Annotated in this window: 104 protein-coding genes and 1 pseudogene (2 of these 105 running past the window's edge); 28 read left to right on the top strand and 77 right to left on the bottom strand. The window is 61.7% G+C overall.

The window, feature by feature from the left end:
* A protein-coding gene (locus Q1A52_RS09755; RefSeq protein ID WP_300014162.1) for a zinc ABC transporter substrate-binding protein crosses the window boundary here: on the bottom strand, positions 1-670 show its 5' portion. The gene continues 392 nt to the left of window position 1, outside the view; 670 of the gene's 1,062 nt are visible here — the first part of the coding sequence; its start codon is at positions 668-670; the stop codon falls past the left edge of the window.
* A 79-nt stretch (positions 671-749) separates the two neighbouring features.
* Between Q1A52_RS09755 and Q1A52_RS09750 the strand changes: the two are divergent.
* From Q1A52_RS09750 to Q1A52_RS09740, 3 genes and pseudogenes are all read left to right on the top strand, one after another.
* Positions 750-1,227: pseudogene (locus tag Q1A52_RS09750) on the top strand (Fur family transcriptional regulator).
* The gene (locus tag Q1A52_RS09745; RefSeq protein WP_300014159.1) at positions 1,224-1,970 is read left to right on the top strand and encodes a metal ABC transporter ATP-binding protein; all 747 of its coding nucleotides are present in this window, start codon (positions 1,224-1,226) and stop codon (positions 1,968-1,970) included. Before Q1A52_RS09750 ends, Q1A52_RS09745 begins: the two are co-directional and overlap by 4 nt.
* Positions 1,970-2,758, top strand: coding sequence for a metal ABC transporter permease (locus Q1A52_RS09740; protein WP_300014156.1), 789 nt, complete (start codon positions 1,970-1,972; stop codon positions 2,756-2,758). Before Q1A52_RS09745 ends, Q1A52_RS09740 begins: the two co-directional genes overlap by 1 nt.
* Before the next feature lie 3 nt (positions 2,759-2,761).
* On the opposite strand, the gene Q1A52_RS09735 is transcribed toward Q1A52_RS09740, so the two are convergent.
* From Q1A52_RS09735 to Q1A52_RS09695, 9 genes are all read right to left on the bottom strand, one after another.
* Complete coding sequence (locus Q1A52_RS09735) at positions 2,762-3,451, bottom strand: ABC transporter ATP-binding protein (protein WP_300014153.1); 690 nt, start codon at positions 3,449-3,451, stop codon at positions 2,762-2,764.
* Complete coding sequence (locus Q1A52_RS09730; protein ID WP_300014150.1) at positions 3,448-4,203, bottom strand: ABC transporter ATP-binding protein; 756 nt, start codon at positions 4,201-4,203, stop codon at positions 3,448-3,450. The genes Q1A52_RS09735 and Q1A52_RS09730 overlap by 4 nt, the downstream gene beginning before the upstream one ends.
* Positions 4,196-5,179: a branched-chain amino acid ABC transporter permease gene (locus Q1A52_RS09725; RefSeq protein ID WP_300014147.1), complete on the bottom strand. Its 984-nt coding sequence runs from the start codon at positions 5,177-5,179 to the stop codon at positions 4,196-4,198. Before Q1A52_RS09725 ends, Q1A52_RS09730 begins: the two co-directional genes overlap by 8 nt.
* A gap of 1 nt (position 5,180) precedes the next feature.
* The gene (locus Q1A52_RS09720; protein ID WP_300014144.1) at positions 5,181-6,098 is read right to left on the bottom strand and encodes a branched-chain amino acid ABC transporter permease; all 918 of its coding nucleotides are present in this window, start codon (positions 6,096-6,098) and stop codon (positions 5,181-5,183) included.
* Positions 6,095-6,811, bottom strand: coding sequence for a 3-keto-5-aminohexanoate cleavage protein (locus Q1A52_RS09715; protein ID WP_300014141.1), 717 nt, complete (start codon positions 6,809-6,811; stop codon positions 6,095-6,097). Before Q1A52_RS09715 ends, Q1A52_RS09720 begins: the two co-directional genes overlap by 4 nt.
* 3 nt (positions 6,812-6,814) lie before the next feature.
* Positions 6,815-7,963, bottom strand: coding sequence for an ABC transporter substrate-binding protein (locus Q1A52_RS09710; protein WP_300014138.1), 1,149 nt, complete (start codon positions 7,961-7,963; stop codon positions 6,815-6,817).
* Positions 7,964-8,314: 351 nt separating this feature from the next.
* Positions 8,315-9,160 (bottom strand): delta-class carbonic anhydrase, encoded by an 846-nt coding sequence (locus Q1A52_RS09705; protein ID WP_300014135.1) that lies wholly within the window; start codon positions 9,158-9,160, stop codon positions 8,315-8,317.
* 131 nt (positions 9,161-9,291) lie between these two features.
* Positions 9,292-10,350: an ABC transporter ATP-binding protein gene (locus Q1A52_RS09700; protein ID WP_299777177.1), complete on the bottom strand. Its 1,059-nt coding sequence runs from the start codon at positions 10,348-10,350 to the stop codon at positions 9,292-9,294.
* A gap of 4 nt (positions 10,351-10,354) precedes the next feature.
* Positions 10,355-11,146, bottom strand: coding sequence for an IclR family transcriptional regulator (locus Q1A52_RS09695; protein WP_300014132.1), 792 nt, complete (start codon positions 11,144-11,146; stop codon positions 10,355-10,357).
* 266 nt (positions 11,147-11,412) lie between these two features.
* Between Q1A52_RS09695 and Q1A52_RS09690 the strand changes: the two genes are divergently transcribed.
* The 10 genes from Q1A52_RS09690 (at position 11,413) to Q1A52_RS09645 (ending at position 22,036) form a co-directional block, all read left to right on the top strand.
* On the top strand, positions 11,413-12,648 hold the full coding sequence (locus Q1A52_RS09690; RefSeq protein WP_300014959.1) for an ABC transporter substrate-binding protein: 1,236 nt from the start codon (positions 11,413-11,415) through the stop codon (positions 12,646-12,648).
* A 120-nt stretch (positions 12,649-12,768) separates the two neighbouring features.
* Positions 12,769-13,695, top strand: coding sequence for a carbohydrate ABC transporter permease (locus tag Q1A52_RS09685; protein ID WP_300014129.1), 927 nt, complete (start codon positions 12,769-12,771; stop codon positions 13,693-13,695).
* Positions 13,692-14,039 carry an MmcQ/YjbR family DNA-binding protein gene (locus tag Q1A52_RS09680; protein WP_300014126.1) on the top strand — a complete coding sequence of 116 codons (348 nt, stop codon included), beginning with the start codon at positions 13,692-13,694 and terminating at the stop codon, positions 14,037-14,039. The genes Q1A52_RS09685 and Q1A52_RS09680 overlap by 4 nt, the downstream gene beginning before the upstream one ends.
* A 1-nt stretch (position 14,040) precedes the next feature.
* Positions 14,041-14,889, top strand: coding sequence for a carbohydrate ABC transporter permease (locus Q1A52_RS09675; protein WP_300014123.1), 849 nt, complete (start codon positions 14,041-14,043; stop codon positions 14,887-14,889).
* The gene (locus Q1A52_RS09670; RefSeq protein ID WP_300014120.1) at positions 14,886-16,970 is read left to right on the top strand and encodes an alpha-galactosidase; all 2,085 of its coding nucleotides are present in this window, start codon (positions 14,886-14,888) and stop codon (positions 16,968-16,970) included. The genes Q1A52_RS09675 and Q1A52_RS09670 overlap by 4 nt, the downstream gene beginning before the upstream one ends.
* A gap of 31 nt (positions 16,971-17,001) precedes the next feature.
* Positions 17,002-17,772, top strand: coding sequence for an SDR family NAD(P)-dependent oxidoreductase (locus Q1A52_RS09665; protein ID WP_300014117.1), 771 nt, complete (start codon positions 17,002-17,004; stop codon positions 17,770-17,772).
* A gap of 4 nt (positions 17,773-17,776) precedes the next feature.
* Positions 17,777-18,682 carry a 2-dehydro-3-deoxygalactonokinase gene (locus tag Q1A52_RS09660; RefSeq protein WP_300014114.1) on the top strand — a complete coding sequence of 302 codons (906 nt, stop codon included), beginning with the start codon at positions 17,777-17,779 and terminating at the stop codon, positions 18,680-18,682.
* Positions 18,679-19,284 (top strand): 2-dehydro-3-deoxy-6-phosphogalactonate aldolase, encoded by a 606-nt coding sequence (locus tag Q1A52_RS09655; protein WP_300014111.1) that lies wholly within the window; start codon positions 18,679-18,681, stop codon positions 19,282-19,284. Before Q1A52_RS09660 ends, Q1A52_RS09655 begins: the two co-directional genes overlap by 4 nt.
* Positions 19,281-20,141: an SMP-30/gluconolactonase/LRE family protein gene (locus tag Q1A52_RS09650; protein ID WP_300014108.1), complete on the top strand. Its 861-nt coding sequence runs from the start codon at positions 19,281-19,283 to the stop codon at positions 20,139-20,141. The genes Q1A52_RS09655 and Q1A52_RS09650 overlap by 4 nt, the downstream gene beginning before the upstream one ends.
* A complete protein-coding gene (locus Q1A52_RS09645; protein ID WP_300014105.1) occupies positions 20,138-22,036 on the top strand; it encodes a beta-galactosidase in 1,899 nt (632 codons plus the stop codon). Before Q1A52_RS09650 ends, Q1A52_RS09645 begins: the two co-directional genes overlap by 4 nt.
* Here the strand turns inward: Q1A52_RS09645 and Q1A52_RS09640 are convergent.
* The 6 genes from Q1A52_RS09640 to Q1A52_RS09615 form a co-directional block, all read right to left on the bottom strand.
* On the bottom strand, positions 22,033-22,968 hold the full coding sequence (locus Q1A52_RS09640) for an ROK family protein (RefSeq protein WP_300014103.1): 936 nt from the start codon (positions 22,966-22,968) through the stop codon (positions 22,033-22,035). The two genes, Q1A52_RS09645 and Q1A52_RS09640, sit on opposite strands and share 4 nt — an antisense overlap.
* A 12-nt stretch (positions 22,969-22,980) precedes the next feature.
* On the bottom strand, positions 22,981-24,285 hold the full coding sequence (gene xylA, locus Q1A52_RS09635) for a xylose isomerase (RefSeq protein ID WP_300014100.1): 1,305 nt from the start codon (positions 24,283-24,285) through the stop codon (positions 22,981-22,983).
* Positions 24,282-25,721 (bottom strand): xylulokinase, encoded by a 1,440-nt coding sequence (gene xylB, locus Q1A52_RS09630; RefSeq protein WP_300014098.1) that lies wholly within the window; start codon positions 25,719-25,721, stop codon positions 24,282-24,284. Before xylB ends, xylA begins: the two co-directional genes overlap by 4 nt.
* Before the next feature lie 3 nt (positions 25,722-25,724).
* Positions 25,725-26,486, bottom strand: a complete 762-nt coding sequence (locus Q1A52_RS09625) for an ATP-binding cassette domain-containing protein (protein WP_299777205.1) — start codon at positions 26,484-26,486, stop codon at positions 25,725-25,727.
* Between the two features lie 11 nt (positions 26,487-26,497).
* Positions 26,498-27,820 carry a sugar ABC transporter permease gene (locus Q1A52_RS09620; RefSeq protein WP_300014095.1) on the bottom strand — a complete coding sequence of 441 codons (1,323 nt, stop codon included), beginning with the start codon at positions 27,818-27,820 and terminating at the stop codon, positions 26,498-26,500.
* 131 nt (positions 27,821-27,951) lie between these two features.
* Entirely contained in the window at positions 27,952-28,974 is a 1,023-nt protein-coding gene (locus Q1A52_RS09615) for a substrate-binding domain-containing protein (RefSeq protein ID WP_299777208.1), read from the bottom strand.
* Between the two features lie 202 nt (positions 28,975-29,176).
* Here Q1A52_RS09615 and Q1A52_RS09610 point away from each other — a divergent pair, with 202 nt between their 5' ends.
* Together Q1A52_RS09610 and Q1A52_RS09605 are read left to right on the top strand one after the other, a co-directional pair.
* On the top strand, positions 29,177-30,436 hold the full coding sequence (locus Q1A52_RS09610) for an ROK family protein (protein ID WP_300014092.1): 1,260 nt from the start codon (positions 29,177-29,179) through the stop codon (positions 30,434-30,436).
* Complete coding sequence (locus Q1A52_RS09605) at positions 30,433-31,905, top strand: CRTAC1 family protein (RefSeq protein WP_300014089.1); 1,473 nt, start codon at positions 30,433-30,435, stop codon at positions 31,903-31,905. Before Q1A52_RS09610 ends, Q1A52_RS09605 begins: the two co-directional genes overlap by 4 nt.
* Here the strand turns inward: Q1A52_RS09605 and Q1A52_RS09600 are convergent.
* The 25 genes from Q1A52_RS09600 to glpD all read right to left on the bottom strand — a co-directional run bounded on the left by Q1A52_RS09600 (position 31,902) and on the right by glpD (position 65,675).
* Entirely contained in the window at positions 31,902-33,209 is a 1,308-nt protein-coding gene (locus Q1A52_RS09600) for a cytochrome c peroxidase (RefSeq protein WP_300014086.1), read from the bottom strand. The two genes, Q1A52_RS09605 and Q1A52_RS09600, sit on opposite strands and share 4 nt — an antisense overlap.
* Positions 33,209-34,654: a glutamine synthetase family protein gene (locus Q1A52_RS09595; protein WP_300014083.1), complete on the bottom strand. Its 1,446-nt coding sequence runs from the start codon at positions 34,652-34,654 to the stop codon at positions 33,209-33,211. The genes Q1A52_RS09600 and Q1A52_RS09595 overlap by 1 nt, the downstream gene beginning before the upstream one ends.
* 64 nt (positions 34,655-34,718) lie before the next feature.
* Positions 34,719-36,041 carry an aromatic ring-hydroxylating dioxygenase subunit alpha gene (locus Q1A52_RS09590; protein ID WP_300014080.1) on the bottom strand — a complete coding sequence of 441 codons (1,323 nt, stop codon included), beginning with the start codon at positions 36,039-36,041 and terminating at the stop codon, positions 34,719-34,721.
* 77 nt (positions 36,042-36,118) lie between these two features.
* Positions 36,119-37,750, bottom strand: a complete 1,632-nt coding sequence (locus Q1A52_RS09585; protein ID WP_300014074.1) for an alpha-D-glucose phosphate-specific phosphoglucomutase — start codon at positions 37,748-37,750, stop codon at positions 36,119-36,121.
* Positions 37,747-39,771, bottom strand: a complete 2,025-nt coding sequence (gene malQ / locus Q1A52_RS09580) for a 4-alpha-glucanotransferase (protein ID WP_300014071.1) — start codon at positions 39,769-39,771, stop codon at positions 37,747-37,749. Before malQ ends, Q1A52_RS09585 begins: the two co-directional genes overlap by 4 nt.
* A complete protein-coding gene (gene glgX / locus Q1A52_RS09575; protein WP_300014068.1) occupies positions 39,768-41,864 on the bottom strand; it encodes a glycogen debranching protein GlgX in 2,097 nt (698 codons plus the stop codon). The genes malQ and glgX overlap by 4 nt, the downstream gene beginning before the upstream one ends.
* 5 nt (positions 41,865-41,869) lie before the next feature.
* Positions 41,870-43,324, bottom strand: coding sequence for a glycogen synthase GlgA (gene glgA / locus Q1A52_RS09570; protein ID WP_300014063.1), 1,455 nt, complete (start codon positions 43,322-43,324; stop codon positions 41,870-41,872).
* A 1-nt stretch (position 43,325) separates the two neighbouring features.
* Entirely contained in the window at positions 43,326-44,585 is a 1,260-nt protein-coding gene (gene glgC, locus Q1A52_RS09565) for a glucose-1-phosphate adenylyltransferase (protein ID WP_299777228.1), read from the bottom strand.
* Between the two features lie 46 nt (positions 44,586-44,631).
* Positions 44,632-46,830: a 1,4-alpha-glucan branching protein GlgB gene (gene glgB, locus Q1A52_RS09560; RefSeq protein WP_300014060.1), complete on the bottom strand. Its 2,199-nt coding sequence runs from the start codon at positions 46,828-46,830 to the stop codon at positions 44,632-44,634.
* A 12-nt stretch (positions 46,831-46,842) separates the two neighbouring features.
* Positions 46,843-49,266 (bottom strand): glycogen/starch/alpha-glucan phosphorylase, encoded by a 2,424-nt coding sequence (locus Q1A52_RS09555; RefSeq protein ID WP_300014057.1) that lies wholly within the window; start codon positions 49,264-49,266, stop codon positions 46,843-46,845.
* A gap of 96 nt (positions 49,267-49,362) precedes the next feature.
* Positions 49,363-50,289 (bottom strand): carbohydrate kinase, encoded by a 927-nt coding sequence (locus Q1A52_RS09550; RefSeq protein ID WP_300014054.1) that lies wholly within the window; start codon positions 50,287-50,289, stop codon positions 49,363-49,365.
* 66 nt (positions 50,290-50,355) lie between these two features.
* Entirely contained in the window at positions 50,356-50,997 is a 642-nt protein-coding gene (gene eda, locus Q1A52_RS09545; protein ID WP_300014050.1) for a bifunctional 4-hydroxy-2-oxoglutarate aldolase/2-dehydro-3-deoxy-phosphogluconate aldolase, read from the bottom strand.
* A 14-nt stretch (positions 50,998-51,011) separates the two neighbouring features.
* Positions 51,012-52,817 carry a phosphogluconate dehydratase gene (gene edd / locus Q1A52_RS09540; protein WP_300014047.1) on the bottom strand — a complete coding sequence of 602 codons (1,806 nt, stop codon included), beginning with the start codon at positions 52,815-52,817 and terminating at the stop codon, positions 51,012-51,014.
* A gap of 39 nt (positions 52,818-52,856) precedes the next feature.
* A complete protein-coding gene (gap, locus tag Q1A52_RS09535; protein WP_300014044.1) occupies positions 52,857-53,864 on the bottom strand; it encodes a type I glyceraldehyde-3-phosphate dehydrogenase in 1,008 nt (335 codons plus the stop codon).
* Between the two features lie 206 nt (positions 53,865-54,070).
* The gene (locus Q1A52_RS09530; RefSeq protein ID WP_300014041.1) at positions 54,071-54,709 is read right to left on the bottom strand and encodes a nucleoside/nucleotide kinase family protein; all 639 of its coding nucleotides are present in this window, start codon (positions 54,707-54,709) and stop codon (positions 54,071-54,073) included.
* 215 nt (positions 54,710-54,924) lie between these two features.
* Entirely contained in the window at positions 54,925-56,076 is a 1,152-nt protein-coding gene (locus Q1A52_RS09525) for an iron-containing alcohol dehydrogenase (RefSeq protein ID WP_300014038.1), read from the bottom strand.
* Positions 56,073-57,560, bottom strand: a complete 1,488-nt coding sequence (glpK, locus tag Q1A52_RS09520; RefSeq protein WP_300014036.1) for a glycerol kinase GlpK — start codon at positions 57,558-57,560, stop codon at positions 56,073-56,075. The genes Q1A52_RS09525 and glpK overlap by 4 nt, the downstream gene beginning before the upstream one ends.
* Before the next feature lie 91 nt (positions 57,561-57,651).
* Positions 57,652-59,376, bottom strand: coding sequence for an ABC transporter substrate-binding protein (locus tag Q1A52_RS09515; RefSeq protein WP_300014033.1), 1,725 nt, complete (start codon positions 59,374-59,376; stop codon positions 57,652-57,654).
* Between the two features lie 72 nt (positions 59,377-59,448).
* Positions 59,449-59,721 (bottom strand): DUF2160 domain-containing protein, encoded by a 273-nt coding sequence (locus Q1A52_RS09510; protein WP_300014030.1) that lies wholly within the window; start codon positions 59,719-59,721, stop codon positions 59,449-59,451.
* Positions 59,721-60,098, bottom strand: a complete 378-nt coding sequence (locus Q1A52_RS09505) for a hypothetical protein (protein ID WP_300014027.1) — start codon at positions 60,096-60,098, stop codon at positions 59,721-59,723. The genes Q1A52_RS09510 and Q1A52_RS09505 overlap by 1 nt, the downstream gene beginning before the upstream one ends.
* The gene (locus tag Q1A52_RS09500; protein WP_299777252.1) at positions 60,098-60,991 is read right to left on the bottom strand and encodes a carbohydrate ABC transporter permease; all 894 of its coding nucleotides are present in this window, start codon (positions 60,989-60,991) and stop codon (positions 60,098-60,100) included. Before Q1A52_RS09500 ends, Q1A52_RS09505 begins: the two co-directional genes overlap by 1 nt.
* On the bottom strand, positions 60,991-61,863 hold the full coding sequence (locus Q1A52_RS09495; RefSeq protein WP_300014024.1) for a carbohydrate ABC transporter permease: 873 nt from the start codon (positions 61,861-61,863) through the stop codon (positions 60,991-60,993). Before Q1A52_RS09495 ends, Q1A52_RS09500 begins: the two co-directional genes overlap by 1 nt.
* Positions 61,863-62,948, bottom strand: a complete 1,086-nt coding sequence (locus Q1A52_RS09490; RefSeq protein ID WP_300014020.1) for an ABC transporter ATP-binding protein — start codon at positions 62,946-62,948, stop codon at positions 61,863-61,865. The genes Q1A52_RS09495 and Q1A52_RS09490 overlap by 1 nt, the downstream gene beginning before the upstream one ends.
* A complete protein-coding gene (locus tag Q1A52_RS09485; protein ID WP_300014017.1) occupies positions 62,948-64,036 on the bottom strand; it encodes an ABC transporter ATP-binding protein in 1,089 nt (362 codons plus the stop codon). The genes Q1A52_RS09490 and Q1A52_RS09485 overlap by 1 nt, the downstream gene beginning before the upstream one ends.
* A 16-nt stretch (positions 64,037-64,052) precedes the next feature.
* On the bottom strand, positions 64,053-65,675 hold the full coding sequence (gene glpD / locus Q1A52_RS09480) for a glycerol-3-phosphate dehydrogenase (protein WP_300014014.1): 1,623 nt from the start codon (positions 65,673-65,675) through the stop codon (positions 64,053-64,055).
* A gap of 281 nt (positions 65,676-65,956) precedes the next feature.
* Between glpD and Q1A52_RS09475 the strand changes: the two genes are divergently transcribed.
* Positions 65,957-66,718, top strand: coding sequence for a DeoR/GlpR family DNA-binding transcription regulator (locus Q1A52_RS09475; RefSeq protein ID WP_300014010.1), 762 nt, complete (start codon positions 65,957-65,959; stop codon positions 66,716-66,718).
* Here the strand turns inward: Q1A52_RS09475 and Q1A52_RS09470 are convergent.
* On the bottom strand, positions 66,715-67,218 hold the full coding sequence (locus Q1A52_RS09470; protein ID WP_300014007.1) for a MarR family transcriptional regulator: 504 nt from the start codon (positions 67,216-67,218) through the stop codon (positions 66,715-66,717). The genes Q1A52_RS09475 and Q1A52_RS09470 overlap by 4 nt on opposite strands.
* Positions 67,219-67,314: 96 nt before the next feature.
* On the opposite strand from Q1A52_RS09470, the gene Q1A52_RS09465 reads away from it, so the two are divergent.
* Positions 67,315-68,199: an EamA family transporter gene (locus Q1A52_RS09465; RefSeq protein ID WP_300014005.1), complete on the top strand. Its 885-nt coding sequence runs from the start codon at positions 67,315-67,317 to the stop codon at positions 68,197-68,199.
* Here the strand turns inward: Q1A52_RS09465 and Q1A52_RS09460 are convergent.
* The 21 genes from Q1A52_RS09460 to bhcA all read right to left on the bottom strand — a co-directional run bounded on the left by Q1A52_RS09460 (position 68,191) and on the right by bhcA (position 90,490).
* Positions 68,191-68,967 (bottom strand): creatininase family protein, encoded by a 777-nt coding sequence (locus Q1A52_RS09460; RefSeq protein WP_300014002.1) that lies wholly within the window; start codon positions 68,965-68,967, stop codon positions 68,191-68,193. The two genes, Q1A52_RS09465 and Q1A52_RS09460, sit on opposite strands and share 9 nt — an antisense overlap.
* Positions 68,964-69,884, bottom strand: coding sequence for a 2-oxoglutarate and iron-dependent oxygenase domain-containing protein (locus Q1A52_RS09455; protein WP_300013999.1), 921 nt, complete (start codon positions 69,882-69,884; stop codon positions 68,964-68,966). The genes Q1A52_RS09460 and Q1A52_RS09455 overlap by 4 nt, the downstream gene beginning before the upstream one ends.
* Positions 69,881-70,510, bottom strand: coding sequence for an NAD(P)H-dependent oxidoreductase (locus Q1A52_RS09450; RefSeq protein ID WP_300013997.1), 630 nt, complete (start codon positions 70,508-70,510; stop codon positions 69,881-69,883). The genes Q1A52_RS09455 and Q1A52_RS09450 overlap by 4 nt, the downstream gene beginning before the upstream one ends.
* Positions 70,511-71,092: an NAD(P)H-dependent oxidoreductase gene (locus Q1A52_RS09445; protein ID WP_300013995.1), complete on the bottom strand. Its 582-nt coding sequence runs from the start codon at positions 71,090-71,092 to the stop codon at positions 70,511-70,513.
* A 2-nt stretch (positions 71,093-71,094) separates the two neighbouring features.
* Positions 71,095-72,495 (bottom strand): FAD-binding oxidoreductase, encoded by a 1,401-nt coding sequence (locus Q1A52_RS09440; RefSeq protein ID WP_300013992.1) that lies wholly within the window; start codon positions 72,493-72,495, stop codon positions 71,095-71,097.
* A complete protein-coding gene (locus tag Q1A52_RS09435; RefSeq protein ID WP_300013989.1) occupies positions 72,492-73,754 on the bottom strand; it encodes a cytosine deaminase in 1,263 nt (420 codons plus the stop codon). The genes Q1A52_RS09440 and Q1A52_RS09435 overlap by 4 nt, the downstream gene beginning before the upstream one ends.
* Positions 73,754-74,611: an ABC transporter permease gene (locus Q1A52_RS09430; protein WP_300013986.1), complete on the bottom strand. Its 858-nt coding sequence runs from the start codon at positions 74,609-74,611 to the stop codon at positions 73,754-73,756. The genes Q1A52_RS09435 and Q1A52_RS09430 overlap by 1 nt, the downstream gene beginning before the upstream one ends.
* Complete coding sequence (locus Q1A52_RS09425; RefSeq protein WP_300013983.1) at positions 74,608-75,393, bottom strand: ABC transporter ATP-binding protein; 786 nt, start codon at positions 75,391-75,393, stop codon at positions 74,608-74,610. The genes Q1A52_RS09430 and Q1A52_RS09425 overlap by 4 nt, the downstream gene beginning before the upstream one ends.
* A gap of 59 nt (positions 75,394-75,452) precedes the next feature.
* Entirely contained in the window at positions 75,453-76,454 is a 1,002-nt protein-coding gene (locus Q1A52_RS09420; RefSeq protein ID WP_300013980.1) for an ABC transporter substrate-binding protein, read from the bottom strand.
* Positions 76,455-76,665: 211 nt separating this feature from the next.
* On the bottom strand, positions 76,666-77,412 hold the full coding sequence (locus Q1A52_RS09415; RefSeq protein WP_300013978.1) for a hypothetical protein: 747 nt from the start codon (positions 77,410-77,412) through the stop codon (positions 76,666-76,668).
* 3 nt (positions 77,413-77,415) lie between these two features.
* Complete coding sequence (locus Q1A52_RS09410) at positions 77,416-77,808, bottom strand: hypothetical protein (protein WP_300013976.1); 393 nt, start codon at positions 77,806-77,808, stop codon at positions 77,416-77,418.
* A gap of 93 nt (positions 77,809-77,901) precedes the next feature.
* Complete coding sequence (locus Q1A52_RS09405; protein ID WP_300013974.1) at positions 77,902-78,834, bottom strand: dynamin family protein; 933 nt, start codon at positions 78,832-78,834, stop codon at positions 77,902-77,904.
* The gene (locus Q1A52_RS09400; protein WP_300013971.1) at positions 78,831-80,909 is read right to left on the bottom strand and encodes a dynamin family protein; all 2,079 of its coding nucleotides are present in this window, start codon (positions 80,907-80,909) and stop codon (positions 78,831-78,833) included. The genes Q1A52_RS09405 and Q1A52_RS09400 overlap by 4 nt, the downstream gene beginning before the upstream one ends.
* A 178-nt stretch (positions 80,910-81,087) precedes the next feature.
* Positions 81,088-82,200, bottom strand: coding sequence for a hypothetical protein (locus Q1A52_RS09395; protein ID WP_300013968.1), 1,113 nt, complete (start codon positions 82,198-82,200; stop codon positions 81,088-81,090).
* On the bottom strand, positions 82,190-83,044 hold the full coding sequence (locus Q1A52_RS09390) for a protein phosphatase 2C domain-containing protein (RefSeq protein ID WP_300013966.1): 855 nt from the start codon (positions 83,042-83,044) through the stop codon (positions 82,190-82,192). The genes Q1A52_RS09395 and Q1A52_RS09390 overlap by 11 nt, the downstream gene beginning before the upstream one ends.
* Positions 83,019-84,116: an FHA domain-containing protein gene (locus Q1A52_RS09385; RefSeq protein WP_300013964.1), complete on the bottom strand. Its 1,098-nt coding sequence runs from the start codon at positions 84,114-84,116 to the stop codon at positions 83,019-83,021. The genes Q1A52_RS09390 and Q1A52_RS09385 overlap by 26 nt, the downstream gene beginning before the upstream one ends.
* Before the next feature lie 90 nt (positions 84,117-84,206).
* The gene (locus tag Q1A52_RS09380; RefSeq protein WP_300013961.1) at positions 84,207-85,847 is read right to left on the bottom strand and encodes a serine/threonine-protein kinase; all 1,641 of its coding nucleotides are present in this window, start codon (positions 85,845-85,847) and stop codon (positions 84,207-84,209) included.
* 233 nt (positions 85,848-86,080) lie between these two features.
* Positions 86,081-87,058 carry an iminosuccinate reductase BhcD gene (bhcD, locus tag Q1A52_RS09375; RefSeq protein WP_300013958.1) on the bottom strand — a complete coding sequence of 326 codons (978 nt, stop codon included), beginning with the start codon at positions 87,056-87,058 and terminating at the stop codon, positions 86,081-86,083.
* A gap of 84 nt (positions 87,059-87,142) precedes the next feature.
* Positions 87,143-88,306, bottom strand: coding sequence for a 3-hydroxy-D-aspartate aldolase BhcC (gene bhcC / locus Q1A52_RS09370; RefSeq protein WP_300013955.1), 1,164 nt, complete (start codon positions 88,304-88,306; stop codon positions 87,143-87,145).
* Positions 88,307-88,318: 12 nt separating this feature from the next.
* Positions 88,319-89,290, bottom strand: a complete 972-nt coding sequence (gene bhcB, locus Q1A52_RS09365; RefSeq protein ID WP_300013952.1) for a beta-hydroxyaspartate dehydratase BhcB — start codon at positions 89,288-89,290, stop codon at positions 88,319-88,321.
* A 9-nt stretch (positions 89,291-89,299) separates the two neighbouring features.
* Positions 89,300-90,490 carry an L-aspartate--glyoxylate aminotransferase BhcA gene (bhcA, locus tag Q1A52_RS09360; protein ID WP_300013949.1) on the bottom strand — a complete coding sequence of 397 codons (1,191 nt, stop codon included), beginning with the start codon at positions 90,488-90,490 and terminating at the stop codon, positions 89,300-89,302.
* A 211-nt stretch (positions 90,491-90,701) separates the two neighbouring features.
* Between bhcA and Q1A52_RS09355 the strand changes: the two genes are divergently transcribed.
* The 7 genes from Q1A52_RS09355 (at position 90,702) to Q1A52_RS09325 (ending at position 97,581) form a co-directional block, all read left to right on the top strand.
* Entirely contained in the window at positions 90,702-91,571 is an 870-nt protein-coding gene (locus Q1A52_RS09355; RefSeq protein ID WP_300013946.1) for an IclR family transcriptional regulator, read from the top strand.
* A gap of 308 nt (positions 91,572-91,879) precedes the next feature.
* Positions 91,880-92,974: a TRAP transporter substrate-binding protein gene (locus Q1A52_RS09350; protein ID WP_299777304.1), complete on the top strand. Its 1,095-nt coding sequence runs from the start codon at positions 91,880-91,882 to the stop codon at positions 92,972-92,974.
* A 107-nt stretch (positions 92,975-93,081) separates the two neighbouring features.
* Positions 93,082-93,672 carry a TRAP transporter small permease subunit gene (locus Q1A52_RS09345; protein ID WP_299777306.1) on the top strand — a complete coding sequence of 197 codons (591 nt, stop codon included), beginning with the start codon at positions 93,082-93,084 and terminating at the stop codon, positions 93,670-93,672.
* Positions 93,673-93,702: 30 nt separating this feature from the next.
* Positions 93,703-95,070 (top strand): TRAP transporter large permease subunit, encoded by a 1,368-nt coding sequence (locus Q1A52_RS09340; RefSeq protein WP_195818939.1) that lies wholly within the window; start codon positions 93,703-93,705, stop codon positions 95,068-95,070.
* Positions 95,067-96,407 (top strand): amidase, encoded by a 1,341-nt coding sequence (locus Q1A52_RS09335; RefSeq protein WP_300013943.1) that lies wholly within the window; start codon positions 95,067-95,069, stop codon positions 96,405-96,407. The genes Q1A52_RS09340 and Q1A52_RS09335 overlap by 4 nt, the downstream gene beginning before the upstream one ends.
* Before the next feature lie 16 nt (positions 96,408-96,423).
* Entirely contained in the window at positions 96,424-96,618 is a 195-nt protein-coding gene (locus Q1A52_RS09330) for a hypothetical protein (RefSeq protein ID WP_195818937.1), read from the top strand.
* Positions 96,619-96,621: 3 nt separating this feature from the next.
* Positions 96,622-97,581: a D-glycerate dehydrogenase gene (locus tag Q1A52_RS09325; protein ID WP_300013940.1), complete on the top strand. Its 960-nt coding sequence runs from the start codon at positions 96,622-96,624 to the stop codon at positions 97,579-97,581.
* Between the two features lies 1 nt (position 97,582).
* Here the strand turns inward: Q1A52_RS09325 and Q1A52_RS09320 are convergent, their stop codons facing one another.
* From Q1A52_RS09320 to dctP, 5 genes are read right to left on the bottom strand one after another with little or no spacing between them, the layout of a single operon-like run.
* Positions 97,583-99,097 (bottom strand): malonyl-CoA synthase, encoded by a 1,515-nt coding sequence (locus Q1A52_RS09320; RefSeq protein WP_300013938.1) that lies wholly within the window; start codon positions 99,095-99,097, stop codon positions 97,583-97,585.
* A 10-nt stretch (positions 99,098-99,107) separates the two neighbouring features.
* A complete protein-coding gene (locus tag Q1A52_RS09315) occupies positions 99,108-100,352 on the bottom strand; it encodes a malonyl-CoA decarboxylase (RefSeq protein WP_300013935.1) in 1,245 nt (414 codons plus the stop codon).
* Positions 100,349-101,665, bottom strand: coding sequence for a TRAP transporter large permease (locus tag Q1A52_RS09310; protein WP_300013932.1), 1,317 nt, complete (start codon positions 101,663-101,665; stop codon positions 100,349-100,351). The genes Q1A52_RS09315 and Q1A52_RS09310 overlap by 4 nt, the downstream gene beginning before the upstream one ends.
* Entirely contained in the window at positions 101,665-102,213 is a 549-nt protein-coding gene (locus tag Q1A52_RS09305; RefSeq protein ID WP_299777317.1) for a TRAP transporter small permease, read from the bottom strand. The genes Q1A52_RS09310 and Q1A52_RS09305 overlap by 1 nt, the downstream gene beginning before the upstream one ends.
* A 60-nt stretch (positions 102,214-102,273) precedes the next feature.
* Entirely contained in the window at positions 102,274-103,260 is a 987-nt protein-coding gene (gene dctP, locus Q1A52_RS09300; RefSeq protein WP_300013929.1) for a TRAP transporter substrate-binding protein DctP, read from the bottom strand.
* Positions 103,261-103,392: 132 nt separating this feature from the next.
* On the opposite strand from dctP, the gene Q1A52_RS09295 reads away from it, so the two are divergent.
* The gene (locus tag Q1A52_RS09295) at positions 103,393-104,049 is read left to right on the top strand and encodes a GntR family transcriptional regulator (protein ID WP_195818930.1); all 657 of its coding nucleotides are present in this window, start codon (positions 103,393-103,395) and stop codon (positions 104,047-104,049) included.
* A 2-nt stretch (positions 104,050-104,051) separates the two neighbouring features.
* Here the strand turns inward: Q1A52_RS09295 and Q1A52_RS09290 are convergent, their stop codons facing one another.
* The 8 genes from Q1A52_RS09290 to Q1A52_RS09255 form a co-directional block, all read right to left on the bottom strand.
* The gene (locus Q1A52_RS09290) at positions 104,052-104,180 is read right to left on the bottom strand and encodes a hypothetical protein (RefSeq protein WP_300013926.1); all 129 of its coding nucleotides are present in this window, start codon (positions 104,178-104,180) and stop codon (positions 104,052-104,054) included.
* The gene (locus Q1A52_RS09285; RefSeq protein WP_299777325.1) at positions 104,177-105,358 is read right to left on the bottom strand and encodes a formate dehydrogenase subunit gamma; all 1,182 of its coding nucleotides are present in this window, start codon (positions 105,356-105,358) and stop codon (positions 104,177-104,179) included. Before Q1A52_RS09285 ends, Q1A52_RS09290 begins: the two co-directional genes overlap by 4 nt.
* A gap of 80 nt (positions 105,359-105,438) precedes the next feature.
* The gene (fdh3B, locus tag Q1A52_RS09280) at positions 105,439-106,035 is read right to left on the bottom strand and encodes a formate dehydrogenase FDH3 subunit beta (RefSeq protein ID WP_299777327.1); all 597 of its coding nucleotides are present in this window, start codon (positions 106,033-106,035) and stop codon (positions 105,439-105,441) included.
* A 15-nt stretch (positions 106,036-106,050) separates the two neighbouring features.
* Positions 106,051-108,948, bottom strand: a complete 2,898-nt coding sequence (locus Q1A52_RS09275; protein WP_300013923.1) for a formate dehydrogenase subunit alpha — start codon at positions 108,946-108,948, stop codon at positions 106,051-106,053.
* Between the two features lie 93 nt (positions 108,949-109,041).
* Positions 109,042-109,233 carry a twin-arginine translocation signal domain-containing protein gene (locus Q1A52_RS09270; protein ID WP_299777330.1) on the bottom strand — a complete coding sequence of 64 codons (192 nt, stop codon included), beginning with the start codon at positions 109,231-109,233 and terminating at the stop codon, positions 109,042-109,044.
* 53 nt (positions 109,234-109,286) lie between these two features.
* The gene (locus Q1A52_RS09265; RefSeq protein ID WP_300013920.1) at positions 109,287-109,895 is read right to left on the bottom strand and encodes a molecular chaperone; all 609 of its coding nucleotides are present in this window, start codon (positions 109,893-109,895) and stop codon (positions 109,287-109,289) included.
* Complete coding sequence (locus Q1A52_RS09260) at positions 109,892-110,497, bottom strand: DUF3306 domain-containing protein (RefSeq protein ID WP_300013917.1); 606 nt, start codon at positions 110,495-110,497, stop codon at positions 109,892-109,894. Before Q1A52_RS09260 ends, Q1A52_RS09265 begins: the two co-directional genes overlap by 4 nt.
* Complete coding sequence (locus tag Q1A52_RS09255) at positions 110,494-111,060, bottom strand: DUF3305 domain-containing protein (protein ID WP_300013914.1); 567 nt, start codon at positions 111,058-111,060, stop codon at positions 110,494-110,496. The genes Q1A52_RS09260 and Q1A52_RS09255 overlap by 4 nt, the downstream gene beginning before the upstream one ends.
* A gap of 333 nt (positions 111,061-111,393) precedes the next feature.
* Between Q1A52_RS09255 and Q1A52_RS09250 the strand changes: the two genes are divergently transcribed.
* A complete protein-coding gene (locus tag Q1A52_RS09250; protein WP_300013911.1) occupies positions 111,394-113,349 on the top strand; it encodes a 4Fe-4S binding protein in 1,956 nt (651 codons plus the stop codon).
* Here the strand turns inward: Q1A52_RS09250 and Q1A52_RS09245 are convergent.
* The gene (locus tag Q1A52_RS09245) at positions 113,343-114,074 is read right to left on the bottom strand and encodes a hypothetical protein (protein ID WP_300013908.1); all 732 of its coding nucleotides are present in this window, start codon (positions 114,072-114,074) and stop codon (positions 113,343-113,345) included. The genes Q1A52_RS09250 and Q1A52_RS09245 overlap by 7 nt on opposite strands.
* A 97-nt stretch (positions 114,075-114,171) precedes the next feature.
* Here Q1A52_RS09245 and Q1A52_RS09240 point away from each other — a divergent pair, with 97 nt between their 5' ends.
* Both Q1A52_RS09240 and Q1A52_RS09235 read left to right on the top strand, forming a co-directional pair.
* Entirely contained in the window at positions 114,172-114,369 is a 198-nt protein-coding gene (locus Q1A52_RS09240) for a DUF6494 family protein (protein ID WP_299829659.1), read from the top strand.
* On the top strand, positions 114,370-114,407 hold the start of the coding sequence (locus Q1A52_RS09235) for an Mrp/NBP35 family ATP-binding protein (RefSeq protein WP_300013905.1). Its footprint extends 1,030 nt past the window's final position; the window shows 38 of its 1,068 coding nt (coding positions 1-38); it begins with the start codon at positions 114,370-114,372; its stop codon lies beyond the right edge, outside the window.

The raw sequence follows: 114,407 nt of genomic DNA, 5'->3' as shown, positions 1-114,407 counted from the left end.
CCGCCGCCGCGTTGTCGCGGTAAAGGTCGGCGTTTTGTGGGTCGGCGTCCGCCAGACTGTTCGAAATCGCCGTCAGGATCGCCTGGCCATTGTGCGGATCAAGCCAGATGTGCGGATCTTCGGCACCATGTGCGTGATCATGATCATCATGGGCATCCTGCGCTTCATGGGCCTCGTGCGTGTCGTGACCGTCATGTTTGTCATGATCATCATGCCCGTTGTGGTCGTCATGGTCATCATGCGCGTTGTGATCGTTATGGTCATCGTGGTTCGCCTCTTCGGCGTGGCCGTCATGATCGTGATCATCATGCGCGTCGAACATCGCACCGATTCTGAACGGCAGGTGCGTGACGCCTGCGGCTTCCATCAATTCAAGCTGCTGCGCATCAGGGGCCAGCGTGTCCAGCGTGTCCGCCAGCCAAGGTGTCAGTGCGGGCCCGACCCAGACAATGACATCAGCAGAGGAGATCGCACGCACTTCGGAGGGGCGCATGGCATATCCATGGGGTGATGCGCCGGGAGGCAGGATCAGGTCAGGCGTGCCGACCCCCTCCATCACGCGGGCCACGAGGCTGTGAATTGGGGCGATGTCCGTCACGACTCGGGGCGTGTCGGCGACGGCTGGCTGAGACAGGGGAAAAACGGTAAGAATGGAGAAAACGGCGCGCATGGGAAAACCTTGTATGAATTCGCCGGTTCTGTTAACAGGCATGTTATAACATATCAATTCTTTTCTGAGGGAGAGGCCCATGGCCGCGATTGGCTTTTGCGCACATGATCATACCGCCTGTGTCGCAGACTTGATGGCGCATGCGCGCGCATTGCGAAAAGGAAGGACTCAAGTTCACACCTGTACGGCAACGTACGCTGGAAATACTGCTGCGCGAGCATCGGGCTCTTGGCGCTTATGATCTGCTGGCGCAGCTGGCGGATGAAGGTCTGGGGTCGCAGCCGCCAGTTGCCTACCGGGCGCTCGATTTTCTGGTCAAGACCGGGCTGGCGCATAAGATCGAAGCGCTGAACGCCTATATCGCCTGCGCCCATTCCGGCACCGACCACTCCCCTGCCTTCCTGATCTGTCGGGGCTGCAAGGCAGTGGCCGAAGCGGACACCGCGATGACCTCCGGCCGCCTCGGCGATGCCGCCCGTGCCGCAGGCTTTCAGATCGAACACACGGTGGTCGAAGCCCGGGGCCTCTGCCCTTCCTGTCAGGAGCCCGCGCGGTGAGCGCGCTGCTGCGCACCAGCGACCTGTCGCTGGCCTATCAGGGACGCACCGTGTTGCGCGGTGTGAATTTCACCCTGAACCCCGGCGAGATCGTCACCATTGTCGGACCGAATGGATCCGGCAAGTCCAGCCTGCTGCGCGCATTGATCGGCGCCCTGACCCCTGTCCGCGGCAAGATCACCCGCAAACGCGGTCTGAAAATCGGATATGTGCCGCAAAGCCTTGTGATCGACCCCACCCTGCCGCTGACGGTGGGCCGGTTCCTGAACCTGCCGCGGCGGATCGGTGCGGCACAGGTGGCCGAGGCCCTGCAAGAAGCCGGTGTGCCCGATCTGGCGGACCACCAGATGACGGCGCTGTCCGGTGGCCAGTTTCAGCGGGTGCTGCTGGCCCGCGCCCTGCTGAGCGCACCGGAGTTGCTAATCCTGGATGAGGCAACGCAGGGGCTCGACCAACCGGGTGCTGCGGGCTTTTATCGCCAGATCGAAGCTGTGCGGCGGCAAAAGGGATGTGCGGTGCTGATGGTCAGCCATGATCTGCACGTGGTGATGGCCGCCTCTGACCGGGTGCTCTGCCTCAACGGTCACATCTGCTGCGAGGGCACGCCGGAAATCGTAGCCAGCGCGCCGGAATACCGCGCGCTCTTCGGCACCGGCACGCAGGGCGCGTTGGCGCTCTACCGTCACGAACACAGCCACAGCCACGGGCCGGACTGCGACCACAGCCACGAGGCAGCAGAATAATGCTTGGTGATTTTCTGGTGCGTGCCGCCCTTGCCGGCTTGGGTGTGGCCATTGCCGCTGCGCCCTTGGGCTGTTTCGTGGTGTGGCGACGGATGGCCTATTTCGGTGACGCCACCTCTCATGCGGCGATCCTCGGGGTGGCGCTGGCGTTGGCCATCGATCTGCCGATCTTTGGCGGCGTGCTGGTGATCGCACTCCTCATGGCGCTGCTGCTGAGCCTGCTGACCGGGCGCGGTGTCGGCAGTGACGCGCTGCTGGGTGTGCTGGCGCATGCGGCGCTGGCTTTCGGGCTGGTGGCGGTATCCTTTCTGCCGAACGTACGCGTCGATCTGCTCAGCTATCTGGTGGGCGATATTCTGGCCGTCTCCAAGGGCGATCTGCTGATCATCTGGGGCGGCGCGCTGGCTGTGCTCGGCCTCGTGGCGTGGCGGTGGTCTGCCCTGCTCTCCTCCACCCTGAGCCCGGACATGGCCCGCGCCAGCGACGTGGACCCGAAAAGGGAGCAACTGGTGCTGACCCTCGCGCTGGCGATCACGGTGGCCGTGGCGATCAAGGTGGTCGGCGCGCTGTTGATTGCGGCGCTGCTGATCATCCCTGCCGCCGCTGCCCGGCCCCTTGCCCGGGCACCTGAAACCATGGCCGTTATCGCTGCGCTGATCGGTGCCGCCTCCGCCCTCGGCGGGTTGCTGGTGTCCTTCGCGCTCGATACGCCAACCGGCCCAACCATCGTCAGCCTTGCCGCCGTGATCTTTGCAAGCACGCAAACAATGCGCGCGCTGCAGAGATGATGCTCAGACCCCGAGGAACTGATCGGCAACCGCAGGTGTGACCTGCGCCATGGCCCCGGACCAGACCGTGGCGCCACGTTCGAGGATCACCGCGCTGTCGGCGACCTGACGCAGTTCAGCCAGCGATTTGTCGACCACAAGGATCGTCATGCCGGTGCTCGATTTCAACTGTCGCACAGCCGCCCAGATTTCCTGCCGCACGACGGGCGCGAGCCCTTCCGTCGCCTCATCCAGCAACAAAAGCCGCGGGTTCGTCATCAGCGCGCGACCAATCGACAGCATCTGCTGCTCCCCGCCCGAGAGCGAAGCGGCGGATTGGTCCTGCCGCTCCGCCAGACGCGGGAACAGGCGGGCGACCTGATCAAAATCCCAATGCCCGGGACGTGCCGCCGCAATCAGGTTTTCGCGCACGGTGAGGTTGGGAAAGCAGCGCCGTCCCTCCGGCACCAACCCCAGACCTGCGCGCGCCGCCTTATGCGGTGGCACCGCCGCCATGTCCTGCCCGTCAAAGGCCAGATGCCCGGCGCTGTGTTTCAACAGGCGGCAGATCACCTTGATGGTCGAGGATTTGCCCATGCCGTTGCGGCCCATAAGTGCACACACCTCGCCTTCGGCCAGCGACAGGTTGACGCCAAACAGCGCCTGAGACGGGCCGTAGAATGCTTCGATCCCATCCAGCGTGAGGAAACTCATGCAGCGTCCTCCTCGCCGAGGTAGGCCTCGCGCACGGCGGGGTTAGACCTGATTTCCTCCGCTGTGCCTGTGGCGATGATCTTGCCGTAAACCAGCACGGAGATGCGATCCGCGAGGGCAAAGACCGCATCCATGTCGTGTTCGACCAGGAGGATCGGTGCCTCGCTGCGCAAACCGTCGAGAAATCCGGTCAGCCGCTTTGACCCGCTGGCCCCCAGCCCGGCCATCGGTTCATCCATCAGGAAAACGCGTGGTTGCAGGGTCAGCGCAACGGCCACTTCCAGCAGGCGGCGCTGCCCGTGGCTGAGGTCAGCGGTGCGTTTGGCGGCATGCTCGACCAGCCCGACACGCTCAAGGGCTGCTATCGCTGCGTTGCGCAGGGGCGCGTTACCCATGACCGGATTGAAAAAGCGCCAGACCGCGCCACTGTGCCCGAGGGCACCCAGAACCGCGTTTTGAAGGACGGTATACTCCATCGCCAGCGAAGAGATCTGGAAGGTTCGACCCAATCCCGCCCGCGCGCGGGCCACGGTGCTCAGGCCGGTGACATCGCGCCCGTCAAACCAGATCTCACCCGAGTTTGGCTGCAACCCACCCGCCACCTGCTTGATCAGGGTCGATTTTCCTGCGCCATTGGGCCCAATCAGCGCGTGGATTTCGCGCGGGTAGAGGGTCAGGGATACGTCATCCGTAGCCTTGAGCGCGCCAAAGGATTTGTTCAGCGATTTGATCTGTAAGAGCGGCTCAGTCATGGGCCACCTCACGTCCAGCGGCCAGACCAATCATGCCGCCCCGCGCAAACAATACGACCAGCAGCAGCAGGAGACCGAGATAGACGTGCCAGAAATCGCTCAACCCGCCCAGCACGTGCTCCAGCAGAATAAAAAGGGCGGCTCCCGCGACAGGACCAAAGAGCCGCCCCACCCCGCCGAGAATGACGAAAATCATGATTTCGCCCGACATATGCCAGCTCAGCATGGTCGGGCTGACAAAGCGGTTGAGATCGGCAAAGAGAGCGCCGGCAAGGGCGGTGACCGCGCCGGAGATCACAAAGGCGAGCAGGCGCAGCCGGTAGGGTGAAAGACCCACGGTCTCCACCCGCTCGGCGTTCTGGCGCGCAGCGGAAAGCGCCAGGCCAAAGGGCGCGGCGGCAAGCCTGCCCGTGCAGAAAAGCACAAGGGCCAGGATCACAAAACAAAGGACAAAGAACTGGATCGGATCGAGCGTGTTCAGCCCCGGGAAGCCGTTGCGGACATAGATCGACAGCCCGTCTTCGCCCCCGTATGCGGGCCAGCTGATCGCGAAGTAATAGAGCATCTGACCAAAAGCGAGCGTGATCATGATGAAATAGACACCGGAGGTGCGCAGGCTGAGCGCCCCGATTGCGAGTGCGGCCAGCGCCCCCGCGATCACCGCAACCACCCAGATCACCGGCATGAACTTGGTGCCTTCGAGCAGGAAGGGCGCCTCCATCAACGGGGTGAAGGTCTGGGCGTGATGGGCGAGGATGCCCATCGCATAGCCACCGATACCGAAAAACGCCGCGTGTCCGAGGCTGACCAGACCGCCGAGGCCCAGCGCGATGTTCAGCCCGACGCCTGCAAGTGCAAGGATCGCGACCTTGGTCGCCAGTGTGATGATGAAGGGTTCATCCAGTGCTAGTGCCACAAGCGCTGTGATTGGCAGCATCAGGAATAGGGCTGTGTTGATGAGGGTGGCGCGGGACATCTCAGGCGCTCCCGTACAGGCCGGTGGGTTTGAAGAGCAGTACCCCCGCCATGAGGATATAGATCGACATCGATGCCAGAGAAGAGCCGACAGCGGTGGCGGCAGAAGTCTCCATGAAGGTGCCAAAAAAGCCCGGCAGCAGCACGCCGCCCAATGTGTCGGTGAGCCCCACCAGCAAGGCCCCCACAAGCGCCCCTTTGATGGAGCCGATGCCGCCGATCACGATCACCACGAAGGCGAGGATCAGCACCGGTTCACCCATACCCACCTGCACCGACTGGATCGCACCGACCAGGGCTCCGGCCAGTCCGGCAAGGGCTGCCCCCAGGGCAAAGACCAGCGTGTAGAGTTTGGAGATATCGACGCCAAGTGCTGCGATCATCTCGCGGTCGCTCTCACCCGCCCGGATCTGGATACCGATGCGGGTGCGCGCGATGAGCTGGAACAGCCCGAACGCAACCAAAAGCCCGATGGCGATGATCAGCAACCGGTAGGCGGGATACTGGATACCGCCGGGCAGCAGCACCGGACCGGCGAGCGCGTCGGGAATGTCGAGAAAGAGCGGAAAGGACCCAAAGACCCACCGCGTGCCTTCGGAAAAGATCAGGATCAGGGCAAAGGTGGCCAGCACCTGATCCAGGTGATCGCGATCGTAAAGCCTGCGGATGACCACCAGTTCGATGATCGCCCCGGCAGCAGCGGCAGCGATCAGGCTGGCGATGAGGGCCAACACGAAGGACCCCGTGGCCCCGGCCACGGCTGCAGCGGCAAAGGCACCGACCATGTAGAGCGAGCCATGGGCGAGGTTGATCAGCCCCATGACGCCGAAAATCAGCGTCAGCCCCGCAGCCATCAGGAACAGCATCACCCCGAATTGCAGCCCGTTCAGGACCTGCTCGATCAGCAGCAGCGTGCTCATGCGAGCGGGCGCCCGGCGTCGTGGAAGATCTCCACCGCCGCCAGGATCAGGGAGGCGTTGTCAACGGCCAGTGTGCCATCGGGGAGGTGGTCGCAATCCTCAAAACCGATGCGCGATGAGAGACCCTCTTGCGCCGCACGGCGCAGGCAGGGCCAGGCCGAAACCCCCTCGCCATGCAACAAGACGGGTTCGGTCCGCCCTGCCGCAGCAAGCCGCGCGCGGATGCGGTCAATCTCCGGGTCCACGTCGTCTGCGTCGGGCATTTCAATCAGGATGCGGGTTTGCGGCGGCAGGTTCAGCGCGCAAAAGCGCGCGGCATCCGCATCGCTCCAGATCCCGGCCTCCACCCCGATCCCAAAACGGGCCATCAGCGCCATGACCTCCGGCGCATCGGGCTCATTGAGGTTGACCGAGACATAGTCTGGCGCCACACGCCATCCCGCCAGGTCGTCCATGCGCCCCTTCGGACCCGGGGCAATCCAGGCACCGGTGCCGATGCCGACAAACATCTCCGGCGCAGCCTTGCGGCAGGCGACGATGGCGGCATCGGTCGGAGCCTGCTGCAGCGTTTCCACACCCTCTGCATCGCGTGGATGCAGATGCAGGTGGCGCAGCCCCAGATCAAAGGCGACAGACGTATCCGCCGCCAGCGCGGCAGGCGTGACAGGCACGCCCGCCCCACTGGCATTTCCGTTCAGGCAGGCTTGCAGCATCGCTCAGTAGCTGCACTCGGCGGCATAGGCATCCACGTGATTGGTCAGGCTGGCGGAGATGATCTTGTTGGTGAAGACATCGCCTTCCTTGATCACTTCGCGCACATAGTAGTCCTGCACCGGGTGCTGGTTGGTACCGAACTTGAAGTCGCCGCGCACAGAGTCGAATTCCGCTGACGCCAGTGCTGCGCGGAAGGCATCGGCGTCTTTCACATCCGCCTTGTCCATGGCGCTGAGGATCAGGTTCGCCGCGTCATAGCCCTGGCTGGCATAGAGCGAGGGCAGACGGCCATATTCGGCCTGAAACGCCTCGACAAAGGCGGCATTGGCCCGGCTGTCGAGGTCCTTGTTCCACTGGCTGGTGTTCTTCACCCCAAGGGCTGCATCACCAACCGCCTGCAAAATACCCTGGTCAAAGCTGAAAGCTGGACCAACGACAGGCAGGTCCACGCCGGAGCCCGCATATTGCTTGAGGAAGGAGATGCCCATGCCACCGGGCAGGAAGAAAAACACGCTATCCGCCCCGGAGGCGCGGATTTGCGCGATCTCGGCGGCATAGTCGGTCTGGCCCAGCTTGGTGTAGATTTCGCCCGCCAGTTCGCCGCCATACATGCGCTTGTACCCGGTCAGCGCGTCCTGGCCCGCCGGATAATTCGGCGCAAGGATAAAGGTATTCTTGTAGCCCGCATCATTGGCATAGGCGCCCGCAGCCTCATGCAGGTTGTCGTTCTGCCAGGCCACGTTGAAGTAAAGCGGATGACACCCCTTGCCCGCCAGCGCCGAGGGGCCTGCGTTGGGCGAGATGTAGAACTTGCCCTGCGCCGTCGCTGCGGGCACCACGGCCATGGCGAGGTTCGACCAGATGATACCGGTCATGATGTCGACCTTCTCGGACTGGATCATTTTGTCGGCCAGTTGCACGGCGATCTCGGGCTTGCGCTGATCGTCTTCGATCACGACCTCCAGCTTGTCATTGCCCGCCATCTTGGCCGCCAGCATGAACCCGTCCCGCACGTCGATGCCGAGGCCCGCGCCCCCGCCCGACAGCGTGGTGATCATGCCGACCTTGACGGCACCGGCGTGCCCATCTGCGTGCCCGGCACTGGCAAAAGCCGCCAGACCTGCCGCGAGGATCAGTGATTTCAATTGCATGTATACACTCCCGTTTATTAAAGGGCCTCTTGGCGTGCCCTATTGCATGTCGATGTGCCGGACTGTGGAACATCACAGGCGGATTTGTCCATCGGGCAGATGCAGAAGCGGCCGTAAAACAGGCGTTTCCGCTGCCACCTTGCGAAAAGGCTAAGCGGGGTGCGCATTTATTTCAAGGGCAAATATTTCAACCTTGAAGTAGTTGCAGGGTGTCCGATCGATTTTAAGGCGGGTCGCGTGTTCCGGCCAGGAGAGGTTGGAGCACGCCGCAACGCATATCGCCCCGCGCGCGGTGCGCACAGGGCGAGGGTTGGTTTTTGGCTTAACTGTTTTGGGGAAACGCCCCGCCGGTCAGTTGATAGGGGACAGGAGCGCCGGGTTCACAACCAGGTTGCGCACACCGTGGGCGTGTTTCTCATCAAAGACGTTATCGGCAAGCCAGGTCTCCACCGAGCGGATCGACACTTTTACCACCTCGGGCCGCACGCTCCATGTCACCTGCAGCGGAGAGCCCGCCTCGTTGAAGCTGGGGCCCGTGGTCGAACCCGGATAGAGGATCGGCGTGCCTGTGTCGGTGGGGATACCCGGCGCCTGATGCAGGCCGCCCACAACCTCGACCCGCGCGGCTTCGGTGAAATCAAGGGCCGCGTCATCGTTCACCAGCACAAAGACCTGCGCCTCGACCCGTAGCTGGGGGTTGCCAATGGCCTCGCTGAGGCAGGACCCAAGGGTCGGACCCGGCGTCACCTGGGCAGTTGTGTGCACATAGTGTAGTTCGATGGTATCGCCGGGTTGCAGGTCGCCGTATTTTCCCGCACCGACGGTGCCCGCGTAGGGTGCCAGCTCCGCCTCCGTCAGGGTGCCGTCGTATTTGAACCCGGTGCCCGCGCCCTTGCCGTCGCCGTTGCCCGTGTAGGTGGTGAACTGGCCGCCCTTATGCTCGGCGTTTTCGTGAAAATGGATGTTGCAGAGGTTCATCTCCGTATGCGCCGGGGCCCTGGCGAACACGCGGGCGTTGTCGCCCGTCAGTACACTGAGGTCACGCGGCGACTGCGGGCCGAAACCCGCCCCTTCTGTGGCCTCCGCAAGCGCGGCCCGTTGTGCGGCAATATCATCGTCCGTGACCGCTTCGGCCACGGCGGTCGCGCCGGCTGTGATTGCCGACAGCGACAGGGCAAGGGTAAGCGCGGATTTCATGTAGTTCCTCCCTGGAAGTTGATGGCTCAAAGGCCCATGCAACCCCCGATATAGGAAGAGAACGCCATCCGGATAAGTGTGGCAAATTGAACATCTGCCGCCCTGCGGAAAAGCTGTGCCGGGCCGCCGCCTTAACGAATCCGTGCTTCGGTCTTGGCGTCGAAGACGTAGGCGCGCCGGTTTTCGAAGGTGATATCGACCGTATCGCCTTCGTTGGCGCGCTCGTCCCCGCGTTCTTCAACGATGATCCGCTCACCCGTAGGCGTGTCGAGGTGCAGATAACTGACACCGCCAAGCGCCTCGGAGAGCTCTGCCTTCAGCGCGCCCTGCCCCATTTGCACCTCCAGATGCTCAGGCCGGACGCCCAAAGTCACGGCAGTGCCGACGGCAGGCAGATTGGCTTCGACCGCGACGGTGCGGCCCAGCCCGGGCACCTCGACGCCACCGTCAACCACGGTGCCATTCAGGAAATTCATCGCCGGTGAGCCGATGAACCCGGCCACGAACTTGTTGTCCGGGTTCCGGTAGAGTTCCAACGGCGCGCCCACCTGTTCGATCACACCCAGGCGCAGCACCACGATCTTGTCGGCCAGTGTCATTGCCTCGACCTGATCGTGGGTCACGTAGATCATCGTGGCGCCAATTTCCTTGTGCAGCCGCGCGATTTCCACGCGCATCTCCACCCGCAGCTCGGCATCGAGGTTCGACAGCGGCTCGTCAAAGAGAAACACCTCGGGCCCGCGCACAATGGCCCGGCCAATCGCCACCCGCTGGCGCTGCCCGCCCGAGAGCGCCTTGGGCTTGCGGGCGAGGAACTGGTCGAGCTTGAGAATGTCAGAGGCCTTCTGCACCTTCTCGTCGATTTCGGCCTTCGGCACGCCGTTCATCTTGAGCCCGAAGCCCATGTTATCCTTGACCGACATGTGCGGATAAAGCGCGTAGGTCTGGAACACCATGGCCACGCCGCGCTCGGACGGGTCCATGTGGGTGACCTCCCGCGCGCCGATGTGCATGGTGCCTTCGGTGGTCTCCTCCAGCCCCGCGATCATTCGGAGCAGGGTGGATTTGCCACAGCCCGAAGGCCCCACAAAAACACAGAATTCGCCATCCTCGATCTGCAGATCGATGCCATGGATCACCTGCACGTCGCCGTAACGTTTGATGGCCTGGTTCAGCGTAACACCTGTCATAATCTTAGGTCCCTGTGTGTTGAAGATGTGTGTCCGGAAAGCGCCAGGCCTGAGCCTCTTGCGCAATGGCGTCTGCCGTGCGCGCCAGACGCGGGGCCCAGCTTTCCAGTTGTGTTAAATCGGTGGCTTGCAGCGAGCCAGTGATCGACATCGCCCCCAGCACGCGACCGGTGCCCGTCAGGATCGGATGCGCGATACAGATGATACCGGGTTCATGTTCTTCACGGTCGAAAGCGTAGCCGCGGGTGCGAATCGCCGCAAGTTCCGCGCAAAGCGCGTCGCGTGTTGTATAGGTGTGGTCGGTGAAGCGGTGAAAGCTCTGTTGGGCAATCACCCGCTCCAGATGCTCCTCCGGCAGGAAGGCCAGCATCGCCTTGCCGACGCCGGTGCAATAGGCGGGGCCGACCTTGCCCGCGTCCGAGAACATCTCGACCGGCTGGGCCGCGTTGCGCTTATCGACATATAGAACCTGCGCATTGTCGAGCTGTGCCAGATGCACCGTCTGCCCGGTCTCTGCGCTGAGTTGATCAAGGAAGGGCCGCGCAATCGGCGCCAGCGAGCTTTGCGTCCAGGCCGCATGGGCCAGCCGCACGAGCCGCACACCAAGCGCATAGGTCTGCCGGTCCGGGTCGTATTCCAGCATGCCCTGATTCGTGAGGGTCTGGAGAAAACGGTAGAGCGTCGCCTTGGGAAAATCGCTCTCGGCCAGCAGGGTCGCGAAGCGCACAGGCTGGCCGTAGGCGGCCACCTGATCCAGAACATCTAACGCTTTGCCAACCGTGCCGTCGCCGGACATGGGTCTCCTCCCGTGATGCGCGAACCCCCTGCTTTTCGGAAAATCATTTGCAAACCAGTGGCTTGCGATGCCTTCCGCCTCCTTGCAGGCTGCGCTGTGTCTTCAGTTTCCCGAAGAACACTGTTGACAGGCTAAGCAGATTGCGCTGTAGTTTTCAATATATAAAACTTGGTTCCAAATAATGAAACTTCATTCAGGCGGGATCGGGGGGACAAAAATCGCAAACGTACCTTAGGGAGGACACCATGCGTTTCACCACCAAGACAATGCTTATGGCATTGGCGGGGTCAACAATGCTTGCCGGCGCGGCTTCGGCAGAGTTGACGGGCGACCTTAAAATTTTCCTCGACACATCGAACCCGGCGCCCCGTGCGACGATGGAAGCGATGATCGCGGATTTTCAGGAGCTGCATCCCGATCTGAACATCGAGACCACGATCATTGATCGCGATGCGTATAAAACGCAGATCCGCAACTTTCTGACGGCGGATTCTCCGGACGTGGCCACATGGTACGCCGCCAACCGCATGACACCCTTCGTGGAAGCGGGCCTTTTCGAGGACGTCTCGGACCTGTGGCAGGAGCCCGAGATTGCCGAGGCGCTGGCCTCAACTAAGGGTGCGATGACCATCGACGACAAGCAGTGGGGCGTGGCCTACACCTACTACCAGTGGGGCATCTACTACCGCAAAGACATCTACGAAGAATTGGGCCTCAACGAACCTGCGAACTTCGACGAGATGAAGTCCAACTGCGCGGCGATCATCGACTCCGGTCGCAAGTGCTACACCATCGGCACCAAGTTCCTCTGGACTGCGGGCGGCTGGTTTGACTACCTGAACATGCGCACGCATGGCTTTGATTTCCATATGGATTTGGCACAAGGCAAAGTGAATTGGACCGATGACCGCGTGCGCGAGACCTTTGCCAACTGGCGCGAGCTGATCGACATGGGTGCCTTTGTCGACAACCACCAGAACTACAGCTGGCAGGAATCGCTGCCCTTTATCGTGAACGGCGAGGCCGCCGCGATCCTGAAAGGCAACTTTGCCGTGGCACCGCTGCGCGAAGCGGGTCTGGATGACAACAAGCTCGACTTCTATCAGTTCCCGGCGATCAACCCGGATGTGGAACTGGCCGAGGACGCGCCGACGGATACCTTCCACATCCCCGCCAAGGCCCAGAACAAGGACAATGCGCGTGAGTTCCTGCGCTTCGTGGTGTCTGCCAATGTTCAGACTGAAATCAACAACGGCGCGAACCTCGGGCAACTGCCAGTGAACGCGAAGTCTGCCGTGGATGATGACAAGTTCCTGAATGAAGGCTTTGCGATGCTGTCGGAGAACTCTCCGGGCGGTGTGGCGCAGTTCTTTGACCGCGACTTCCCCGCGGAAATGGCCAATGAAGCGATGCAGGGTCTGCAGGAATTCATGGTCTTCCCGGACAACCTCGACGACATCCTCAAGCGCCTCGATAAGGTGCAGGAACGCGTCTACCAATGAACTGACTAAGGCCGGGCGGCTCCCAAACGCCCGGCCCTTTCCGTCCCATTCGCCAGCACCCCATCCGGTGTTGCCGTATGCGCCGCAAGTGTCGCACCGCACGACTGAGGAGATGCGCCCATGACCGCCATAGACCCCACGATTGCCTCCGCTAAATCAGAACGCGGCTGGTACAAACGCAACGAGATTGCGGTCACGCCGTGGCTGTTCCTGGCGCCCGCGATCCTGTTCTTTGCCTTCTACGTGCTCTGGCCGATCTATCAGTCGATCGCGATCTCTTTCTACGACTGGGACGGGTTGGGCGAAGCGCGCTATGTGGGCATGGCAAACTACGTGGAGCTGATGGACGATGGCGCCTTTGAGGTATCGCTGTGGAACAACCTCAAGTGGCTGCTGCTCTATCTGCTGGCAATCCCGGGCGGGCTGTTCATTGCGCTCTTCCTGAACCAGACGGTGACCGGCATTCGCCTCTACAAGTCTCTGTTCTTCTTTCCCTTCGTGATCAGTCAGGTTGTTGTGGGGCTGGTATTTTCCTGGTTCTACCTGCCCAACGAGGGGTTGCTGAACGGGGTTCTGGGCCTTGTGGGCCTTGGGCCGATCAACGTATTGGGCGACCCGACGATGGCCACCTATGGCATCATCGCGGCAGGCCTTTGGCCGCAGACGGCCTATTGCATGATCCTCTATCTCACCGGCCTGAACGCGGTAGACCCCGAGCAGATCGAGGCTGGGCGGCTCGATGGGGCCAAGGGCTGGAAGATGCTGTGGTACATCATCATTCCGCAACTGAAGCCCGCGACCTTCATCGCCTTCGTGGTCACCATCATCGGCGCGCTGCGGTCCTTCGACCTCATCTCGATCATGACCAACGGCGGGCCGTTCGGGCAGACGCGGGTGCTGAGCTTCTACATGTTCGAGAAGGCGCTGTCAGAATACGGCTTCCGCATGGGGTACGGGGCGGCCATCGCCGTGGTGCTCTTCCTGATCATGCTGATCTTCATCGCCTACTTCCTGTGGTCCATGTGGGCCGAGGAGAAAGGCCGATGACCCGCCCGGATTTCGATACGCTCTGTGCCGGGCACCCGGGGGCAGTGCTCTCCGGGTCCGGTGAGCTCGACGCCTGGAAGGTGGGTGGCAAGATGTTCGCCTGCTTTGGCCACGAAGAGCAACGCGCCGCCAACACCGAGCATGTAGCGGTGAAATGCCCCGATGTGGACACTGCCGCGATGCTGATCGACGCAGGCGCCGCGACCAAGGCACCCTATTTCCACCGATCCTGGGTACAGCTCGATCTGCCCACGCTGGAGACCGATGAGGCCCAGCACCGCATTGCCATCAGCTACGACACGATTGTGCGTGGCCTGCCCAAATCCGTCCGGGAGGCGCTCTGACATGTTTCCGACACCGATTGAAAAAACCTCACGCTCCTGGCAGCTGACCTACCAGTCGCTCTTGCCCATCGCTCTGATCATGTGGCTGCTGCCACTGATCGCCGTGGCCGCCTTCTCAGTGAAACCAGCGGTGGACTTCACCCAAGGCAACTACTGGGGTCTGCCCTCATCTTTCGAGATGTTCAACAACTACGGACAGGTCTTCTTCAACTCCGACATGCCCCGCTACATGCTGAATTCGGTGCTGATCACGGTGCCGACGGTGATCGGCGCGGTGGCCCTCTCCTGTCTTGCTGGCTTTGCGCTGGGGATTTACCGCTTCAAATCCAATATCTGGATTTTCTTCATGTTTGTCGCGGGTAACTTCGTGCCGTTCCAGATCCTGATGGTGCCGGTGCGCGACCTGACGCTGGACATGGGGCTTTACAACACCAAGACCGGGCTGGTGCTGTTTCACATCGCCTTCCAGACCGGGTTCTGCACGCTTTTCATGCGTAACTTCATCCGCGCCCTGCCCATCGAGTTGGTCGAGGCCGCCCGCGTCGAGGGTATCGCCGAGTGGAAGATTTTCTGGTACGTGGTCATCCCGCTGATGAAGCCCGCGATTGCGGCGCTGTCCGTGCTGATCTTCACCTTCATCTGGAACGACTATTTCTGGGCGGTCGTTCTGACCCAGGGTCCCGAGAGCCAGCCAGTCACAGCGGGGATCACCAGCTTTAACGCGCAGTTCCGCGCCGCCTATCACCTGATGAGCGCGGGCTCGATTGTGGCTGCGCTGCCCCCGGTGCTGATGTTCTTCCTGATGCAGAAGCACTTCATCGCAGGTCTGACCCTGGGGGCCGTAAAGTGACAACCCACTGGCGTCTGGACGATGATCGCCAGACATTGGTTCTAGCCTCGACAGGCGGACGCTGCCCCCAGGTGATCTACTGGGGGCCGCCGCTGCCTGAGGGAGAGGATTTGGCCCAGCTGGCAGCCGCGGTGACCCTGGATGTCACCGGCGGGATGCTGGATGAAAACCCGGATCTGTCGATCTGCCCCGAGGCGTCTCACACGTTTCCCGGCCAGCCGGGTCTGATTGTGCGCGACAGCGACGGCGCGCCGCTGCTGCCTGCGTTCAAGCTGCGCGAGGTGCTGGAGGCCGAGCAGCATCTGACAGTGATCTGCGAAGACAGGCCGAACCGGCTGACCTACACGGCGGAATTCACGCTGGACCCGGACACGCATGTCATTGCGCTGTCGGCACGGCTGAATTCCGACCGGCCCTTGCATCTTCACTGGCTGGCGGCGCCGGTCTTGCCCGCGCCGCAGCAATCGGACGAGATGATCGACGTGGCGGGCCGTTGGTGTGGGGAGTTTCAACTGAACCGCACCGCCTGGTCCCCCGGCATCCGCTACCGCGAGAACCGAACGGGCCGCACGGGGCATGAGCATTTCCCGGGGCTGATCGTGCCCTGCCGGGGCGCGACAAATGCCAGCGGCGAAGCCTTTGCCTTTCATTACGGCTGGTCCGGCGGGCACCGGATGATTGCCGAAGAGCTGCCTGATGGCCGTCGCCAGATCCAGTTCGGGCACGCGGCCCGGATGGAGACGGCGCCCAGCACAGAATTTCGAACAGCCCCGCTTTATGCGGTCTATTCCTCGGATGGGTTCAATGGCTGTGCGGTGTCGTTCCAGCGGCATCTGCGCGACCGCATCGTGACCTGGACCAAGCCGGGCCGCCCGCGCCCGGTGCACTACAACTGCTGGGAAGCGGTCTACTTCGCCCATGATCTGCCGGTTCTGAAAGATATCGCAACACGGGCCGCGGGGCTTGGCGCCGAGCGCTTTGTGCTGGATGACGGCTGGTTTGGCCAACGGGACGATGACACCTCCTCGCTCTCGGATTGGGAGGTTGACCCGCGCAAGTACCCCGATGGGTTGGGGCCGCTGATTGATCACGTGCATGGCGAGGGCATGGCCTTCGGCATCTGGTTTGAGCCCGAGATGATCAACCCCGACAGCAACATCCACCGGGCGCATCCCGACTGGGCTCTGGGGGCCGAAGACCAGATCCTCGGGCGGCAGCAAAAGGCGCTGAACATGGGGTTGGCGGAAGTTCGGGAGTTCCTCTACGAGCGCATCTCGGCGCTGCTGAGCGCGCATCCCATCGACTATATCAAATGGGACCACAACCGCGTGCTGCCCGCGCCCGATGCCGCACAGACGCGCGGGTCATATGCGCTGATCGACCGGCTGCGCGCCGATTTCCCGGATGTGGAGATCGAAAGCTGTGCGAGCGGCGGCGGGCGCATCGACTTCGGCATTCTCAGCCGCACGCAACGGGTCTGGCTCAGCGACAGCAACGATGCTCTGGAGCGGTTGCACATGCAGCACAACGCCGCCCTCTTCCTGCCTGCCGCCGTCACCGGAAGCCATGTGGGGCCGCGCAAATGCCACACCTCCGGGCGCATTCTGGACATCTCCTTCCGCGCTTGGGTCGCGGCCCAGCGGCACCTCGGCTTCGAGATGGACCCGCGCGAACTGACCGATCACGAGGCCGAGGTGCTGCGCGATGTGACCGCCTGGTGGAAAGCCAACCGCGACTGGATGTACGGGGCCGATATCCTGCGGCTGGATGCGACCGACCCGTCGGTGATCGCCGAACAGCAGATGACCCGCGATGGCAGCCAGTTCGTGATCTTCGCCGGTAAATCCGGCACCTCCAGCCAGATCGCCCCACGCCCCTTGCGACTCACCCGGCTCAACCCGGAAGCGCGGTATGAGATCAGCCTGCGCAATCGCGCGGACGCCACCGAACTGTCGCGCGGAAACCCGGCGCTGAAACGGGGACCACTGACCCTGACCGGTGCGGCGCTGATGCACAATGGGATCGCCCTACCCTGGAGCTATCCCGAAACCCTATGGGTGCTGGAGGGAAAGCAGCTATGATCCCGCACATCCCACGACAAGAGGCCACGCCATGAGCAAAACAGCCACGTTCCACGACCTCGACGGCGCATCGATCTACATCACCGGTGGCGGCTCCGGCATCGGCGCGGACCTCACGGACGGGTTTCTGGCCCAGGGCGCCAAGGTCGCTTTTATCGGACGCTCGGATGCCAGCGATTTTGTCGACGCAATGGAGGCGAAACACGGCGTCCGCCCGCTGTTTTTCCAAGGGGACATCACCGATATCAACGGTCTGCAACGCAGCATCGCCGAGACAGCAGAGGCGCATGGGCCGATCAACACGCTTGTGTCCAACGCGGCCAATGACAAGCGCCACAGCTGGAAGGATGTGACCCCCGAGGAGTGGGATTTCCTGATGGCGGTGAACCTCAAGGCCTATTTCTTTGCCGCCCAGGCCGTGGCACCGGCGATGCAAGCCAAGGGCGCGGGCTCCATCATCAACTTCAGCTCGATCAGCTACATGATGGGCAACGCGGGCTACCCCGCCTATACCTCGGCCAACGGGGGCATCACCGCCATGACCCGCAGCCTCGCGCGCGAGTTGGGACCCGATGGTATCCGCGTAAATGCGCTTGCGCCCGGCTGGGTCCTGACCGAAAAGCAGCTCGATAGATGGGCCACACCCGAAGGACTGGCGGCGCATCTGGAGCGGCAGTGCCTGAAGACCCATCTTGAGCCACAGGATATCGTCGATGCCGTGCTGTTTCTGGCGTCGAACACCAGCAAGATGATGACGGGACAATGCATGGTCGTGGACGGCGGCGTGGTAACCACGGGATGAGCGTATGAGCGAGGAGATCGCACCAGACTGGATTGCCGTCGATTGGGGAACCACCAATCTGCGTGCCTTTGCCATGCAGGGATCGCGTGTTCTGGCGCGGGCACAGTCCGAGGATGGCATGGGGCGGCTGGCGGCCTCCGAGTTCGAAGCGGCCCTTATGCGACTGATTGGGAGTTGGCTGGACGCGGGCAAGGTGCCGGTCATCGCCTGCGGCATGGTCGGGTCCCGTCAAGGCTGGGTCGAAGCGCCTTATCGCAGCGTGCCCTGCACGCCGCTCTCTGAACATCTGACCGCGGCACCAACCGAAGCGGACCTGGATGTGCGGGTGGTCTCGGGTCTCTCGCAGAACAGCCCGGCAGACGTCATGCGCGGCGAAGAAACGCAAATCGCCGGTTTCCTGGCGTTAAACCCCGGTTGGGACGGGGTGCTCTGCCTGCCCGGCACCCATACCAAATGGGTGCACCTGAGCGCGGGCGAAGTTGTCAGCTTTCAGACCTTCATGACCGGCGAACTCTTTGCGCTGATCAGCGACCGTTCGGTGTTGCGCCACTCGGTGACGGGCGAGGATTGGGATGCGGATGCTTTTGATACTGCCGTTGCCGACGCCATGTCGCACCCCGAACGCCTCGCTGCCCGCCTCTTCGGGCTGCGCGCGGATCACCTGTTGCACGGGACCGCCGTCGCCGCCAGCCGGGCGACCCTCTCCGGGTTACTCATCGGGGCAGAACTTGCTGCTGCCCGCGCCTATTGGCTCGGTCAGAGCATCGCCATTCTCGGCACCGGGCATCAAGCCCGTGCCTATCAGTCCGCCCTGCGCCCGCAGGGTCTTGAAGCGATGCTTGTCGATACGGAAAAAACAACGTTGGCCGGGCTGACCGCCGCTCACAGACAGTCGAAAGTTTGTTCATGACCCTGCCCATCATCGCCATTCTGCGAGGTATCACCCCGCCCGAAGCCCCCGCCGTTGCACAAGCGCTGATCAATGCGGGCATCACCCGGATTGAAGTGCCATTGAACTCCTCCGACCCGCTGGAGAGCATCGGCGCGCTTGTCCGCCAGTTTGGCGACGATGCGCTTGTCGGTGCGGGCACGGTTCTGACCACCGATGAGGTGAATGCCGTGGCCGAGGTTGGTGGACGGCTCATCGTGTCGCCGAACTGCGATGTGGAGGTGATCAAGGCCAGCAAAGCGCTTGACCTGCATAGCTGGCCCGGGGTGTTCACCCCCACCGAGGCCTTCGCTGCCCTGCACGCAGGCGCGGATGGGCTGAAACTCTTCCCCGGCGCGATGGCGGGCACAGCCGGGCTCGCGGCCATGCGCCCGATCCTGCCCAAGGGCACACTGGTCTACGCTGTGGGCGGTGCGGGCCCTGAAAACTTCGACCAGTGGATCGCGGCCAGCGCAGACGGGTTTGGCATCGGCTCAGCGCTCTACAAACCGGGCATGAGTGCCGAGGATGTGTCGGCTCAGGCCACTCGCATCGTCGCGGCGTACAAGAAGGCGGTCGGATGAGCGCAGAGGTCTTTGATGACCGCCGCTGTTTTCTGGGTGAGGGCCCGCTCTGGCACCCAGCACGGGGGCAGCTCTTCTGGTTCGATATCATCGGACAAAAACTGCTGAGCCGGGACGACAGCGGCCCGCTGGAATGGGTGTTTGACGAACCGGTTTCAGCAGCGGGCTGGGTGGATCAGGACCATCTGCTCATCGCCTCGGCAAGCGCGCTCTGGTGGTTTGATCTGCGCGACGGTGCGCGCAAGCAGATCTGTGCACTGGAACAGGAAACCGCTGCCACGCGCTCGAACGACGGGCGAGCTGACCCCTGGGGCGGCTTCTGGATCGGCACAATGGGGCGCGCGGCAGAGCCGGGCCTTGGCGCGATCTACCGCTATTTTCAGGGCACGCTGCGCAAGCTGATCGGCGAGGTGACCATTCCCAACGCGATCTGCTTTGCGCCGGATCGCAGCTACGCCTATTTCACCGATACGGCCACGCAGCAACTGATGCGCTTGCCCCTGGACCGCGACGGCTGGCCGTCAGCCGCGCCGGAGCTGTTCATTGATCTTGGCCCCGATGATCTGAACCCCGATGGCGCGGTGGTGGACCGGAACGGGACGCTCTGGGTGGCGCAATGGGGCGCGGGCCGTGTAGCTGCCTATGCCCTCGACGGGTCGTTCCTGCGCGCCGTCACGGTGCCGGGGGTCCATAGCACCTGTCCGGCCTTTGGTGGGCCGGATTTCAGCACGCTCTACGTGACCAGCGCGCGACAAGGCTTGCCTGCCGAAGCGGCCCATGATCAAAGCCCGCATGGCCAGACCTTTGCGATCCACGGTGTCGGAGAGGGGGCGCCGGAACCAAGGGTGATCCTATGATGCGCAGCCTGGGCGTTTGTTACTATCCCGAACACTGGCCCGAAGAGATGTGGGCTGAGGACGCCGCCGAGATGGTCGCGGCAGGCATCACCTGGGTCCGCATCGGAGAGTTCGCCTGGAGCCGGATCGAGCCAGAACCCGGCGCGTTTGATTTCAACTGGCTCGACCGCGCCATCGACGTGCTGGCCAGCGCAGGCCTCAAGATCATCTTCGGCACGCCGACTTGCACCCCGCCGCGCTGGATGCTGACGCGGTTTCCCGACATGCTGGCGGTAGATGCGCAAGGGCATCCGCGCGGGTTCGGCTCACGACGACACTATTGCTTTAGCCACGACGGTTACCGGCAGGCCAGCGCTGCGATAGCGGAGCTTCTGGGGGACCGCTACGGGCGCGATCCACGCATCTACGCCTGGCAAATCGACAATGAATACGGGTGTCATGACACCATCCTGTCCTTCTCCGACGCAGCGCGGGACGCGTTCCGCACTTGGCTCGCTCAGCGGTATGACAGCATCGACGCGTTGAATATGGCCTGGGGCAATGTCTTCTGGTCGATGGAGTACCGCAGTTTCGATGAGATCGACCTGCCCAACCTGACCGTGACGCAGCCCAGCCCGAGCCATGAGCTGGCCTTTCGCCGGTTCAGCTCCGATCAGGTGGTGGCCTATCACGAGGCGCAGGTGACCGCGTTGCGCGCCCGCACCGACACGCCGCTCATCCACAACTACATGGGCCGGGTGCTGGATTTTGACCATTTCGACGTGGGCGCCTCCATCGACATCGCCAGCTGGGACAGCTATCCGATTGGGTTCCTGTCGGACCGGCTGGAAGGCAGTGCAGCGCACAAGGCCCGCTATCTGCAACAGGGCGATCCGGACATGCAGGCCTTCCACCACGATCTTTACCGCGCTGTCGGACGCGACGACCGCTGGTGGGTGATGGAGCAGCAGCCCGGCCCGGTGAACTGGGCGCCGCATAATCCCGCCCCCCTGCCCGGCATGGTGCGGCTCTGGAGCTGGGAGGCTTTTGCTCATGGCGCCGAAGTGGTGAGCTACTTCCGCTGGCGGCAAGCCCCCTTTGCGCAGGAGCAAATGCACGCCGGACTGAAACGTCCTGATAACGTGGCAGCACCAGGGCTGGCAGAGGCGGCAGAGGTGGGCCGCGAGATCGCGGAGATGCCGGATATCGCGCTGCAAAAGGCCCCGGTTGCTTTGGTCTTCGACTACCCCTCTGAATGGGCCTGGGCGACGCTGCCGCAAGGTGACGGCTTTAGCTACTTCCGGCTCATGCTGGATGCCTACCGGGCGCTGCGCCGGTGCGGTTTCTCGATTGATATCGTACCGTCAAGCACCTCTGATCTCTCAGGATATAAACTCGCCCTTGCGCCCGGACTGGCAACGATACCCGCAGCGCTCTCTGCTGCCCTCCGTCAAACGGTCGCCCTTGTCGGCCCGCGCAGCAACGCAGTGACAGAAGAGCTGGCAATCCGGGTACCGATGGGGCCGGATCTGCCGGGGCTGGACGTCACGGTCACGCGCGTCGAAAGCCTGCCCCCGCAAGGACACCGCCCCGCCGCCGGTGGCGGCACCGTGCAACATTGGGTTGAAGACCTTGAGGGGAGCGCCCGCACACTCTTTGAGACCGACGCGGGCGCGCCGATCCTAAAAGGTGACAGCACCCTGCACTACCTCGGGGCCTGGCCGGATGAGACGCTCTGGGAACGTATCATTCATGACCTGGCAAAAACCGCCGGGCTGGCGGTGCAGACCCTGCCCGAAGGCTTGCGTCTGCGTGACACGGCCACCCACCGATTTGCGTTCAACTACGGCCCTGAGTCTGTTGATTTTCAAGGAAAAACCATTGCCGCCGCTGGTGTCGCTTGGTGGCCCGTCTAGGCGCGGGCCTTGGCATAGGCGAGACACCCCAAAAGCGCTGCCTCATCCTGTGTGATCACTGAAATGGCAACCGGTGGCAATTCGGATTTCACCGTGGGCTGCTCGGTCACCGCACTGGTGAAAATGTCGTGCGCCGGGCTTTCCAGAAGCGCCCGCACCACGGACCCGGCCAGAAAAATGCCGCCCGTCGGCATGTAGAGCAGCCGCAAATCCTGTATCCACTCGCCCAGCATCCGGGCAAAGACATCACGGCTGGCCTGCGCCTGCGCGTCTCCGGCGCTTGCCCGTTCGATGACATCGCGCGCAGTGATGGCAGGCGCGCCCGTCGCCTCCGCATGCAGACAGGACAGACCGGGTCCCGAAATGACATCCTCGACACAGCGGACCCAGTCCGCAGAGCGCCCCAGATAGGCCTCCAACGGGCGGCGCAAACGCGACGGCAAACTTCCCAGCCCGGCCTCCGCCAGCAGGCAGGTTACACCGCCCTCATGGGTCAGCACCGGGCTGACGTTGAAACCCGTTCCGATCCCCACAACCAGCCTCTGCATCTGATGCGGCGCGGGCACGTCGGGCGCCAGGATCGTGCGCAGACCGTCCGCGTTCAAACTATCAAGAGCATAGCCCAAAGCACTGAGATCATTAAATAAGTCGACGCGTTTGGCGGAATGTGCGGCAGCCAGAGCAGCGGTATCGAAATGCCAGTCCCGGTTTGTCAGCCGTGCGCGCGCGCCATCGCCCGGACCGGCCACCGCAATGGTCAACGCCTCGACCGTCTTCACCTGCGCATGCGCGAGATAGGCGTCCAATACCGCGTCAAAACTGGCATAGTCGTCATTTGGGAACCGCCGCGTCAGGGTGCCGTCAATCACCCCGTCTCTGGCACAGGCAAACCGCACGTTCGTGCCCCCAACGTCTGCCAGAATCAATGCCATATCTTTTAGTCCTCAGACAAATCGGTTGACGTAGTTTTCCAGAATTTCCTGCTGGCCGGAGCGGGGCTGCGGATTGATTCCGCCCGCCGCCACGACAGCTTCAAGGTCTTCCAGCGTGGCATTTTGCAACCAACCCTGCGCGGTGTCGCCGTCCCAGCCCGCATATCGTGCGGCGCGGGCCGCTTCAAGGCCACCATCCTCCAGCATCGCAGCGGCCGCTTTCAACCCGCGCGCGCAGATGTCCATCGCGCCCACATGGGCGGCAATCAGGTCTTTCGGGTCAAGGCTCTGGCGGCGCAGCTTGGCGTCAAAATTGGTGCCGCCGGTGGTGAACCCCCCCGCTTTCAGCACCTCGTAGTAGGCCAGTGCCACCTCCGGCACGTTGTTGGGGAACTGGTCGGTGTCCCAGCCGGACTGGTAGTCGTTGCGGTTCATGTCGATGGAGCCAAAGATGCCCAGAGCAGAGGCCATCGCCAGCTCATGTTCAAAGCTGTGGCCCGCCAGGATCGCGTGGCCCTGCTCGATGTTCATCTGGACTTCCCCTTCGAGGCCGAACTCCTTGAGGAAGCCGTACACTGTTGCCACGTCATAGTCGTACTGGTGCTTGGTGGGCTCCTGCGGCTTGGGCTCGATCAGGATCGCGCCCTTGAAGCCGATCTTGTGCTTGTAATCGACGACCATCTGCAGGAAGCGGCCGGCCTGCGCGCGCTCGCGTTTCAAATCCGTGTTGAGCAGTGTCTCATAGCCCTCGCGCCCGCCCCAGAGCACGTAGTTTTCACCACCCAGCTTATGTGTGGCATCGAGGCAGTTTTTCACGGTGGCGGCGGACCAGGCAAAGACCTCAGGATCGGGGTTGGTGGCGGCCCCGGACATGAAACGCCGGTGTGAAAAGAGGTTCGCGGTGCCCCAGAGCAGCTTGGTGCCCTGCGCCTCCATTTTCTGACCGATATAGTCGATAATCTCTTCGAAATTGCGTTTGCTTTCGGCGAAACTGTCTCCTTCGGGGCGGATATCGGCATCGTGCCAGCAGTAGTAGGGCTGGCCCAGAAGGGCGAACATTTCAAAGGCCACATCCGCCTTGAGGCGCGCCAGATCCATCGTCTCGCCAAACCACGGACGTTCGAACGTCTGCCCGCCGAAGGGATCGCCGCCGGGCCAGGCAAAGCTGTGCCACCAGGCCACGGCAAAGCGCAGGTGGTCCTCCATGCGCTTGCCCGCGACCACCTCGTCAGCGTTGTAGTGGCGATAGGCGAGTTGGTCCGCCGGGGCATCGGGCGCATAGGTGACGGGCGAGATGCCAGCGAAGAAGTCGGTCATAGAGCCTCCTTGAGGGCCGCGTAGGCGGCACGGTATTGCGCGTGTTTGTCGAGGAACGCGGATGTGAGTGTGGTGTCAGGGTCGATGCTGCGGGCAGTGGCCGGGGGGGTGGCGATCTCGGCACCCGCACCGGTCGCGGCCATGAACCCCAGCCGCGCGGCCCCGAAGGCACCACCGAAGTCACCTGCTTCCGGCAGGTCGATGGGCATATCGAGGAGCGTAGCGAGCGCTTGCAGCCAATAGTCGGACTTACTGCCCCCGCCGACGGCAACCAGCGTATCTATCTGTGTGCCTGTACTGCGCAACGCCTCATAGCTGTCGCGGAACGCAAAGCTGACACCTTCGAGCACGGCGCGGGTCCCCGCGGTGTGATCGGTGGCATGGCCAAGACCGAGAAAGGCTCCACGGGCCGCGGCATCGTTGTGCGGTGTGCGCTCGCCACCGAGGTACGGCAGGAACAGCGGCTCTCCGGGCGCTTGCAGCGGGCCGAGATCGGACGTGAGGCTGCCCGCATCGGACCCAATGAGCCCTGCGTACCAATTCAGCGCATCGGTGCAGGCGAGGATCACGCCCATCTGGTGCCAGGTGTCGGGCAGCGCGTGGCAGAAGGTATGCACGGCGGAGGGCGCATCGGGCTGATAGGCAGCGCTGGCGGCAAAGAGCACGCCAGAGGTGCCGAGCGACAGGAACGCCTGCCCCGGTTTCACAACCCCCATGCCAACGGCTGAGGCAGCGTTGTCTCCGGCGCCACCGGCAACGACGGCACCTTTCGGAAAGCCCCAGCGGTCAGCCAATGTATCGCGCAACTGACCGGACGGCGCTGCTCCTTCCACGAGGCTCGGCATGTGATCACGGGTGAGGCCCGAGGCAGCAAGCAGCTTGTCGGACCAGTCGCGCGCGCCGGTATCCAGCCAGCTAGTGCCCGCAGCGTCAGACATTTCAGAGACGGTCTCACCCGTGAGCCAGAGGCGCAGATAATCCTTTGGCAGAAGGATCTTGGCGATTTTGTCCCAGATGTCGGGCTCATTCACGCGCACCCAATCGACTTTCGGCGCAGTGAACCCGGGGAACACGATATTCCCTGTGATCGCGCGCCACTGCGGATCGGAATCGAAGGCGGCAGCTTCGGCATGGCTGCGCGTGTCGTTCCAGAGCATGCAGGGCCGCAACACGTCGCCCGCTGCGTCAAGCAGCGTAGCGCCATGCATGTGCCCGCTGAGACCGATCCCGCGCACAGCGGTCAGCTCATGTTGCGCAGCGAGCGCTGTCATCACCGTCTCGGTCGCGGCCAGCCAATCCGCCGGGTTCTGCTCAGACCAGCCACTCTGTGGGCGTTGTACAGTCAGCGGCGCCGTGGCTTCCGCCACCAACCGCTGATCCCCGTCGATCAGCACAGCCTTCAGGCCGGATGTCCCGAGATCGAGGCCCAGATACATTGGTTACGCCGCCTGGTCAGGTTTTTTGCCCATGATGATCATGCTGAGGATATCGTCCTCGGTCACATCCTCGACACGCTCGGTGCCGATCATCTTGCCGTTCTTCATGACGGACACCCGGTCGCAAAGCTCCAGCATTTCGCGGGTGTCATGACTGATCAGGAAGATGCCGAGACCCTGTTTCTTCAGCTCTTGAATGAGGTCCGCCACCATCTGCGTTTCATGCACCCCCAAGGCGGCGGTGGGTTCATCCATGATCAGGATCTTCGCCTTGAAATAGACTGCCTTGGCGATTGCCACCGATTGCCGCTGGCCACCTGAGAGTGCGCTGACCGGCTCCTTGAGCTTGCGGAAGTTGGGGTTGAGCCGGGCCATGATCTTGGCGGTCTCGCTCTCCATCTTAGCGTCATCGACGAAGCCAGCCGCCGTGGTCAACTCGCGCCCCAGAAAAAGGTTGGAGGCGGCATCCAGATTGTCGGCCAGCGCCAGCGTCTGGTAGATCGTCTCGATGTTGTAGTCGCGTGCGTCGCGGGGGCTGTTGATCTCGGCGGGTTGGCCCTCGATCCAGATCTCGCCACCATCCTTCTGGTAAGCGCCCGAGAGGATTTTAATCAGCGTCGACTTGCCCGCCCCGTTGTGACCCAGAAGGCCAACAACTTCACCGGGGTAGAGATCGAGGCTCACGTGATCCACGGCGCGAATGCCGCCGAATGAGATCGAAATATCCTTGAGCTGGACGAGCGGGGTTTGAGATGTGTCTGTCATGATCTGGCCCCTCACTTGGATTTGCGGCGATAGAGGATGTCGAGGTAGACGGCGAGCACGAGCACCGAGCCCACAACAACCTGTTGGATGGCGGCGTCGAAGCCGATGAGCACCATGCCGGTTTGCAGCGACTGCATAACCAGCGCGCCGAGGATGGCGCCGTAGATGGTGCCGACCCCGCCCGCAAGCGAGGTGCCCCCGATCACGGCGGCGGCAATGACATAGAGCTCGTCCAATGTGCCAAGCGCGTTGGTGGCCGAGCCGAGACGGGCGGAGGCAACCACAGCCGAAAGGCCGGTGAGCGCACCCATCAGCGCGAAGATCTTCACGGTCATCCAGCGGGTGTTGATGCCTGCAAGCTCTGCCGCTTCGGGGTTGCCGCCGATGGCATAGACGTAGCGACCAAAGCGGGTGCGCGACATCAGGATGGTCATGAAGATGGCAACGGCCACGAGGATCAGAACCGGGATCGCGAAGCCATGTGATATGAAGAGCCCGCCTTCGGGAATGGTGATGCCCTCGGCTTCGGCGTAGCGGCGCACGATGCCGCGGGGCCATGGATAAGCGTTGACCAGCAGCACCGCCCCGATCACAGCGCCACAGCCAACGATGGCAAGGAAGGTTTCCGCCCAGACCGGGCGCTGCGCGATGTGAAACGTGGTGCGTTTGCGCCGGCCCATCAGGATCAGCCCCAGCACGGCGACACACCCGAGGATACCAACAATCCAGCTGCCGGTGGCACCGATGGCGCCGTAGGGCCCGCCGCCCATGAGCCGGAAGGTTGGATCAACGGGTGAGATCGTCTCGCCGCGGGCGACGAGGAAGGCAGCACCGCGCCAGACCAGCAGACCGCCCAGGGTCACGATGAAGGCGGGGATCTTGCCGTAGGCGATCAGCGCGCCATGAAAGGCGCCGATGAAGCTGCCACAGAGAATGCCGATGATCACCGCGATGATCCAGATCATCGGGTGGCCGAGGCCGAGGAACTGCGGCAGGATATTGACCTGCACAACCCCCATGACAATCGCGCAGAAGCCGAGCATCGAGCCCACGGAGAGGTCGATGTGGCGGGTGATGATCACCAGCACCATACCGGTCGCCATGATCCCGATGGAGGCGGTCTGTACGGAGAGGTTCCACAGGTTGCGGGGCGTCAGGAAGGCCCCAAAGCCGTTCACCAATTGGCCATAGACATGAAACCCGATCCAGATGATCGCCAGCGCACCCAGCATCCCCAGCAAACGGGTGTCGAGCTCGGTCTCGCGGAAGAAGCGCGCGATGGTGCCTTCGGGTTCCTTGGTGGTACCGGGTGGTTGGGTGGTTTGATCGGTCATGGTGCAGCACGCCCCTGGCGAGATATACCTCTCTCGTCTGCGTGACGGTCACGCGAGCGAAGGCAGATCAGGCACTGTAGAAAGTTGAAAGAGCCGGGCGCGGCAGTGCGCGCCCGGCAGATCGTCAAGGATCAGCAGCCGTCAACGCCATCCATGGCGCCGACACAGGCCTTGTCCTTCGCGATATGGCCCGCATCGATGGCCGCGCTCAGGTTGTCCTTGGTGATCGGGGTCGGCTCGAGGAAGATGGCGGTCATCTCCACACCGTTCTCGCCGCCGGACCACTTCACAGCCCCGTCGATGTCGGCCATCGCGGTGCCATTGGCCATCGCAACGGCGATCTCGGCTGCCGCGGCACCCAATTCGCGGGAGTTTTTCCAGACTGATACAGTCTGCTCACCACGCGCCACGCGGTTCAGAGCAGCATGGTCCCCGTCCTGTCCGCCGACCGGCACGCTCAGACCCTGTGCAGACAGCGCCGAGATCACGCCACCGGCCATACCGTCGTTCTGGGACAGAACCGCGTCAATTTCGTTGTTGTTCGCGGTCAGGATCTGCTCCATGTTTTTCTGCGCGTTGTCCGGCTTCCAGCCATCGCTGAAGGCCTCGCCGACGATCTTGATCTCGCCGCTCTCGACCTTGTCGCCGATCACTTCCATCATGCCTTCCAGCAGGAAGCCCGCGTTCGGGTCACCCTTGTCGCCCTTGATGATCGCGAAGTTGCCCGACGGCTGAGCGGCGGTCACGGTTTCGGCGATGATCCGGCCCACGCCCTTGTTGTCAAAGGTCAGGTAGAAGGTGCGATCGTCTTCGATCAGACGGTCATAGCCCACAACCGGGATGCCCTCTGCATCGGCCTTGTCAACGGCGGGGCCAATCGCATCCTTGTCCATCGCAAGGATGATCAGCGCGTCAGCGCCTTGCGCGATCAGCGCTTCCACATCGGTGAGCTGCTTAGCTGCAGAGGCCTGCGCATCCGCCGAGATATAGGCGGCACCTGCGGCTTCCAGTGCTGCTTTGATGGCAGCTTCATCTGTTTTCCACCGCTCTTCCTGAAAGTTCGACCAGCTCACGCCGACCGTCAGATCCTGCGCAAAGGCCGCTGTACTCAGGGCTGCCGAGACGGCCACGCCCATAATCATCATCTTCTTCATAGTATCCTCCCGATGGGACAGTTCTGTTGACTGTTGATGCCCGTTTCTAACTTGGCATGCGCAAAAGGATTGACTGTTTTAATTCAGCTGTCAAAATAAATTTATGCAGTACGAGCCAAAATATCGGGCATATCCTGATTTATCGGCGGATTTTCATGAAAATTCCGTCTTTTTTACATTGTTATTTTCGGGGTGTGAATAAATGAACGTGGAGATTTCACAGCCTGATCTCGGGGATGCGCCGGTAGGATGCGGCCCGATTCGCCCTGAGTCGGAGGCACCCAGCACCTCTCTGCGTCACCGCGTTTTTGAATCAGTCCGCTCGGCGGGACAGATTTCACGCATCGATCTGGCCAAACAGCTGAAAGTGAGCCCGGCCTCCATCACCACGCTGGTGGGTGAGCTGCTGGACCTTGGCCTCTTGCAGGAAGGCAGCGATGCCACGCGCAGCACCTCCCGCGGGCGACCGCCCGTGGCACTGTCGGTGCAACCGGATGCGGGCTATGTGGTCGGGATCAAACTGGCGCGCGCCCAGCACACTGCGCTTCTGGTGGACGCAGCAGGCCAGCCGCTGGCACAGGCGAGCCTCGCCTGTACCCCGCAACGACGCTCGATTGAGCAGATCCTGACCGAGACCGGTCAGGTGCTGGATGCCCTGCTGGAGGAGGCCGGGCTGGTGCGCGCCGATATCGCCTGCATCGGCCTCGGCATGCCGGGCATGATCGACCACGCCAGCGGCCAGATGGTCTGGTCTCCCCTGCTCACCGAGGCGGACAAACCCCTGCGGGCGCTTGCGGAGGATGCTTTTGGCGTGCCGGTGGCGGTCGACAATGACGCCAACCTCGTCACGCTCGCCGAGCTTTGGTTCGGCAAGGGACGCGCCATGGCGGATTTCGCCGTGGTCACCATCGAACAGGGCGTAGGCATGGGATTGGTCATCAATCACCGGCTCTACCGCGGCGCCCGCTCGCTGGGCATGGAACTGGGCCACACCAAGGTTCAGATGGATGGCGCGCTGTGTCAGTGCGGCCAGCGCGGGTGCCTTGAGGCCTATATCGCAGACTATGCGCTGGTGCGCGAGGCCTCCACGGCCCTTGATCCGTCGAATTCGGACGCAACCGCCCCGGATGTGATGCTGCAACAGCTCTACGAGCAGGCGAAGGCCGGGAACGAAGCCGCGCGGGTGATTTTCCGCCGCGCGGGTCGGTTTCTGGCGCTGGGGCTGGCCAATCTGGTGAACCTTTTCGATCCGCCACTGATCATCCTCTCGGGCGAGCGGATGCAGTATGACTACCTCTACGCCGATGAGGTGCTGCGCGAAATGCACACGCTGACGCTGAACCGGGATGCCGCCCCGCAAAAGGTCGAAACCCATGCCTGGGGTGATCTGATGTGGGCCCATGGGGCTGCGGCCCTGGCGCTGTCGGAAATTGCCGATGCGATGGCGGAGGGGCGTGGATGAGGGCGCTGCTGCTTTGCCTACTGGCGCAATCCGCCGGCGCCGAGGTGCTGTTCGAGGACCTCTCGTCCAACCTGCCGCCGCATCAATACACCGGCGGGTGGGAGCATTTTGTCGGCGGCGGTGTGGCTGTCTTTGATTGTAATGGGGACGCCCTGCCCGATCTGCTGGCGGCAGGCGGTGAAAGCCCGGCCACGCTGATGATCAATCAGGGGGCCATGCAATTTATCACCGCCCCCCTGCCCAACTTTATTGGAACCACCGGAGCCTATCCGCTCGACGTGGATGGTGACGGGCATCTGGACGTGATGCTGCTGCGCGTGGGCGAAAACCAACTGCTGCATGGTGATGGTGCCTGCGGCTTTACCCCCGCGAACGAGACCTTGGGCTTTGACGGTGGCGACGCCTGGTCCACCGCCTTTTCGGCGACATGGGAGGTCTCGGGCCCGGTGTTGGCCATTGGAAACTACGTGGACCGCGATGACACCGAGGGCCCTTTCGAGGCCTGTGACGACAACAGCCTGCATCGCTGGCAGGGCGACGGTTTTACCGCCAGCCCTCTCTCTCCGGGGCACTGCGCGCTCTCCATGCTCTTTGCGCGGGATGCCAGCCGTACCAAGCGGCTGCGTATTTCCAACGACCGTCACTACTATGTGCGCGACGGGTCTGAACAGATGTACGATCTGGCGATGGGGCGTTTTCTCGGGCCGGACGATGGGTGGGAAACCGTGCGCCTCTGGGGCATGGGCATCGCCAGCCGGGACATCACCGGCGACGGACGTTCCGAGGTGATGCTGACCTCCATGGGTGATCAGTTGATGCAGATCGCTGGCGAAGACGGGCTGTACAGCCGCGCGCCCTTTGGCCTTGGCACCTACGCACAACGGCCACATGTGGGCGATGACGGGCGCCCCTCGACCGGATGGCATGCCGAATTTGCAGATGTGAACAATGACGCAGCACCTGATCTGTTCATCGCCAAGGGCAATGTGGATCAGATGCCAGGACTGGCTATGGAAGACCCCAACACGCTGCTCATTCAGCAGGCCGACGGCACGTTTAAGGAGCACTCGGTTGAGGCGGGTGTTGCCACGGTGGCGCGGTCACGGGGGGCTGCCCTTGCCGATCTGGACGGCGACGGGCGGCTCGATCTGGTGGTGGTGAACCGGCGCGCGCCGATGGAGCTTTATCGTAATGTGACCGAAGGCGCGGGCCATTGGCTGGCGCTTGAGCTGCGGATGGAGGGCGCCAACACCCGTGCCGTGGGCGCGCTTGTCGAACTCACCGCTGGCGGTGTGACGCAAGTGCAGGAGCTGACCGTGGGCGGCGGCCACGCGGGCGGGCAAGCGGTGCCAATGCACTTCGGGCTGGGGGCTGCGACATCCGCCGATGTGACCATCACATGGCCGAATGGGCAGATCACGCAGCACCGGGATTTGGCCGTCAATCAGCGCCAGACCCTACGCCCCTAGCGATCGACGGGCAGCCCGCTCGGCACGGCATCCGGCACGCCCAGACGCCCCTCTAGGGCAACCGTGTCGTCCAGCGCCGCCAGAAACGCAACCAGCGCAGCAATATCATCGGCGGTCAGGCCTTGCGGCGGCAGGGTGACGGCAGCCCGCAAGGCCGCCTGCTCTGCCGGGTCGTCCATGTGCCGCCAATCCTCCGCGCCGGGCAAATCAGGGAGCGTCACCGACGTTGGATCGAAGCGGTCCAATGCGTCCCTCCCGGCCATATGGTCCGCGATGAACTGCCTCAGATCGGCATGGCTGCCAGTGTGCCCGTAAGGTCCGGTGTGCAGCACGTTGCGCAGGGAGGGCGTGCGGAAGGCATAAGCATCGTCGTCCCGCCCGGTCACCCGCATGCGCCCCACATCCCGTGCATGGCTTTCGAACCGCGCCGCCTTGCCCGGCCCGAACTGCGGCACGCCCATGGCGTGGAACCCGTGGTCCGTCTGAAAAGGGCCGCTGTGGCAGGCGCTGCAGCCCGCCGCACCATAAAAGAGGTCCATGCCCAGCTGGGCCTGCGGCGGCAACGTCGTCTCGCCGCGCAGATAGGCGTCAAAGGCGCTGCCATCCGCGCGCCATTCAAAGGCGACAAAGGCGGCGATGGCATCCGAAATATCCGTGAAGGTCAGCGCCTCCGCCTCTGGAAACGCGGCCGCGACCAAGGGAGCATATCCGGGGGTTTCCGCCACCCTTGCGCTGAGCCTGGACCATGCGCCATCCGGCCCGGTGATACGCCCCTGCCGTACCGCCTGGCTGATGTCATTTTCGCTGTAATGACCGGCCATCTCATCAGCGCTGAGCACCGGGAACATCGTCTGGGCGGACAGGAGGTTGGCAAACCCCTGGGTCATCTCCGCCCCCATGGGCGTGCGCAGACCGCCGGGCTTGTCGGGGTCCACCTCGATGCGGCCATCATGGAACATGACGGTAAACTCACGTGCGCCGAGGTTGAAAAGCGCGGGCGCGTTGCGCGGGATACGCTGTTCGGGAATGTTATCCCTCGCGACCTTGCGATCCGGGCCGAGCCCCACGGCCCCCTCGCCCAGCGACAAGGCCACGCCATCTGCAGTGGCAAATTTCGGGTGGTGGCAGGTGGCACAGGAAATGTTGCGATTGCCCGACAGGATCGGATCGTAAAACAGCATCTGGCCCAGACGGACCTGATCCATATCGAGGGGCATGAAATCGGCATCTGTCACCGGCGCGGGCAAGTCCGCCGCCGCTGCCGAGCCGATCATCACCCCCAAAACCCATCCATAAAAACGCATCAATATAACCCGAAATACTCTGCCTGTTCCCAATCCGAGACATGCGCCAGATACCGCTCCCACTCGGCCCGTTTGATCCGGACCAGATAGTCCACGACCTCCGAACCCAGCGCCGTGCGGTAGAACGCCGATGTCTCAAAGGCATCAATGGCAGCGCCGAGGGAACGCGGCAAGGCCTCTGCGCCGGCGTCGTGCGGGTTTTCGACGGGCGGTGGCGGCCTGCGCCCATGGGTCAGGCCGTCCAGCCCGCTGAGTATCTGGCTGGCGAAGGCATAGTACGGGTTGGCCGCACTCTCGGGCACACGGTTTTCAATGCGCGAGGCCCGGTCGCCCGGCGCCATGATCGCGCGCAGCATGGCACCACGATTGTCATGCCCCCAGACCACCCGGTCGGGCGCCAGCTTGTAGGGTTGATAGCGTTTGTAGCCGTTGACCGTCGGCGTGGTCAGCAGGCAGCTTTCGGCGGCATGGTCCAGCAACCCGGCAATCCAGCCTGCCGCAGGAGCGCTGAGTGTCCCGTCCAGCTGTGGCATCATCAGGGGCGTGCCCATCGTGTCGAAAAGCGATTGGTGCAGATGCCAGCCGGAGGCGCAGCCGTTGGCCACCTTTGGCCGGCTCATAAAGGTCGCATGCAGCCCTTCCTGGGCGCAGACCTCCTTGACCAGTGTGCGCAGCATCACGAGGTTATCCGCATGGGTCATCGGGTCCGCCGGATCGAAGGTAAACTCCAGCTGGCTGGGCCCCATCTCTACTTCCATCGACCGCAGGGGCAATCCGATGGCCTGAAGGGCGCGGCGCAGCATCTCGGAGACGGGTTCCAGCCGGGCGTAAAGCGTCTCTGTCAGGAACTGGTAGCCCGGAGCGAGGTTGCGCGTGTCCGGCGGCGTAGGCGGCATCGTGGCATCTGCGTGGTTCAGTGCAGGGTCGGTGATCTCGAAAACGTGGAATTCCACCTCCAGCCCCACCTGTATCTGCAGGCCTGCGCCCGTCAGGGCCTGCACCGCACGGCGGAGAACTGTGCGCGGCGCAAAGGGAAGGGCCGCGCCGGATTTCATCACCGCATCGCAGAGGATCCACGCAGACCCCGGTGCATGTGGCAGGTGCCGAAACGTCGACGGGTCAGGGACAAGCAGCACATCGCCCGCCCCCTGAACCGGGCTGTCGCCTGCGCCGTCCCAGACCGGATAAACGGTGCGGTGCGAGGTGTCTTTCAGAAAGAGCGTCGAGGGGACAGAGACGCCAGCGGTAAAGACCGAAGCCAGCGCCGAGGCCACAAGGGTCTTGCCCCGCAACACCCCATGCTGATCGGGAAAGAGAACGCGCACCGTTTCCAGATCGCTACCCTGCAGATCGGCCAACAATGCCTCTGCCGCTGCCACCGCATCTGCGTCCAGCAAACCGGTTAGCGCCAGCCTGCCCTGCGAAATCCCCGCATTCCCGCTCACATATCCTCCTGTCCCCGGGGGAGCCTAGCCCGCCGTCTCCGGGTCCGTCACGCGAAAAACGCCGTCAGGTGATCGTCGCGTCCCAGCCGGTGCAGCCTACGCGCCGCTCTGCATCGCTGGCGGTATAGGCCGCTTTCCAGTCAGAGGTCATCGCGATGGTGTCATTGCTGATCGGTCCCTGTACCATGGCCGGGTCCCGCCCATTGCCCATCGGCAAGCTCTCCGCATCCCCCTGCGCCAAGGCCGCCATGGCCGCACGCAACATGCGCCGGTACCGCACAATCGCCACATCCGTCTTGCCCAGATGCTCCCTCGTCCGGTCAAAGATCGGCCCCGGGCTTTCCACCGCCCACTGGTCATGCACGTTGATATCCAGCCCCATGCCGGTATAGGTCTCACCCGCCTGCTCTTGGGGGTCGTAGCCGTAATTGTTGCGCTTGTTCTTGAGCGGCGCGTAGTCCGGCAGGCGGTGTTCCTTCAACCGCTGATCCCGCATCTTTTCCTTGTCCACAGGGTCGGTAAAGCTGGTGAACATCGAATACCAATAGCAGCGCTTGTCATCGAGCGGCACATGCCATTGCGTGATGATCATCTCGCGGCTCATGGGGATGGAAATCGCCTGCGGGAAAATCTGGTTGGTCACGCGCACATGGGTGCGGCCATCGTCGAGATGACGCAGGGCGATCAGGCGCAGCCCATAGTCGGTCTCCTCCACGCTGATGTCGGGGCGCGGGTAGTCGCGCAGCAGCTTCGTCATCGGGATATCCGTATTGGCCGCAGTATCGCGGAACTGCTTGCCGTAGCTGTCGGCGGGGTCTTCATCCTGCAGGAAGCGGTGCAGGAAGGAGGCATGCGCAGGGTCGATGCCGACCTCCATCGCCTGCAGCCAGTTGCACTCCCACAGCCCCTTGAAGGCAAAGACGTGGCTGTCCGGCGCACGAAAGCAATCGAACCCCGGCAGCGGTGGCGGGTCGCCCGGGCCCATATAGGCAAAGACGATCCCGTTGCGCTCGATCACCGGGTAGCTCTTGTTCCTGATCTGCTTGTGCATCTGGGAGCCTTCGGGCTCGCCGGGCTGTTCAACGCATTGACCGGTGCGGTCGAAGTGCCAGCCGTGAAACGGGCAGCGCAGCCCGTTGTCTTCGAGCCGCCCGTAGCACAGATCCGCGCCCCGGTGCGGGCAGGCCCGCTCGATCAGGCCCAGCTCCCCCTCGCTATCGCGAAAAAGTACGAGGTCCTCGCCCAGCAGCTTTACCGGCACCACCGGTCGGGTCCCCGCCAGTTCATCAGAGAGGGCAGCGGGCTGCCAATAGCGCCGCATGACCTCGCCCGCAGGGGTGCCCGGGCCCGATTGGGTCAGGGTATCATTCAATTCCTGGCTGATCATCTGGCAACTCCGGCTGTGACAGGTCCGGGGTCAGGTTCGGTCAGCCGTGCTGCCCTGTCAAGAAAGGCGCAATCCGATCAGGTTTTCACATCCGGCTCGATCCGTCCCAGATAGGCCTGCATGCCGGTGATCTCCACCACCGCATCGCGCACGGCGCGCAGCGCTACATCGGGGGTGAGACCATGATCCGCCTCAGGCGCAGCATATTGCTCCAGATAGACCCGTAGGGTTGCGCCTTCGGTCCCCGTCCCCGAGAGCCGCAGAACCGCCCGCCCTTCGCCCGCGAACCAGAGCCGCAGGCCCTGATTGTGGCTGACCGATCCATCCACTGGATCGTGATAGGAAAACTCATCCGCACCCGTGACCTCAAGACCGGCAATTGTGGTCCCGGCCAGCGCGCCCAACTGGTCGCGCACGCCCTGCATCAAGGCATTTGCCGCCTCGGTCGGCACGGCCTCGTAGTCGTGGCGCGAATAGTAGTTGCGCCCGTAGGTGGCCCAATGATCGGCCAGAATACTGGCAACCGACTGGCCGCGCTCCGCCAGGATGTTCAACCACAACAGCACCGCCCAGAGACCATCCTTCTCGCGTACGTGATCAGAGCCTGTGCCCGCACTCTCCTCACCGCAGAGCGTCACCTTGCCCGCGTCCAGCAGATTGCCAAAGAACTTCCAGCCCGTGGGCGTTTCGAAACAGGCAAGACCCAGACGTTCGGCCACCTTGTCGCTGGCGGCACTGGTCGGCATGGAGCGTGCGACACCGGCGAGCCCCTGCGCGTAGCCCGGTGCCAGCTGCGCGTTTGCCGCCAGCACCGCGAGGCTGTCGGACGGGGTCACATAGACGCCACACCCCACGATCATGTTGCGATCACCATCGCCGTCCGAGGCTGCGCCGAAATCGGGGGCCGCGTCGGACATCATCTCATCCATCAGCGTCTTTGCCCAGACCGGGTTCGGGTCGGGGTGGCCGCCGCCGAAATCCTCACTGGGCACCGCGTTGATCACGGTGCCCGCTGGCGCGCCCAAGACCCTTTCCAGAATGGAGGTGGCGTAGGGGCCGGTCACCGCATGCATGGCGTCAAAGCGCATCGTGAAACCACCCGCAAAGAGCGCGCGGATTTTATCGAAGTCAAAGAGCTTTGCCATCAGCGCGGCATAATCCGTGACAGGGTCGACGATCTCGATCTGCATGTCGCCCGCCGACGACGTGCCGCATGTGGAGAGATCGACATCAGCCGTCTCCAGAATCCGGTAGCTGTCGATGGTCTGTGTCTGGTCAAACATCGTCTGCGTGATGGCCTCCGGCGCGGGGCCGCCGTTGCTGACATTGTACTTCACACCGAAATCCGCATCGATCCCGCCCGGATTGTGGCTGGCAGACAGCACGAAGCCCCCATCGGTTTGCCGCTGGCGGATCAGGTTGGACACCGCAGGCGTAGACAGCAGCCCGCCCTGCCCCACGATCACGCGCGCAGCGCCATTTGCCGCCGCCATCTTGAGCATGATCTGGATCGCTTCGCGGTTGAAATACCGCCCGTCGCCGCCGATCACGAAACTCTTGCCCGCCGCGCCGCCGATGGCGTTGAAGGTCGCCTGCACGAAGCATTCCAGATATCCCGGTTCCATGAACACGCGGGTTTTCTTGCGCAGACCTGAGGTGCCCGGTTTCTGCCCCTCGAACGGGCCTTTGGAAATGGTCTGAATGGTCATGGAAATTCCTTTCGCGTCTTCGCCTTTAACCCGCTGCGCCCGGCGTTAGCCATGATCTGCGCGGTCTTTTTCATCACATCCTGCGTGGCAATCTCCTGGACGTCCACCGGGATTTTGCGCCGCCAGTTGGGGTGCGCGTCAATCGTGCCCGGCAGGTTCTGCGCTTCCTCCACGCCCAATACGTCATCCAGTTGCACGGCCACCAGCGCTGCCGGCCCCTGAGCAAGATCACAATGCACTTTGTCCCGCAGATCACGGGCATCTCTTTGTGTCAGCTGCGCGTCAGGCACGCCCAGCAAATCGGCCTTTTCGGCTTTGCGTTCTTCTTGCGCTTTGCCTTGGCCCGCATCGTCGATCCAGTCAAGCCGGTGCCACCACTCGATGTCGCACCCGGTCCAGAACCCCCGGATCGTCGGCGTGTCATGGGTGCCGAAACAGGTCAGCGACTGGGGGCGCAGGTCCTGTGCCTTGCGAAAGCGACCTGCCTTGGTTTTCTCATATTGCAGCACGGTGTAGCCGTAAAACCCCTTTGCCGCCATGGTGTCGCGAAACCCGTCGGGGACCAGCCCGAGATCTTCGCCGACGATCACGACACCCGCGCGCTGTGCCTCGATCGCAATCAACGCCATGAGCGATTGAAACGGCTGCCGGATGTATCCGCCCGGGCTGCCATCCTCGGGGATCCAATAGCTGCGGTTGAGCCCAAGTGCATGGTCGAGCCGCAAAACGCCGCAATGCCGCAGGACCTGTCGCAGCACCTGCCGCAGGGGCTGGTAGTTCCGGGCGGCGAGTTTAAGGGGCGCATAGGCCGCCAGCTGCCAGTTCTGTCCAGCCGGGCTGAGGTGATCCGGTGGCGCGCCCAGCGATACGCCCTGCGCCAGCGTGTCGGCGGCGGCCCAGGCTTCTGCCCCGTCCAGACGCGCGCCGACGGCCAAATCGAGGTAAAGCCCCAGCGCCATGCCCTCTTCTTGCGCGCGCCTCTGAGCCTCTTGCAGTTGGTGATCGGCCACCCATTGTAGCCAGAGGTGAAAGCTGGCGTCCGACGCCGACCCGCTGGCGCGTGCCGCCTCGGGCGTGCGCTTTTCCTCTGGCCAGTGCCGCCAGTCCTGCCCCAAACGGGTGCTCAGGTCTTCGAAAAGCGCGAAAGCCTCCAGCGCCGCGCCGCCCTCTTGTGTGAACCGGGTCAGCGCTTCCTTCTCCGCGTCCGATGCGCTCTGTTGGAACTGATTGAAGGCCGTCCGCAAGGCGGCGCGATGGGTTTGAGAATGTGCTGCGTAGTCAATCAGAGGGCCGTCCTCGTTGGACGGCGGTGCGCCATCGGACAGCCCCGGCAGGCGATCCAGCGCGATATGCGCCGTGTTCAGAAAGCCGCGGTGGCTTGGTGAGTAGGGGCTGATTGTGTCTTGCGCTGCCCATCCCAGCGCGTGCACCGGGTTGATGCCCAGAAATCCAGCGCCTTGTGCGCCCAACCCCTCGGCCAGCTGTGCGAGGTCTTCGAAATCACCCAACCCCGCATTGCGCCGCGACTGCAGACCATAAAGCGGTGCCACAACGCCCCAGCAACGCTCTTGCCTTGCGCTTTCCTGCAGGGACGGTGTGCGCGCCGGGGCAGCGATGACCGTGGTGGTCTGGCGGAGCTTACCTGACTGGATATGCAGGTGGTGCACGCCAGCTGGCAGCGGCGGCAGGGCTATCTCGCCATCGCACTTGCCCTGGGCAAAGGGGCGCGTGGTCTCTTCCAACGTCAGGTGCCAGTCCACCGTACCCTCACACCGCAGCACGTTTGGGGTATCGCAGGTCACCACGATCTCCTGCGGGATCAGACGTTCCTCCTGCTCCGCCTGAAGCGCGGCGAGAGTGTCGCGCACGGCGACCTCTGATCCGACATCCAGACCGTTTGCTCGGAGCAAGGCACGTTGGGTATCCGGACTGGTCGGGCGCATCACGCCTTCCAGATCGAGAAATCGGTCGAATACGCCGCAAAAGCTGGCGAGCGCCGCAAGGCTCCGATCCGCAGTCATAGGGGGGCGTCTTCCGGCACCAGAACCAGGGCCATGACCGACGGCCCCGCGACCGCGATCCGATCTTCGGTGACCGCCGCGCCCGCTACAACCTGCCCGGCGCTGTCGATGCCATGACGCCACTGGCGGCCGGCGGGCGGTGCCGGGACCGACACATCCGCAGGCGTCTCCGCGCGGTTGAAGATCATAAAGACGGTGTCATCATGCGCCACCTGCGTGGCGGCTTCGGCGGAACAGCGGAAGGTGACGCAGAGGCTCGACAACCCCGGGTCACGCCAGTTCAACGCATGGCCTTCGAAATCCGACCAGACCACATCCGGTAGCCCATCGGCAGGGCGCTGAGCGGCATGCAGAAACCGCGATTGACGCAGCGCGGGGTGCCGTTTGCGAAAGGCCGACAGCTCCGCCACGAAATCGATCATCTCCTGATCTGCTGTGTCCCAGTCAAGCCAGGCGGTTTCGTTGTCCTGACAATAGGCGTTGTTGTTGCCAACCTGCGAATTGCCGAACTCATCGCCTGCCAGCACCATCGGCGTGCCCTGTGACAGGAAGAGCGTGGCCAGCATGTTGCGCTGGCGCTGCTGGCGTCGGGCCTCAATGGCCGGATCGGCGCTCGGCCCTTCCACGCCGCAATTGTCGGAATAATTGGCGTTGTGCCCGTCCTGGTTGTCTTCGAGATTTGCCATGTTGTGGCGCTGGTTGTAACGCGTGACATCCGCCAGCGTGAACCCATCGTGCGCGGCCAGAAAGTTGACCGACGACCACGCCCGGCGTCCGCCCCGGTCGAACTCACCCGCCGAGCCCAGAAGCCGCGCGCCCAGTTCCTGGGCACTGTGTGTGTCGCCTTTCCAGAACCGGCGGACGGTATCGCGGTAGGCGTCGTTCCATTCCCCGAACTTTGGCGGGAACTGACCCAGCCTGTAGCCGCCCGGTCCGATATCCCAGGGCTCTGCGATCATCTTGACCCCTGCCAAGGTCGGATCCTGACGCAAAGCATCCAGAAAGCCGCCGTGCGGGTCGAACCCGTGATCTTCCCGTGCAAGGGTCGTTGCCAGATCAAAGCGGAACCCGTCGATGCCCATGCACTCCACCCAGAACCGCAGGGAATCCATGACCATACGCAGTACGTAAGGATTGGACAGGTTGACCGTGTTGCCCGTGCCCGTGTCGTTCACGTAGTATCGCGGCTGACCGCTGATCAACCGGTAGTAGGATGCGTTGTCGAGGCCGCGGAACGACAAGGTGGGACCGCGATGATCCCCCTCAGCCGTGTGGTTGTAAACCACGTCGAGCAGCACCTCGATCCCCGCGTCGTGAAAGCGGCGCACCATGGTGCGAAAGCCTGCAAGTCCTTGTGGACCGAAGTATCGGGGTTCGGGCGCAAAAAAGCCGACCGTGTTGTACCCCCAGTAGTTGACCAACCCTTTTTCCAGCAGGAAGGCGTCGTTCAGAAAGGCATGCACCGGCAAAAGCTCAATCGCGGTGATGCCCAGTTTGTGCAGATGCTCAATCACCGCGTCCGAGGCCAGCCCCTCGTAGCTGCCACGCAGGGCGTCGGCCACCTGCGGGTGCTGTTGCGTCGCGCCTTTGACATGGGCTTCATAGATCAGCGTTTCATCCCACGCCCGGCGCAGGGGATGGGTGATGGGCGCAAAGGTAGAGGGATCGGACACCACGGATTTCGCCACGAAGGGCGCGGAATCCCGTTGATCAAAGGACAGATCGCCGGTCGGGGCTGCCGCGTCATAGCCCAGCGTCGCGGAATCGTTGACCCATTGCCCTGCCAACTCCCTGGTATAGGGGTCGAGCAGGAGTTTATGCGGATTGAACCTGTGTCCCTGATCCGGCGCATAGGCCCCATATGCCCGGTATCCGTAGACCGCGCCGGGCTTCACCCCCGCAACGTAGCCGTGCCAGATATCGCCCGTGCGTTCCGGCAGGGACAGGCGCGAGACCTCGCGCTGGCCCACCGGATCGAACAGGCAAAGCTCCATTTTTTGCGCATGGGCCGAAAACACGGCAAAGTTAACGCCTTCGCCATCGAAATGCGCGCCCATGCGCATCGGGCTGCCGGCGGTGATGTCACGGTCCATGGCGGTCAATCCTGCAGCGTGCGTGCATCCAGCAACGATGCATAGATGTCCTTATACGCCTGCGCCGAGACATCCCACCCCACCGGGTGGAGCATCGCGCGGCGCATCATCGCGGCCCATTCAGACGGCTGGTCAAAGAGATCGCAGGTCCGCAGGATCGCCTGCTCCAGCGCCGGGGCAGTGACTGGCGCGAACTGCACACCGGTGGCGCATTTGGCACTGCGCGCGGCCTCATTGGCGTCGATGACCGTATCGGCCAGCCCGCCGGTGCGCGCCACAACGGGCAGCGTCCCGTAGCGCAGCCCGTAAAGCTGGGTCAGACCGCAGGGCTCGAACCGCGAGGGGATCAGGATCGCATCACTGCCGCCCTGCATCAGATGCGACAGCGGTTCATCATACCCGATGATCACGCCCACCGCGCCGGGGTGGCTGCGCGCGGCGGCCATGAACCCGGCCTCAAGGTCTTTCTCTCCGCTGCCCAGCACAGCGAGTTTCGCCCCGCGTGCCACCAGCATCGGCAGCGCCTCCAGCAACAGATCGAGCCCTTTTTGCGTGGTCAGGCGGCTGATCACGCAAAAGAGCGGGCCACTCCCCTCAGCTTCCATATCAAACCGCTTCAACACCTCGGCGCGATTGCTTGCTTTCTTCTTCAGGCTTCTCACAGAGTAAGGGGCCACCAGCGCGGCATCCGTCTCGGGGTTCCATGCGTCCAGATCGATACCGTTGAGGATGCCGGTCAGATCCGTGTTTCGCGCCCGGAGCAGACCCTCCAGCCCCATGCCGAATTCCGGCTGCATGAGTTCGCGCGCGTAGGTGGGGCTGACGGTGGTGATCTTGTCGGCAAAAGCAAGACCCGCCTTCAGAAAGCCGATACGTCCAAAATACTCCATCCCCTCCGGTGTGTAATGCGCGGAGGACAGGCCAAGCGAGGTCATGAGCGAGGGATCGAAAAGCCCCTGAAACGCGATGTTGTGGATTGTCAGAACCGTGGGCGGCACGGGGCCGTCCTTCTGCCGCAGATAAGCGGGCACCAGCCCGGCCTGCCAGTCATGGGCGTGCACCACGTCAGGGCGCCAATCCGTGAAGCCACCCGCCGCGACCTCGGCAGCGACAAAAGACAGGGCGCCGAAACGCTGCGCATTATCGGGCCAGTCCTGCCCATCGGCTCCTAGATAGATATTCCCCGAACGATCAAAAAGATGCGGCGCATCGAGCAGCAACAAATCAAGCCCCTCTGCCTGGCACGATAGCAGGCGTGCGGGTCCGCCTTGAAGGTCGTCCGAGACCCACACTTCTTTTCCCTTTGCTGCCAGGGCCTGCAACGCGGGATAGACGGGCAGCATCACCCGGGCATCGACCCCGAGGGGGGCCAACGCCTTGGGCACCGCGCCAATCACATCCGCCAGCCCGCCGGTCTTCACGAAGGGCGCGCATTCCGAGGCAACAAAGAGAATTTTCACGTCAGAGGTCCAGTTTGTCGATCATCGGTTGCGTGATGAGGCAGGTGCCGTTTGCCGTGCGCCGGAACCGTCTGGCGTCCTCTTCCGCATCCTCGCCTACCACGAGGCCTTGCGGGATGACGACCCCCCTGTCAATCACCACATTGCGAAGCTGGGCGTTCCGGTTAATCTCCACGTACGGCAAGGCCACGACACCATCCAGTTGCGAAAACGAATGGGTGCGCACACCAGTGAAAAGCAGGCATTGATCCAGCCGCGACCCCGAAATGATGCAGCCCCCAGACACCATGGAGGAGACCGCGTGGCCGCGCCGCCCTTCCTCGTTGTGGATGAACTTGGCAGGCGCCGTCAGCTCGGAATAGGTCCAGATCGGCCATTCGTTGTCATAAAGGTCAAGTTCGGGTTTGAAGTCCGTCAGATCGATGTTCGCCTGCCAGAAGGCATCGACCGTACCAACATCGCGCCAATAGGCTTTCTCCTCGATCCCTGAGCGTACGCAGGAGCGGCTGAACGGATGCGCAATGGCCTTGCCCTCCCGAACGATCCGCGGGATGACATCGCCGCCGAAATCGTGATTGTACCCTTCGCTGCCTGCGCATTCATCCAACAGCTTGAACAGGTAATCCGTCTCGAACACATAGATGCCCATGCTGGCCAATGCGTGATCCGGGTGGCCCGGCATCGGAGGGGGATCCGCGGGCTTTTCGACAAAATCGAGGATGCGGTCTTCGGTATCGACTTTCATCACCCCGAACCCGGTGGCTTCCATGCGCGGCACCTCGATACAGCCCACGGTCACATCCGCGCCGCTTTCCACGTGGTGACGGATCATCATCGCGTAGTCCTGCTTGTAGATATGGTCGCCCGCGAGGATCACGATGTATTTGGGCCCGTAGCCCTGAATGATGTCCCTGTTCTGGGCAACCGCATCGGCCGTACCCTTATACCAGTTCTCGTTATCAAGCTGCTGCGAGGCGGGCAGGATATCGAGCGACTCGTTGCGTTCCGCGCGAAAGAAACTCCAGCCGCGCTGCAGATGCCGGATCAGCGAGTGCGCCTTGTACTGCGTGGCCACACCGATGCGCCTGATCCCGGAGTTCACCGCATTGGAGAGCGGAAAATCGATGATCCGGCTTTTCCCGCCGAAATACATCGCGGGTTTGGCGCGCCTGTCGGTCAACTCGTACAGCCTGCTGCCCCGGCCCCCGGCCAGAACAAAGGCCATCGTCTGCTGTGCAAGCCTTTGCGTTTCTCGGTCCATTGATTGTCCTCCCATTTTTGTCTTTTGCGCCCCTTTTCCCGGGGCGTCAGCCACGCTCCACTTCGAAGAAGAGGGTCGTCAGCGGTGGTAGCGTGATCCGGATCGACTGCGCCCTCCCCGACGCAGCAATCTCTTCGCTCCGGACACCGCCCATATTGCCACGGCCATCACCGCCGTAGAATTCCGAATTCGTGTTCAAACGCTCGACCCAGTGACCTTGTTCCGGCACGCCGATGCGGCGTTCTGTCCGGGTGACCGGGGTGAAGTTGGACACCACCAGCATGGCGGTTGTGTCGCCGGTGCCACGACGCACCCAGGCAAAGATGGATTCGTCACCGCTGTTTTCCTCGATCCACTCAAAGCCTTCGGGCTTTGCGTCCAGCGTGTGAAGGGACGGATGCGCGCGGTAGAGCGCATTGAGATCGCGTATCAGTGTCTGAACGCCCCGGTGCAGATCGACATCCAGGAGGTGCCAGTCGAGGCTGCTGTCGTGGTTCCATTCCGCCCCTTGCGCAAACTCGCTGCCCATGAAGATCAGCTTCTTGCCCGGATGGCCCCACATGAACCCGTAATAGGCCCGCAGATTGGCGAATTTCTCCGGGCCCTCGCCCGGCATCTTGTCCAGCATCGAGCCTTTACCATGCACCACCTCGTCATGGCTGAGCGGCAGGATGAAATTCTCCGAAAAGGCGTAGTGCAGCCCAAAGGTCATCTTGGAATGGTGGAACTTCCGATGCACCGGGTCCTCGGCCATATAGCTGAGCGTGTCGTTCATCCAGCCCATGTTCCACTTGAAGCCAAAGCCCAAGCCGCCTGCATCCGTTGGCGCGCTCACGCCCGGAAAGGCGGTGGATTCCTCGGCCACGGTCATGATGCCTTCGACCTCGCCATAGGTCGTGGTGTTCATGTTCTGCAGAAAGGCAATCGCTTCAAGGTTCTCGCGCCCGCCGTCCTTGTTGGGGATCCATTCGCCCTCCTTGCGGCTGTAGTCGCGGTAGAGCATGGAGGCGACGGCATCGACCCGCAGCCCGTCCACGTGATGTTCCTGCAACCAGTAAAGCGCGTTGGCGATCAGGTAGTTGGAGACCTCGGCACGCCCATAGTTGAACACCATCGTGTTCCAGTCGGGGTGAAACCCTTCCTTGGGATCGGCGTGTTCATAAAGCGCCGTGCCGTCGAATTTCGCCAGCCCATGCGCATCTTCCGGGAAATGCCCCGGCACCCAATCGAGGATCACACCGATCTCTGCCGCGTGGCAGGCCGAGATCAGGGCGCGGAACTCATCCGGGGTGCCGTGGCGGATCGTAGGGGCAAAAAGGCCCACCGGCTGGTAGCCCCAGGACCCGTCAAAGGGAAACTCCGAGATCGGCATCAGTTCAATATGGGTAAAGCCCAGATCCTTGACGTAGGACACCAGCTGCTCGGCATGTTCCAGATAGCTGAGCGGACGGTTGCCGTCCTCAGGCACCCGCCGCCAGGAGCCCAGATGCACCTCGTAGACAGAAATCGGCTGGTCAAAGCGCTGCTTGGCGGCACGTTTCGTCATCCAGCCCGCGTCCGGCCAGTTATACCCGTTGATCTGGCGCACGACGGAGCCGGTGCGTGGCGGGTGTTCCGAGCCGAAGCCCACCGGGTCCGCCTTTTGCGGCAGCAGGTGGTGATTGCTGTCGAGCACCTCGAACTTGTAGACGGCCCCCTCGCCCACGCCGGGGATGAAAATCTCCCAGACCCCGGTGGCGCCCCGGCGACGCAGCAGGTGCCGCCGCCCGTCCCAGGTGTTGAAATCCCCCACAACCGAAACCCGCGCGGCATTCGGCGCCCAGACGGCAAAATGCGTGCCGGCCACGCCTTCATGGTCCCTTACATGCGCGCCCAGCACATGCCAGAGCTGTCGGTGCGTGCCTTCGCCAATGAGGTATTCGTCCCATTCCCCCATCACCGGTCCAAACCGGTAGGGGTCATCGGCGATCCACTGGTGACCATCGCGCGTCACGCTGAGATGGTAGGCGAACCGGTTCTTGCGCCGGGGGGCCGCGCCCTCAAACAGCCCCTGCGCGCTGTCTACGGGCAGGAGCGTGGTGATCCTGCTCCCGGTCTTCGGATCAATCGCTTCGATGCTCTGTGCGCCGGGTACGAAGGCGCGCACCACCCATTTGCCCTCAACCTGATGCAGTCCCAAGACGGAAAACGGATCCCCGTGACGGCCTGCAACGATGTCTTCTGCGTCCTGCGGTGTCAGAGCCAAACGATTTCCTTTCTAGGCCACATCCTTGCGTGACGTTCTTGATGCGATGAGGCTGGGCGCGTTCCAGATGTCGCGGGCATAGCCGCTGATGGTCCGGTCGGAGGAGAACCAGCCGACGCGGGCGGTGTTCAGGGCCGCCATCCGGGTCCACCCGACCTTGTCGGCAAAAGCGGTATCGACCTGACGCTGGCTGTCAAAATAGCTGTCGAAATCGCAGGTCACGAGGAAGTAGTCGTGGTTCCAGAGCCCTTGCACCAGATCGCCATACCGCCCCCGGTCGCCAGGTGAGAACACACCGCTGTCGATCTGCGACAGCACCCGCGCCAGACGCGGGCTCGCCTCGATCGCGCGGCGGGCGTAGTCGGGCTCCGCCCGGCGGGCGGTCACTTCGGCCGCCGTCAGACCGAAGAGAAAGAAATTATCGGCCCCTACACAGTCGCGGATCTCGACATTGGCCCCATCCAGCGTGCCGATGGTCGGCGCGCCGTTCAGGGCGAATTTCATGTTGCCGGTGCCCGAGGCCTCCTTGCCTGCGGTGGAGATCTGTTCGGACAAATCCGTGGCGGGGATCAGGATTTCCGCCATCGAGACATTGTAGTTTTCCGGATAGACGATCTGCAGCACGTCCTTGGTCGCCGGATCGGCGTTGATCACCTTGGCGGCATCGTTGATCAGATGAATGATCTGCTTGGCCACCACATAGCCGGGGGCCGCCTTGCCGCCGAAAATCTTGACCCGCGGGGTCCAATCCGCGTTGGGATTGTCACGGATCTCATTCCACAGCGCCACGGTCTCCAGCAGGTTCATCAGCTGGCGCTTGTACTCGTGGATGCGCTTGATCTGGACGTCGAACATCGCCTCGGGGTCCAACGCGTGGCCCCCGTGGTCTTTGAGCCAGTTCGACAGTCGCGCCTTGTTGCTGTCCTTGGCCGCCTGAAAGGCGTCGAGGAACGCAGGGTCACCGGCATGCGCGGCCAACCCGTCCAGCTGCTGCAGGTCGTTTGGCCAGGAGGTGCCGATGGTCTCATTGATCAGGTTGCGCAGGGGCGGGTTGCAGGAATACAGCCAGCGGCGCGGCGTGATCCCGTTGGTCTGGTTGATGATGCGCCCGGGATAATCCCGGTGCAGATCAGCAAAGACGGTTTCCTTGACCAGATCGGAATGCAGCGCGGAGACCCCGTTCACATGGTGCGCCATGACAAAGGCCAGCTCACCCATTTTCACCTCGCCATGCTCCAGAATACGCACGGCGCTGCCGGTTTCCGAAAGATGTGCGGCCTCGATCATCTGGATGATCTGGTGGTGGCGCGGCAGGATGCGGATGAAAAGCTCTTCCGGCCAGCGCTCCAGCGCTTCGGGCAGGAGCGTGTGGTTGGTATAGGCGAGACAGCCCCTCGCGCTCTTGATCGCGGCCTCATTGTCAAACCCGTGTTCGTCCATCAACAACCGCACCAGTTCCGGGCCCGCGATGGCCGGATGCGTGTCATTGAGCTGGATGGCGACGTGATCTGGCAATTCCTTCAGATCACCGCCTTCGCTCAGGAAGCGCCGCAACAGGTCCTGGATCGAGGCGGAGGTGAAGAAGTATTCCTGCTTGAGCCGCAGTTCCTTGCCGATGTCCGTCGTGTCATCCGGGTAGAGCACCCGGCTGATCGTGCGCGCCAAAGCTTCGGGCGCGCTGGCGGCGATGTAGTCCCCGCGATTGAAGCTCGCCAGATCAAAGGCGGTGGTGGGTTTCGCAGCCCAGAGGCGCAGGGTATTGGCCCACTGTGCCTGCCAGCCGATCACCGGCGTGTCATAGGCCGAGGCCATGACCGTTTCAGTGCATCGCCAGATGGTCTTGCCGTTCTCCTCAAAGACGTGACCGCCGAAGTCGATGGGATAGCTGACCTCTGGCCGCTCGAATTCCCACGCGTGGCGCTGCGACAGCCAGGTTTCCGCCGTCTCCCTCTGCGCCCCATCCTCAAAGTGCTGCTCAAAAAGCCCGTGTTCGTAGCGGATGCCATAGCCGTAAGCCGGAATGCCCAGCGTCGAGAGCGAATCCATGAAACAGGCCGCCAAACGCCCCAGCCCGCCGTTGCCAAGTGCCGCATCCGGCTCATTCGCGACCACGGCCGCGTAATCCTGACCCAGATCGGTCAGCGCGGCCTCTGCCACCGCATCCAGCCCGAGGTTCACCGCGACATCCTCGATCAGCCGCCCGATGAGGAATTCCATCGACAGGTAATACACCCGCTTGCCCCGCGCTTCATAGGTCTTGCGCGTGCTTTCGAACCACGGATCGACCACGCGGTCCCGCAGCGCCAGCGACAGCGACATGCGCCAGTCATAGAGCGAGGCATGGCTGTCATCCTTGCCCAGCGAATGTTTGAGATGGCGCAGGATGTCTGCGCTGAATTCTGACGGGGAAACAGGGGGGATACTCATAGCGGACATCAGGTCTCTTTTTACGGCTCACCAGTCGCACGACGCGCCGGATGAAATGGGTTTTCTTTTTCTAGCGGTTTTAGGGGCAGGACGACACCGATTTTCTCAAAGCTCGTGGGCCCAGGGGGGATTGGCCCCGGCGCGGGACACGGTCACGGCGGCGACGGCGGCGCCTTGCGCCAAGGCTTCTGTTATCTCTTGTGGGCCGGTGCGGGTGACCGATTGTTTTGACAGGAGCCCGCTTTCAGCCAGTTTGGCCAGAACGCCTGCGTTGAAAGTATCGCCTGCGCCGACCGTATCGACGATGGCCACTCTCTGCGCCATAACATCGACGGTGACGCCACCCGCAAAGATGGCCGAGGCCCCATCAGCACCGCGCGTCACGATGACGACATGCGGTCCGGCGGCGCAAATCAGTTGTGCCTTTTCGGTCAGGGTCTCGCCGTCCTGCATGATCCATTCAAGGTCTTCGTCCGAGACTTTCACGATATCGGCCACGGCAATCATGCGCGCCAGCCGGGCGCGGTATCGGGCCTCGTCCTTCACAAAGGCGGCGCGAATGTTGGGGTCGATCATGATCACCCTGCGATCCGCTTCCCGTTCGGCCAGCGCCGCGTAGAACTCCGCACAGGGTTCGCTGATCAGGCTGATGCCACCAAAGTAGAGCGCTGTCACCGCCTCCGGCAGGTCCGGCAGCTGATCGGGTGTTAGGCTGCGCCCGGCGGTGTTCTCATCGTAGAAGGTATAGCGCGCCTGACCCTCGGTAAGCTGCACAAAGGCCAGCGTGGTCGGCAGATCGGAGCGGATCACATGGCTGCAGTCCACGTGGCTCTCTGCCAGCGCCTGCGTCAGTTGCTGACCAAAGAGATCATGCGAGAGACCGGTGACAAAACCGGTGACATGCCCCAGACGCCCCAGCGCGATGGCCGTGTTGAAAACGGCGCCACCGGCGTGGGGGGTAAAGCTGGTTTGCCCATCGGTGGAGACCATCGGGATCATGTCGATCAGCGCTTCGCCGCAACATAAAATCATCTTCCTGCTCCCCGATTGTCTTTTCTTACACTGGCGCACCGCCAGTTGGCCGCGCCTCTGCGCTCTTTAGGCCGCGAGCTTGCTCGCATCGCGCGCCAGGGCTTCGATCCCCGCCCAATCGCCACGGATCACCAGATCGCTTGGAGCAACCCAGCTGCCCCCGGCGCAGATCACATTGGGCAGCGACAGATAGCTTTGCGCGTTGGACGGGCTGACCCCGCCAGTGGGGCAGAACCCGATTTGCGGCAAGGGGGCACCAATCGCCTTGAGGGCTGGCGCGCCGCCTGATGCCTCAGCCGGAAAGAACTTGAGCATGTCATAACCGCGCTCAAAGAGACGCATCGCCTCGGAAGCCGTCGCGGCTCCGGCCAGCAGTGGCAGGTCTTCGGCCTCACAGGCCTCCAGCAGCGCATCCGTCGCCCCCGGTGACACACCGAAAGTCGCGCCCGCCGCCTTGGCATCGCGGACGTCCTGCGGTGTGACAAGGGTGCCCGCACCGACAACGCCACCGGGCACCTGCGCCATTTCCGCGATCACCTCAAGCGCTGCCGGAGTGCGCAGGGTCACCTCCAGCGCGGGCAACCCGCCCGCAACCAGCGCCTCGGCCAGCGGCCGGGCGTGGGCCTTGTTCTGCACCACCAGCACAGGCACGATAGGCGCAAGCGCACAGATTTCACGGGCGCGTTTGCTCGCCTCTTGCGGGGTCATGGAGTCGTCCTTTCCTAAAACAGCACGCTGGCGCCGGTGTCCGCCGTGCCGACCGACCGCCGGAACTGGGCAAAAAGCTCGCGCCCGAGGCCAAATTCATTGGCGCCAAGATTGATCCTGACAGGGTCGCGGTCAAGCACGCCGGGGGTGACGATCTCCAGATCGCCCTTCACCGCATCGACCCGCAGGATATCACCGTCCTGCAGCTTGGAAATGGCGCCGCCGTCCAGCGCTTCGGGGCTGACATGGATGGCCGAGGGCACCGACCCGGAGGCACCGGACATCCGCCCATCGGTCACCAGGGCCACGTTGATCCCGCGTGCCTGCAGGTTCTTCAACACCGGCGTCAGACTGTGCAGTTCCGGCATGCCGTTGGCCTTCGGGCCCTGAAACCGCACCACGACTACCGTGTCCTCTTCGATCTCCCGTGCTTTACAGGCCGCCTTGACCTCTTCCTGATCGTTGAAGACGCGCACCGGAGCCTCGACGATCTGATGTTCGGGTTTCACAGCGGAAACCTTCATGACCGCATTGCCCAGCGACCCGCTGAGACGTTTCAGCCCGCCCGTTGGCTGGAAAGGGTCCGCTGCCGGACGCAGAATCTTTTCGTTGAGGCTCTGCGCCGTGCCCTCTTCCCAGACGACGTCGCCGCCTTTGAGTTTCGGTTCTTGCGTATAGGCCTCAAGACCACCCCCACCCACGGTTTTGGTATCAGGATGCAGCAGCCCCGCGCCCAGAAGCTCGCGGATCATGTAGCCCAGACCGCCAGCGGCATGGAAATGGTTCACATCCGCCAACCCGTTTGGATAGACCCGCGCCAGCAGCGGCGTGACCTCGGACAGATCCGAGAAATCCTGCCAGTCAAGGATGATCCCCCCCGCGCGCGCCATGGCCACCAGATGGATCAGCAGGTTGGTCGACCCGCCCGTGGCATTGAGCCCGATGATACCGTTCACAAAGGCCTTTTCATCCAGCACATCGCAGACCGGAAGATAATCATCGCCCAGATCGGAATGCGCCAGCGCCCGCTGTGCCCCCGCCCGCGTCAGCGCGTCGCGCATTTCCGTGTTCGGGGTGACAAAGCTGGCCCCCGGCAGGTGCATGCCCATGAATTCCATCAGCATCTGGTTGGTGTTGGCCGTGCCGTAGAAGGTGCAGGTGCCCGGCCCGTGATAGGCCGCCATTTCCGCCTGCATCAGCGCGTCACGCCCGACCTCGCCCGCCGCAAATTTCTGACGGACCTGGCTCTTTTCCTCATTCGACAGGCCAGAGGTCATCGGCCCGGCGGGCAGGAAGACCGTCGGGATATGGCCAAAGGTCTGCGCGGCAATGATCAGCCCAGGCACGATCTTGTCACAAACGCCCAGATAGACCGCGGCGTCAAAGGTGTTGTGCGTCATCGCAATGCCGGTCGCCATGGCGATGAGATCGCGGGAAAAGAGGCTCAGCTCCATGCCCGGCTCGCCCTGGGTCACCCCGTCACACATGGCCGGCACGCCGCCCGCCACCTGCGCCGTGGCCCCCACCGCGCGGGCCGCCTCGCGGATCAGTTCCGGAAAGCGCTCAAAGGGCTGATGCGCGGACAGCATGTCGTTATAGGTGGTCACAATGGCCAGATTTGGGGCCTGCTCAGTAACCATCGCGGATTGATCCGGGCCCGCCCCGGCATAGGCATGCGCCTGACCGCTGCAGCTGAGATGGCCGCGCGCCGGTCCCTTTGTGCGCGCCGCGTTCATCCGCGCAAGATAATCTCCGCGCGGTCCTTCGCTCCGCTCAATGATCCGGTCAGTGACGCGGGCAATCGTGTCATTCAGTGTCATCTCGGTTCCTTCCGGTCCCTGGACGGGTCAGACAGCACGTCAGGTTTTGGAGAGTTCCGCCAGCCTGCGACCCGTGTCGATCATCCGGTTGGCAAAGCCCCATTCATTGTCATACCAGCTGACAACACGCACCAGACCGTCCTGCGTCACGCTGGTCTGCGGCGCGGCAAAGCTGGAGGAATGCGGGTCGTGGTTGTAGTCGATGGAGACGGTCGAATCCGTCTCGTAGGCCAGAACCCCTTTCAGCTCGCCCTCGGCGGCCTCTTTCATCGCCGCGTTGATGGCCTCCTTGGTCGCAGGCTTTTCGGGCATGAAGGCCAGATCGACCAACGAAACATTCGGTGTCGGCACACGGATGGCAGAGCCTTCAAGGCGTCCCTCAAGATGCGGCAGCACCAGCGAAATCGCCTTGGCCGCCCCGGTAGAGGTCGGCACCATCGACACCGCAGCTGCTCGCCCGCGATAGAGATCCTTGTGCGGCGCGTCATGGGAAGGTTGGTCGCCGGTATAGGCGTGGATCGTGGTCATGTAGCCGGTCTTGATACCAAAGGCTTTGTCCAGCACATAGGCCACCGGGGCCAGGCAGTTCGTGGTGCAGGAGGCGTTGGAAATGACGATGTCGTCCTTGGTCATGTCCTTGTGGTTCACACCGTAGACAACGGTGCGATCCGCACCCGCGCCCGGCGCCGAAATCAGCACGCGGCGTGATCCGTTTTCCAGATGCTGCGCCGCCTTTTCGCGAGCAGTGAAAAGCCCCGTGCATTCCATCGCCACATCGACACCGTCCCAAGGCAGTTCCGCCGGGTTGCGAATGGCGGTGACCTGAATGCTCTTGCCATTGACAACCAGCGCATCGCCCTTGACCTCTACGTCGGCCTTAAAGCGACCATGCACGCTGTCGTATTTCAGAAGATGTGCCAGTGTCTCCGGGGTCGACAGATCGTTAATAGCAGTCACTTCGACATCCGAAATCTGGTTCTCCATAAGGGCCCGCAGCACACCACGACCGATGCGACCGAAACCGTTAATTGCAACTGAGTGAGACATCTTCTTCCTCCAGAATTCATTCTGTGTCGCGCCGATCCGGCGCACTGGGCTTTGTTAGCGCTAACGATCACATTTTGACGCAAACATCAATGGTCGATTTCAGCGCGGCTTGTCGCGGCATCTGAACAGGCAAGGATGCGGCGCGGCTCCAGGCCCGCGACCCCGTTCCCTGCTGCATCATAGCATAAGATGCACCCATCTCACTTTCATGACCCCGAAGCGTCGAAAACCACGTCGCAGGGCAAGGAATGTGACTGTATCAGCTGCGCGTTTCTGAGGTCATTTCCTTCGGCCCGGGCAATGGCGGCATGCTCTGTCAGGCCTTCATCAAGCCAGCGATCAATCAGCCGCTGACGCAGGGTGGCCAAATCGACATCCAGCCGGACCCGCAGATCCCAGAAGGCCGACAAAGACCGCCAGTGATCTGCATCCAGCAACAGGTAGTTGCCTTCAACAATCACCGTATCACAGTCGCCTTCCAGCTGCCCGGCCCCGGCGATGGCAATATCTCTGGTTCGGTCAAAAAGCGGGTAGTACACCGGCGTTTCCGATCCCAGGGCCTGCATCAACCGGGCAAAACCGGTCGCATCGAAGGTCTCCGGCGCGCCCTTGCGGTCCAGCAGATCCAGCGCAGTCAGGATACGGTTGTCCAGGTGAAACCCGTCCATTGGCACAACCTGCGCCTTCGCCCCTCGTGTCGTCAGCACCTGCGCCAGCTTTTCGGCCAGCGTAGACTTACCACTGCCCGGCGCGCCGGCAAGCGCGACCAACCGCCGGTTCGATGCACGCGGCGTGGCCAGCACCTGTTCCGCCAGAGCGTCCACACTGTCTAGTCTCAGGCTCATGCTGTCCTTTCTTCTCAAAGCAGTTCTGCTCTGCAGGCATCAAAAGCCACGTTCCACGTTGGTTGCAAGTCTTCAAATCTCAAGCCTGTCCACTATTGTCCCGGAGTCCCATCCCTGATCTGGTCATCTGAATCCCTCGAACGGCTGGGTTCGCCAGTGTCCCTTGGGCTGCAATCACCTGACAGACCGCCCCAACCGGGCGGCGACAAACAGTTTCACATCGCCTGCTGCATGATTCCGACCAAATCGGATGCAAGCAGGACACAAGGGTTAGCTTTCATCGAAGACGCCCCGGCCGCTTCCTCAGCAATCTGCATCAGATCAATCTCCGGTGTCAGCCAGTGCGACAGTCTCTGAACCTGCCAGTCATCCAGCAGATCAGGCAGCCGTTCGAATATGCCGTTCGGGTCCTGATCAAAGCCTTGCCCCACCCAGCCTGCGACCTCCTGAAACCGCTCTGACGCTCCGCCAGCGGCCCGAAGGCTCGCAGCATTGGCGGCCATCACCGGCCCCAGCAGCCGTCCGCAAATCAACCCGTGCGGCGCGCCCAGCCGTCCGCCCAGAACACCGGCCAGACCGTGAACAGCCCCAAGCCCCGCATTGGCCAGCGCCAGCCCGCCGGCAAGGCTGACGAAAGCCATGTCATCGCGCGCCTGCGGGTCTTCCGCCGCGGCCAGTCGCGCCAGCGCCCGGGCGCCTTTGGGAATGGCCGCACGGCAGAGCGCATCTGTCAGCGGATTGGCGCGGTGCGAGACATAGGGTTCGATCACCTGCGTCAGCGCATCAAGCCCGGACGCCAGTGTTTGCGCGCGCGGCGTGTGATCGGTGAGCGCGGGATCAATCAGCGCCACATCGGGCACCATGCGCGGGTCCCGCAAACTGACTTTGCGCCCCGCCTCCAGCACGGTGATCACCGCGTTCTTGGTCACTTCGGCGCCGGTGCCAGAGGTCGTAGGGATGGCGATCATGGGCAGGGGCGCACAGGTCAGGGGCTGGGCGCCCCCGACCCCTTCCAGATGATCCATCACCGCGCCGCTCCCCGGCAACAGGGCCGCAATCGCCTTGCCAAGATCGATCACCGCGCCGCCTCCAACGGCCAGAATAACATCTGCCTGAAGGGTGCGCCCAACGTCCAGACCGGTCTGCAACGCCTCCAGCGTTGGCTCGCCCGCCCTGAACACCTCTTCGACGTTCGCGCCGAGCCGCCAGAGCGCACCCCGCAGGTCATTCACGAAAGGAACGGACCGGCCGCGTACCACCAGAACCCGCGTGCCAAATCCCAGCGCAAGTTGTCCCGCCTGATCCGACACGCCCCGGCCAAACTCGATCCGACCGGCCGTGAGGAAGCTGAAAGCTGTCTCGCTCAAAAGCTCATGGTCGCTGCGACGGCGCGCTTCCAGGCCGCGTATTTCTCGCCGCGCAGGTCGTCCTGCATCTGTGGGGTGAACTGCCGCTGCAACGCCCAGCTGTCAGAGAAACCTGCCATATCCGGGTAGATGCCGGTGCGCTGCCCGGCAAGCCACGCCGCCCCAAGCGCCGTGGTTTCAAGCACCTCGGGGCGATCCACTGGCGCACCGATGATGTCCGACAGGAACTGCATCGCCCAGTCGGAGGCAGACATGCCGCCATCCACGCGCAAGGTGGCCCCGGCCCCGTCTCCCTGCCAATCGGCCTGCATCGCCTCCAGCAGATCACGGGTCTGGTAACCGACGCTTTCCAGCGCGGCCTTGGCGTATTCTTCGGGGCCAGAATTGCGGGTGAGGCCAAAGACAGCGCCGCGACACTCCGCATTCCAGTAAGGCGCGCCCAAGCCCACGAAGGCGGGCACCAGCACCACGTTCTGGTTCGGATCTGCTTTCTCAGCCAAAGGCTGGGTCTCGGCTGCTTCGCGGATGATCTTGAGCCCATCACGCAGCCACTGAACGACCGCCCCGGCCACGAAAATGGACCCTTCCAGCGCATAGGTGGGCTTGCCATCAAACTGATAGGCGATGGTGGTCAGCAGGCGGTTTTGCGAGGCCACGGCGGTGCCGCCGGTGTTCAGAAGCGCAAAACAGCCCGTGCCGTAGGTGGATTTCAGCATGCCGGGCTCAAAACAGGCCTGCCCGATAGTGGCCGCCTGCTGATCGCCCGCCACGCCGAGGATCGGAATGGCGCGCCCGAACAGGTCGGCACGGGCCATGCCGAAATCAGCGGCGCAGTCCTTGACCTCGGGCAGCATCTCCATGGGGATGTCGAAGAGCGCGCAGATAGACGTGCTCCAGCGCCCTTTGTGAATGTCATAGAGCAGCGTGCGCGCGGCATTGGTGGCATCCGTCACATGGGCCGCCCCGCCGGTCAGTTTCCAGATCAGGAAGCTATCGACCGTGCCAAAGAGCAGCTCTCCGGCCCGTGCGCGATCCCGCGCACCGTCGACATGGTCCAAAATCCATTTCAGCTTGGTGCCCGAAAAATACGGATCGGCCAGCAGACCGGTCTTTTCGGTAATCATCTTGTCGTGTCCAGCGTCGCGCAGTTCGCGGCAATAATCCGCAGTGCGGCGATCCTGCCAGACAATGGCGTTGTGAATGGGCTTGCCGCTGTCTTTCTCCCAGACGACCACGGTTTCGCGCTGGTTGGTGATGCCGATGGCGGCAATGTCATCCGGTCCAAGACCCGCCTTCTCGATGGCAGCGCGACAGGTTCCAGCGGTTGTCGACCAAAGGTCGCCGGGGTCATGCTCTACCCATCCACTGTTCGGGAAATGCTGCGGAAACTCCTCCTGCGCGCTGGCTTTGATCCGCATATCGCCGTCAAACACAATGGCGCGCGAGGATGTCGTCCCCTGATCAATCGCGAGAATATGGGTCATGGTGTCCCCCGGATATCACTGAATTCTGTGGGCAGTCTGCCCATGAAAAAGCCGGGGCACAACTGGTGCGCCCCGGCCAAAGATCAAAGACTTAGTTTTCCCAGGACTTGATCAGCTCGTCATAGCTGACCGTCTGTGGCTCTTCGTCCTCGTTTTCCAGCTTGGCGTAGGGCGCCCCTTCGCGGTCGAACCAGACCTGAGGATCTTCTTCCTCATTCATGACCGGTCCGAGATCGCCCTGAACACCTGCGCGCTCCAGACGCTCAAGCACACGTTCCTGATCGGCACAGAGTGCATCCAGCGCTTCCTGAGGGGTCTTCGCACCGGACATTGCGTCGCCGATGTTCTGCCACCACAGCTGTGCCAGTTTCGGATAATCCGGAACGTTGGTACCCGTTGGGGACCATGCCACACGCGCAGGCGAGCGGTAGAATTCCACCAGACCGCCGAGCTTATCCGCCCGCTGGGTGAAGTGATCCGCATCGATGGTGCTTTCGCGGATAAACGTCAGGCCCACGTCAGACTTCTTGAGGTCGACTGTCTTGGAGACCACGAACTGCGCATAAAGCCACGCGGCCTTGGCACGGTCCACAGGTGTGGATTCCATCAGCGTCCAGCTGCCCGCGTCCTGGTAGCCGATCTTCTGGCCTTCTTTCCAGTAGACACCGTGCGGCGAAGGAGCCATGCGCCACTTGGGCGTGCCATCTTCGTTCATCACGGGCAGATCGGGCAGAACGGTCGCGGCGGTAAAGGCGGTGTACCAGAACATCTGCTGGGCCACGTTGCCCTGCGCCGGGATTGGTCCGGCTTCGCCGAATGTCATACCGGCAGCCGCGGGCGGCGAGTACTTTTGCAGCCATTCGATCGCCTTGGTCACAGCGTAGACAGCCGCAGGCGAGTTCGTCGCACCACCACGGGCTACGCAGGAACCGGTTGGCTGGGAGTTCTCGTTCACACGGATGCCCCACTCATCGACCGGCAGACCGTTGGGTTCGCCAACGTCGCCCATGCCCGCCATGGACATCCACGCGTCGGTGTAGCGCCAGCCCAGCGAAGGGTCTTTCTTGCCGTAGTCCATGTTGCCAAAGACTTCGCCTTCGACACCCATGCGCGACAGGTCACGACCGGTGAAGAATTCCGCGATGTCCTCATAAGCGGACCAGTTCACAGGAACGCCCAGCTCGTAGCCGTATTTCTCCTGGAAATCAGCCTTGTTCTGTTCGTCGTTGAACCAATCATACCGGAACCAGTAGAGGTTCGCGAACTGCTGGGTCGGCAGCTGGTAGAGCTTGCCATCGGGGCCGGTCGTGAACGACGTGCCGATGAAGTCATCGACGTCCAAGGTCGAAAGCGTGACGTCCGCACCCTCGCCCGCCATCCAGTCGGTCAGGTTGCGCACCTGCTGGTAGCGCCAGTGCGTGCCGATCAGGTCGCTGTCGTTGACATAGGCGTCATAGATGTTCTCGCCCGACTGCATCTGCGTTTGCAGTTTCTCGACCACATCACCTTCGCCGATCAGGTCATGGGTGACCTTGATACCGGTGATCGCGGTGAAGGCCGGGGCCAACACCTGGGACTCGTATTCATGCGTGGTGATCGTCTCGGAAACCACCTTGATTTCCATGCCCGCAAATGGGGCCGCCGCGTCCACGAAGAATTGCATCTCCGCTTCCTGTGCGGCGCGGTCGAGCACGGAGAGGCCAGCGATTTCGTTGTCGAGAAACGCCTTCGCCGCCTCCATGTCGGCCCAGGCCGGCAGGGCCATACACGCGACCATCGCGCCCGTGGCTGTGGTTGATTTTAGTGAAAAGTTCATGTGAGTCCTCCCAAGACATTATTTGAACTGTTTTCAGGCCGCCCGACATCCGCGCGACCTGTTCTTCCTGACCTACACCCAGCGGAACACCGCAACGGCATAGACAAGGCACGCCAGCAGCGCGTAGGGCTGCGGTGCGACCTCCAGACCCAGCCAGATCAGATTGATGAAGGCTGAGCCCAACAGCGTGATGAACAGACGATCACCCCGCGTTGTTTCGATCCGGAGAATGCCCACGCGGGGCGTCTCCGGGTATTTGATGGCGAGAATTGTGAAGATGATCAACAGGCTTGCGATCACCGCGAAAAAGATTGCCGTCGGTACGGTCCATGCCATCCAGGCCATTAGATTGCCTCCACTTCTTTGACGACGAAATCGTAATTGTTTCCGGCAACCATTAGGGTCTTTCCAAGAGGGATAGGCGCTGCGCGCGCACGGTTGTAAATGCCGATTGGATCGTCAGTTCTAGGATTAGCATTCAGAGCCGCCCGCGCTTGCTCCACACGATGCTCGTTACGCATATCGATGACTTGAAACGGGTCATATGCTCGCTTAGCACGCCTTGTCAGGCAAGAGGCAACAATAGTGTCGTCGTCAAGCCCCTGACAAATCAACCTTTCCAAAAGAACCTTCGGGTTCACGCTCTTGGGAACGCGAAGCTCCCGAATTACCTCTAAACTACGATCGTATTGAGTGACTAAATACTCTCTCTTTTTTGCCATCACACCCTCCCGAGGGCGAAGCCCTTGGCAATGTAATTGCGTACGAAATAGATCACCAAGGCGCCGGGCACGATGGTCAACACACCGGCCGCGGCCAGTACGCCCCAGTCGATGCCCGCCGCCCCTTGGGTCCGTGTCATGATCGCAGCGATGGGTTTGGCATCCACTGTGGTCAGTGTCCGGCTCAGCAGAAGTTCCACCCAGGAGAACATGAAGCAGAAGAAGGCCGCCACGCCGATCCCGCTTGCGATCAAGGGCGTGAAGATGCGGATGAAGAAACGCGGGAAGGAATAACCGTCGAGATAAGCCGTCTCGTCGATCTCCTTGGGCACGCCGCGCATAAAGCCCTCCAAGATCCAGACCGCCAGCGGGACGTTGAAGAGGCAATGCGCCAGCGCCACGGCGATATGGGTGTCGAACAGGCCCACCGAAGAATAGAGCTGGAAGAACGGCAGCGCGAAGACCGCAGGCGGCGCCATCCGGTTGGTCAGCAGCCAGAAGAACAAATGCTTGTCCCCCATGAAGCTGTAGCGCGAAAAGGCATAGGCCGCCGGCAGCGCCACCGCGAGGCTGATGGCGGTGTTCATCACCACGTAGATCAGCGAGTTGATGTAGCCGATGTACCAGCTCTCATCGGTCAGGATTTTCACGTAGTTCGCCAGCGTCAGATTCCGTGGGAACAGCGTAAACTCACCCAGAATTTCCGTGTTCGTCTTCAGGCTCATGTTCAGCAGCCAGTAGATCGGCAGCAGCAGGAACAACAGGTAGAGCCCCATGACAATGGCCGAGCGGTTGACGCGCGGTGTCTTGCGGCGGGCCACCTGGACCTCGCTCTGGGTCACCTTGCCGGGGATCGTGCCTGCGCCGGGCGCTTGAATGGTGGTATCGGACATCAGACGCCATCCCTTTTGTCGAGGTTCGTCATCACCGTGTAGAAGACCCATGAGATCAGCAGGATGACGAGGAAATACATGATCGAGAAGGCAGCGGCGGGTCCGAGGTCGAACTGCCCCAGTGCCATTTTCACAAGGTCAATCGACAGGAAGGTCGTCGCATTGCCCGGTCCCCCACCGGTGACCACGAAGGGTTCGGTATAGATCATGAAACTGTCCATGAAGCGCAGCAGGATCGCGATCATCAGCACGCCCGCCATCTTGGGCAGCTCAATGTAGCGGAAGACGGCCCAGCGGCTGGCCTGATCAATCTTGGCCGCCTGATAATAGGCGTTGGGGATCGATTGCAGCCCGGCATAGGCCAGCAATGCCACCAGCGAGGTCCAGTGCCAGACATCCATCACGATCACCGTGACCCAGGCGGCAAAGATATCCTGCGTGTAATTGTAGGAAATACCCATCTTATCAAGCGTATAGCCCAGCAGGCCAATGTCCACGCGGCCAAAGATCTGCCAGATCGTGCCCACCACATTCCACGGGATGAGCAGCGGCAAGGACATCAGTACAAGGCAGAAGGAAGCCCAGAAGCCGCTTTTCGGCATGTTCAGCGCGATAAAGATACCCAGCGGGATTTCGATGGCGAGGATGATCCCGGAGAACATCAACTGCCGCCAAAGCGCATCCCACATGCGGTCGTCCCGCAGCATCTCCTCGAACCACTCCAATCCGGCCCAGAAGAACTGGTTGTTGCCGAAGGTGTCCTGCACCGAATAGTTCACCACCGTCATCAGCGGGATCACCGCCGAGAACGCCACCAGCACCAGCACCGGCAGCACCAGGAACCATGCTTTTTGATTTACCGTCTTGTTCATCAGGCGGCCTCCCCTTCCGGTGCGACACGCCAGTCGTCCGCGTAAACATTGATCCCGGCGGGATCAAAAGTAATTCTCTGTGTATTTGCAGCGATCGTGTCGCCCTCGCCCGCGATAGCACTGATCTCATGGCCTTCGACGTCCAGACGCACGATCTTGTGGCGGCCGACATCCTCGACGCGTTTGATGCGCGCAGGCACACCGGCCTCTGCAGTCGTCAGCTTGACGAATTCCGGGCGCACGCCCACCTGCACCTTGCCGCCGCCGGGCTGGTATCCGGCACCAAGCGGCACCGTTGCCCCGGCGATCTGCGCCGTCGCACCGTCGATCTTGGCATCAAACAGGTTCATGCCCGGCGAGCCGATGAAGTAGCCCACAAAGGTATGCGCGGGACGCTCGAAAAGCTCCTGCGGCGTGCCGATCTGCACCACGCGCCCGTCGTACATGACCACCACCTTGTCCGCGAAAGTCAGCGCCTCGGTCTGGTCGTGGGTCACATAGATCATCGTGTGACCAAACTCGTGATGCAGCGATTTTAACTGCGTGCGCAGCTCCCACTTCATATGCGGGTCAATCACCGTCAGCGGCTCGTCAAAAAGCAGCGCGTTCACGTCTTCCCGCACCATGCCACGGCCCAGCGAAATCTTCTGCTTGGCATCCGCCGTCAGGCCGCGCGCCTTGCGGTTCAACTCCGCCTCCATGCCGATCATCTTGGCGATCTGGTCTACACGTTGCGCAATATAGGGGGCGTCAGCCCCCCTGTTGCGCAGCGGAAAGGCCAGATTGTCGCGCACGGTCATCGTGTCATAGACAACCGGAAACTGGAACACCTGCGCGATGTTGCGCTCTGCCGTGGGCGCCTGGGTAACATCCTGATCATTAAAGAGAATGCGGCCCTGCCTGGGGTGCAGCAAACCGGAGATGATGTTCAGCAACGTGGATTTACCACAGCCCGACGCGCCCAGCAGCGCATAGGCCTCGCCATCCACCCAATCGTGGTTCAGCTCCTTGAGCGCGAAATCATCCTCGGACGTCGGGTTCGGCAGATAGGAATGTGCCAGATTATCCAGCGTGATCTTGGCCATTACGCGGCCTCCGCATAGGGGGCCGCGGCGACGAGGTCGCCATTCTGACCAAAGATGTAAACATGTGCGGGATCGAGATAGACCTCCAGCGCCTGCCCGGGCTGAAGCGACTGCACCCCATGCACCAGCCCGACCCAGCGTTCGCCGTGATGATCGAGGTGCACAAAGGTCTCCGATCCGGTGATCTCGGTGACCGTCAACCGGGTCTTGAAGGACATGACCCCCGCCACATGCGGCGACAGCTCCAGATGGTTGGGCCGAAAACCGGCAGTATAATCTCCATCGGGCAGGTCCATCGTCCCCGCCGACACATCAACGCTTTGCCCGTCGCCAAAAGACAGCTTGCCGCTTTTCTTGGTGATCTTGAGGAAATTCATCGGCGGGTCGGAAAACACCCGCGCCGTGGTGGCATTCACCGGTCTGCGGTAGACGGAGGGTGTCGGCCCGAATTGGGTCACCTTGCCTTCCCAGAGCGCGGCGGTATTGCCGCCCAGCAGCAGCGCCTCTTCCGGTTCCGTGGTCGCGTAAACAAAGATCGATCCAGATTCCTCGAAGATCTTCGGGATCTCGGCGCGCAATTCTTCGCGCAGCTTGTAGTCGAGGTTGGCCAGCGGCTCATCCAGCAGCACGAGCCCTGCGTTTTTCACCAGCGCCCGCGCCAGCGCGCAGCGTTGCTGCTGCCCGCCCGAGAGTTCCAGCGGTTTGCGGTCCAGCATCGGGGTCAACTGCATCAGCTCCGCCGTCTCCCGCACCCGCGCATCGATCTCCGCGCGGGATTGCCCGAGCAGCCGCATCGGCGAGGCGATGTTGTCGTAGACCGTCATCGATGGGTAATTGATGAACTGCTGGTAGACCATCGCCACCTTGCGGTCCTGCACACGCATACCGGTGACATCCTCGCCATTCCAGATCACGCGGCCCGTGGCGGGCACATCGAGCCCCGCCATCAGCCGCATCAGCGATGTCTTGCCCGAGAGCGTCGGCCCAAGCAGCACGTTCATCGTGCCCTTCTCAAGTGCTATATCCGTTGGGTAAATATGGGTTTCCCCGCCAACGGTCTTAGACACCCCTTCCAGGATCAAGGTCATGTCCGTCCCCCAAATTCTATTCCGCCGCGTTGGATGAATGTTCCGCAGGATGATCCTGCATGAACGTCTCCACCTCGGCAATTTGTTCTTTTGTCAGTCTCAGCCCCAGCTTGTTGCGCCGCCAGACGACGTCTTCGGCGGTGCGGGCGTATTCGTTTTTCTGCAGCCAGCGGATTTCGCGCTCGGTCAGGCTGGCGCCAAAGCCTTGCCCCATGTCCGCTTCGGTCTCGGCACCCGCCATCACGTCCCAGGCCTCGGTGCCGTAGGCACGCACCAGACGCCGCGACCAGAAATCGGTCAGAAAGGCAAAATCCTCGCGCAGCCGCCGGACCAGCATGTCGAAACCGTCGACGGCGAAATCGCCGCCCGGCAAGGCAACACCGGCTGTCCAATGGCCTGAGGTGCCCGGAAAGAACGGCACGATCTTGTCCATCGCGTCCTCGGCCAGCTTGCGGTAGGTGGTGATCTTGCCGCCGAAGACGTTGAGGATGGGCGCGCCACCGGCATCATCCACTTTCAGCGTGTAATCCCGCGTCGCCGCCGTGGCACTGCTGGCCCCGTCATCATAAAGCGGGCGCACGCCGGAATAGCTCCAGACCACATCTTCGGGACCAATATCCTGCTTTAGATACTGGTTGATGAAATTCAACAGGTAGTCGCGTTCTTCGTCGGTGCACTCGGGCTTCACGCTCGGATCACTGTGTTCCGCGTCCGTTGTGCCGATCAGGGTGAAATCCGTCTCATAGGGAATGGCAAAGATGATGCGCCCATCCGTGCCTTGGAAGAAGTAGCATTTGTCGTGGTCATAAAGACGACGGGTCACGATATGGCTGCCGCGCACCAGACGCACGCCTTCGGTGGAATTGATCCGCACCTTTTGCTGAATGATATCGCCGACCCAGGGGCCTCCGGCATTCACCAGCATACGCGCCCGCACCACCTTGGTCTCCGCACGCGCAACGTCTTCGAGGGTGATTTCCCAAAGATCCTCTACCCGCGCAGCGCTGACCACCTTGGTGCGCACCATCACATCGGCCCCGCGCGCCTCGGCATCGCGGGCGTTCAGAACCACAAGGCGCGAGTCCTCAATCCAGCAATCCGAATACTCGTAGGCCTTCTCGAACCGGTCTTCGAGCGGCGCGCCCTCGACCCCGTTTTTCAGGTTCAGCGTTTTGGTCGCCGGCAGGATTTTCCGCCCGCCCAGATTGTCATAAAGCATCAATCCAAAGCGAATGAGCCACGCCGGACGCCGCCCCTTCATCCAGGGCATCAGCGTGTTCAGAATGCGCGAGGTCGGTGTCGAGCCCTCGAAACGCATGTCCTTGTGATAGGGCAGCACGAACCGCATGGGCCAGCTGATATGCGGCATCGCCTTCAGCAGCATCTCGCGTTCCGCCAAGGCATGACGCACCAGATTGATCTCGAAATATTCCAGATAGCGCAGGCCGCCGTGAAAGAGCTTGGTCGAGGCTGACGAAGTCGCCGAGGCGAGATCGTTCATCTCGGCCAGCGCCACGCTCAGACCACGCCCGGCCGCATCCCGGGCGATACCGCATCCATTGATGCCGCCCCCCACGATGAACAGGTCATATGTGTCGGATTGCTTTTGCAGCGACGCCACCAGACCCTCCCAATCCATGTGCGTGAACAACGAACGAATGGGTAGCGCACTGTTTCCAGCGGATCAAGCGAATTTTTTCGTTTACGTTCGCTTTTGCTCGAAATCGAACCATATGTGGAAATTGGCTTGCAATACGACCAAACGCGAACTTGTTGGTATCGCGGTAATTTTCCCGCCTTACGTGCATTCCGAGTCGCTCATGATCGCGCTCGTACACTGCATCCCGCCTGTTCGGGCATTGGAAAAAACATTGGAAATGAAACATTTTTTCGTCTAACCACCCTTTTAGGAGAAGTTAAATGTCGCAGACGTTCCGGCACCCGGACATCCTGAAAATCGCGCAGCGCGAAGGCAAAGTCACGGTCGAAGGCCTCGCGGAGCACTTCGGTGTGACGTTACAAACGATCCGGCGCGATCTGACAGAACTGGCCGAAGCGAACAAACTCGAACGTGTGCATGGCGGCGCGATTCTCCCCTCCGGCACCACCAACATCGAATATGACGAACGGCGCAATCTGAACCAAACCGCCAAGCTGGCGATGGCGCGCGCCTGTGCGGCACAGATCCCCGAAGGCTGTTCGGTCTTCCTCAACATCGGCACCAGCACCGAGGCCGTTGCGCGCGAATTGCTGCATCATCGCGACCTTATGGTGGTGACCAACAACATGAACATCGCCAACATTCTGGTGGATAACACGGACTGCCAGATCATCGTGACAGGTGGCGCGCTGCGCCGGTCCGATGGCGGGCTGGTGGGCAACATCACCATTGATACGATCCGGCAATTCAAGTTCGACATTGCCGTGATCGGTTGTTCTGCGATGGACGAAGACGGCGATCTGCTCGATTTCGACATTCAGGAGGTCGGCGTCAGCCAGACCATCATCGCGCAGTCGCGCAAGTGCTTTCTGGTCGCCGACCATTCCAAGTTCAGCCGCACGGCCCCCGCCCGCATCGCCTCCATGCGCGCGTTATCGACGGTGTTCACCGACCTGCCCCTGCCCCGCGAACTGGCAGAGCGCTGTGCGACCTGGGGCACGCAGATCGTTCTCGTCGATTAGTCTTCCGTCTTGGGAGCCGTTTCCGCATCCGACAGGATGCGCGCCAAGAGCCGGGTCAGGGTATCGCGTTCGTCATCGGACAGCGCCTTGAGCAATCGGTCTTGCGTCTCCACGTGATCGTGCAGCGTGTTTTCGACCACGGTCTTGCCCTCAGGCATCAGGGCGATGAGGAAGGACCGGCTGTCATCCGGGTTGACTCTTCGCGCCACATAACCTGCGGCGACCAGCTTATCGATGCGGTTGGTCATGGTGCCTGAGGTGACCATCGTGCTGTCGATCAACTGTCCCGGCGACAATTGATAGGGTGGCCCGGACCGTAGCAAGGTCGCCAGAACGTCGAACCATGCAGCGTTCAGCCCATGCGCGTGAAAGTTCGCGCCCATGCCCGCAGAGAAGATTTGCGCAACGCGCGCCACCCGCCCCACGGCGGCCATGGGCGCGGTGTCCAGATCGGGCCTTTCCGCCGCCCATTGCGCGATGATTTTGTCGACGTGATCCATATTCTCTTTTTGCCTGCAACCATCTTGACGTCAAGATTATTACGCTTATCTTGACATCAAGATAAATATCTTGACTTCAAACCAAATGGATCTGCCATGCCCCGCCTCTCCGATATTCTGCTGACCGCCCTGGCCCCGATCATCTGGGGATCGTCTTACATCATCACCACCGAGATGCTGCCCGGTCAGTCGCCTTTTCTGATCGCGCTGCTGCGCGCCTTACCCGCCGGGCTGATCCTGATGCTCTTTGCACGTCAGCTGCCGGTGGGCCGCTGGTGGGCGCGCGTCGCTGTGCTGGGCATCCTCAATTTCAGCCTGTTCTGGAGCCTGCTCTTTGTTGCCGCCTACCGCCTGCCGGGCGGTGTTGCCGCGATGTTGGGGGCGGTCCAGCCGCTGGCGGTGATCTTTCTGGCCCGCGGGCTTCTTGGTCAGGCGATCCGCCCCCTAGCGATTTTTGCCGCCCTTGCCGGGCTCTTCGGTGTCGGGTTGCTGCTCTTCCGACCAGAGGCTTCTCTTGACCCCCTGGGCATTGCTGCGGGCTTGCTCGGCGCTGCGTCCATGGCGGCAGGTGTCGTGCTGACGCGCAAATGGCAGCCGGACGTGCCCTTGCTGACCTTCACCGCCTGGCAACTGACTGCAGGCGGGCTGTTCCTGATCCCAGTCGCAGCGTTGATGGTGCCAGACTGGCCCACGCTCAGCGCGACGAACCTCGTAGGATTGGCCTATCTGTCATTAATCGGCGGCGCGCTCACCTATTTCCTATGGTTCAGAGGCATCGCGCGGATTGATCCGGCAGCAGTCTCCAGCCTTGGGTTTCTCAGCCCGTTGGCCGCCATTCTACTGGGGTGGTTTCTGCTGGGCGAGACGCTGACAGCGCTGCAGATCGCCGGGGCCGTTGTCATCCTGATCAGCGTCCGGCTGGGACAAGGCGGGCTGCCCCTGCCCCGCTTGATAAGGAGGAAACCCGCGCCCCTACGATGAGGCCGGAAGGTCGGTCTGCGCCATCTTGCGCAGCAGATCGACAAAACCGGCCACCTGGTGCCGCGCGGTTGCGGCCCCTTTCTCGGCCGTAGCCAGATGCGCTTCGCCCACCGTGCCCTCGGGGTTCAGATCACTGGCGATCCAGCCGTACGACACAGGCCCGATGGGTGAAATCGCGCTCTGTTCAGCGGTGGAGCGGAAATCCTGCGCCGCCGCCATATCCACCGTTTGCGGGCGGAAATGCAGCATCAGCGATGTCTCCACATCGCCACCGTGAATGCCGAACTGCTTCTCCTGATCGGAGTACATCCCCTCCGGTGTGCCAAATGCCCCCCATTGGCATTTGACCGCCAGCATCGCGGCCTGCACCCGCAATTCGCGCGACAGGATAGAGACAAGATCGAGATTGCCGCCATGGGAATTCACGATCGCGATCTTGCGGATGCCCGCCCGCGCAACGCTGAGGCCGATCTCTGTCCAGGCGGCCAGCGCCGTTGCCGCCGTGATGGTCAGGGTGCCCGCCGCCCAAAGGTGTTCATTCGACTTGCCCACGGCCTGCAATGGTAAAACCCGCAGGTCCAGATCGTCGGGGGCCTGACGGCGCAACTCCTCCAGCATGCCCTGCCCGATCAACGTATCGGTCCCCACGGGCAGATGCGGTCCATGCTGTTCGATGGCCGCCGTCGGCAGGATGGCGATGGTTTTCATCGGGTCAATGCCTGAGAAATCCGGCGCCCTGAAATCCGCCCAGTCGCGCGCACCGCTCATGGTGCAGCTTTCGGCGCGTAGGTCGCATCCAGCCGGGATTGCAAATAATCGGCCGCGCGCACCGGCGGATACTTCGGCTCCCCCGTGCCCGGCAACGCGGCCACAACCGTATCGGGATGTGCTTCGACAAAGAACGCAACGGACCGGCGTTGGCGTTTCGGCGGCAGCACCCGGTGCGGCGTGGAGACATAGATGTCATTGGTCCAGCGCATCAGGCAATCGCCGATGTTCACCACGTAAGCCCCCGGCACATGCGGCACATCGGTCCAGTCCCCGCCGCGCGGTTTGACCTGCAGTCCGGCCTCGCCATCGGTCATCAAAAGTGTGATCGCGCCGTAGTCCGTATGCGCGCCCGCGCCGATCTCATTCTGCGCGCCGGAGCCAGGCGGGTAGTGCAAAAGCCGCAGCGCGGCGAGCGGATCTTTGAAGGCGGGCGTGAAATGCTCAGCCTCCAGCCCGAGATCGGCGGCAAAGGCGCGATGAATATCGACGCCCAGCGCCAGGGCCGCGTCAAAATAGGCAAGCGCCGTTTCCCGAAACCCGTCGATCTGCGGCCAGACGTTCACGCCGCGAAAGGGCTCGCCCCGCAACACACGTGGATCATCGGGGGTCAGATCAAAGCCGATGTTGAAGCTTTCCTTGCGGTCCACCATCGCCGAGCTGTCATCGAGCGACTCGTCGCCTTCCGCCGCCCAGCCGCGATAATGCGGGGTGTTCAGGATCGACAGGGCGCGTTTCTCCGCGATAGGTTGGCTGAAAAAAGCATCCGCCATCTCGAAAATACGGGCGCGCAGTGCCTCGGGCACCGTATGGTTCTCCAGCAGGAAAAACCCCGGCCCCCGGACCGCCTCCCCCAGTTCCGCAAGAAAATCCGCGCGATCCGTGGTGAATTTCCCCCAGTCCAGCAACCGGATCATGCGCGCGCCTCCTTTTGTCGGGTGGGCAGCGCCCCGATAAATCCCTCCATCTTGCGGGCCACGCGCTCCAGATGGGCGCGGCGGGATGCCTCCGTGGAGCTGTCCATCAGGTAGTGCGCCGCAAAGGCGGTCCTGCACCTTTTGGCGCAGATGGCGCGCACGCCGCGCAGGATCATGCGTTTGCCCGGTGATCCGATCAGCTGCGTCAGCCACCAACTGGCCCCGCAGGTCGTGAAGACCGCCAGCCGCGTGATATGGGTCAGCCCGGGGCGAATGTTGTCATTCTGCCCGTCGGGCATCAGAAACGCCACATCCGGCAAGAGCACGCGGTCGAGCCAGCCCTTGAGCATCGCAGGCAGCCCATACCACCAGGTCGGATAGACAAAAATCAGCGTGTCACACCACAAGACGTCCTCAACATCCTGTGCCACCGGTGCGCGGTTGGCAGGCGTATCTTCATAGATGTCCAGTTCCGCTTCCGTCAGCACCGGCGCGAAGCCGCTGCGATACAGGTCGATCACCCGCACCTCCGCCTGCGCATCGCGCAGCTTGTCCACAACGACATCCCTGATGGCGGCGGTGAAGCTGGTCTCCTTCGGGTGACAATAGACAACAAGCGCGCGCATTCAGAGCCTCTCCATTTCCGCATCGACACGCGACAGAAAACCGGCCCGCTGACCGTCCGTCACCCGGTTCATATCATAAAGCGCAAGGTATCGGGTCTTTTCAGGCCGGCAGACATGCCAGACTGCACGGGTCACCGTTTTGCGCGGCGGATCGCCCGCCATGAACGCCCGAAGACGCGTGCCACCGTAGGTCGTCACCGCTGCCAGCTTGCGGATGCGCGTCAGGTTTGGCATCACCTTGCCATTCTGCAGGGTGAAGGACACGCCGGGCAGGAAGACACGGTCGAAAAATCCTTTCAGGACAGCGGGATATCCGAAATTCCACACCGGAAACACCAAAACCAGCGCTTCGGCCTGCCGCAGCCGCGCCACGTAGTCCGCCACCGGGGCGATGTTGTGCCCCGCATCGTGATATGTGCGGCGTTCCATGGCCGTCAGGACCGGGGAAAACCCTTCCGCGTTCAGATCGCAGTCGTCCACGTCCCACCCGCGCGCGCGCAACCGTTTGACAACGCAGTCATGCAGCGCGGCGGAAAAGCTTTCCGCGCAAGGGTGGGCAAAGAGGACAAGCGCGCGGGTCATGCCTATTCTGCGGCCCGCAGTTTCGGATAGCTGTACATGCGGTCAAACGACCAGTTCGGATCGTCCCAGGCGATCATCTTGCCGGGGTTCAGCAGCCCCTTGGGATCGGCTTCACGCTTGAAGGCCAGCTGGCGGTCGTCCACTGTCTGCCGCCCGCCTTCTTCCAGCGTGTAGCGGTGCGGGTTGAAGACGAGCGCACCGGCTTCTTCATGCAGCCGAATGATCTCGTCCAGCCGCTCTTCAGTTGTGAATTTCACAAGGCTGAGGCCCGCGAACATGATCTTGCCGTTCTCCTTCATCACCTCCAGATGCTGCAGAACCTCAGGGCTCAACGCGTCACGCATCTCTTCGATCAGCTCCAGATGTTGCGGGAAGCCATAGCGCACCTGCAGATAGGTGATGCTGGGGTCGACCTTGAGCGCGCGCAACGTCGTATGGTTCCAGCCGTATTCAAAGATCATGCCGGGCCCGCGCGGCCAGTCGTGATCATCGCTGCGGTAGATCAGCCGCGCCTCGGGACGCCGCCCGAGAAAGGTCTCGAACCCGTCCATGGACTGCGGTGCCACCATCAGGGCGATCAGGTTGGTGTCTGCCTCCACATGCGGGGCAACCCGCTGAAAATAGTCCTTTGCGATGGGCGCCTCGAAAACGGTCGCGAGCTTGATCAGGATGCCGTCTTCATTGGCCAGCTCTTCGGCAAACCGCGCCGCCTGCATGAAGTCATCGGTGGCCACGAACATCTCCACCCAGTCATAGGCCGGGGCCAGCGGCATTTCGACCTCGGTGATGATCCCGTTGGTGCCGTAGGCGTGGCTGACCCGCGCCAGTTCCTCGCCGCGGAAGTCCAGTACGCGCGGCTCTTCTTCCATCGTGACAACACGCAAGCGGATGATATTGCCCAGATCGCGCAAGGACCCCCAAGTGCAGGAGCCAACGCCGCCCGACCCCCCCGCGATGAACCCGCCGATGGTTGCCGTCGCCCAGGTGGAGGAAAACATGCGGATCTCCTGGCCCGAGTGTGCCTTGCAGGCCGCATCGAGATCCTTGAGCAGGCACCCCGGCTCCACCACCACCCGACCCGGATGGATGTCCTTGACCGCCGTCATGTGCCGCAGGTGCATGACACAGCCACCTGCGAGCGGCATCGCCTGCCCGTAGTTGCCCGTTCCCGCCCCGCGCGTGGTGACCGGCACGTCATGGGCATAGCAGACCTTCAGCACCTCGATGACCTCGGCCTCGCTGCGCGGGCTGACGACGAAATCGGCGGTGACCTCGTCCAGCCGCGCCTTGAGCACGGGTGAGTACCAGAAGAAATCCCGGCTCTTGGCTTTGATGCCTGCGCCCGTATCTTCAAGGTCAAGATGGGAAAGCGCGGCCTTGGCGGCGGCAATATCTGCGGTCATGGCGTCCTCATCAGATGGTCAAGTTCGGCGTAATCGGGCAGTTGGCGGTCGATCTGTCGCCCCTCCCTTATGACGATGCGATCCGCCTGCGGGCGAGCGAAAAGCTCTGTCCAGCTGCGCGCGCGGCAGATCACCAGATCGGCGGGCATGCCCACCTCGAAACCCGGCAGATCAAAGCCGCAGGCCCTTGCGGGGTTGGTCACAAAGGCGTGGCTCCAATCCGTCGTGGAATGGTCCAGATGCCCGATGCGGGTCGCCTCGCGCATCACCTCGATCATATCCAGATCGCCATAGGCATAAAAGGGATCGCGCGTGTTGTCGGAGGCAAAGGAGACGTTTACCCCCCGCGCCTTCAGCTCGTGCACAAGGGTGATGCCGCGCATTCTTGGCGTCCCGTCCTGCCGGTCCTGCAGGTAGAGATTGCACATCGGCAGCGACACCACGTGCAAGCCCGCCTCGGCCACCAGATCCATGGTTTCGGCTGCACGGTCCGGGTCCTGAGCAGAGAGCGAACAGAGGTGCCCCACGGTGACGGGTGCGTCAAACCCCGTCTCCAGCACCGCCTTGGCGATCACCCTTAAGGTCTCCGACGCCGGGTCGAGCGTCTCATCCACGTGAAAATCTGCCTGCAGGCCCCGCTCGCCTGCCAGTTTGAAGAAATACGCAACGCGCTCTTCGATGTCGGGGACCGGATAGGCCACCATGCCCAGCACACCGCCCGCTTCCGCCACCAGATCTGCCGTATGCGCAAAAGGCGTCTCCTGCCCAACGGCATCGCAACCCACAAGGCAGGCCGCCTGCAGATCGATCCGCCCCTGCCAGCGCGCGCGCATCTCCTTGAACACGGGCCAGGAGATATCGTCCTGCGGCGGGATGCTGTCGATATGCGTGCGCAGGGCGCGGGTGCCATGGGCGTAGGCGCAGCGCAGGGCGAAATCCATCCGCGTCGCCACATCTTCAGCCGTCCAATTGGCCTGCCTATCCGCGCTGACCGTGGCCAGCGCGCCGTCGAAACTGCCATCCGGGTTGGCCGCGCGGGGCCAGATTTGACCCTTGTCCAGATGCGTATGCATGTCCACGAAGGCTGGGAAGGCCATGGCACCTTTCATATCTACTTCGGTGCCCGTTTGATCGCTGATCCTGCCGCCCTGAATATGCAGGTCGCGCGTGGTCAGATCGCCGCTACCTGCCAAAAAACAGGCGGGCATCGTCAGGTTTTTCAGCGTCACCGGCCCGGGAGGAAGGTCGAGAAAATCCATCAGTGATCTCGTTTCAACGCGCTCTCATGCCATTTGCGCAGCAGCATGTGGCTGAGGAAACTGAGGCCCGCAAAGATGATCACGCCGGTCACCGCAATCAGGATGAGGGCCGCGAACATGCGCGGGATGTTGAGCCTGTAGCCTGCCTCCAATATCCGAAACGCGAGGCCCGATTTCAGCCCGCCGGTGCCCGCCACATATTCCGCCACCACCGCGCCAATCAGGGACAGCCCGCCCGCGATGCGCAACCCCCCCAGGAAATAGGGCAGCGCGGAGGGCAGTTGCAAAAACCGCAAGGTCTGCCAGCGCGAGGCGCCATAGATGCGGAACAGATCACGCAGATTGTGATCGGCGGAGTTCAACCCCAGGGTTGTGTTGCTGAGTACCGGGAAAAACGCCACCAACCAGGCGCAGAGCAGCAGCCCCGCAATCCGGCTGTCGACATAGATGAAAATCAGAGGGGCAATCGCCACGATCGGCGTGACCTGCAGGATCACCGCGTAGGGGTAGAAGCTCATTTCCACCAGCCGCGACTGGGTGAAGAGCACGGCGAGGCCAACGCCGCCCACCACCGCCACCGCCAGCGCCATCAGGGTGATCTGCACCGTGACCAGCAGCGCCTCGAACAGCATGGCCCAGTCCTTGATCAGGGTTTCAAAGACAAGCCCCGGGCCGGGCAGGATATAGTGCGGTATCTCGTTCCAGACGACGATCCGGTCCCAGAGCGCCAGCATGATCACCAGCACCAGCGCAGGCAGCAGCCATTTCCCGAATTTTTCTACACGCTTGCGGCGCAGGCGGGCGGTTTCATCCGCATCCAGCTGCAGTGGCGGGTCGGTGGGATCGGCGATGCTCATGCGGCCTCTCCCATCGCGTCGTGCAGTGCATCCGTGGCGCGGCGGGTGAAGGCGGCGTATTCCGGTGAGGTTCTGAAGTCCGCGTCGCGAGGATAGGGCGCATCCACCGCCAGCTCCGTGATCACTCGACCGGGGCGCGCGGCCATGACAACGATCCGGTCCGACAGGAAGACGGATTCAAAGACCGAATGCGTCACAAAAATGACCGTGCATCCGATGGCCGCCTTGAGCCGCAGCAGATCGTTGTTCAGCTTGAACCGCGTGATCTCATCCAGGGCGGCAAAGGGCTCGTCCATCAGGATCAGTCGGGGCCGTGTCACCATCGCGCGGGCGATGGACACCCGCATTTTCATGCCACCTGAAAGCTCGCGCGGATAGCTGTTCTGAAACTTTTCCAACCCGACGAGTTTCAGCGCTTGCAAGACGTCATCCCGCACGGCGGTGTAGCTCTGGCCGCGCAGCCGAAAGGGCAGCCACACGTTCTGCGCCACCGTCGCCCAGGGCATCAGCGTGGGTTCCTGAAACACCACACCCAGATCGCCACTGTCATGTTCCCCGGCCCAGGTGATGCGCCCGGACGTCGGGTGCAACAGGTCGGAGATCAGCCGTAAGGCGGTAGATTTCCCACATCCCGACGGCCCCAGAAGCGAAATAAAATCGCCCTCCCGCACCTGCAGAGACATGCCCTTGAGCGCGGTCACCGTGCCGTTGAAGGTCTTGTCCACCTGCTCCATCCGCAGAAGCTCCGGACGCGCTGTGGGCGGCAGCCCCGATGTTGTCATATATCCCCCACGCGGCCAGAACCGGGCGTCCCGAACGCCCGGCGCACACGTCAATCAGCTTATGGCTTGATGTCTTTCCCGGCAGATTTATTGGTGAAATCAAGCGTATAAGCGGCCTGCCAGTCGAGGCCCTCTTCCAGCACACCAGCGTCCACCATCTTGTTATAGAAATCGCCGATCACCTCGTCGGTCATGGAACCGATACCGGTTTCCAGGGCCGCGCCGCTGTCGACGATCCCCTGCTCCAGCATCATCTTCTTGGCAAAATCAATCTTGTCCTGCGTCATGTCCGGGTTGGCAGCCATGATCAGCGCGTCGGCCGCACTGCTGTCGCCGTAAAGATAGTTGTACCACCCCGTTAGCGAGCCATCGACAAAACAGGTCACCTTGTCAGGGTCGCTCTCGATGGTATCGGCCATGGTCTCAATCGTCGTCGCATAAGACGAATAACCGGCATCCGCGATGAGGAAGACATTGGGCTCAAAGCCTGCCTCTTTCTGAACGGCATAGGGTTCGGAGCTCAGATACCCCTGCATGCCTTTCTGCTTGTCGGCAATGAAAGGGGCCGGGTTGAAAGTATAGGGTTCGCGCTGTTCGACCGTAAAGCCGTGCTCGGCGATCATCCATTGATAGTAGGAGGTGAAACCATTGTCCCCGATGAGAAGCGTAAGGTCCTTGAGGTCTTCCCAGCTTTCCGCCTCGCCGGGATGGGCGAGGATCACCTGCGGATGTTTTTGAAAAATCGCGGCGACCGAGACCACCGGGATACCTTCCTTGACCGCGTTGAAGGCCTGCAGCATGTCGCCGCCCATGTGGAAATCGATCCGGCCTGCCAACATCAGCGCGCGGTTGTTCACCTGCGGTCCGCCGGAAATGATCTCTACCTCCAGCCCGCATTCGGCGTAGGTGCCATCCGCCACGGACTGATAGAACCCGCCATGTTCCGCCTGTGCCAGCCAATTGGTGCCAAAGACCACAGGGGTCAGATGGCCGTCCGCCAGACTGGCAGTCGCGCTCAAACATAGGGCGCTGACGAGGGGGGAAATTCTGGAAAGGGACATGGCAACCTCCGCTGTGTGCTTTTCGCAAATCGTCCGGAGCATCCTGACCAAAGGGAAGCAAGATGCCGGGGAAATTGCGTCAGAGGTTCATGTTCGCCCAAAAAGCAGGCAAATTCCACGATTTTGTTGAATAACTCATCTCATTCCGTGTGCCATTAGGCATCGAAGCCTGGCACACAGTCTGATCCGCACCGGACCTGCTTGGCGGAAATTATACTGTCCCTGACCAGCAGGCGATGCATGCGTCCAGATGTTCGGGCTCAAAGGCGAGCCAGATCCGTCGCCGGGGTAAAGTGACAAGAAGGATGGCGAAGGGATCGGATTGATCGCCCATCCACACCTGACATCCGGTGGTAGAGTTCCCGCCATTCTCTGCACCGGCGGCCGGGTTCTCCTCCAGACGCTGCAAGCGCGCGCAAATACTGTCCCGACCTTTGAGCCGCACATCCGAACCAGAGGCTGCATCGCAGAGCGCCAGCGCGTAGCTCTCGCTTTCTGCGAGGGCGGTCTCCACGGAAACAAGAGGCTTTGCCACATCGGCATCCGCTGAGAGAAAAGGCGCGAGATCAGACGGGGACAGACCCGCGATCCCTTTGGCGGAGCCATGATCGGATAGTTCGCAACACACATGCACTTCGGTTACGGCGGTGCAAAACGCCTGAAGCCGCGCCGCTACATCTGCGCCCTCGGTGTCCGAAACATCGTCTGCTTTGGCACCAATGCGCAGAATCCGGCGTTCGGCGACCAGGAGGTTCAGCTGCATTCCAGCATTGCCTGTAAAGATCAGACGGCGCGGCAATACCGTCTCCTCAATTTCGCGCAAAATAGCCGCCAGACCAATCGCACCGCCTTGGCCAGAAATCCTGCGACCGTACTCCGTGATCTCTGCACTCTCTGCGGCGAGGCTGCGCAAGACATCCTGCAGCCTCTTGTCCTCCGCTGCGACTCCATCGGGCATGGCCTAGGCTTCCCCGCAAAGGTCAGCCAAGGCTTCGGCACCTTGGCTGAAGACATCAGCAATCGACGTCCCGACCTCACAAACAAAGCACAGTGCTTCCGCAGGCGATTTCCGGCAGCGGACGAAACAGGTCAATGATGCACCGCTGAAAGATACTGCGTGCAATGGTTCATCCCGAGTTTGAAGCACGTCGCCCGCAACGGACTGCGCCAACGGCCCACAGAGCGAACCACGCGCCGTTTCACATAGGGCGTCAAGCCGCTCATGCGCCATCTTTTCACGCGTACTTGCAGCAAAGATCATACCAGTGGACAGATCGGCAAAAGCCACAACGCTGCAGCCCGGAAAGCGGGTGCGCAAGCGATCCAGCCTGTCCTGCACTGCCATATTAATCACCGTTACCCGATATCCACACGCGATCTGCCTTTTCAGTATAGCTTAGGCATAGCGGTAGAAAATGTGATTCCGGTTAACGATTTACGGCCAATTTCATGAGAATTTTGGGCTCCAGCTAAAGTCTTCTTCTGGATCGGGGCGTGGGGCCGGCCGCGCGCGGACGGATTTGGCAACCGGTCGGCGCGGGACGATCCGCTCACTCTGTTCTGGGGTAGGGTCTTCCGGTACAGGTTCTTCATCAGAGGTTGCACCGGCACTCTCATCCCTCAATGCCTGAAAGGGCGTATCCGTCGGCCCATCTGAACTTTGATCGGTCAGAAGGCCGATGATACGCAAGAACTCATTCACAAAAGGCTCTGCACCGCTTTGATCCCAAAGCTGGGCGTCGTCGCCCGCATCCCTTGCCTGCGTCAGTGAAATCATCAACGTCTTCGCAAATAGTCCGTCCGTTTCCGCGCGAACACGTTTGAGAACCTTCGCGCGATCCTTTTCCGACACCATCATGTCGCCCCGCGTGAGCAGCAAGATAGAGTGCTCCTGAATGACCTCTGACACTGTTTCCCAAACCGATGCTTCGCTCTGACGCCATGCTTGGGTGGCAGGACTGCACCAGATCACCCCATCGGCTGCAGGCAGGATACGCTCCCAAACCTCCGATGACATATTCGGATCGGAAATGCCGGGCATGTCGATGATATCGCACATCTTCAGGATATCTTCTTCGCATTGAATGCGGATGTAAGCCGTCTCTTCGGGGGACGCCTCCTGCAAGGCTTCCAGGTCACAGGGCGTTTCAGCCCCCTCCAGATCAACGATGACCGCAGGTGCAGTGCCGTAGCTGATCCAGACCGGCGGCAGTTGGGTTGCGATCACCTGAACCGGCAAAGGATCCGAGCCAATCATCAGATTTGCCAGGGTGCTTTTCCCGGCGCTGAACTCCCCCATCAGAGCGATGCGGGGCCGACGCGGGCCGATCAACTTGCTCAGAAAAGCGGGGCTGTCCTCGGGTGGGTTCTCGTGGGTCATGATGCGTACTCGTTCAATGTACTCAATGTCTTACTCAACAAGGCCTGCGTGTCCGGCGGCGCGTTCCTTGCCACATGCGCCCGCAGCTCTTCCGGATTGGCCTGCGCCATACGATCCAGCGAGGTGAACACGGATTTCTGCTCCGTCAGGAAGGCGTCAAAGGCCTGCAGGGCAGTGTCGCGCACCCCCTGCGCAAGATCGTCGCGCAATTCATCGACGAAGGGGTTTGTTTCGGTCTTGATCAATTCGTAGAAATTCGCCGCGAAGGTCTTGTAGCCCCGCCGGTGTAGCCACCACCGCTTCCACCAGCTGCCGTTGAGATCAAGCGCTATGGTGCGCCCCAAAGAAACCGGCGGCGGCACCTGTGGCGCGCGTGGCTGAGAAATGGCAATCTCTTCCGGAGAGAGCCCGAAAGCCTGCAGGTAGAGCTGCGACAAAGCCTCTGATGCGCCTTGCGCTGCCGCTTCGAAGGCCGCCTTGCTTTTGCGCGCCAGCACCTTGTGGGAAGAACTCAGCAACATGCGCAACCCTGCCGGATCGTAAGTCCACGGGGTCATCTCGCCGTAGTTTTCGAGGTGCACGATCAGGGATGCGGTCGCACGATCCAGAAAACTCGCCTGTACGCGATCCATACGCTCGGAGAATTCGGACAGTATCTCCGCGAAGGCTGTTTCCAGCTTGCTCTTCTGCTCCGTGAAAATGCTCTCAAGGCGCTGATGTGCTGCCGCGCTTTCAAGTTTGCCCAATGCCGATGCGTCCGACGGCTGCGCGCTGATGCGGCGGGTTGCAGCCACGGCATTTGCAAGGTTCAACGCACTGCTGCCAATGCGCTGCAAGGTCGTCTCGCCAATCCCGTCGACAATGCGTGTCGACAGCGCATGCTGCAGTGCCGGCACACCGGAGAGCCCCCAGGCGAGCTTGACAGGATCACGTAGATCCGCGTCGCTTAGAACAGCGCTGAGATCCGCCTTTGCAGACCACTCCAACAGCGCATCCGCACTGGCAGCCGGAAGCGCATCCAGCCGGTTGTCCATCGCGCGGCTCGCCCATAGGGCACTGCCAAATATGACTTCGGCCTCTTCCGGCCCCTTGTGATGCGCCAGCGTGTCGGAAATGCTCTGCGCGATCTGCGGAATTTGCATCGTGGGGTCGGACAGTTCATCCACCCGATTGACGAAGATGATCACATCACGGGATTTCACGTGAGTGATCAGGCGGATCAGCGCCAGGTCCGTCGACGAAAGCGCCTGATGCGCCGAGAGGACAACCACGCAAATCCGACTGTCGCGGATCGAGCGGATCGTGATCTGCTCACGCATCATGAACGTGTCATTCACCCCCGGCGTGTCGCGCAGACACAGGGGCATGGGCAAGGCCGGGCGCGATAACGTCAGGTCTGCGGATTTGGTGATATCGGCAAAGCGGCCCTGCTCGTCGGAGACATCGGGATCATCCGCATCCGGTTCCTCGCCCAAACAGACGTAACGCTCGATCAAGTCCTTGTCGACATATCCATAGTCGCGTTGCTGCCCCAGTAGAATTTCAAATTTTTGGCCAAGACGAACGCGGGATTTTTCCCTCATTTCAGCAGCTTGCGCCTTGATCTTTTCAAGCTCGTCATCGGCACCGGCCCGGCTGGCCAGTTCCCCGATCCGGCCACCGCCGGAAATCAGCCGGTCCCATTCATCCTCATCGAAAAAGCGAAAAGACGCGGCGGGTTTGAACCCCTTCTTCTCGGGCTGTAGATGCAGCGACGTCACCACGGAGGTCCACGGGTTCACATCCGCCGGCAACAGGTCAGACTGGCCGACAAGCGCATTCACAAGCGAGGTCTTGCCGGATTTGATTTGCCCGATCAGCGTGACGCTAGGTTCAAAGTTCTCAAGCTGACGCAGCAATCGATCTGCGCGCTTCCCGGTGTTTTCGTCTCCCAGTGAGTGCAGCGCACGCAGTGCTGTGCGCAGCTCATCAGCAGAGTTTGCTGCGGCACGCAGTGGCGCAAGACCAAGCCCCAACAACTCGCTCTTGGTGGCCTGGTCGAACTCTTGATGATCGGCTGTGTTCAGAACATTCATCGCCCTGTCCGCCCGCCTGCGCCGTCGCCAGACAGCACGCAATCAGAGTCGTCGAATGTTGGCCCGTACGCCATGAATAATCAGCCTCAATGAGATTTTTTCTTCCTCAAAAAATGGCAAGCAATTGTGTGGCGATTGTGGCGCTTGGCTGGCTCAAATACTGCGTATTATTAAGTTTTTAATGAGCCAGGCGGATATCCAGATCCCGCTTTAGCTGCAGTATGATCGTGGTAGCATCTGCCGCCGAGCGCAGATCGTTTTCGAGGCTCATGAGGACCACCTTGTCGCTCGCCTCGTAGAGGTCGTTGCGCCAGGCATCAAAGGATGCGTCGCTCTGCGTTTGCGCCGCGGCCAGTTCGGCAAGGTCCTCGACGAGGGTACTGCAGTTTTCAAGAACAGCATCCGGCTGCGGAGCGGCCGTCGTCAAATCCGCCACGCGACCGCGCAACAGGGCAAGCGCCTTTTCGTAGGTGTGCGTCTGCGGCGTCACTTTTTTCTTGCCGGGCGCAGGGACTGACACCGCCGCATCCTGGGTCTCATTGCGCTGCAGAAAGAGCAGCGCACGATCAACATCGGCCCTTTGACCAGAGGCGGCCAGATCGGACAGAGTCTGGCGGAGCGCCTTGACGCCACTCGCTGCCAGTTGTGTCTCCGAAATCTCGTCCCCGGCGCGCAAAGCCTTGTGCGCGTGGAAAGTAGATGTGGGGAAGAAACTGTGAAATTCCTCGGCCGCAACAGCCTGCAAATTTGCGATCTGCGATTGCAGAGTTCCGACGCTCGCAAGGGCATCTGCCTTGGTCAGAACAAGGAAACTGTGATCCTTAAGGTGCTCAGATGCCTGCGCCCACAAGGCGGCCTCCTCCTCGGAAAAACACTGTGTGCACCACACCGCTATATCCGCCTGCGACAAGGCCCACCGGATGCGTTCCGAAAACATCTCGGTGCCTTCCGATGCAGCCACGTCCATGACTGTGGCGAGCTCAAGAAATGGGTTGTGCAGGGTCTCGGTGTGGACGTTCGGATCCTGAATCTGCTCCGCGCGCGCATCGGTATGGCCTATTGAAAGTGCAAATGCGCTTGATGGCATGGCGGGTGCGGTCTCGCCCAGCAGGACATCACGCAACTGCGATTTGCCGATACCTTTGGGACCAAGAATGACCACCCGCACCCCGGCACAGAGCCGGTCGCGCAATGCACGTGCCTGTTGCGTCAGGGCCGGGGTCAACTGCCCGCTGTTCAGCATGTGGTCGAGACGGCCAATGACCTGCCCTGAACCGGCATCATCCAACACGACGTATGCTTTCCGTGGTATCCATCGCCGCATCCGACGCATGCCGCACGCGCGCATCGTTCAGTTTCACCACCGAAAAGGAGACGTTGTCCAGATCGGGATCTTCCAGCTGGCGCAATCGTTCCAACAGATTGTCAGCGATTTCGGCACTATAGGCGCCCTGATGCACCTTCAGGACGGCGGCAATCTCATCGTTGCTCAGAAATTGCAGCCCGTCACTGGCCACAATCAGCATGTCGCTCGCGCGCAACTCAAGCGGCTCTTTCGGGCAATCGATACGTGGGATGTCCTCGCCAAACAGTACGGATGTCAGTGTGTTGCGATCGGGATGACACCGCGCCTCCTCATGGTTCAGCAACCCGGATTCGACCATGAAATCGATCTGCGGCGCCATCGAGTGGTCTTCGTTCAATTGCGACAGCTTTCCATCGCGGAACAAAAACAGAGGCGAGTCCCCAATCGATATCCAGTAGAGGTTCTTGTTGATGATGACGGTTGCCACCAGCGTCGCCCCCATACCCCGCGTTTCAGGGTAGGATTCCACATGCTCGCGCAGGCAGGCATTGGCCCCCATGGCGGCATCGAAAAGATTGGCGGTGACAGATTTCTCGAAGGCATCGGCATCGCCACGCTGGAACATTAACTCGCTGAACACTTCGGTCACGACGATCTTGCTGGCGACATCGCCCGCAGCGTGCCCCCCCATGCCATCCGCCAGCACCGCAAGGCCAACGTCTGAGCCACGGGAGAAATCCGCAATCACAGCGTCCTCCTGATAGCAGCGCTGGCCTTTGCTGAGCGCCGAGGCAGCGTCAAAATCAAAGGTCGGATGCATTGCCGCCATCCGTCATCTCCCATTTGAAATCCGATCCACAAAGGGCCACGAAGCGTAGCGTCGTTTCTCCAATGCGAATGAGATCGGCATGCTGCAGCTCCTCGGTACTGAGCACAGGACGCGCGTTCCGGCGGATGATATTCGACTTGCCGCCGTGGCCCAGATAGAACTTGTTTTGTTCTTCGTCATAGGCAATTGCCGCGTGATTGTGCCGCGAAATACTGTTGTCGCCAAAATCAAGCTTGATGACCTGATCGTCGCCCCGCCCGATCATCGACGCGCCGGTAAAGATGCTGAAGGAATGGCCAATGCCCGGGCCTTCAACCACCACAAGCCAACCCACGGGGAATTTGTCGTGCTGAGGTTTGGCCGTCGCACTCTCTGGCGCGCCAATAGGATCGTTTGCATCCGCCTCCGCGCGGTTGAACCCTAACAGGCGCGTTTTCACCCGCCCGGCACGACGCCCGGCGCGGCCAGCCATCGGCGTGGCGCCCCCGGACATTTGCCCGTTTTCCGACAGATCAACAGGCTCCGGTTCAGGCGTGTTATCCGCTTCAGTGGCGCCACCGGACAGCTCCAGTTGTCGCTTGGCAAAGGCAACCACGTCGGACGTTTCGGTGTCTGCAGGTACGGCGACCTCTTCCATGTCATCCGACATCTCGGGCGCGCCTACCGGCGCGGTGGCGTCTTCGTCTTCGAACGCCTCTGTAAGGTGCTCCTCAGGTCCCTCAGATGGCTCAACACGCACCGGTTGCTTTTCCATCATGCGGGTCTGCGCCAGAACCGCGGCAATATCGGCACCCTCCGGTTCCTCGTCCTCTTCTGCCTCTGTCCCGGCTTCGGCTTCAACGACTTCCTCGTCAGGCAGATTTTCGGCGGATGCTTCTTCCTCTTCTTCTTGCCGTTCTTGCTCGGGCTCCTCCACCTCTTCGCCATCTGTGGCCACCGCAAAAGGATCAAGCGGCAGCACGCGGTCCTCAGAGGTCACCATGAAGGCATCGCGCAAAGCATCCTCGTCCAGAGCCTCGTCCCCAGTTGCAGGTCTAGATTGGTTTTGAAAAACCTTCCGGAAGAGTGTCATGTCATGCCTTTCCAATGTCGCTTGTTACCGATTGCTCCGGAACGCCCGCAGCAGTGATGGATAAAGTCGTTCGTCATAACGAGGGCACCGTCAGCCCCCGGCCGTGTAAGAGTGCCCAAGCGTCCAGTAGCCATAGGTCTCGCCCATGGTGATGATCTGGCCCAGCGTAACGGCGTGTACGTCATCAAACTGCAGCGCCGTATGCCCAAGGAAAAAGTAAGCGAACAGGATGACCGGAATGGTCGCCAGCCTGCGCGCTTGTGCGGATTTGGAGATCGTGCGTTCAGCAGAGACCATCGCATCAAAATCCTCTTGTGAGATGACGGGCGGCAGGGATTTGCGTTTTTTACCCTTGGTTCCCGATGTTCCGGTTCGCTCAGAAGCGCTGGCCTCCCCTTCTTTCCTTAACAGACGGCTTTTGTTTTTCACCTCTGCCGCAGGCGTGATCACCACGCTCTGTAGTCTCGGGGGCGTGGGCGGGCCGATCAGTTCCGGATCTACCTGCACGGCCTCTCCACCGGAAAGCGTCTGTAGCACATCCGACACGATGGTATCCGCAGCTGACGCCGTTGCGTCCGCTTCATCTTCGACCTCAGGCGGATACAGATCGCGCAGAAAGGCTTCATCATACTTCGGATCGATCGGTTTTGCAGCAGGTTCTGCCGCCTCTTCGGGCAAAGCTTCTGCTACAACCTTGGGTTTTTCAATCACCTTGCGGTCGGTATCGTCCTGCATGGACTGGATCAGGTTGCTGATGGTCAGGTCAATGGTTTCATCGTCCCGGGCGCGCGCCCTTGCAAGCTCGGCCCGCTTGGTGTGGTCGATCATCAGCGTCCATTCTTCGGCCGACTGGATGCGTTCGGCGGGCACGATGTTCATCGCCTTGTCGATTGCGGCGAGGAAGGCATCGTCATACGCGGGGAACCGTCCGCGCAACGGTTGGTAAAGATCGGGCTGACTTGCGGCCAATGCGGCCAGCCGCGCCTGACTGTTCGGTGGTGCCTCCCCGGAAATCAGATGCGTCAGCGACGCGGCGAGCGCGTAGAGATCGCTGCAGGGATATTGCTGGCTGCCCGCAACGTAGAACTCCTGTGGTGAATAGCCGTCCTTGACCACCAGCACCGCCGAGAGGACCCGGCTCTTGCGGCTGGCCTCCTCGCGTGCGGCACCGAAATCGATCAGCACAGGGCGGCCCGCCTTATCCACCAGAATGTTGTCGGGCGAGATATCCCGATGCAGCAAGTCCTGGGAATGCACATGGGCAATCGCGTCCAAGAGAGACAGGGTCAGGGCCTGCACCTGCGCGGGCGACATCTTGGGCGATCCGCTGTCAATGATTTCCAGCAGGTCTTTACCGTCCACAAGATCCAGCGCCATATAAGCGGTCTCATTGTCTTCGAAGACCTGGTGCACGCCGACCACGCTGGAGTGATCCAGTCGGGACAAAGCATGCGCCTCGCGAATGAAGAGCGCCACAATGGAGCGAAAATCATCGACATAGTTGCGGGTGCGGGCGCGTACGGTTTTCTTGACGCGGCTGCAGAAAGCTTCAGGGAAGCATTCCTTGATCACAACCGTGCGGTTGAGGCTGTCTTTTGCCAGATAGGTGATCCCGAAACCACCACTGCTGAGGTAGCGGATGATCTCATATTGCCCGCTCAGCAACTGACTGCCCGGGGCAAGCGCCTCGCTGTTGGCCTCTGGTGAAAATGTCCCGTCCTGGGTGCTCATCGTTTTGCCATGCGTCCATGTCTGCCTACGGTCTCGCCCCCCGATGGCGGAAGGAAAAACATCCCGTTGAACAGGCCGAAATGCTGTGTCCAAAACATGGCCGACACGGGGAAGACCCGTGCCATGAAGTGACAAGTTTATATGAATTTAAGGAGTCTTAACGTCGGATGTGCCGAAGCTCCCGCCCCTGACACGTGGCCATGCGAAAGGGGTGATTGTGTCCAGGAAACGGCTCAGAGCGCTACACGCGTTGCCTTGCCCTGCTTCTCGGCCTGAACCGCCGCCACGGAGGCGACGGCGAGGTCCTGCAGACCAACCCCTGTGCCGTCAAACAGCGTGATCTCCTCTGCCGTGCTGCGCCCCTTGTGCGCGCCATTGATCACTGCACCAACCGGGGTAATGTCACTCTCGGCGATCAAGCCGCTGGCAATGGCGTGTTGTGCTTCGCCAATGGTGATCGATTGCGCGATCTCATCCGCAAAAACCGTCGCACCTGCCAGCAGCGCCGGGTCCACCTCCTGTTTGCCCTTGGTATCGGTCCCCATGCAGGCGATATGGGTGCCGGGTTTGATCCAGTCTTTCATCAGTAGCGGCTCGAAGGCCGACGTGATGGTGATGATGACATCGGCCTGCGCGCCCAGTTGCTCCTGACTGACGGCTTCGAAGGCCAGCCCGAGTTCTTCCGCGACGGCCCCAAGCCGGGGCAGCATGTCAGGATGCGGGTTCCAGGCGACAACCTTTTCGAAATCACGTTGTTGGGCCGCGGCGCGCAACTGGAACGTGGACTGATGCCCTGCCCCAACCATGCCCAGCACCCTGGCATCCTTGCGCGCCAGATGCGCGATGGACACCGAGGAAGAGGCTGCCGTGCGCACAGCGGTCAGATAGTTCCCGCCCACCAGTGCCTGCAGCATGCCGGTATCAGGATCAAAGAGGAATATGGTGGATTGGTGGTTGGTCAGCCCCTTGTCCATGTTGCCCGGCCAGTAGCCCCCGGATTTCACGCCCAGCGTCTTGCCCGCCTTATCAAAGCCGGATTTGAACCCGTATAGCGCATCCGCATAGCCAATCGCCTCGCGGATCACGGGGAAGTTGTAGGCATCCCCCTTGGCCATCGCGCCGAACACAGCCTCAACCGCGTCAAAGGCATCGGCGCTGCTCACGACCTCGGCGCAGACCTCTTCACTGACGATCAATAATCCTTCGGCCATGGGCGTATTCCTGTCTTTTTGGTGTTCGTCGTGAAATGCGCCCGGAGAGCCCGGACGCATGGCGTTCTCTCATCGATGGAAGGTTCAGTACGCCTTGCCGCGTGCGGACACGGGCCAAAGCGTTTCGACCTTGCCGTCCCTGACGCCGACGTACCAGTCATGCACGTTGCAGGTCGGATCGCAGTGACCGGGCACCAGCTTGAGTTTGTCGTTGACCTTGAGCACGGCATCCGGGTCCGCGATCACGCCATGTTCGTCCGAGCATTTGACGTATTCGACATCCGTCCGTCCAAAGATCACCGGCAGACCGCTGTCCACCGACTGCGCCTTGAGACCCGCATCCACGATAGCCTTATCCGCCTTGGCGTGGCTCATCACCGAGGTCAGGATGAAAAGCGCGTTTTCCCATTCGCCCTGATCGATCCGGTTCCCGTTCTCATCCAGAATGCGTCCGTAGTCCGCATCCATAAAGGCGTAAGACCCGCATTGCAGTTCATTGTAAACACCTGAATTTCCTTCGAAATAGTAAGATCCGGTGCCACCACCGCCAACGATATCACAGTCGAGTCCATCCGCTTTTAACGTATCAACCGCATCTTTCACCTGCGCCACGGCGATGTCGATCTTGGCCTTGCGGTCGTCGTAGCTGTCCATGTGCTGCATCGCGCCTTGGTAGGCCTGGATGCCTGCGAATTTCAGACCGTCCGCTGCATCGATGGCTTTCGCAATCTCGACCACTTCGGGTGTCGTGGTCACGCCGCAGCGGCCCGCGCCGCAATCGATCTCCACAAGGCATTCGATTTCCGTGCCGTGACGGGTGGCCGCCTCGGAGAGGTCCGCCACGTTCTCGATGTCATCGACGCAACAGATCGTGCGGGCCCCCAGCTTGGGCAGTCGCGCGAGGCGATCGATCTTCTCGGGCTGGCGCACCTGGTTGGAGACCAGGACATCCTTGATGCCGCCGCGCGCAAAAACCTCGGCCTCCGACACCTTCTGGCAACACACACCGCAGCTGCCGCCCAGTTGTTCCTGCAACAGCGCCACATCGACGGATTTGTGCATCTTGCCATGCACCCGGTGGCGCATGCCGTGCGCCTTGGCCCAGTCGCCCATCTTCTTGATGTTGCGCTCCAGCGCGTCGAGGTCCAGCACCAGCGAGGGTGTCTGGATATCTGCCTCATCCATCCCGATAGCGGCCGGAATGTCGTAGCCCACTTCATAGTCTTCGAATTTAACCTGCTTGTTCATATCGCGTCCTCCTTAGCCCGTGATCCAGGGCAGTTTGTCCAAATCCACATTGCCGCCAGTGATGACGACCCCGACCCGCTTGCCCCGGAACACCTCCGGGTTGCGCAGGATGGTGGCCATCGGCACCGCACAGCTCGGCTCCATCACGATCTTCATCCGCTCCCAGGTGAGCTTCATCGCATCGATGATCTCCTGCTCGCTGGCCGTCAGCACGTCCGTGACAAAGCTGGAAACGAAGTGCCATGTGTTCTCTTTCAGCGGCACCTTGAGCCCGTCGGCGATGGTCACCGGGGCATCGTCGGCTATGATGTGTCCCGCCCGGAAGGACCGCGCGGCATCATCCGCCTGATCCGGTTCCGCGGCATAAATCTCCATCTTGGGTGCGAGATTCGACAGGGTCAGGCACGTGCCAGAGATCATGCCGCCGCCACCGATGGGCGCGATGACCGCATCCATATTCTCCACCTGCTCCAGCAGCTCCAGCGAACAGGTCGCCTGCCCCGCGATCACGCGCGGGTCATTGTAGGGATGCACGAATTCAGCACCGGTCGCCTCCTGCACCTCCGCGAAAACCGCTTCACGGCTGCTGGTCGATGGATCGCATTCGGTGATGATGCCGCCATAGCCCCGCACCGCTGCCTTCTTGGCCTCGGGTGCTGTGCGCGGCATGACCACATGGCAGGGGATACCCCGCCGCCCCGCCGCATAGCTGAGTGACAGCGCGTGATTGCCCGACGAATGCGTTGCCACGCCCTTTTCGGCCATCGCATCGCTGAGACCAAAAACCGCGTTCGACGCGCCGCGCACCTTGAACGCCCCGGCCTTCTGGAAGTTCTCGCATTTGAAGAACAGTTCGGCCCCGGTGAGGTCGTTGAAATAGGTCGAGGTCAGCACCGGCGTGCGGTGAATATAGGGTTTGATCCGTTCATGGGCCGCACGCACGTGGTCGATGGTTAGGTCGGGGCCGGTCAGTGTGTCTAACATGTCGCCCCCCTACGCCGCTGTCTTGACCAACGCCGCGCGGTGCGACCGGAAGTAATCCTGCGCAGCGGCCACACCGCTGCCAAGCTCAACCGGATAGTCCAGATCGGCCATTGCCATTTCGATCGTAGCCAGACCCGACAGCACCATCACATCCGTCAGGCTGCCCAGATGTCCGATGCGGAAGGCTTTGCCGTTCATCTCGCCCAGTCCGATGCCAAACGATACGCCGTAGGCATTGAACGCCTGATCGGTCAACGCATTGCTGTCGAACCCGTCGGGCACATAAATCGCGCTCACGGTGTCTGAATAAAGCGCCGGGCTCTCAGCCACCAGCTTCAGCCCCAAGCCATCCACCGCGCGCCGCACGCCTTCGGCAAGGCGGAAGTGGCGGGCATAGACGCTCTCCAGCCCCTCTTCAAAGAGCATCTTGAGGCTCTCACGCATGCCATAGATCAGTTGCAGGGGCGGTGTGTACGGAAAGCCACCGGACGCATTCGCTGCCATCATGTCGCTGAAATCAAAAAAGGTGCGCGGCAGCCTGGCCGTTTCCATGGCCGCCAGCGCCTTGGGGCTGACACCGAGGATCGCCATGCCGGTGGTCAGCATAAACCCTTTCTGCGAGCCGGAGACGGCGATATCCACGCCCCAGTCATCCATGCAGAACTCCATTGACGCCAGAGAACTGACGCAATCCACGAACATCATCGCCGGGTGGCTGGCCGCATCCATTGCCGCCCGTACGGCGGCGATGTCGGACTTTACCCCGGTCGCCGTTTCATTGTGGGTGACCAGAACTGCCTTGATGTCGCGCGCCTTGTCTTCGGTCAGGGCAGCTTCGAATTTATCCGCCGGCGCTCCGGCCCCCCAGGGGCATTCAATAACGTGAACGTCAAGATCGTGGCGCTGGCAGAGGTCAATCCAGCGGTGGCTGAACATGCCGTAGCGCGCCACGAGCACCTTGTCGCCCGGGCTCAGCGTATTGCATATCGCCGCCTCCCAGCCGCCTGTGCCGCTTGCCGGAAAGGTAATGACTGTGCCGGAGGTGGTGCCGAACACGCGCTTGGTGTCTTCGAGCACAGGTGCGAAGGTTTCCACGAAATCGGGCGCGCGGTGATCGCGCGTCTGGACCTGCATCGCAGCACGCAGCCGGTCGGGGATATTCGTAGGTCCGGGAATGAACACTGGGTTTTGGTCTGACATTGCGGTTTCCTCCTCAGCCATGCTGCACAATAACAAGTAGATCACCAAAATCAATTTTCTCGAAAATGTTTTTCATTTATAAAAAAAATGCATTAAAACATTGATGTTAAACCATATTTGAATTTTCAAATTCCACAATAATGATTTTATTGAAATTATTTTTCATTTATGTGATAAACGTTTCCAGAGATTCTTTTTGAGGCACACCGGTGTGACATCCCAGAAAAGACAGCGTGGACGACCCAAGTCCCAATTTCGCGAAAGCTCTGCAGGCACCCTACAGTCGCTGGATCGCGCTCTGGGCATTCTGAAGGCCATCTCTAAATCGGAACGCGCCACGCTGACGGACCTCTCACTTTCTCTGGGCGTCCCCACCGCCACCACCCACCGGATCCTGACGACATTGCAGAAGCACAGTTTCGTGGCTTTTGATGAGGAGCGGCAGGATTGGGTCATCGGGATCGAGGCCTATCGGACCGGCGTTTCCTTCATGAACCGCACCGGCCTCAGCACGGTGAGCCGACCGGTGATGCGCCACCTGATGGACAAGACCGGAGAGACCGCAAATCTTGCGATTCCGGACGGCGCAGAGGTTGTCTTTGTCGGACAAGTTGAGACCAGCAACCCAATCCGTGCCTTCTTCGCGCGCGGGACGCGCACGTCCATGCATGCCTCCGGGACCGGCAAGGCGATCCTGTCCGCCCTGCCCGAGGAGCGGGTACGCAAGTTACTAATGTCGACCGGCCTGACCAGTTTCACCGATAACACGCTGATCACAGCGGATGCGCTCTTTGCCGATCTGGAACAAACCCGCCGACGTGGATGGTCCTTTGACCGGGAGGAGCGCTATTCAGGCATGTCCTGCATTGGCAGCGTGATCTACGACGAACATCAGGATGCCTGTGCGGGCGTGTCCATCTCAGGGCCCAGCACCCGGTTCGACACCTTGCGCGTGCCGGAGCTTGGCGCGACCGTCGCAGAGGCGGCGCGGGACATCACGCAGCTGATCGGTGGCAGGTTCCCTGACCACGTGGCACCGCCGCACTCTGAAACTGCACCGCTGGACGATCCGGTGGCCTAGCCAATCGAACCGACCAAAAATGAGACGGGAAGGAGAACACGACCCAAACCAAGCACAAATGATACGAATTCACCCAGAGGTTGTACTAACGGGTTGTTTTCAGAGCTTATTTCCTTGCCTGTCCACGGGGATCGCCTAGTTTGATCCTTGTGAATTCCGGGAAGGACGCCTGAACTTGAAGCCGAGGAGGGCTTTGCGTTCAAAAACCGGCACAAGGGTGCTGATATTTCTCTGAGTTTTCGTAAACTGACCGAGCATGACGCTCACATCAGAAACGGGCCAGACGCGCCCGATCCTAGGGAGGAAGTATGACAGAAAAAGTAAATCGCAGAAAATTCCTGCGCGGTTCCGCCGTCGCAGGGGCAGCAGCCCTCGCGACACCCGCAATTGCGGATGGACACGGGGTGACACTGAAGATGCAAGCGGCCTGGGGCGGCGGTATTTTCCTTGAAAACGCACAGTCTTTCGCTGCGCGCGTCAACGAGATGAGCGGCGGGTCCCTGACCATCGAAGTGCTCTCCGTGGATGCGGTTGTGAAAACCAGCCAGATGCAGGATGCGGTACACCGGGGCGTTCTCGACGCGGCCCACTACGTGCCCGCCTACTGGTACGGTAAGTCCAAGGCTGCGTCACTCTTTGGCACCGGCCCCTGCTTTGGCTGGTCGAGCCAGGAAGTGCTGGGCTGGGTCTACGCCGGTGGTGGTCAGGAGCTCTTTGACGAGCTGATGGCAGAGCTGCGCCTGAACGTGGTGTCGTTCTTCAACTCGCCGATGCCCGCACAGCCGATGGGCTGGTTCAAGGAGCAGATCACCGATGCCTCGCAGATGGAAGGTCTCAAGTACCGGACCGTTGGTCTGGCCGCGGACGTTCTGCTGGAAATGGGCATGTCGGTGGTGCAGCTGCCCGGCGGTGAGATCCAGCCGGCGATGAAATCCGGCCTGATCGATGCGGCGGAGTTCAACAACCCGACATCCGACCGCGACTTTGGCATGCAGGACGTGTCTAAACATTACCACCTTGCCTCCTTCCACCAGAGCCAGGAGTTCTTTGAGGTCACGATCAACAAGGACAAGTTCAACGCGCTTTCCGATGATCACAAGGCGATCATCAAGAACGCGTCGATGGCGGAAAATTCCGGCTTTTACTGGGGCAACACCAAGCGCTATTCCGACGATCTGCTGAAACTGCAGGAAGCCGATGGCGTGAATGTCTACCGCACACCGGATTCGGTGATGGCGGCCCAGCTGGCAGCGTGGGACAAGGTGACAGCGCGTATCGCAGAGGACGATCCGTTCTTTGCCAAGGTGATGGAATCGCAAAAGGCCTACGCCAAGGACGTGATGAACTACCTCAACCTGAACCAGCCTGACTACAAGCTGGCCTACAACCACTACTTCGGTTGAGTTAGCCACATGTGACAGGGAGATCGGGCGCCTCCGCGTCCGGCCTCCTTTCCGCTGACCGGGTCCCGCCGCGAGGGCCTGCATATCCGCCACAGGGAATCAAAACGATGAAATTTGTTCACGCCATAGAAGGGCTGAGCCTCTGGGTAGGCCGGGCCTTCGGGTGGTGCATCCTGATCCTGACACTGTCGGTGTCTTACGAGGTCTTCGTGCGCTACGTGCTCAATGCCCCCACCGTCTGGGCCTTTGATATGATGATCCAGATGTACGGTGCGCTGTTTTTGATGTGCGGCGCCTATGCGCTGGCGCAGGACACGCATGTGCGGGCGGATGTGGTCTATCGCCTGTTCCCGGTCAAGGTGCAGGCGAGCCTCGATTTCCTGCTCTACTTCCTGTTTTTCTTTCCGGGCGTCACCGCGCTCGTGTGGTTCGGCTACGAGATCGCCTCCGACAGCTGGCGGTACAAGGAAGTCAGCTTCAACAGCCCCGCCAGCATCCAGATTTACTTCTTCAAATCACTGATCCCGGTCGCCGGTGCGTTGCTGATGATCCAGGGTCTGGCCGAACTGGTGCGCTGCGTCATGGCGATCCGCACCGGCGAATGGCCCGAACGCCTGGCCGATGTGAAAGAGACCGAAGATCTGCTGTCCGAGGCGGATCTCGCTGAAATCCAAGCCATCCATCCCGGCAAAAACTGACGTCTCTGACGCACCAGGAAAGATAAAAAGATGACAAATCCCGAAGTCGCCCTGTTGATGCTGGGCCTGTTTATTTTGCTTGTTTTGCTTGGGTTTCCGATTGCCTTCACCCTTCTCGCGATGGGCGTGGCCTTTGGCTACTACGCCTACCATCAGGGCGGGCCGATCGAGAGCTTTAGTGACATTTTCAACAACAACATCTTCTACCTGCTGAACCAGAACACCTATTCGGTGATGGAAAATCCGACGCTGGTCGCGATCCCGCTGTTTCTGTTCATGGGCTACGTGGTCGAACGCGCGAACATCGTCGACAAGCTCTTCTTCTCGCTCTATCAGGCCGCGCGCAACCTGCCCGGCTCACTGGCGATTGCGGCCCTGCTGACCTGCGCAGTCTTCTCCACCGCCTCCGGCATCGTCGGCGCTGTTGTGACGCTGATGGGCCTGCTGGCCTTCCCCGCCATGGCCAACGCCAACTACAACAAGAGCTTCGCCTCCGGCGTGATCTGTGCGGGCGGAACGCTAGGCATCCTGATCCCTCCATCGATCATGTTGATCGTCTATTCCGCCATTGCGGATCTCTCGCCCCTACGCCTCTACGCCGCCGCCGTTTTCCCGGGGCTGCTGTTGGCGGGTCTCTACATCGTCTACGTGATCGTCCGGGTCTGGATCACCCCCTCCCTCGCGCCCAAACCGCAGATGGATGACGTCCCGCCCCCGCGCGAGATCTACTGGAACCTGCTGGTCAGCTTCGTGCCGCTCACGGTCCTGATCGCGCTGGTGCTGGGCTCTATTCTCGGCGGTCTGGCGACGCCGGCAGAGGCCGCCGCAATGGGCGCGCTCGGCGGTATGGTGCTGGCCGTGCTCTACCGCTCCATGACCTGGACCAAGCTTAAGGAAAGCGTGTTCCTCACCGCCAAGGCCACGGCCATGGTCTGCTGGCTCTTTGTCGGTTCCTGGACCTTTGCCTCTGTCTTCTCCTACCTCGGCGGCCATGACATCATCGCCGATTGGGTCGGCGGGATGGATCTGGAACCCTGGCAGTTTCTGGTGCTGGCACAGATCATCATCTTCCTGCTGGGCTGGCCGCTGGAATGGTCGGAAATCCTGATCATCTTCGTGCCGATCTTCCTGCCGCTCTTGGAAGTCTTCGGCGTGAACCCCTACTTCTTTGCCATGCTGGTGGCACTGAACCTGCAGACCTCCTTCCTGACCCCGCCCATGGCCATGTCGGCCTATTACCTAAAAGGGGTGCTCAAGAAACAGATCGAGCTGATGGAGATTTTCCGCGGCATCATGCCCTACCTTGGGATCGTGATCCTGACCATGGTGCTGATGTACCAGTTCCCGGGCATCGCGCTCTGGTTCCCGGATTATCTCTTTGGGCCGTATATCCCATGAAGATCAAACCGCACGAGCTCTCGGCGACAGAGGCGGCAGGCCATATCGCCTCTGGCAGGCTGAAATCAGTGCAACTGGTCCAGTCCTGTCTGGACCGGATTGCCGAAACCGACGGCAACATCCACGCCTGGGCGCATCTCGACGCCGAGGCCGCGTTGAAACAGGCCGAAGACTGCGACCGCCTGCGCCAGCGCGGGTTGGCCACGGGACCGCTGCATGGGCTGCCGGTCGGGCTCAAGGACATTATCGACACGCACGACATGCCCACCCAGCGCGGCACACCGATTTTCGCGGGCCGTCAAAGCGCCGAGGATGCCCGGATCGTCGAAATGCTGCGCGAAGCAGGGGCCGTGATCATGGGCAAGACGGTCACAACCGAACTGGCCTTCATGCACCCCAGCGAGACCCGCAACCCGCATAACCCCGACCACTCACCCGCCGGTTCCTCCAGTGGGTCCGCGGCCGCGGTGGCTGCGGGGCATGTGCCACTTGCCGTTGGCACGCAGACCAATGGCTCGGTGATCCGCCCGGCATCTTTTTGTGGCACCTTCGGGTTCAAACCCACGCGCGGGATGATCCCGCGCACCGGAGTCCTGCAAACATCGAAATCACTGGATCAGATCGGCACTTTTGCCCGGACGCTGGAGGATGCGGCCCTGCTGGCCGACGCCATCAGCGGCTATGACCAGCGCGACAGCGAAAGCTTTGCCCACGCCCGCCCTGCCATGGCCAAGGGGGCTGTGGAGGACGCACCGATTGAGCCCGATCTCGTCTGGTTCAACCTGCCGTTCAACGACCGGCTGTCAGAGGCGGCACGGGACGGGTTTGACGGTGTGATGGAGATTCTGGACGCCCGTGTGACCCGGATGGACCCTGCCGATCAACTGGCCGAGCTGGTGGCCGTTCAGGCACGCATCCACGAATATGAGATTGCCCGGCATCAGGCCGATGTCTTTGACGGGCATTGGGAACAGATCAGCGAGACGCTGAAACCGATCATCACCCGCGCCCGAAAAATCAGCACAGCTGAGTACGAAGATGCACTGGCGGTCAAAGCCTCTGCACAATCCTTCTTTGACGATTTCTTTGTCGACTTCGATGCGATCCTCGCCCCGGCAGCCGCAGGCGAAGCGACGAAGTTCAGCGACGGGACAGGCGATCCGATTTTCTGTACACTCTGGACACTGGCAGGCCTGCCTTGTGTGACCCTGCCCTTGCTGGTCGGGGAAACCGGCCTGCCCATCGGCGTGCAACTGATTGGCCCGGTGCATAAAGACGACCGGCTGCTGCGCACCGCGCGCTGGCTGCAAAACCACATCGCGGCAGCCGCCGCCTGACTGAGAGGACGCAAACATGTCATATACCGTCAAACTGATCGTCGGGCTCATCGGCACCGCCCTGCTGGTGATCTTCGTGGGCGAGCTGTCGCACAGCATCTCCACCGGATTCGCGGGCTTCTGGGGCGGCTTCCCCTTCATGGTCATCGTCATCATCGTCTGCGCCATGGCGATCTATGACTACTGGGACGAATGCATCCGGAAGAAATAGACCATGACCAAGCCCCGTCTCTGGATCACCCGCCGCCTGTCGGACGCCACCCTCGCGCGCGCGATGCGCGACTATGACACGGTCGTCAATCACGCCGATACGCCGGGGACAGCCTCTGATCTGATCGCCGCCAGTGCCGATTTCGACGCGATCATCCCCTGTCATTCCGAACACTTCAGCGCCGAGGTAGCCGGCAAGCTTGACCCGCGCCTGAAAATCATCGCCAACCATTCGGTGGGCGTCGACCATTGCGACCTGCCCAGTCTCAAGGCGCGCGGTATCGCGGTGACAAACACCCCGGATGTGCTCTCGGACGCCACGGCGGAACTGGCCATGCTGCTGATGCTGGGGGCCGCGCGCCATGCAGTGGCGGGCGACCGGATCGTGCGCACGGGCGCGTGGGACTTCTGGTCACCGTCTTTCATGGTCGGCAAGCAGGTGACGGGCGCGCGTCTCGGGATCATCGGCATGGGCCGAGTCGGCCGTGCCTTTGCCGCCAAGGCGCGCGGGTTCGATATGGAGATCCATTATTACAACCGCAGCCCTCTGCCTGACGCGCAGGCGCAGGGCGCGACCTATCACGACACTGTCGAAAGCCTGCTGAGCGTGGCGGATTTCCTGTCGCTGCACTGCCCGGCCACGCCCGACACGATGGATTTGATGAATGCAGAGCGGTTCGCCCTATTGCCGCCCGGTGCGGTGATCGTCAACTCAGCGCGCGGCGCGCTGGTGGATGAAGACGCCTTGCTGGCGGCCCTGGGTAGCGGTCAGGTTGCCGCTGCCGGTCTTGATTGTTTCAAGGTGGAACCGGGGGGCAACCCGGCTTTTGCCGCGCATGAGAACATCTTTATGCTGCCGCACATTGGCTCTGCAACCACCCGCACGCGCGATGCCATGGGGTTTCGGGCGCTCGACAATCTGGATGCGTTTTTCGCTGGGGAAACACCCAAGGACCTGCTGTAACTCAGCCCGCGAAGAGATCGCCGTAGTCCTGACGCAGGATGTTCTTTTGCACCTTGCCCATGGTGTTACGCGGCAGCTCTGGCAGAACGATCAGCTTGCGGGGATGCTTGAACCGCGCCAGCTGCGTACCAACTGCCGCCGAGATGCCGTCCAGATCGGGGGGTGTTGTCTTCTCCGCCACAACAAATCCGACAACAGTTTCGCCGAAGTCAGGATGCGGCACACCGACCACGGCACTCTCCAGCACGCCTGGCTGATCATCCAGCAGAACCTCTATTTCCTTGGGGTAGATATTGTAGCCGCCAGAGATGATCAGGTCCTTGTTGCGCCCGACAATCTGCACGTACCCCTGATCGTCGATCAGCCCCAGATCACCGGTGATGAAAAAACCGTCGGCGCGCAGTTCTTCGCGCGTCTTTTCGGGCATCTGCCAATAACCTTTGAACACATTCGGGCCCCGCACTTCGATCTGTCCGATCTCCCCGTCAGGCAGTGTCTCACCGCTGGCGGGATCGGTGATTTTCAGCTCCACCCCCGGCAGTGGAAAGCCAACCGTCCCTGCCCGCCGCGCGCCCTCATAGGGGTTCGAGGTGTTCATATTGGTCTCGGTCATGCCGTAGCGCTCCAGAATGCGGTGCCCGGTGCGTTTTTCGAATTGGACATGCGTTTCGGCCAGCAATGGGGCGCTGCCGGATACAAAAAGCCGCATGTGCCGCACCAGATCGCCGGTAAAGCGCGGATCGTCCAGCAGGCGCGTGTAGAAGGTCGGCACCCCCATCATCGTCGTGGCCCTGGGCAGCAGGTCAATCACGTCGTCCGCGTCGAATTTTGGCAGAAAGAGAAGCGACCCACCCGCCAGCAGTGTCACATTGGTGGCCACAAAAAGACCGTGCGTGTGGAAAATCGGCAAAGCGTGCAGGAGCACGTCGTCTCTGGTGAACCGCCACACATCCACCAGCGTCTGGGCATTGGAGAGCAGGTTTGTTTGCGTCAGCATCGCGCCCTTGGAGCGCCCCGTGGTGCCGGATGTGTAGAGAAATGCGGCCAGATCATCTGGCGCACGTGGAACTGTCGCAAAGGCATCACGCTCGCCCCGCGCACGCTCCGGCAGCGAGCCGTTTCCATCGGCGTCCAGTGTTTCCAGCGCAGCATGACAAGCCTCAGCCACTGGGCGAAGCCCGTCCGCCTTTACCGGATCGCAGATCAATAGACGCGCCTCGCTGTTTTCCACAAAATAGGAGACTTCTGCAGCAGTGTAGCCAGTGTTCAGCGGCAGGAACACGATGCCCGACTGAACGGCGGCAGCATAAACCGCCAGCGCCTCGGGGGACTTTTCCGCCTGCAGGGCGAGCCGGTCTCCCGGCTTCAGACCAAGCGCCTTGAAGGCACGTGCAAACCGCGCTGTCATCGACAGAAAGGCCGCATGGGTGATCACCTGACCATCCTTCAGAATCAGAAAAGGCGTATCCTTGCCCGCGTGGTTGCCGAAAAGGTGATCAAAAAGAGGATTGGCCATTGTGATGTCCTCAAGTCTTTGTCTTATCCACCGCCGCCGCAAGCGCCTGCACTTGCGGTGACGCCGCAACTTTGTAGCCGTCGGCATATCCTTCATGGTTTTGCGCAATCAGGGCCCGGTCGTAAAGGTAGTTCACCATGACGCCTGCGGATTGCGCCATCCCGTTGGGCGACAGATCGGCACCGGCGTGCACATCATGGATCAGTGCGCCATTGCCCAAGTGGAACCGCGCCACCGGGTCACGCGGGCTGCCATCATCGCGCTTTGCGGCCAGAAGGTACTGCGCGCCACGCTGGCGTTGATCTGCGGGGGCTTCACCCATCTGCTGACCCGTCTCCGCGATCCATTGCATCAACCCGGGGATCGGCGAGAGGGTCACGAAAGTCTCCAACCCCGGCAGGTCCCGCGACAGATCGGCCACCACCTGTTTGATGAGCGAGTTGCCAAAGGAAATGCCCGCCAGCCCGGACTGGCAGTTGGAAATCGAATAGAAAACGGCCGTGTCCGCATCTTCGGCGGCCAGTTCCTCGCGCGTGTCCGACAAGAGCTCCTGCACCGATCCGGGCACGCCCCGTGTCAGCGCAACTTCGACAAAAATCAGCGGCTCGTTTGGCATGGCGGGGTGGAAATAGGCAAAGCAACGACGGTCGCTTGGCTGCACCCGACGGCGCAGATCGTCCCAGCTGTCGATGGTGTGCACCGCCTCGTAGGCGATGATCTTTTCCAGCACCTCCGCCGGGCTTTCCCAGTCAATCGGGCGCAGCACGAGAAAGCCGCGATTGAACCACGAGGAAAGCAGGTGCCGAAAATCGTGATCCACCGGGCCAAGCTTAGGATGGCTGCGGGCAAAACCTAAAAGGTCGTCGCGCATCTGCACCAGCCGCGCGGTGGCCCCCGGTATCTGGTTGAGACGCCGCGCCAACTCCTGCCGCATGGGCTCTGCCGAGGTAGAAAACGCGCGGTAAGTTTGCCGGGAAGGCGCCGCCTCGAACTCCGCCAGCCTGCGCCGCACCTCGTCGGCATCAAGGCCCATATCCTGCGCCAGAAACTCGAAAAACGTCAGCTTTTCAGAGGGGTCCATCGCAGCGTAGCGGTCCAGGATATGCCCAGCCGTCACCGCGCCCGATATTTCGCCGGAACTGCCCAGCAAATCGCCGCACAGTTCTTCGATGCTACGCCCCTCAAGGTCAGGCTCCAGCGCGCTCCGGTAGCGCCGCTCGAAAACCGTTGAAAGAAGATCGGCAAAAAAGCTCAAAACGCAGGCCCCATCACGGCATCGGGCAGCCAGGTCGCAAGGCCGGGGAAAATACACAACAGGATAATGGCAATGACCATACAGGCCACGAAGGGCAGCGACCCCATCAAAATGGTTTTGAGCGAAATGTCAGGCGCGATGCCATTGATGACGTAGAGGTTGAGACCGACGGGCGGGCTGATCAGCCCGATCTCCATGTTGATCGTCAGAACCACCGCGAACCAGATCGGATCGAACCCTGCCGTGGTGATGATCGGCAGCAGAATGGGTGCTGCCATCAGGATCACGGCGACCGGCGGCAGAAAGAACCCCGCGATCAGCAGAAAGACGTTGACCGTGCCCATCAACACCCAGCGGTTGACCTCCAGCGTGCCGATCCATTCCGCGATGGATTGCGTGATAAAGAGGCTTGAGAGCATGTAGGAAAACACACCGGCGGCGGCGATGATGAAGAGGATCATCACGCTTTCCTTGGTGCTGTCGCGCAGCACGTGCCAGAGCGCTTTGGGGCTCCAGAGTTTATAGATCACCATGGCGATGATCAGGCACAAAAGTGCGCCCACGGCGGCTGTTTCAGAAGGCGTCGCGATGCCGCCGTACATGGCGTAGAGCACACCGATGATGATGCCGATGAAGGGCAGCACCCGGGGCAGGATTTCGAACCTTTCGCGCCAGGAATAGCTGCCCGCCGTCAGCAGGGTGGTGTTGCCGGATTTCCACGTGGAATAGAGCGACCAGACCATGAAAAGCGCCACCAGCAGCAGGCCGGGGATGACGCCAGCAAGGAACAGACGGCCAATCGAGGTTTCCGTCGCGATCCCGTAGACGATCATCGTGACCGACGGCGGGATCAGGATGCCCAGCGTGCCGCCCGCCGCGATGGAGCCTGCAGCCACACCATCCGGGTAGCCGCGCTTGCGCATCTCCGGGATGCCCATCTTGCCGATGGCCGCGCAGGTGGCCGGGCTCGACCCGGACATGGCGGCAAAAAGCGCACAGGCCCCGAGGTTGGAAATCACCAGCCCGCCGGGCACGCGGGTCAACCAGCGTTCGAGCGCCTCATAAAGGTCCGCCCCGGCCCGCGTCGAAGCGATGGACGCGCCCATGATGATGAACATCGGGATGGAGAGCAGCGCGAAATTGTCGAGCTTGCCAAAGAGGATTTCAGGCATCAGCTCAAGGCTGCGCAGCCCGTCGAAGATCATCAGGAAACCGGCGGAGACGATCAGCAATCCGATGGCGACCGACACGCCGGAGAAAAGGACGATGATGGTGGAGAGGGCGACCAGCGCGCCAAGGACAAGCGGATCCATCAGTTGTCCTCCAGCCCAAACGGCTTCTCAGTGCCGGTCAGCACGCCCACCAGATCCGCAATCAGCTGGAGCATCAACAGGCCGAAGCCCACCGGCAGCGCCAGATAGGGAATCCACAACCGCACGCCCCAGACGGTGTCCGACTTCCACCCCCGATCCCAGGCGAAATGCCAGTAGTCGTACCCGTACCAGAGCATGACGCCGATGATCGCGATGGAGAGTGACAGGGTCAGCACAGCCAGTGCCCGACGCGCCCGCATCGGCAGGGCAAGCGGGATCAGATCGACGTTCACATGCCCCCTCAAGCGCTGTACGTAAGGCAGGCCCACCAGTGTCGCACCGATCACCAGGTAGATGACCATTTCGGTCTGCCAGACAGTGGAGCCATTCAGGACAAAGCGCACAAAGATCATCTGGCAGGTGATCGCCACAGCGGTCACGATCATCGCGGCAGAGCACCACCCGGCGACTGTCGACAGAGCGGCGACCGCACGCAGGAAAGGATGATTGCCGACGTGCGTATCCGTGGCAGAGGATTGACCAGCCATGAGCGCTCCTGAAGGATCAGAGAAAAATGGGGCGGCGATTGCGCGCCGCCCGGAGGTTGGTTATTCGACGGCCAGCGCCATATCGAGCAGCGCTTGCCCGTCCGGCACTTCTTCGACGAAGGCCTTGAACGATGTCTCCTGTGCAACCGCCTGCCAGGCGGCGAAATCTTCCGCCGTCATCTGTGCAATCTCGACACCGGCGTCCTCGAACACCTTCACGGAAGCCGCGTCCTGCTTTTTCGCCTCTTCCAGATAGAAGGCTTCGGCCTTTTCAGAGGCTTCCAGCAGGGCTGTCTGCTGGGCGTCACTCAACCCGTCAAAGGTGGATTTATTCATGAGCACCGGCTGATACATGAACCACAAGGCCACATCCGAGGCCGGGGTATAGCACGAAACCTGCTCGTAAATCCGGTAGGAGACGAAGGACGAGGACGAGGTATTCGCCGCCGTCAGAACGCCGGTCTGCATGGCGTTGTAGATCTCGGAAGAGGCCATGGAAGCGATGGAGGCCCCTGCCCCCGCCAGCATCTGCTCGAAGGCCTTGCCCGCAGCGCGGGTCTGCTGACCGACCACGTCCTCGGGATTGGTGATGCATTTGTCTTTACCCACAAAACCGCCCGCCAGATAGCCGTGCACCAGCACCATGACATCGTCATCGGCCATCTTCGCTTCCAGCGCCTCCATGAAGGGGCTGTCGCTCAGACGCGCCGCATGGTCGTGATTTTTCACCAGCCCCGGCATCAGCGTCAGGTTATAGGCAGGCTGCTGGCCACCGGCATAGCTCAACGGCAGCACGGTCATATCCAGCTGTCCGCGGCTGAGGGGTTTGTATTGCTCGCGCGGTTTAAACAGCGATTTGGAGCCGAAAATCTTGATCTCCAGATCGACATCTGCGGCGGCGACCTCATCCGCGATGATCTGAGCCACCTGATGGCGTACGTCCTTGTTGGACCATTGATGTGACAGGCGCAACTCGGTCGCCTGCGCGGTGGCAGCGCCGGTGGCGAGAATGGCAGCAAGCGCTGCGGAAAGCAGTGATCTTCTCATTTTTTCCTCCCAGAATGCCGGTGAGATAGCTCCGGCCGATATGTCAGCATTTAACCTCTCGCATTCAGAGTCAACATTTTTGTATACAATAAAGTGATTGTCGCACACGTGGTTTCAGCCTAAAGTGAGCGCATGGATGTCAGGCATGCAGACAGAATAGCGGACGCGCTGGAGGAGCTGGTCTTTACCGGTCAATTCAATGATGGCGACCGGCTGGATGAAATCCGGCTGGCCAAACAGTTCGGTGTCTCCCGCACTCCCATCCGCGAAGCTTTGCAGCGGTTGGTGGCCTCCGGCATCGCCGAGCAACTTCCCCGTCGCGGGGTTTTCGTACGCCAACCGGGCCCCGTGGAACTGATGGAGATGTTCGAAACCATGGCCGAGATCGAGGCCGTCTGTGGGCGTCTGGCCGCGCGCCGCATCTCGGATGAGGCGCTGGCGGAGTTGGAACAGGCCAATGATCTCTGCCGCGCGGCGATGGCGTCACAGGATACCGACGCCTACTACCGCGAGAACGAGCGGTTTCATCACACGATCTATGCGCAATCCGGCAACAGCTATCTCGCCGGGCAGGCCCTGCGGCTGCACCGCAGGCTGAAACCTTTCCGCAGGCTCCAGCTCCGGCTGCGCGGACGCCTGGCGCAGTCGATGGGGGAACATGAGGAGATTGTCGCGGCGCTGCGGTCAGGGGATGACGCCCGTGCCGCCACTGCATTGCGCGATCACGTGGGTATTCAGGGCGAAAAGTTCCGCCATCTGATGACGGAACTGCGCACCGCGGCGCAATAGGGTCAGTCGTCGAGCCGTACCGCCTGACCAGTGCCTTGTTCCGCAGCCGAGAATCCAGCCTCGTTCAAGGCGAAATTCGCACCCACCGCGATGACGACCATGGCGACACAGGCAAGAACAATCTCTCTCATGCTTTGCCCGCCTTTGATTGCTGCTCTTCGACTTCGGCGGTCCAGATGCTGTGGTGTTCACGCGCCCACTGCAGTTCTACCTCGCCGTCCCCCATGGCCGCATAGGCCCCTTCCATACCGACCGAACCGATGTAGATATGAGCGATGATGATCGCCATCAGCACAAAGCTGACGATGGCATGCCAGAGCTGGGCGTATTGCATTTCCTCATGCGGGGCGAGCGCGGTGTTCAACTCCCCCAGGCCCAGCAGTTGCGGTAGCCCCACGGCGTTGAGCTTTTCGAAGGTCACGGCGAACATCGGCATCTCGAAGGGGAACAGCAGCGAGAGACCGGAGACGGAAATGGAGCCGCCCAGCAGAATGACTGACCAGAAGATCAGCTTTTGACCTGCGTTGAATTTCTTGGCCGGGGGGTGGCCGCCGCCAAAGATGCCGCCGCCTTTCAGGATCCAGTTGATGTCTGTCCGGTCCGGCAGGTTGTGCACCACCCAGAAGACAAAGACGAGGATCAGCGCCAGCATGAAGGCCCATGAGATGTTATTGTGCACCCACTTGGACCCCATCGCCAGCGTTGCGAAGGCTTCAGGACCGAAGGCCGGGATCAGCAGCTTGCGCCCTGCCAGTGTGATAAGGCCGGTGATGCCCAAGATGATGAAGGACCCGGCCAACAACCAATGGGCAAAACGTTCAGCCGCCTTGAACCGCAGGATGGTTTGGCCCGTCTTTTCGCCATCGATGCGAATGCGACCGCGGATCAGGTAGAACAGGGCAAGCAGTATGACCATACCACCCATAAGCGCGCCGCCATAGGTCAGCAGTGGCCCCTCTCGTAACAGAAGCCAGCGCATGCCGCCGTCCTGGATCAGCACATCGGCGGCAGGCCCGCGGGCTTGAGTCGTGATAGCCGCCGAATTGTAGCGGTAGGCCCGCCAGAGATCCGGGTCCGATGCCCCGCCCAGGGTGCCCAATTGATCGGTTTTGGCCGCCGCGTTATCAGGATTACCCGTGAGCCCGCTGCGGAAGCTGTCATCAATCTTGAGGCCTTCCTGACGCTTGAGAATATCCTCGAGCGTCTGCGCGCCGCCGGTCGCGCTGCGGTCAACGGGGGCCGCCTCCTGCGCCTGAACGCCCACGGCGAGGCAAAAAGTCAAAACCAGCAGACACAGAAATCGGAGCATGGACATATCCTGTTCTCTCAGACGCACGGGGCGGCCCCGATAGAGCCGCCCCTGAAGAGTTCACAACCTTAAGGCGAAGGTCAACCGCCTTTCTGGTCGTAGGCCGTGCCCCATCCCCAGGCACCGGACCCGAAGCCACGGGCCACGACGCGCTCACGGTAGATATTGGCGACGATGTCACCATCTCCGGCCAGCAACGCCTTGGTCGCGCACATCTCGGCGCAGATTGGCAGTTTGCCCTCGGCGATCCGGTTGCGCCCGTATTTGGCGAATTCGGCGGTGGAGTTGTTCTCCTCCGGTCCGCCCGCACAGAACGTACACTTGTCCATCTTGCCACGGGATCCGAAGTTGCCCGCTTGCGGGAACTGGGGCGCACCGAAGGGGCATGCATAGAAGCAATATCCGCAGCCGATGCAGAGGTCCTTGGAGTGCAGCACCACGCCTTCTTCGTTCTGGTAGAAGCAATCCACCGGACAGACGGCCATACAAGGCGCGTCCGAACAATGCATGCAGGCGACGGAGATCGAACGTTCTCCCGGCTTGCCGTCATTGATCGTCACGACCTTGCGGCGGTTGATGCCCCACGGCACTTCGTGCTCGTTCTTACAGGCGGTGACGCAGGCGTTGCATTCGATGCAGCGTTCAGCGTCGACGAGAAATTTTGCTCTAGCGGCCATTATTCATGTCCTCCCTTACGCTGCCCAGATTTTGCAGAGCGTCGATTTCGTCTCTTGCATCTGGGTCACGCTGTCATAGCCATAGGTCTGTGCAGTATTGGACGCCTCGCCCAACACGTAAGGATCGGCCCCTTCGGGATACTTGTCCCGCAAATCGACCCCCTCCAGATGCCCGCCGAAGTGGAAGGGCATGAAGGCCACGCCCGCCTCGACCCGTTCGGTGACCATGGCCATCACTTTGACCTTGCCACCTTCGGGGCCTTCGACCCAGACCTGTTCGCCATCGCGCAGGCCAAGATTGTTGGCATCGCGCGGGTTCACCTCGACAAACATGTCCTGCTGGAGTTCCGCCAGCCATGGGTTGGAGCGGGATTCGTCGCCGCCACCTTCGTATTCGACCAGACGACCCGAGGTCAGGATCATCGGATACTCCTGGCTGAAGTCCTTTTCCTGGATCGACCTGTACATGGTCGGCAGGCGCCAGAACTTCTTGTCCTCGTAGGTCGGATAGTCGGCCACGAGGTCCCGCCGGTTGGTGTAAAGCGGTTCGCGGTGCACCGGCACCGGATCGGGGAAGGTCCAGACAACCGCGCGGGCCTTAGCGTTACCGAAGGGCGCACAGCCATGCTTGATCGCCACCCGCTGGATACCGCCCGAGAGGTCGGTTTTCCAGTTGGTCTTGGGTCCCGCCACCGCATCAATCGCGGCACGTTCATCCGCCGTCAGATCACCGTCCCAGCCGAGATCCATGAGCATCTGCATGGTGAACTCAGGATAGCCATCCTGAATTTCCGCCCCGGGGTTGGAGACCCCTTCGGCCAGAAGGTTGTCGCCATCCCGCTCCACGCCGAAACGTGCACGGAACGCCAGACCACCCTCTGCCACCGGCAGCGACATGTCATAGAGGTTCGCGGTGCCGGGATGGTTCATCTCGGGCGTGCCCCAGCAGGGCCATGGCATGCCATAGAAATCGCCATCCGCCGGCCCGCCAATCGCCCGCAGCGAGGTGCGGTCAAAGGTGTGCTGGTTTGCCATGTGCATCTTCAGACGCTCAGGGCTCTGGCCTGTGTAGCCGATGGTCCACATGCCGCGGTTAAACTCGCGGGTGATGTCCTCGATCACCGGCTCTTCGCCGTCCATCGCGATGTTGCGGAAGAGCTTGTCATGGAAGCCCAGTTTTTTCGCAAACATCGATATGATTGTGTGATCGGGCAGCGATTCAAAGATCGGATCAACCACCTTATCCCGCCACTGAAGCGACCGGTTCGAGGCCGTAGCAGAGCCGCGTGTCTCGAACTGGGTACAGGCGGGCAGCAGATAGACGCCATCCTCGCGGTCCTGCAAGACGGCAGAGACGGTCGGATAAGGATCGACCACCACCATCATGTCCAGCTTCTCCATCGCCGTTTTCATTTCTTTCTGACGGGTCTGCGAGTTGGGCGCATGGCCCCAGAGCATCATGACGCGCGTGTTGTCGGGCTGGTCGATGTTGTCCTTTTCTTCCAGCACACCGTCGATCCAACGTGATACGGGGATGCCGGTCTCGTTCATCATCAGACGGTCGGCGCCATCCTTGCCAGCCCCTTCCATGACGGAGAAGCGGCCTTTCAGCCAATCCAGGTCCTCTTCCCAAACGCGCGCCCAATGGGCCCAGGAGCCGGGCTTGAGGCCATAGTACCCCGGCAGCGTATTGGCCAGAACGCCAAGGTCCGTGGCACCCTGCACGTTGTCGTGGCCGCGGAAGATGTTGGTGCCACCGCCAGCGGTGCCCATGTTGCCAAGGGCCAGTTGCAGCACGCAATACGCACGCGTGTTGTTATTGCCATTTGTGTGCTGGGTGCCGCCCATGCACCAGATCACGGTGCCGGGACGATTGTTGACCAGCGTCCGCGCCACACGGCGCAGCTGGCTGCCGGGCGCGCCGGTTACGCGTTCGACTTCCTCGGGCGTCCAGTTGGCCACCTCTTCCTTGATCTGGTCCATGCCCCAGACACGGGTGCGGATGAACTCCTTGTCTTCCCACTCGTTCTCGAAGATGTGCCAGAGGATGCCCCAGACCAGCGCCACATCCGTACCGGGACGGAAGCGCACATATTCATCCGCATGGGCCGCCGTGCGCGTAAAGCGCGGGTCGCAGACGATCAGCGGCGCGTTGTTCTGCTCCTTGGCCTTCAGCATGTGCAACAGCGAGACGGGGTGCGCCTCAGCCGGGTTGCCGCCGATCAGGAACATCGCCTTGGAATTGTGCATGTCGTTGTAGCTGTTGGTCATGGCGCCGTAACCCCATGTATTCGCCACACCGGCCACGGTGGTGGAGTGACAGATCCGCGCCTGGTGGTCGACGTTATTGGTCCCCCAGTAGGCCGCGAACTTGCGGAACAGGTAGGCCTGTTCGTTATTGTGCTTGGCCGAGCCCAGCAGGTAGACGGAGTCCGGTCCGCTTTCCTCGCGGACGCTCATCATCTTGTCGCCGATCTCTTCGATCGCCTGCTCCCAGGAGATGCGCTTCCACTCTCCGCCCTCTTTCTTCATCGGGTACTTCAGGCGGCGTTCGCCATGCGCGTGCTCGCGCACCGCAGCGCCCTTGGCGCAATGGGCGCCGAGGTTGAACGGACTGTCCCAGCCGGGCTCCTGCCCTGTCCAGACGCCGTTCGACACTTCTGCAACGACCGTACAGCCGACCGAGCAGTGGGTGCAGACAGATTTGATGGTTTCCACCGCGCCCGTTGCTGCGGTTGCAGCAGAGGCTTGCGTGACCGCGCCGCCCGTGGCGGAAATCGCGGCCAGCCCGCCAATCGCCAGGCCTGAGCCTCGCAAAAACGCACGGCGGTCAACGGATGATGCGGTCCCGTCCGACAGGATGTTTGTCCGTCCTGCACGCTGCGTGACCGAATTGGTCTTTTTCCTTAACATACTTCCCTCCCTTGCTGCCCCGATCAGGTGGCTGGGTATTTTAATGTCGAAACGCCGTCAGGCTGCACCCTTCAGATGCACCCCCGGCGCAAATCAGAAGCGCGCGCTCGCGAGATAGGCGCGCGTGTGGGCGGTGTCCTGCATCTTGTCAGAGGTCGTATCCACCTCGGCCGCTTCCGCCGTGCCTGTCCCGGCTGCCACGGCAACGGCTGCCGCGGGGGCTGCTGTGCCCGCCAGTTTCAGGAAATCCCGGCGATTTGTGTCGCCATCCGATTTCTGTGCCATGTGTCCTTCTCCCTTTCGTCTTTGCGGACGGCGTCCCGTCCCTTGTCGGCGGATCAGTCCGCCGTCATTCTGAATGCTTCTTTCTCGATCTCCATGAAGGCGCGGCCAACGGCCCCAACACCTGCGTAGAACACCGAGGATTTCGCGCCTTCGAGATCCGTGTAGAAATGTGTGGCCCAGGGCGCGATGTGGCTATTGAAAAAGCCGCGTTGCTGGTCAAGCCGTGCGGGCTGGCCAAAGCGGCCGACAATCATGCCCCCCATCATCTCCATCAGCGCGGCCATGCTGTCTTCGGGCTCAAAGGCGTTTTCGGCGCGCGTCATCTGATGCGCGGCCATATCCTGCCGCAGCTTGGCCAGCGGCTTTTCGTTCAGGAAACCGGTCAGATAGTAGCTGGCGTAGGGCAACAGCTCGCCCCGCCCCAGACCGATAAACAGCGCGTTAAACTCGCGCTCAACCGTCTTGGGCTTCGTGGATTTTGCAACGCGCGCCAGACTGTTGATCGCCTGCCCCATGGCGCTGTCATCGCCCTGCAGCGCGGCGGTCTGATCCAGCAGCATCTGGTCCGCCGGGCGGGCCAGCAGCAGGCCAATGAAATTGTAAAGGTCGGCGCGCAGCCGGTCTTCGGCTGCGATGTCGAGGGTCTCTGCCGTTGCCGTCATGCCTGCGCCTCCTCGAACTGGAACCGCATACGCCGGGGTACGGGGGCTGATTCGACGTCACCCTCTGCATCAAGCGCCAAATTCCCAGGCTGCGCTTCAGAGGCGACAACCTCCGGCTCGGACGCATTCACCGGGTCGTCTTCCACAATCTCCGCGACGGGCTCCTCGGAGGTCTCCGGGGTCGCCTTGGCGAGCTCTTCCTGACGCGCCACTTCTTCGAGATGTGCCATCATACCCTTGCCCACCTGATAGGCCGTCTGGATCGGCCCCCCGGCCAGCATCGCCGCGCGATAATCATCATCGTATTCGTTCAGACCATCCACACAGGCCAACACGGGGTTGCTGCGCCAAAGCTTGCGCAACGCCTTGTTGCGCAGATGTTTGGGGACCTCTTCGGCCATGAAGGCGGCAAAATCATCGCCCGACTGCATCTGGTCGGGATCAGGCAGACCCATCTCTTCCAGAACAAGCGCGTCGTCCTTCTCGGCCAGTTCTGCCTCACGCGCCGCGGCCAGCTGCTCTGCGTCCGCACGCGCTTCCGCCTGTGCCTCGGCCTGAACGGCGGCGCGTCGGCGCGCCCAGAAAGAGCCCTGCGCGGTCATTCCGCCCCCTCCTGCATGTTCGACGTCGGTGCGCGATACACATCCGTTGCCTGCGAAATCCGCGCATCACCAATACCGGCCTGCTTACGATCCGTGCGATGCTTGTCGCGCCGCCGTTTCACAAATGGCTCTTCGCGGTAGTGCTGATCGACAAAACCGGTGACCCACTCCAGAACGGAGGGCGGCATCGCCACACGCTCCACCTGTTCTTCGCCACTGTCGGAATAATCCTGCGCTTCATAGGGCGACACGGTCACGGTCAGAATATCCAGCGGCGCCTCACTTTCGCCTTCGCGCATGATCACGTAGACGGAAGGCGATTGCGCCTGCAACTCGTGCGCATAGGCTTCGGCGTCCGACACGTAGAGATGAAGATCATGGGTCGATGCGTGATATTCGGTTACGCCGCCTTCGTTGCGCAGCACCTTCCAGGACGCATCGCCCGCCCCCGGCAGAACGGCAGTCGCGCGCCATACCCACTTGGACCAGGCGGTGACACCGGGCGACCGGCGCAAAACCACGCCAAGCCTCGCGGATTGCGACTCTGGATAGACGACTCCCAAGATTACTCCCCAAATGCGCGCTGTACTTGAGCCTACCTTAGCAAACCCCGGTCATTATCCCAGAAAAAAAAGCATGCATCTGTACACATTTAGTCGTAGAGGCCCGCGCCGGTCGGCTTGCATTTCCCCAACTCTCTGAATTACAGGGGCTTTAGCGATTTTGCATTTGGATGGGGCCGCTTGGACCTGCTCGTTCATGCGGTGTGACCACCACGACCAGGCAGAGGTGAGGTCGATTCCGGTTTACGCCGCCTCTGTTTCCTGCCTTTTTGTGCGCCAGTGCTCTATATATAGAGTGGCGAGGATGGCATTGCGGCAGCCGCTGGGGGAGAGATGACAAAAAAACTGGTGCTTTGTGATTGTCTTGGCAGTCAGACCATGGACGGCGACGCGATTGCGACTGCTACGGGTCTTGGATGCACGAAACCTTTCACCCACGCCTGCGGTGCCCAGATCGCAGAGGTTGCGCAGCATCTGGCGGAGGATGGCGTGATGATCGCCTGCCAACAGGAAGCACCGCTCTTCAGGGAGTTGACCGAGGAAGTTGAAGCGCCCGAGCCCCGTTTCGTTGACCTGCGCGACCGCGCGGGCTGGAGCGATGAGGCGGCGGAGGCGGCCCCGAAAATGGCAGCGCTTGCCGCCGAAGCGATGCTGACCCATCCGCCGGAACGCACCCGCGACGTGATCTCCAACGGGGCCTGCCTGATCATCGGATCGGGCGAGATTGCCCTTCAGGCTGCCCATGATCTGTCCGGCATGCTGGCGGTAACGTTGCTGACCCCTGCCCCGTTTGACACCGCGCCCGGTATGGCCTTCGACGTGGTCTGCGGCACACTGCGCCGCGCCACTGGATCGCTGGGCCGGTTTGATATCCGCATTGACGGCTTTCGCCAGATCATCGCCGGGGGGCGCGGTGCCGCCGATTGGACGCCTCCGAAAGATGGTGCCCAGAGTACCTGTGACGTGATCCTCGATCTGAGCGGCGACACAGCGCTCTTCGCCGCCCCGGAAAAACGCGACGGGTATCTGCGCGCCGATCCGGGCAGCCAGAGCGCTGTTGCCAAAGCGGTGCTGGATGCCTCGCAGATGATCGGCACCTTTGAAAAGCCACTCTATGTGCGTCTTGAAGAGCCACTCTGCGCCCATTCGCGCGCCGAACAACCCGCCTGTTCGAAATGCCTGAACATCTGCCCGACCGGGGCGATCACCTCAGCGGGAGAGCATGTGGCCATCGATCCGATGATCTGCGCAGGGTGCGGGGCCTGTGCGTCGCTCTGCCCTTCTGGCGCCATCACCTATGACGCGCCGCCTGTTGCCACCCTGTTTGCGCGGCTGAACACGCTGGCCAGCACCTATCGCAAGGCGGGCGGGACGGCCCCGCGCCTGCTGGTGCATGACGATGACTTTGGCGCGGAAATGATTTCGCTCGCGGCACGATACGGCCGCGGATTGCCCAGCGATGTGATCCCGCTCTCAGTGTCGGCGCTCGCCAGCTTTGGCCATGCGGAAATGCTGGCGGCGTTGGCCTGCGGCTTTGCCCATGTATCCGTTCTGCTCGCCCCGCGCAGCGAGGGCGCGGTGCTGGAACAGGAGCAATCGCTGGCCAATGCGATTGCCGGACAGGAGAGCATCGCGCTTCTGGATGTATCGGACCCCGACGCGCTGAGCGATGCATTATGTATAGACGCGCAAAGCGACGCGGTTCAGGACCCCATCCTGCCTCTCGGCAGCCGCCGTCAGGTCACCCGTCTTGCCGCCAAGGCCCTGCAACCGGAGGCGGAGGTCATCACGCTGCCCGATGCCGCCCCCTATGGCGCGATCCTCGTGGATCAGGACGCCTGCACCCTCTGCCTCTCCTGTGTGTCACTCTGCCCGGCAGGCGCGCTTGGCGACAACCCGGACAAGCCCCAACTGCGCTTTCAGGAAGATGCCTGCCTGCAATGCGGTCTCTGCAGCAATATCTGCCCTGAAGATGCCATCACCCTGACCCCGCAACTGAACCTCACGGATGCTGCCTTTACCCAGGTGGTGATGCATGAGGAAGAGCCCTTTCCTTGCGTCGAATGCGGCGCGCTTTTCGGGTCCAAATCAACGGTGGAACGGATCAAGGAAAAGCTCGCGGGCAAACATGCGATGTTCGCCAATCCCGACACCATCCGCATGATCGAGATGTGTGACAACTGCCGGATACAGGCGCAGTACCATTCGCAAAACAACCCCTTCGCCGGGGGCGAGCGGCCTGCCGTGCGCACCACGGATGATTACCTGAGCAAGCGCAGGGATCACTGAAGTTGCAGCGGCGCGCCCAGATCCGCCGGGGCCACCCCGGACACATAGGCGAGAATTGCCTCAAGGTCATCGACCGTAAGCTCGACCGGCACGATGGGCGACGGCAGGGTGGGATCAAACGGATCGGTCACCCCGTCGATCTGTGTGAAACTGGGGTGCGGGTTGAGCAGATGGAAATTGGCAAAGCGCCGGTCCCAGTCCGACAGCCCCCGCAGCACCCGGAAAGAGGGCGTCGACTCCATACCGTTCATCCTGTTGCTGTCATTGATCACGTGACAGCGCCCGCAGAGCGACAGCGAGAGTGCCTCGCCTTTTCGTCTGTCGCCGTCAAAACTCACCTCCACCTCGACCTTCGCCTGCGTCACCGCTGCGGAATAGGTCGTGCCGTCCTCCGCTTTGAAGCTTTCGATCGTGCGTTTGCCCACGTCGGATTTCAGCCAGTCCAGAAACCGCACCGCGCGCGGGTCGCCATCATGCTCCAGCCCCCAGCGCTGCTGCGGTCCCTCAAACACTGCCGTGCCACCACGGGTGAACCGCATCTCGGCCTCCGCGTCCGGGCCCACGCGCGCAATCCGCACGGATGTTTTCAGCGAAAAGCGCGGCACGATAAATTGCGCCAGCCCCGTGGCCTCCAGCGCCTCCGGCACGGCAAGCCGCAAATCCTCTGCAATGAGCGTGGTGGGCAGGACGACAAGACAGGCAAGCGCCCCCAGTATTCTCCGCATATCGCCCCTCCCGAACTCTGCTCTGTTCAGACAGCCTAGGCGGGCGCTCAATTCACCGTCAAGTTTTCATCTCATCCGCAAAAAAAGGACCCACCCCATGTCAGAAGACTTCAACATGTCGATGCGCAAATTCCTCAAACAGGTCGGCGTGACCTCGCAGCAGGCCATCGAAGAGGCCATGCGGAACGCCGGGGACACCACCGGTAAAACCTATGAGGCCAAGGTGGTGCTGACCATCGACGGGCTGGATATGGAACATGTCGTGACCGGGCAAATCTCTGGCGGGCAAGGATAAATGAGCCTGACACGTGACGCGGTTCTGGCCGCGCTGAA

The sequence above is a fragment of the uncultured Roseobacter sp. genome (assembly GCF_947488185.1).
GTDB lineage: Bacteria > Pseudomonadota > Alphaproteobacteria > Rhodobacterales > Rhodobacteraceae > Roseobacter.
This window is presented reverse-complemented; position numbering and strand designations above follow the sequence as displayed.

What these genes read in the sequence shown, in the direction of transcription:
- Q1A52_RS09740 (WP_300014156.1), top strand. Translation starts at nt 1,970, where the DNA reads ATGCTTGGTGATTTTCTGGTGCGTGCCGCCCTTGCCGGCTTGGGTGTG.
- Q1A52_RS09735 (WP_300014153.1), bottom strand. Translation starts at nt 3,451, where the DNA reads ATGAGTTTCCTCACGCTGGATGGGATCGAAGCATTCTACGGCCCGTCT.
- Q1A52_RS09730 (WP_300014150.1), bottom strand. Translation starts at nt 4,203, where the DNA reads ATGACTGAGCCGCTCTTACAGATCAAATCGCTGAACAAATCCTTTGGC.
- Q1A52_RS09725 (WP_300014147.1), bottom strand. Translation starts at nt 5,179, where the DNA reads ATGTCCCGCGCCACCCTCATCAACACAGCCCTATTCCTGATGCTGCCA.
- Q1A52_RS09720 (WP_300014144.1), bottom strand. Translation starts at nt 6,098, where the DNA reads ATGAGCACGCTGCTGCTGATCGAGCAGGTCCTGAACGGGCTGCAATTC.
- Q1A52_RS09715 (WP_300014141.1), bottom strand. Translation starts at nt 6,811, where the DNA reads ATGCTGCAAGCCTGCCTGAACGGAAATGCCAGTGGGGCGGGCGTGCCT.
- Q1A52_RS09710 (WP_300014138.1), bottom strand. Translation starts at nt 7,963, where the DNA reads ATGCAATTGAAATCACTGATCCTCGCGGCAGGTCTGGCGGCTTTTGCC.
- Q1A52_RS09705 (WP_300014135.1), bottom strand. Translation starts at nt 9,160, where the DNA reads ATGAAATCCGCGCTTACCCTTGCCCTGTCGCTGTCGGCAATCACAGCC.
- Q1A52_RS09700 (WP_299777177.1), bottom strand. Translation starts at nt 10,350, where the DNA reads ATGACAGGTGTTACGCTGAACCAGGCCATCAAACGTTACGGCGACGTG.
- Q1A52_RS09695 (WP_300014132.1), bottom strand. Translation starts at nt 11,146, where the DNA reads ATGTCCGGCGACGGCACGGTTGGCAAAGCGTTAGATGTTCTGGATCAG.
- Q1A52_RS09690 (WP_300014959.1), top strand. Translation starts at nt 11,413, where the DNA reads ATGCTTATGGCATTGGCGGGGTCAACAATGCTTGCCGGCGCGGCTTCG.
- Q1A52_RS09685 (WP_300014129.1), top strand. Translation starts at nt 12,769, where the DNA reads ATGACCGCCATAGACCCCACGATTGCCTCCGCTAAATCAGAACGCGGC.
- Q1A52_RS09680 (WP_300014126.1), top strand. Translation starts at nt 13,692, where the DNA reads ATGACCCGCCCGGATTTCGATACGCTCTGTGCCGGGCACCCGGGGGCA.
- Q1A52_RS09675 (WP_300014123.1), top strand. Translation starts at nt 14,041, where the DNA reads ATGTTTCCGACACCGATTGAAAAAACCTCACGCTCCTGGCAGCTGACC.
- Q1A52_RS09665 (WP_300014117.1), top strand. Translation starts at nt 17,002, where the DNA reads ATGAGCAAAACAGCCACGTTCCACGACCTCGACGGCGCATCGATCTAC.
- Q1A52_RS09660 (WP_300014114.1), top strand. Translation starts at nt 17,777, where the DNA reads ATGAGCGAGGAGATCGCACCAGACTGGATTGCCGTCGATTGGGGAACC.
- Q1A52_RS09655 (WP_300014111.1), top strand. Translation starts at nt 18,679, where the DNA reads ATGACCCTGCCCATCATCGCCATTCTGCGAGGTATCACCCCGCCCGAA.
- Q1A52_RS09650 (WP_300014108.1), top strand. Translation starts at nt 19,281, where the DNA reads ATGAGCGCAGAGGTCTTTGATGACCGCCGCTGTTTTCTGGGTGAGGGC.
- Q1A52_RS09645 (WP_300014105.1), top strand. Translation starts at nt 20,138, where the DNA reads ATGATGCGCAGCCTGGGCGTTTGTTACTATCCCGAACACTGGCCCGAA.
- Q1A52_RS09640 (WP_300014103.1), bottom strand. Translation starts at nt 22,968, where the DNA reads ATGGCATTGATTCTGGCAGACGTTGGGGGCACGAACGTGCGGTTTGCC.
- xylA (WP_300014100.1), bottom strand. Translation starts at nt 24,285, where the DNA reads ATGACCGACTTCTTCGCTGGCATCTCGCCCGTCACCTATGCGCCCGAT.
- xylB (WP_300014098.1), bottom strand. Translation starts at nt 25,721, where the DNA reads ATGTATCTGGGCCTCGATCTCGGGACATCCGGCCTGAAGGCTGTGCTG.
- Q1A52_RS09625 (WP_299777205.1), bottom strand. Translation starts at nt 26,486, where the DNA reads ATGACAGACACATCTCAAACCCCGCTCGTCCAGCTCAAGGATATTTCG.
- Q1A52_RS09620 (WP_300014095.1), bottom strand. Translation starts at nt 27,820, where the DNA reads ATGACCGATCAAACCACCCAACCACCCGGTACCACCAAGGAACCCGAA.
- Q1A52_RS09615 (WP_299777208.1), bottom strand. Translation starts at nt 28,974, where the DNA reads ATGAAGAAGATGATGATTATGGGCGTGGCCGTCTCGGCAGCCCTGAGT.
- Q1A52_RS09610 (WP_300014092.1), top strand. Translation starts at nt 29,177, where the DNA reads ATGAACGTGGAGATTTCACAGCCTGATCTCGGGGATGCGCCGGTAGGA.
- Q1A52_RS09605 (WP_300014089.1), top strand. Translation starts at nt 30,433, where the DNA reads ATGAGGGCGCTGCTGCTTTGCCTACTGGCGCAATCCGCCGGCGCCGAG.
- Q1A52_RS09600 (WP_300014086.1), bottom strand. Translation starts at nt 33,209, where the DNA reads ATGCGTTTTTATGGATGGGTTTTGGGGGTGATGATCGGCTCGGCAGCG.
- Q1A52_RS09590 (WP_300014080.1), bottom strand. Translation starts at nt 36,041, where the DNA reads ATGATCAGCCAGGAATTGAATGATACCCTGACCCAATCGGGCCCGGGC.
- Q1A52_RS09585 (WP_300014074.1), bottom strand. Translation starts at nt 37,750, where the DNA reads ATGACCATTCAGACCATTTCCAAAGGCCCGTTCGAGGGGCAGAAACCG.
- malQ (WP_300014071.1), bottom strand. Translation starts at nt 39,771, where the DNA reads ATGACTGCGGATCGGAGCCTTGCGGCGCTCGCCAGCTTTTGCGGCGTA.
- glgX (WP_300014068.1), bottom strand. Translation starts at nt 41,864, where the DNA reads ATGGACCGTGACATCACCGCCGGCAGCCCGATGCGCATGGGCGCGCAT.
- glgC (WP_299777228.1), bottom strand. Translation starts at nt 44,585, where the DNA reads ATGGACCGAGAAACGCAAAGGCTTGCACAGCAGACGATGGCCTTTGTT.
- Q1A52_RS09555 (WP_300014057.1), bottom strand. Translation starts at nt 49,266, where the DNA reads ATGTCCGCTATGAGTATCCCCCCTGTTTCCCCGTCAGAATTCAGCGCA.
- Q1A52_RS09550 (WP_300014054.1), bottom strand. Translation starts at nt 50,289, where the DNA reads ATGATTTTATGTTGCGGCGAAGCGCTGATCGACATGATCCCGATGGTC.
- eda (WP_300014050.1), bottom strand. Translation starts at nt 50,997, where the DNA reads ATGACCCCGCAAGAGGCGAGCAAACGCGCCCGTGAAATCTGTGCGCTT.
- edd (WP_300014047.1), bottom strand. Translation starts at nt 52,817, where the DNA reads ATGACACTGAATGACACGATTGCCCGCGTCACTGACCGGATCATTGAG.
- gap (WP_300014044.1), bottom strand. Translation starts at nt 53,864, where the DNA reads ATGTCTCACTCAGTTGCAATTAACGGTTTCGGTCGCATCGGTCGTGGT.
- Q1A52_RS09530 (WP_300014041.1), bottom strand. Translation starts at nt 54,709, where the DNA reads ATGAGCCTGAGACTAGACAGTGTGGACGCTCTGGCGGAACAGGTGCTG.
- glpK (WP_300014036.1), bottom strand. Translation starts at nt 57,560, where the DNA reads ATGACCCATATTCTCGCGATTGATCAGGGGACGACATCCTCGCGCGCC.
- Q1A52_RS09515 (WP_300014033.1), bottom strand. Translation starts at nt 59,376, where the DNA reads ATGAACTTTTCACTAAAATCAACCACAGCCACGGGCGCGATGGTCGCG.
- Q1A52_RS09510 (WP_300014030.1), bottom strand. Translation starts at nt 59,721, where the DNA reads ATGGCCTGGATGGCATGGACCGTACCGACGGCAATCTTTTTCGCGGTG.
- Q1A52_RS09505 (WP_300014027.1), bottom strand. Translation starts at nt 60,098, where the DNA reads ATGGCAAAAAAGAGAGAGTATTTAGTCACTCAATACGATCGTAGTTTA.
- Q1A52_RS09500 (WP_299777252.1), bottom strand. Translation starts at nt 60,991, where the DNA reads ATGTCCGATACCACCATTCAAGCGCCCGGCGCAGGCACGATCCCCGGC.
- Q1A52_RS09495 (WP_300014024.1), bottom strand. Translation starts at nt 61,863, where the DNA reads ATGAACAAGACGGTAAATCAAAAAGCATGGTTCCTGGTGCTGCCGGTG.
- Q1A52_RS09490 (WP_300014020.1), bottom strand. Translation starts at nt 62,948, where the DNA reads ATGGCCAAGATCACGCTGGATAATCTGGCACATTCCTATCTGCCGAAC.
- Q1A52_RS09485 (WP_300014017.1), bottom strand. Translation starts at nt 64,036, where the DNA reads ATGACCTTGATCCTGGAAGGGGTGTCTAAGACCGTTGGCGGGGAAACC.
- glpD (WP_300014014.1), bottom strand. Translation starts at nt 65,675, where the DNA reads ATGGATTGGGAGGGTCTGGTGGCGTCGCTGCAAAAGCAATCCGACACA.
- Q1A52_RS09475 (WP_300014010.1), top strand. Translation starts at nt 65,957, where the DNA reads ATGTCGCAGACGTTCCGGCACCCGGACATCCTGAAAATCGCGCAGCGC.
- Q1A52_RS09470 (WP_300014007.1), bottom strand. Translation starts at nt 67,218, where the DNA reads ATGGATCACGTCGACAAAATCATCGCGCAATGGGCGGCGGAAAGGCCC.
- Q1A52_RS09465 (WP_300014005.1), top strand. Translation starts at nt 67,315, where the DNA reads ATGCCCCGCCTCTCCGATATTCTGCTGACCGCCCTGGCCCCGATCATC.
- Q1A52_RS09460 (WP_300014002.1), bottom strand. Translation starts at nt 68,967, where the DNA reads ATGAGCGGTGCGCGCGACTGGGCGGATTTCAGGGCGCCGGATTTCTCA.
- Q1A52_RS09455 (WP_300013999.1), bottom strand. Translation starts at nt 69,884, where the DNA reads ATGATCCGGTTGCTGGACTGGGGGAAATTCACCACGGATCGCGCGGAT.
- Q1A52_RS09450 (WP_300013997.1), bottom strand. Translation starts at nt 70,510, where the DNA reads ATGCGCGCGCTTGTTGTCTATTGTCACCCGAAGGAGACCAGCTTCACC.
- Q1A52_RS09445 (WP_300013995.1), bottom strand. Translation starts at nt 71,092, where the DNA reads ATGACCCGCGCGCTTGTCCTCTTTGCCCACCCTTGCGCGGAAAGCTTT.
- Q1A52_RS09440 (WP_300013992.1), bottom strand. Translation starts at nt 72,495, where the DNA reads ATGACCGCAGATATTGCCGCCGCCAAGGCCGCGCTTTCCCATCTTGAC.
- Q1A52_RS09435 (WP_300013989.1), bottom strand. Translation starts at nt 73,754, where the DNA reads ATGGATTTTCTCGACCTTCCTCCCGGGCCGGTGACGCTGAAAAACCTG.
- Q1A52_RS09430 (WP_300013986.1), bottom strand. Translation starts at nt 74,611, where the DNA reads ATGAGCATCGCCGATCCCACCGACCCGCCACTGCAGCTGGATGCGGAT.
- Q1A52_RS09425 (WP_300013983.1), bottom strand. Translation starts at nt 75,393, where the DNA reads ATGACAACATCGGGGCTGCCGCCCACAGCGCGTCCGGAGCTTCTGCGG.
- Q1A52_RS09420 (WP_300013980.1), bottom strand. Translation starts at nt 76,454, where the DNA reads ATGTCCCTTTCCAGAATTTCCCCCCTCGTCAGCGCCCTATGTTTGAGC.
- Q1A52_RS09415 (WP_300013978.1), bottom strand. Translation starts at nt 77,412, where the DNA reads ATGCCCGATGGAGTCGCAGCGGAGGACAAGAGGCTGCAGGATGTCTTG.
- Q1A52_RS09405 (WP_300013974.1), bottom strand. Translation starts at nt 78,834, where the DNA reads ATGACCCACGAGAACCCACCCGAGGACAGCCCCGCTTTTCTGAGCAAG.
- Q1A52_RS09400 (WP_300013971.1), bottom strand. Translation starts at nt 80,909, where the DNA reads ATGAATGTTCTGAACACAGCCGATCATCAAGAGTTCGACCAGGCCACC.
- Q1A52_RS09390 (WP_300013966.1), bottom strand. Translation starts at nt 83,044, where the DNA reads ATGGCGGCAATGCATCCGACCTTTGATTTTGACGCTGCCTCGGCGCTC.
- Q1A52_RS09385 (WP_300013964.1), bottom strand. Translation starts at nt 84,116, where the DNA reads ATGACACTCTTCCGGAAGGTTTTTCAAAACCAATCTAGACCTGCAACT.
- Q1A52_RS09380 (WP_300013961.1), bottom strand. Translation starts at nt 85,847, where the DNA reads ATGAGCACCCAGGACGGGACATTTTCACCAGAGGCCAACAGCGAGGCG.
- bhcD (WP_300013958.1), bottom strand. Translation starts at nt 87,058, where the DNA reads ATGGCCGAAGGATTATTGATCGTCAGTGAAGAGGTCTGCGCCGAGGTC.
- bhcC (WP_300013955.1), bottom strand. Translation starts at nt 88,306, where the DNA reads ATGAACAAGCAGGTTAAATTCGAAGACTATGAAGTGGGCTACGACATT.
- bhcB (WP_300013952.1), bottom strand. Translation starts at nt 89,290, where the DNA reads ATGTTAGACACACTGACCGGCCCCGACCTAACCATCGACCACGTGCGT.
- bhcA (WP_300013949.1), bottom strand. Translation starts at nt 90,490, where the DNA reads ATGTCAGACCAAAACCCAGTGTTCATTCCCGGACCTACGAATATCCCC.
- Q1A52_RS09350 (WP_299777304.1), top strand. Translation starts at nt 91,880, where the DNA reads ATGACAGAAAAAGTAAATCGCAGAAAATTCCTGCGCGGTTCCGCCGTC.
- Q1A52_RS09345 (WP_299777306.1), top strand. Translation starts at nt 93,082, where the DNA reads ATGAAATTTGTTCACGCCATAGAAGGGCTGAGCCTCTGGGTAGGCCGG.
- Q1A52_RS09340 (WP_195818939.1), top strand. Translation starts at nt 93,703, where the DNA reads ATGACAAATCCCGAAGTCGCCCTGTTGATGCTGGGCCTGTTTATTTTG.
- Q1A52_RS09335 (WP_300013943.1), top strand. Translation starts at nt 95,067, where the DNA reads ATGAAGATCAAACCGCACGAGCTCTCGGCGACAGAGGCGGCAGGCCAT.
- Q1A52_RS09330 (WP_195818937.1), top strand. Translation starts at nt 96,424, where the DNA reads ATGTCATATACCGTCAAACTGATCGTCGGGCTCATCGGCACCGCCCTG.
- Q1A52_RS09325 (WP_300013940.1), top strand. Translation starts at nt 96,622, where the DNA reads ATGACCAAGCCCCGTCTCTGGATCACCCGCCGCCTGTCGGACGCCACC.
- Q1A52_RS09320 (WP_300013938.1), bottom strand. Translation starts at nt 99,097, where the DNA reads ATGGCCAATCCTCTTTTTGATCACCTTTTCGGCAACCACGCGGGCAAG.
- Q1A52_RS09310 (WP_300013932.1), bottom strand. Translation starts at nt 101,665, where the DNA reads ATGGATCCGCTTGTCCTTGGCGCGCTGGTCGCCCTCTCCACCATCATC.
- Q1A52_RS09305 (WP_299777317.1), bottom strand. Translation starts at nt 102,213, where the DNA reads ATGGCTGGTCAATCCTCTGCCACGGATACGCACGTCGGCAATCATCCT.
- dctP (WP_300013929.1), bottom strand. Translation starts at nt 103,260, where the DNA reads ATGAGAAGATCACTGCTTTCCGCAGCGCTTGCTGCCATTCTCGCCACC.
- Q1A52_RS09295 (WP_195818930.1), top strand. Translation starts at nt 103,393, where the DNA reads ATGGATGTCAGGCATGCAGACAGAATAGCGGACGCGCTGGAGGAGCTG.
- Q1A52_RS09290 (WP_300013926.1), bottom strand. Translation starts at nt 104,180, where the DNA reads ATGAGAGAGATTGTTCTTGCCTGTGTCGCCATGGTCGTCATCGCGGTG.
- Q1A52_RS09285 (WP_299777325.1), bottom strand. Translation starts at nt 105,358, where the DNA reads ATGCTCCGATTTCTGTGTCTGCTGGTTTTGACTTTTTGCCTCGCCGTG.
- fdh3B (WP_299777327.1), bottom strand. Translation starts at nt 106,035, where the DNA reads ATGGCCGCTAGAGCAAAATTTCTCGTCGACGCTGAACGCTGCATCGAA.
- Q1A52_RS09275 (WP_300013923.1), bottom strand. Translation starts at nt 108,948, where the DNA reads ATGTTAAGGAAAAAGACCAATTCGGTCACGCAGCGTGCAGGACGGACA.
- Q1A52_RS09270 (WP_299777330.1), bottom strand. Translation starts at nt 109,233, where the DNA reads ATGGCACAGAAATCGGATGGCGACACAAATCGCCGGGATTTCCTGAAA.
- Q1A52_RS09265 (WP_300013920.1), bottom strand. Translation starts at nt 109,895, where the DNA reads ATGACGGCAACGGCAGAGACCCTCGACATCGCAGCCGAAGACCGGCTG.
- Q1A52_RS09260 (WP_300013917.1), bottom strand. Translation starts at nt 110,497, where the DNA reads ATGACCGCGCAGGGCTCTTTCTGGGCGCGCCGACGCGCCGCCGTTCAG.
- Q1A52_RS09250 (WP_300013911.1), top strand. Translation starts at nt 111,394, where the DNA reads ATGACAAAAAAACTGGTGCTTTGTGATTGTCTTGGCAGTCAGACCATG.
- Q1A52_RS09245 (WP_300013908.1), bottom strand. Translation starts at nt 114,074, where the DNA reads ATGCGGAGAATACTGGGGGCGCTTGCCTGTCTTGTCGTCCTGCCCACC.
- Q1A52_RS09240 (WP_299829659.1), top strand. Translation starts at nt 114,172, where the DNA reads ATGTCAGAAGACTTCAACATGTCGATGCGCAAATTCCTCAAACAGGTC.